Here is a 114513-nt window from a genome sequence, read left to right on the forward strand (position 1 = left end):
TTGGTGGCGATCAGGCGCACCCGCTCGCCGAACGGGGCCAGCCGCGTGGCGGCGGCGGCCAGGGCGGTGGCGTCCTGATCCAGACCGATCAGCTGCAGGTCGGGGTGCGCCTCCAGCAGCAGGGCGCTGTGGCCGCCACCGCCCACGGTGGCATCGATCACGGTGGCGCCAGGAGGCAGGTCGCTGAAGGCCGCCAGCACGGCATCGGCGAGCACCGGCAGATGGTGGAACCCGGAGGGGGCGTCTGGCGGCAAAGGCCCTGGTTGCGGCGATCCCTTCCTAAGATCCGGCGGATCGCTCGCCCGCCCCGGCGCCATGACGCAGCTCGAAACACGCACCGAGCCGATGGTGGTGAACTTCGGGCCTCACCACCCCTCGATGCACGGGGTGTTGCGGCTGGTGGTGACCCTCGACGGCGAGGACGTGGTGGACTGCGAGCCGGTGATCGGCTACCTCCATCGCGGCATGGAGAAGATCGCCGAGAACCGCACGAACGTGATGTTCGTGCCCTACGTGAGCCGCTGGGACTATGCCGCCGGCATGTTCAACGAGGCGATCACGGTGAATGCACCGGAACGGCTGGCCGACATCCCGGTGCCGAAGCGGGCCAGCTACATCCGGGTGCTGATGCTGGAGCTCAACCGCATCGCCAACCACCTGCTCTGGCTGGGCCCGTTCCTGGCGGATGTGGGCGCCCAGACCCCTTTCTTCTACATCTTCCGCGAACGGGAGATGATCTACGACCTCTGGGAAGCGGCCACCGGCCAGCGGCTGATCAACAACAACTACTTCCGCATCGGAGGGGTGGCTGCCGATCTTCCCTACGGCTGGCTGGAGAAGTGCCTCGATTTCCTCGATTATTTCGGTCCAAAGATCGATGAATACGAAAAGCTGATCACCAACAACCCGATCTTCAAGCGCCGGATCCAGGGCCTCGGCGTGATCAGCCGTGAGATGGCCATCAACTGGAGCCTGTCGGGCCCGATGCTGCGCGCCTCCGGCGTGCCCTGGGATCTGCGCAAGGTGGATCACTACGAGTGCTACGACGACTTCGACTGGGACGTGGCCTGGCGCACGGAAGGCGATTGCTACGCGCGCTATCAGGTGCGCATCGAGGAGATGCGTCAATCCCTGAAGATCCTGCGGCAGGCCTGCAAGGGAATCCCAGGCGGCCCCACCGAAAACCTGGAGGCCAGGCGCATGAGCGAGGGCAAGGGGGGTGAATCCTTCGGCTTCGACTATCAGTACATCGCCAAGAAAGTGGCCCCCACCTTCAAGATCCCCGGTGGTGAGCTCTACGCGCGGCTGGAATCCGGCAAAGGGGAGCTGGGCGTGTTCATCATGGGCAACGACGACGTCACCCCCTGGCGCTGGAAGATCCGCGCCGCCGATTTCAACAACCTCCAGATCCTGCCCCACATCCTCACCGGGGCCAAGGTGGCCGACATCATGGCGATCCTCGGCTCCATCGACGTGATCATGGGCTCGGTGGATCGCTGAGCGCCTCACGCCGCCGTGATCCGCAGCGGAGCCGGCGCCAGCGCTGGCTCGATCAGCTGCGGCGCTGCGGGGTAGCCCTCCCGGCCTTGCTCACCGGCTATCTCTGGCTGAAGGGCTGGCACGCCGGCCTGCCGGGGCTGTCCTGTCCGCTGCGGGCGCTCACGGGAATTCCCTGCCCCACCTGCTTCCTCACCCGTGCCACGGCAGCCGCTCTCAACGGCCAGCTGGCCACCTCAGTGCAGCTGCACGGCTTTGGGCCGCTCGCCGCAGCCGCCCTGGTGGTGTGGTCGGTGGCAGCGTTGCGCAGTGGTCGACTGGTGCCCCGGGCTCTGAACGGACGTCATCTGGTGCTGGCCGCCGCGGCATTGCTGCTCTACTGGGCCGCACGGATGGTGTTCAGTTACGGGCTCGGTCTGCCTGCGTTTCCAAGCGGGTAGCCCACTCCACCTCAGCGGATATGGGCGTGATGCTTCCGGGGAGCTAGCTGATGGCTCCCTGGTGATACGCCGAGTTCTGGATGTAGAAGGTTCCCACCGGCACGGCCACGAGAGCTCCGAGGCCACAGGTACAGACGGAAACGATCAGTACGACCAGCCAGGTGAGCAGCTGGATGCCGGCAAACGTGCGACCGCGCGGTGAGCGATACACCGCCTGGAACGAAGACACGAAGGCCTCCACGATCGGCTGATCACTGAGGAAGATCCTGTTCACGAACACCGGCGTCACCAAGGCCACGGCAATACCGGGCAGGATGCAGAGCAGGAAGCCCACGGTGGTCACCACCGAAAACAACGCACCGGCGAGCAGGTAACGCAAGGGCCGCTGCAGCAGGGCGCGGAAGGCCACCTGAGAGGAAATGTTCTCGCCGCTGTCGTAATGCATGGCGGGCACGGCCACGAACAGCACCCCCACCAGATTGGAGAGGATCGCGAACGGCACCTGGGAGAGATTGCCCAGCCAAACGGCCAACGACCCCACGGCTTCAGCATCGGTATTGCCGCCGGCCAGACCGATCCCGATCAACGAAAAGATCACCGATACGACAAAGCCGATCACAGCGATGACGATGGTGGCCACCCAGATCAGCAGGATGGTGGGGATGTGGGCCACAAACGCCGCCCAGGCCTTGTTGATGCTGGGCGGCTCGTAAGCGATCTCGGCGGCCAAAAGAAAAAACAACGCACTGAGGGGAACGTAGTCGTGGTGACCACAGCCGACAACAGACCTGTCATGAACGGCGGAAATCTCCCGCCCACAAGCAAGCACGACACGGCGCTGCAGGCCTCGTCCGCCACTCCGGCGGCGTGCGTGGCTTGACCACCACGCCGGCTTTGTGGGGCGGCCCACCAGGATGGTCAGACGGCGGGAAGGATGGAGGAAGGTGATGCAACCAGGGGAGGGTGCGATCAACCCGGAGGTAGGGGAACCCGGCACCCGCCAGGATCCCGCCGACTGGCTGGAGCTGCGGCGAATGGTGCGCTTCGGCGACACCGATGCCGCCGGCGTGATGCAGTTCCACCAGTTGCTGCGCTGGTGCCACGAAGCCTGGGAGGAAAGCCTGGAGCGCTTCGGCATTGCGGCCGCAGAGATCTTTCCGACCCCCGCCGCCACGCCCGCCCGCGCGCTGCCGGTGGTGCACTGCGACGCCGACTACCGGCGGCCCCTCGTCTGCGGCGCGCCCCTGCGGATCAGGCTGGAGCCGCAGCGCCTGGAGGCATCGAGCTTCGAGGTGGCCTATCGCTTCACTTCTGAAGGGCGTGAAGTGGCGCGGGCCCGACTGCGCCATGTGGCGATCGATCCAACGGTCCGGCAACGGCAGGCGCTGCCGGATGCGGTCGAACGGTGGCTTGCGGCCTCAGCACCGGCTGCGTCATCAGCTTCTGCAGCGCCACTGGAGCCGGCAACACCACCAGCGGAGTCCGCTCCGGGCTAGCGGCCGAAGACCCACAGCAGCCCCGCCAGCTGGAGCGGCAGCAGGGAAGCGATCAGGGTGAGGGGATGGAGCGGTTCCAGCGCGAGCCCGGGAGCCAGGCTGACGCTGGCCACGCCTCCCACACCAAGCACCACGAGCAGCAGGGCTCGACGTGCTGTGCCGGCGCGTTGCTTCGCCATCAGAACCACTCCTTCTGGGCATCGATATAGGTGGCCTTGAAGTCCTGCGGGGTGGCGGCGAGATAAATGATGCCTTCGATCAGGCCGATCACACCCATCACGAAGCCGCCGAACCCGCAGGTGAGCACAGTGACGAGCAGCATGATGATGCCGGCCTTGGTGTAACCGAGCATGAACTTGTGAATGCCAAGCGCACCAAGAAAGAGCCCCAGTAGCCCTGCCACCAGTTTCTTGTTGGCGATTTCGGAATCAGTCAGGTCAGCCATCGGTGGCAGTCAACGCGCACCCTCTTTAGCGGGGTTCGGGGTTGATTTCATGCTGTTGCCGCAACCATTCATGCCAGCGCGGCCGCTGCCACTTGCCCGTGGCGGTGCGCGCCAGGGATGTGCAGGTCCACCAGTGCAGCGGCCGCTCGGCCGGCGGCAGGCGGCGGGCGAGCTCCATCAGGCCTTCGCGCAACGGCGCAGCAGCTCCGACTGGCAGCGGGCGGACCAGGGCCACCAACCGCTCTCCCCAGAGAGGATCCCGCACCGGCAGCAACAGCAGATCCGCCAGTGGCAGGCCGGCGGCGGCGGCCAGCCGCTTCAGCCGCTGCTCCACCTGCTCGGGAAACACGGTTTCGCCGCCGCTGTGGATGGCGCCGTCGAGCCGGCCCAGCACCTGCAGACCGGCCGGTGTGAGCTGCCCGGCATCGCCGCTGGCCCACCAGCCCTCGGCGCCGGCTTCAACGAACGGGCGCAGGCCGCTGCCGTCGGGGGCCAGCCAGCCCGGGCTGAGCCGCCCGCAACGCAGTTCGATCGCGCCATCGGCAGGGTTCAGGCGCAGGGTCACATCGTCGAGGGGGTGGCCGCAGCCCCCATCGCCGGCCAGGAAGCGCTGCGGCGGCAGCGCCGTGACCATGGCGGCGGTTTCGGTGGCCCCATAGCAAGGGGCGAGGCGGATCTCCTCGCGCCGGGCCCAGGCGGCCAGATCCGGAGCCAGGGGAGCCCCACCCGTCCAGATCACTGCCAGGCCCCGCAACCAGCGCCGCCCTGCCGGATCCGCCAACAGGCGCTGCAGCTGGGTGGGCACCAGCGACAGCAGCACCGGACGATCCGTCGGCAGCGGCACCGCCTCCGGCAGCTCAGCCGGGGCGCGCAGCAGCTGCGGCGGCAACCAACGCCACTGGCCGCCCCACTGCCGGGCACGCAGCACCGGCATCAGGCCGCTCGTGTGCTGCAGCGGCAGCGGATTGAGCTGCAGGCAGGCGGCGGGATCGAGGCCCAAGGCCTGCAGCCAGGCGGCCGTGGCGCGGGCCGAAGCCTGCAGATGGGCCAGTGGCTGCACGCACCAGCGGCGCCCGCCACGGCTGCCGCCGCTGCCGATCACCACTCCCGGCGCCGCCAGCGGCGGGTAGCCGGCCATGGCTGCCACCAACTCTTCCCCTTCCCCTGCCGCACACAACCCCACCAGCTGGCCCCGCTCCCAGGCGGCCAGCAACCGGGCCACCTGCGGCTCAGGCGCCACCTCGGCGTGCACTTCGATGCTGAGGGCCATCGTCTGCCCGATCAGGCGTCACAAGCTATGGCCTCCCTCGGCCTGCTGGCCGGCGCCAGCCGCCTGCCACACGGTTTCCGGATCGGCGGCGCACAACGCTGAGGCCTGCGCCCAGCCGGGCGCCAGGCCGGGAGCGGCGGGGGTGGCGCTCCGGCTCTGCAGCGCCGCCAGATGCCCCACCAACCGCTGCGCGATGCCCGTTTCGAAGGCCGTGCTCAGCACCACTGCACTGACGCCGCCGTCGCCCTGCTGCAACGCCGCCAGCAGCTGCCGGGGATCCCCTTCCACGGCAGGCCGCCGCACCTGCCAGCCCGGCCAGTGGCGGCGCAGGGCGGGATCGAGCTGCAGCGACTCATCCAGCGCCACCGGCGCCTGTCGGGCCAGCTCCTGCAGGCCGGGAAGGTCAGCGGGAGCCAGGGGCTGCTCCAGCCATTCCAGGCGCGGATCCTCTGCCAGCCGCTCGGCCCACTGCCAGGCCGTGGCGCGGTCCCAGCCGCCGTTGGCATCCAGGCGCAGGCGGCTGCCGGCAGGCAGGCGCGCCAACAACTGCTCCAGCAGCTCACGCTCGACCTCATCGCCAGCGGCGGCCACCTTCCACTTGCAGGTGAACGGCGGCTCCGCTCGCCGATCGAGCGGCACAGGCCGCCGATCGAGCGCCGCGGCCAGCGCCGCCACCGCCGCTTCCCCTGCCGGCAGGAGCACGGCGGAAGGGGGCGCCGCCAGCCAGCCGCCGGCGGCCGCGCCCAGCAGCCCATCGGCTTCCGCCAGGGCCAGGCCGAGCGCGAAAGCCAGCTCGGGCGGCAGGGAAGGCAGGGACGCCTCCAGCTCCTGCCGGGTCAGAGCGCTGCCGAGGGCCTTGATCGCCGCGGCCAGCGAGCGCTGGCGCGCCTGGGCTGTGGCTGGGGTGAAACACAGCGGCGCCGCTTCTCCCCAGCCAAGGCCGACTGGGGCGGCCAGGCCGGAGCTGGAGGTGCCATGGCTGGGGGCGCCGATGCGGGAGTTGCCCGGTCCTTCGGCCTGGAGCCGCAGCAACCAGCCGTGCTTTTCGGCCATGGCGCCCTGGGCCGTGACCAGCGGACGCGCCAACGGCAGCCGGAAGGGCCGCCAGGTCAGCGTCACCAGCGGCTCAGCCATGGCCCCACCGCCAGTCCACAGGCCAGGCCGAGTCCGTTGAGGGCTTGAAACTGAAGCGCCAGGAACTTGCTGCTGGTGATCCGCTCAGGGGCGGCGTGGTGCTCCCGCAGCAGCTGGATCAAGGCGCGGGCCGGCGGCAGGCCCACCACACCGAGCAGGGCCGTGAGCGGCCAGCGACCCAGCAGCACCGGCGCCCACTGCAGCGCCAGGGTGAGGGCCACGAACCAGGGCACCAGCGCCGCCGCCGGTGCCGTGCCGAGCCGCACCACCGGCGAGTGCTTGCCATTGGCGGCGTCTTCCGCCACCTGGTGGAAATGGGAGCAGAACAGCACCAGGGTGGTGGCAATGGCAGGCCCGCCGCCAAGCAGCAAGGCGGTGCGCCAAGGGATCGCTGTGGCCGTCGCGGCGGGGGCGAGTGCCAGCAGGGCCGCGGCTGTGGCCAGCGGCCCGAAGGCCAGCCAGCACAGCGGTTCCCCCAGCCCCCTGTAACCCAGCCGCAGCGGCGGCCCCTGGTAGGCGTAGCCGAGCCCGCAGCAGGCCAGCACCAGCGCCAGCACCGCCGGAGTGCTGCGGGCCGCCACCACGGCGATCAGGACCAGACCCAGCCCCAGGCAGCCATTGGCCAGCACAGCCACCTGGTCACGGCGGCCGGTGAGGTTCACCACTGAATGGGGCTTGCCGAGCCGGTCCACGCCGGTATCGGCATCAAAGACATCGTTGGCCAGGTTCTCCCAGCCGAGCAGGAGCACAGCCGCCACAAGGAACCCCAGCAGCTGGTCCCAGCGCGGAACCTGTCCCTGGCCGGCCAGCCAGCCAGCGGCCAGCAGCACGGGCATCACCGCCACCGAATACATCGGCCACTTGATGGCTGCCTTCCACAACCGGCGACGGGCGGGATCCGCGCAGGCGTAACGGCTTGCGACGACCTTGGGGTCGGACATGGGCAGCGGAGACGTCGGACCGAAGAGGACCCATACATTTGAGCAGCTTCCGCCCGCCGCTCCCGGCCCTCCCCCTGGTGCAGGTCGCCCCTTCCTTCACCGATCTGCTGGCAGCCGCCGCCCTTGGGGCACGGCAGCTCGAGGAAGAGGGCGTGCTCAGCCTGGCCCTGCCGATTCCCGCTCGGGACCCGCTGGCGCTACTCCCCCACCTGGGAGATGGCCATCGTTTCCGCTTCCTCTGGGATGGCGCCCCCGGGCTCTGCCTGGCGGCAACGGGCCACACAAACAGCCTTGTTCTGAGCGGTCCACGCCGCTTCGAGATGGCCCAGCGGTTCAGCGCCGTGAGCCTGAGCCGGCTGGTTACGGTGCCCCAGTTCTGCCCCGCCGCGGCGCGGCCCCGGGTGCTGCTGGCCTTCTCCTTCTTCGACAGCCCGCTGCAGGAAGGCAATGGTGTAGCCGGTGTGGAGGCGGTCCTGCCCCGTTGGCAACTCAGCCGCCAGGGCCGCCATTGCTGGCTGAGGTTGCAGCGCAATCTGGGCGGGGATGTCACCACCCGAGCGATGGCCGAAGAGCTCTGGGAGCAGGCCCGCCGTCTGGAACAGCTGCCGACGGATCACGAGGCGGAGCTCCCCCTGGGCAGGGGCCCGGGCATCGCCAGCCGTTCTCCCTGGGAAGCGGGCTACCGCGAAGCGGTGACGCGTGCCCTGGAACTGGTGGAGAGCGGTGCGCTGCGCAAGCTGGTGGTGGCGGTGCGGCAGCAGTTGCAGCTCGACCGCCCGCTGGATCCACTCCAGTTGCTGGCCCATCTGCGACGCCATCAGCCCGGCAGCTGTCGCTTCCTGTGGCAGCAACGGGAAGGTGCGGCCCTGATCGGCGCCTCGCCGGAGCGGCTGCTGACCGTGCGCCAGGGCCAGCTGCGCAGCGACGCCCTGGCCGGCACTGCCCCCTGCGGGCCACTGGCCGACCAGCTCAGCCGGTCTGTCAAAGACCGTCACGAGCACGAGCTGGTGGTGGAGGCGATCACTGAGGTGCTGGCCGGCGCCGGACTGTCGCCGCGGCGGCCGCGCCATCCGCGGCTGGCTCGGCACGGCCAGCTGGTGCATCTGCACACCCCCATCACCGCAGCTCTCGGGGACCAGCAGTTGCTGGCCCTAGCGGCGGCGCTGCACCCCACACCGGCGGTGGCGGGGCTCCCCCGGCGGGAAGCGATGGCCTGGCTGCGCAGCCTGGAACCGTTCGAACGAGGCCACTACGCCGCCCCGATCGGCTGGATCGACAGCGCTGGCGACGCCGAGCTGCGGGTGGCCATCCGCAGCGGGCGCCTGCACGGTGACCAGCTGGAACTCACGGCGGGTGCGGGCCTGGTGCGGGGTTCGGAACCGGAGCGGGAGCTGCAGGAAGTGGCCCTGAAACTGGGTGTCCTGCAACAACAACTCAATCTGCCGCTGGATCCAGCGATCCCGCACATACGCAGGCCCGCCAGTAGCAGCCTGCAGGGGTAGAGGGATAATCACACGCAGTTCAACAGTGCCGCACAGACGGGATGACGACGAGGGAGCGGCTGCAGAAGGTCTTCAAACACTCCCGGATGTTCAGAAGCATTCCGTCCAGCTGCATCGAGGCTCTGAACCCGCAGACAGGCACGATCAAAGAAGGCGATCTTCTCTTCCAAGAAGGGGAGTCAGCCGACTTCGCCTATGTGATTGAAGCAGGAATTCTCGGCCTGTTCAGCGGCGGACTGGAGCACACCACCTGCTGCTTCCGCAAAGTGGTGCAGGGGGATCTGGTGGGTGAATACGGGTTGTTCTGTGATCAGCCACGATCCGCTTCTGCGATCGCGCTGACCGATCTGAAGTACTTCCAGTTCGGCAAGGAAGATCTCCAGCAGATGCTGCATCAATCGGCTGATTTTCAGACTCAGCTGTTGGCATCGCTGGCCGAAGCCGCCTCCATCGGCAGAGATCCAAGGCAATCTCCTCTCAATACCATTCTGATTCACAATGTCCACCCGGAGTCCTTGCTCACACGCCAGGTCCTTGTGGAGCTGGCCAGCCATCTACGTAGCCAGGCGGGCAAAACCATCGCCTTAGAAAGTCCTGTCATCACACGTCATTGCAGCAGCGAGGCTGAACTTCACCACCAGCTGACGGAAGCCACCAAAGCGCGCGATCTTCAGGTGTTGATCACGGACGATCCGCTGGCAGTGAGCTGGAGGAATCAGAAGTTGATCGACCGGCTGGTGATTCTCAGTGATGGCACCGTTGACCATGCCGATCTGCCCAGCCGTATGGATTCGGAGGCGATTCTGGTGCGGCTCTGGCCCATGGAGCAGGATTGCCCCAGCACGCAGGGCTGGTTCAGCGACAAGAGTTTTGCCTTCGTGCTCAACATCAAAGCGGCCAAGCAAAGCCATTTGGAACGGCTGGCCCGCACGGTGCTGCGCCTCCAGAACATTCTGGTGCTGGGCGGTGGTGGTGCCAGGGGATTTGCTCATGTTGGAGCGATCGCGGCCCTACAGGAACTTCCGGTGGACGACATCGACATGGTCATGGGCGTGAGCATTGGAGCGCTCGTTTCCTCCTTGGCAGCCTTTGAGCTGACCGCGCAGCAAATCCTCGGACACCTTGAGCGAGTGATCATCGACGCCAAGCCCTACACCATCACCATTCCCCGCGACTCCCTGTTTTCGTTGTCCAATTCCCAGCGTGAGCTCGCCGCCTTCTTCGGTTGCTCGATGATTCAAGACAGCTGGTTGGTGCTACAGTGTTTCTCCACCAATCTCTCCACCAATCAACTTCAAGCCTGGACGGCTGGCGACATTCCCACGGCCGTGATCGCCAGCATGTCAGTGCCGGGAATCTTTCCACCCGTTGAAGACACCACTGGCGAACTGCATGTGGATGGCGGAATCCTGAATAATCTTCCCATCGCTCCAGCCCGGCACCTGACCGATGGCAGGATCATCGCCATCTCACTGGATGTAGAGCCAGATTCCGCCAATCAATGTGGTGTGAACCGGCAGCGGCGCAGACCCTCCCTCGGCAAAACGATCATCAACGCCATGATGTGTGCCTCCCACGCTGCTTCCCAGTCACAGGAACATCTTGCCGATGTGGTGCTGAGGCCTGAGATCGGGCACTACCCCTTCATGGAATGGAAGAGTTACAGCCAGATCTTTGAAGCTGGCTACAACCATGCGCGCAGCAAACTCCCCAGTTCACTCGCTTCGGGAAACACCCCCCAGACGCCGAGCAAGCCAAGCAGCCTCTGAGCGAGTCGGTCGAGCGCTGCGCGCTTAGCCATCAGCCACCCACCAAGTGAGCTTGGCCATTGGATCGGCATCCAGCGCTTCGGGATTCCACTGGTGCTGGTCTTCCTGCCCCGCTTGCTGCCAGGGTTGTGAAGCACGGCATCACATCAGCAAGGCCAGCCCCTCGATGTAGTTGTCCACCTTGGGCAGCGGTGGCTTGCCATGGCTGAGCAGTGTCTTCTCTGCGATGGCCGTGGCCTCGGGTAGCCGGTCGTAGGGGATCGACGGGTAGGCGTGATGCAGCGAGTGATGCGGCAGGCCTCCCATCAGCACATTCACCAGCGGACCGGCGGCAATGTTGCGCGAGGTGTACAGCTGAGTGAGCTCATAGGTGGTGTTGGCGTGCCAGAGCCTGTGGTGCTCGATCATGCCGCGCACCTGCATCAGTGCGCCCACGAGGCGCTCCACCACCACCAGCATCAGGATCAGCTTGATCACCTCGCCCTGGCTGATTGCCCAGGCGAACATGCAGGTTTGCACCACCAGGATGCCGATCAGGTCGTTGACCATGCCGGCGACAAGGCGTGAATGGCTGTCACGCAGTTTCCAGCCGAACCAGAACATCGACACAATCAATTGCAGGCCGCCGAACACGAGCACGCTGATCCAGAACGGGTGCTGAAAGTGGAGACGCCGCAGCGCACCGGCCCTGGCCTCCTCCTCCTCGGACGGTTCCCGCCGCTCCGGGTCGCGCAGGTCCATCCCATTCATGCGGTGATGGAGCTGATGCAGATTGCGGTAAGTGCGATAGGGCCAGCCGATCGGCCAGCTCAGCGCGCAGCCCACGGCCTGTTCAATGTCACCGAGGTCAAGCAGGGTGGAGTGGCTGATGTCGTGGGTGCTGATCATGACAAAGGCGTAGAGCAGCGTGCTCGCCACCAGCCAGGGCAGAGCCAGAAGCAACCTGGGTTCCTGCCAGTACATCCACAGACAGGCGAGCGAAGGCACCAGCAGGGCGAACAGACGCAGCCAGCCGAGGCCTTGATTCACCTTGAACAAGGGCTGAACCAGGTCCTCGATGCCTTCGGTCATCAGCCGGTCAGCGCGACGCTGCTCCTTACTGAATCCGGTGTCCTGATTGGAATCGCTACCCGGGACCAGGCTGGCGTCGGACGTCATGGTTCCGGTCGCGAAGATGGACCCAGAGACTAAACCCGATCCACGAATCAGCAGCAACGGCTCCTCTGGTGGACGGGCCCTGGCGGATGGCCAGGCCTCAGGCCTTCAGAAGCAGCTCCATGGTGAGATCGGCCACGGGCACACCGCCCAGCCGTTCGATCTCGCGGATGCCCGTGGGGCTGGTCACGTTGATCTCGCTCAGACGGCCGTCGATCACATCGATGCCCACGAAGAACAGGCCTTCCGCCTTTAGCACCGGCGCCAGTTCGGAGCAGATGGTGGTTTCGGCGGCGGTGAGGGCCGTGGGTTCAGGGGCGCCGCCCACCGCCAGATTGCTGCGGAACTCGCCGGGCAGGGGCCGGCGGTTGATCGCCCCCAGCGGCTCGCCGTTCACCAGCAGGATGCGTTTGTCGCCGGCGGTGACGGCCGGCAGGAAGGCCTGCACCATCACCGGCAGCGTCTGCTGGTGGGTGACCAGCTCCAGCAGGGCACGCAGGCCCGGTGCGGCGGCGGCGGTGCGCACCACACCCTGGCCGGCGCGGCCCCCCAGCGGCTTGAGCACCACCTCGTGGTGCAGGGCGGCGAAGGCGGCCAGCTGCTCGGCATCGGCACTCACCAGCGAGGGCGCCATCAGGTGGCTGAAGCGCAGCGCGCCGAGCTTCTCATTCCAGGCCAGCAGGGCTGCGGGCCGGTTGAGCACGCGCACGCCCTGGTGCTCGGCCCGTTCCAGCAGCAGGGTGGCGTAGAGGAAGGCTTCATCGACGGGGGGATCCTTGCGCATCCACACCACCGGGAAGTCGCAGAGCGGCAACCAGAGCGGTTCCCCGGCGCTGAACCAGGGATCGGGCACGTGCCAGCCGTCACCGTCGGGGTGCATGGGGGCGAAGGTGATGGGGCGGGCGCGCACCAGCGGCGTGCAACCGGGGCCAGCGGCGCCGGCCCGCTCGCCTTCCACGGCCAGCTCGGCGATGGTGCAGACCCACACCTCCTGGCCGGCCCGCTGGGCGGCCTGCATCAGGGCGACGCTGGAATCCTTAGCCGGCCGCAGCCGCTCGATGGGGTCGACGACGAAGAGCTGGGAAGCGGGCGCCGGGGTGCGTGCTGTGGCCCCCACCCCTCAGGCTCCCTGCAGCAGGGGATCGAGGCGACCGGTGCGTTCGAGGGCATGGAGCTCGTCGCAGCCGCCGATGCCCCGATCGGCGATGAAGATCTGGGGCAGGCTGGTGCGGCCATCGGCGCGGTCGGCCATGGCGGCGCGGGCAGCGTCATCGCCATCGATGCCGTATTCGGTGTAGGCGACCCCTTTGCGATCCAGCAGCGCCTTGGCGCGCATGCAGAACGGGCAGAACCGCCAGGTGTAGATCTCCACGCTGGGGCTGGCGGAGGAGGGAGCGGGGGATGCCGCCATCAGGCTGGACCGGTGCTTTGGCTGGATCCTAGGAGCGGCCCCGGTCGGGGAGCGCCGACGCGGGCGTGGCAAGCAGGCGCGGCTGATACGGTCGAATCCACCACGCCCCAGGCCCGCCGGTGCTCGATCTCACCGATTTCAAGCGCGATCTCTCCGAACTCACCGACCGCCTGGGCCATGCCCAGGACTGTCTTTGACGTACCGGCCCTGAACGCGCGCCAGCAGGACCTCGAGCAGCTGGCTTCCCAGCCCGGCTTCTGGGACGACCAGCAGCAGGCCCAGAAACAGATGCGCCAGCTCGATGAGGTGAAGGCGCAGCTGGAGCAGCTGCAGCAGTGGCAGGCGGCCATCGACGACGCCCGCGCCACGCTGGAGCTCTACGACCTCGAACCCGACGAGGAACTGCTGGGCGAGGCCAACGGCGGCCTGCAGAGCCTCAAGGGCGCCCTCGACCGCTGGGAACTGGAGCGGCTGCTGAGCGGCCCCTACGACAAGGAAGGCGCCGTGATCTCGATCAACGCCGGCGCCGGCGGCACCGACGCCCAGGACTGGGCGCTGATGCTGATGCGCATGTACACCCGCTGGGCCGAGGACCACGGCATGAAGGTGTCGGTGGACGAACTCTCGGAAGGGGAGGAGGCGGGCATCAAGAGCTGCACGATCGAGATCGACGGCCGCTACGCCTACGGCTACCTGCGCAACGAGAAGGGCACCCACCGGCTGGTGCGGATCTCGCCCTTCAACGCCAACGACAAGCGCCAGACCAGCTTCGCGGGGGTGGAGGTGATGCCGAAGCTGGACGAAGACGTGAAGCTCGACATCCCCGACAAGGATCTGGAGGTGACCACCTCCCGCTCGGGCGGCGCCGGCGGCCAGAACGTGAACAAGGTGGAGACGGCCGTGCGGATCCTGCACATCCCCACCGGCCTGGCGGTGCGCTGCACCCAGGAGCGCTCCCAGCTCCAGAACAAGGAGAAGGCGATGGCGCTGCTGATGGCCAAGCTGCTGGTGATCGCCCAGGAGCAGCGGGCGTCGGAGATCGCCGACATCCGCGGCGACATCGTGGAAGCGGCCTGGGGCAACCAGATCCGCAACTACGTGTTCCACCCGTACCAGATGGTGAAGGATCTGCGCACCGCCGTGGAAACCACCGATGTGCAGGGGGTGATGGATGGCGATCTCGATCCCTTCATCCAGGCGCTGCTGCGCCAGGGTGTGGAGATCGCCGCCGATGAGGCCGCCTGAGCCCCGTTGATCCCCTGATGGCCAATCCCCAGATGCCTGAGAGCAGCCCCCCGGACGCCTCCGGCGCGACCACTGCCGCTCCCGCAGTGCCACCGCCGAGCTTCGTGAAGCTGGCGATGCGCAACATGGTGCGCAAGGGGCGTCAGAGCCTGCTGCACTTCGGGCTCACCGCCGTGGGGCTCAGCTCCCTGCTGCTGCTGCTGGCCTGGTTCGGCCGCCCCACCCTGCCGCAATGACGCTGCCAGCCGCCCACGGCAACCTGCCGCTCCCGCCCGACCTCGACCTGGCCTTCTCCAGCGACGACGACCTGCCGGACGAGCTGCTGGCCGCCGCCGGGGATCTGGCCGATCCGCTGGCGGGGGCCGATCTGTGGCACGGGGCTCTGAGCGTGTGGCTGGCGCAGCTGCAGGGCGAACTGCCGCCCGAGCTGGCAGCGTCCTCCTACAGCCTCGGGCTCACCCTGGTGAACGATGCGGCGATGGCGGAGCTGAACGCCGACTGGCGCCAGAAGGAGGGCCCCACCGACGTGCTGGCCTTCGCGGCCCAGGAGGAGGCGCCACCGCTGCCGACCGGCGACGACGACGAGGACAGCGAGCCGCTCGAGCTCGGCGACATCGTGATCTCCGTGGAGACGGCCGCGCGGCAGGCCGAGGCGGCGGGCCAGAGCCTGGCGCGGGAGCTCACCTGGCTGGCCAGCCACGGCCTGCTGCACCTGCTGGGCTGGGACCACCCCGACGACGCCCGCCTGGAGGCCATGCTCGCCCGTCAGGACCAGCTGCTGGAGGGCATCGCTGCGGCGGCGCCAGCAGAAAGCGGCGACGCCGGCCCGGTGTGCGAGCCGTGACCGGCAGGGGGAGCGTGCCAGTGAAACCAGCGGTAAGGTTCGACGCAGGCCCGAGTTGCGGCGCCCATGACCACGCTGCTGCCACGCTCCACCGAACCGATGGCGAGTGAAGCTCCTCGCCGGGGGCGCGGCCGCCGGGGCGGAGCCTGGAGGGTGGCCGGCGATCTGCCGCTGAGCCTGCGCTACGCGATGCAGGGGCTGGGCTACGGCTTCGTCAGCCAGCGCAACTTCCGCATCCATGTGATCACCGGCGCGGTGGTGTTCGGCCTGGGGCTATGGCTGCAGCTGAGCCTGGATCGCCTGGCAGTGCTGGTGCTCACGGTGGCGGCGGTGCTGGTGCTGGAACTGCTGAATACGGCGATCGAATCGGTGGTGGATCTGGCGATCGGGCGCCGCTTCCACCCGCTGGCCAAGATTGCCAAGGATTGCGCAGCCGCCGCCGTGCTGGTGGCCGCCCTGGCTGCCGTGCTGATCGCGGCGCTGCTGCTGGTGCCGGCCCTGCTCCTGCGGCTGGGGCTTTGAGCTGTCCAAACCGCCACTCCCTGGCGCGGGTGGGTTGAATGGCGGCTGGTCCGGCAGCCGGGATGCTTCTCGTTCTCGACAACTACGACAGCTTCACCTTCAACCTGGTGCAGTACCTGGGCGAGCTGGCGGCGCAGCACCCGCTGGCGGCCGAGCTGCGGGTGGAGCGCAACGACGCGCTCACTCTGGAGCAGATCCGCCAGCTTGAGCCGGCCGCGATCCTGATCTCGCCGGGCCCCGGTGACCCGGATCAGGCGGGCGTGTGCCTGGAGGTGCTGGCGGCGCTGGGGCCGACGGTCCCGATCCTGGGGGTGTGCCTGGGGCACCAGTGCCTGGCCCAGGTGTACGGCGGCAAGGTGGTGCGCGCCCATGAGCTGATGCACGGCAAAACCTCACCGGTGCTGCATACAGAGGTGGGGGTGTTCGAGGGGTTGCCCAACCCGCTCACGGCCACCCGCTATCACAGCCTGATCGCCGAGCGCGAGAGCCTGCCCGACTGCCTGGAGATCACCGCGTGGCTGGAGGACGGCACGATCATGGGCCTGCGGCACCGGCAGTACCGCCACGTGCAGGGGGTGCAGTTTCACCCGGAGAGCGTGCTCACCCAGAGCGGCCATCAGCTGCTGGCCAACTTCCTGCGGCAGGCCGCCAGCACGACGAGCGGAACCAGCCGGTAGGGCTCGCCCCGGCAGCGCTGCTAGGTTCCGCCAAGATCCGGCGCCATCGGGGCGCAAAGCAGCCCATGGCGTCCGACTCCCCGGCACCGGCCCCGTCCCGGCGCCGCCTGCTTGCCCAGCTGCTGGTGGGGGGCTTGGCCCTGGCGATGCCCCTGGCCCTGGCGATGCCGCCGGCCGGCCATGCCGCCGGTGGAGTGAGCATCACCAGCTACGGGCACAGCGCCCTGCTGATCCGCGGCGGTGGCGCCACGGTGCTGCTGAATCCGTTCAAGGCGGTGGGCTGCGCCGCCGGGCTGCCGGAACCGAGGGTGAGCGCCGACGTGATCCTGGCCAGCAGCCGCCTGCTGGATGAAGGGGCGCCGGTGGCCACCGGCCGCTTCCTGGTCAGCCCGGGCTCCTACCGGGTGGCGGGGCTGCGGATCGAAGGCTTCGCCGCCCCCCACGACCGCCTCGGCGGCCGCCGCTTCGGCATGGCCACGCTGTGGCGCTGGAAGCAGGGAGGACTGGAGATCGCCCACCTCGGCGGCACGGCCGCACCGCTGAAACCGGAAGACCGCGTGCTGCTCGGCAAGCCCGATGTGCTGATCATCGGTGTGGGCGGCGGCGCCAAGGTGTACACAGGCGCCGAAGCCGCTGAAGTGGTGCGCGAACTGCAACCACGCCGCGTGATCCCGGTGCAATACGTGAGCGGCACCACCCCCGCCAGTTGCGACCAGGGAAGCGTGAAGCCCTTCCTTGATGCCATGCCCGGCACCCCCGTGCAGCGCCCGGGCCGCACGGTGACCCTGGGGGCGCCCCTGAGCGACGCCACGCAGATTCTGGTGTTGCGCTGAAGACGGGCGAAGGCGACGTCATGGGTGGGCGGCTTGATCAGACAAGCGGCCTGCTGACCAGCGAGCCTTTGGCCTCAGCCATGGAGCCCATGACCACCGGGTGCTGCGGAGCTGCTGACTCCGATCAGGCGCCGAGCCCGCTCCAGCAGCTGCGGAAGTTGTTCCGCCAGCGTTGCTGTCCGCTCATGGTTGGCCAGGAAGTGGTCGAGTTCACGCTCCATCTGCAGCAGATAGCCCTGCAGCAACCCCACATGCTCCTTTTCCAGGTCAAGGGAGCGTTCAAGCTGTTCACAACGCTCCTCCAGCTGGCGGTGTCCTGCGCTCGCCTTCAACCCCTGGCCTTCCAGCGCTGACAGGATCCGGGCCAATGGCATTGGTCGGCGCCAGTCGACACCCTCGGCGTGGCCGCTGGCATCGGCCCATTGCTGGGCGTCAAGCCAAGCCTTCAGAAGGCTCGGGCGGGCCTCCAGCAGTGCACGCGTGGCCAGTTCCATGGCGCCGCTCGACACCCCGCTCGCCAGGATCCCGCGGCGTTGCCCAGTGGCCAGCTCTGGCAGTTCTGCGGCCAACAGCGCTGCCCCATCGCCACAGATGTTGATCAACTGGATCCGTTCCCGCCAGCGCCGCTTCAGTGCCGCCGATCTGGAGAGATCTGTCTGCCATTGATCAAGTGCGGCCTCCAGCTCCTGGGGAGCGTCAGAGCGCATCACCACGTCCGCCAGTCCGTCCGCCAGTTCCCCGTAGCAGATCCAGATGCGTGTGGACTCCCCCACTGCCGCAGGTTCCTGACAGGCAAGCTCCTGCAGCGAAGGAGCCCCAGCGGCCTGGCTGTACATGAGTCCGCTGCCGGGCAGGCCATACAGCCAGAGGGCGCCATGGCCGTCGTAGGAGCTGGTCTGGGACGATAAACCCATGGATTGGTGGCCATCGCCGATCCCGTGGCTCCATCCTGCCGCCCTTGCCTCACGGCTGCCCGGCCAGCTCTTCGGTGGTTGGCTGCTGGCCAAGGCCAGACAATGGGAGCACACCACCAGGGGCTCGCCTTGCGGAGGGAAACACTGCTGGAGAGTCTGCGCCGGTTCCCCGGTGATGCCGGGATGATTCAGCGGCTGGGGCAAGAGCTTGAGGCCAGCGGCGATTGGTCATTGATGGTTGAGGCGCTTCAGCCCCAGCTCCAGCACGTGAAGGCCGGCACACCGCTGGAAGCGCAGATCACTTACCTGCTGGCGAAGGCCTCCCTGGAGCTTGGCGACGAGCGGCGCGCCTTGGCGCTGATTGGTCGCTCCCTGCTCGGACGCCCGGATTTCGCCTTCAGCCACCACATCAAGGGTCGGGCGCTCGCCCGGCTGCAGCGCTGCGCCGAAGCGATTGCCGCGCAGCAGCGCTGTGTGGAGCTGGCTCCCACGTTTTGCTGGGGTTGGTTTGAGCTCGGTTGCCAGCTGCGTCACCAAGGCGATCTTGAGCACGCCATGGGCAGCCTTCGCCGCGCCCTGGCTCTGCAGCCTGCTGAGAATCAGCACCACCACCGCCTTATTCAACGGGCGCTGGGCGAGGTGGAAGCTGAGCTCGCCCAGCGGGAACGCCAGGAGGCGGCCTTGTCGCTCTGGCCGGATCGTGCGCTGGTGCCACAGGGACAACGGCTCCCATCACTGGACGAAATCGAGCTGCAACTGGAGCAGTTCCGCCTGTTTCTCCATCGCCACGAAGCCCAGCGAAGCCGCTGAACCGGCAACACGTCAGTCCCAGCCGGGGATCTGCAGTTCGCGGGGGCGGCCATCGTGGTGCAGTGCACTGCTCGCGCCCGGCCAGCACAGGCCTGGGCCGGCCATGGCTGCAGGCCAGCGTTGCCGCAGAGCGGTGAGGCCGGCATGGCGGGCCGCACGGTCGTCGCCGCGGCTGTGGCGGCTGCTCCCCTCGGCATGAACAAGCACCGCCTCCGGGGTGAGCACATGCCGCAGGCCGAAGGCTCCAAGCCGCAAGCAGAAGTCCACATCGTTGCCTTCCACCGGCAAGGCTGGATCGAATCCACCCGCCTCAAGAAACAGCGGCCGCCTCACCATCAGGCAAGCGCCGGTGAGGGCGGGCCAGGCGGTGAGAAAGGAACTGCGGGAGCGGTGCACGTGATGGTCTGGCGGCAGATCGCGGTAGGGGTGGGCACAGCCATCCCTGCCCAGCCCCGGCAGCACCCCGGCGTGCTGCAGGCGCCCTGCAGGCGTGAGCAGCAGGGCGCCTGCGCAGCCCACCACCGGGCGCAGCGCCTGGGCCGCCAGGCTTTCGAGCCAGCCGGAGTGGTGCCCACGGCGCTGCAGAGGGTGCACGTCGTTGTTGAGAAACAGCAGCAGATCTCCACGGGCGGCGCGGGCTGCCCCGTTGTTGAGCAGGCTCCAGTTGAACGGGCCATCGCCATCCAGCCAACCGGCCCGCAGACCTGGCCGCTCCTGCCATCGGCGCTGCAGCTCGGCGCTGGCCTGCTGGCGTGAACCGTTGTCGACCACCCACACCTCAAGGCGCAGCCGGGGGTTCTGCGCCCGGTCAACCCCATCGAGGCAGGCCGCCAGCAGATCGGGGCGATCGCGGCTGGGCACGATCACGCTCACCAGCTGTGGCGAGCAAGGCAGGGCCCAGGTGAAACGGAAACCGGCCGCCCCGCCAGGCTGTGCTGATCCCGGCGGCTCCACCGTGTGGGGCGTGACGGCCGTGACCGCCTCACCCAGCTCGCGCAGGTGGCGGTGCAGCAGGTTGGAGCGATCGATCGCCTCCATGGCACAGGGCTGGCCGCCTGCGGCAGCACGGCAGTGCACCAGGATCCGCGGCAGGGCAACCAGGCGCGGCTGGCAGGCGAGGGCCTGCAACTGCCAGGCAAACAGGGCGTCGGGTGCGGCAGGCGGTGGTGGCACGCCGACCTGCTGCAGCCAGTCGAGCCGCCACACGCTCAGCCCATCCAGCCAGGGGGTGCTCCAGAAGCTCTCCGGCTGCCAACCCGGCTTGAACCAGGGCCCAAAACGCTCGCCGGTTGGGCTGATCAGGTCTTCGTCGGCGTAGAGGCCATCGGGGAGCCGTTCACCAGCGTCCTGCCGGCGCTTCAGTTCGGCCGCCACCCAGCCCAGCGCCCCCGCCCGCAGCTGGGCGCCGGCACCGACGCAGACCTGCCAACCGGGCAGCGGATCAGCCGGCTCGAGGGGGGGCAAGGGCGGCTCCAGCTGCCGGCGCCAGTAGCGGTAAGCGGCGGGGCCCAGCCCATCGGCGAGGGTCTCGCCGTCGAGAGCGGCGAGACCCTCCAGCCGTTGCCGGCGGCGAGCGATCCAGGGCTGGTGTGGCAGGGCTGCAGCGGCCGCGGCCATGGCACCGGCGGCAGCCGGCCAGTCGTTCTGCTCCTCCAGCAGTTCCGCCAGAGCGAAGGCGTTCCAGCCGAGGCCTGGATCGCAACGGGTGCTCTCTCGCTGCAGGCGAATGGCCTCCGGGCGCCGCCCCTGGCGCGCTCGCAGGCGGCCCAGCAGATGCAGGGCTGCGGCATGGCGCGGTTGCAGCGCCAGGCATTCCCACAGTGCAGCTTCCGCCTCAGCCCAGTGCTCCCGCTCGAGAGCCTGCTCGCCGAGGGAATACCAGTGCTGCGGTGTGGAAGCCAAGGGGAGGCCACACTGGATGGGTTGCCACAGCTCAGTGTCGCCCCTGGTTGTGAATCTGTGGGGCCATCTCGGCGGTGGGTTCGGCCTGGGCGAGGGTGCGCTGTGCACGGCGCGAGCCCTGCGTGCCGCCGGGCTCACGGTGCAGCCGCGCCACCTGCCCCTGGCGACCCATGCCGATGGAGCTGAGGGCGCCGCCGCGGGGTCAGCCGCCGCCGCGATCGATCTGGTGCACACCAACCCCAATGTGCTGCGGCAGACCGATGGCCTGGCGGAGCGGTTGCAGCTGGAGGCACCGCTGCGGATCGGCTTCTGGGCGTGGGAGCTGGAGGCCTTCCCCGACGGCTGGGAGGTGGGCTTCTCAGGCCTCGATCAGCTGTGGTGCCCTTCGCCCTTCTGCGCTACCGCCCTTGGTCAGCGCAGCCCGGTGCCGGTCACGGCGTTGCCGCATCTGATCGATTGGCAACGCGCCGACCGGCTGGCGCAGTTGCGCGCCGGCCGCAGTGGCGGCGGGGAGCCCTTCACCGTGCTCTATGCCTTCGATTTCTGGAGCACCCGCGGCCGCAAGAATCCCGACGGCGTGATCGAGGCCTTCCTCGCCGCCTTCCCGGCAGGCGGTGCGCTGGAGGCGCGGCTGGTGCTCAAGCTCGCCAGTGCCAGCCAGTTTCCGGAGGCCACCGCCCAACTGGTCGAGCGCTGCGCCGGCGATTCCCGCCTGCAGCTGATCACCAACCACCTGTCTGCGGGCGCCTTTGATGCGCTCTACGCGCAAGCCGACGTGGTGCTGAGCCTGCATCGGGCCGAGGGGTTCGGACTGCTGTTGGCCGAAGCCATGGCCGCTGGCATCCCGACGGTGGCCAGTGGCTATGGCGGCAATCTCTGCTTCATGCCCCCGGGAAGTGCGGTGCTGGTGCCCTGCCGCCGGGTGGCGATCCAACGCAGTGAGGGCGACTACCGGGCCGGTTGGTGCTGGGGCGAACCGGATCTGGAGGTGGCGGCGGCGGCCCTGCAGCGGCTGGCCGAGCATCCGGACCAAGCGGCCCAGCTGGGCGCGGCGGGGCGGCGGGCGGTGCGGCAGGCCCTCGATCCAGCGGCCCTCGCCGCCGTGGTGGCCGAACGGATCGGCTGCCTGCTGCGCTGGGGGGGCCGGGCCGAACTGGTGAAGGCCCTGCCCCCCGATCACCCGCTGCGCCGGCTTCAGTGACCCTCGGGCTGGGGCAGGGGCGACTGCAACCGTTCGAGCCGCTGCCGCAGGGGAGCTGACCAGGGGGTATCGATGGCACCCAGAAGCTGCATAGCGCTGTCGAGGTCCAGGCAGCTGAGGCGCCGCATGCAGACCAGGGCCCGCACCGTCTGATCGGCGGCGCCATTGGCGCAGAGCCACTCCGCCAGTTCGGGGGCCAAGCCGGAGCTGGCGGCAGCGCAGGCGCCCTCCTGCCAGCCGGGTTGCTGCTGGCTCGCCAATTGCTGCAGACGCTGCAGCGCCCGCGCCGGATCGAGGGGTACCAGCACCTCCAGCAGGTTGCGCACGGTGAGGGGGCTGTCGCTGCCCCAGGTGAGAGCCTGCTCGTAGGCCGCGGCCGCGGCCGTCAGGCGCTGCCGGCCGCGATGGGCGTCGCCGAGCTTGTGGGGCGTCCAGAAACTGCGGCTGCCGGCGGCCAGGGCCCGCTCCAGGGCGGCTTCGCAGGCATCGAAGCGCCCTTGCATCAGCAGCACGTAGCCGAGCAGGTCGAGCAGATCAGGGGCCTCGGGGGTGAGCAGCAGCAGCCGCTGCAGGGCCCCTTCGGCCACGGGCCAGTCGGCCTCGGCCAGGGCGCGCCGCAGCAGCTCCGTCCATGACGCCGACGGGGTGCTCATGGTGAGGGGAGCTCCTGGCCACGGGCCACCGCATCGAGCAGCTCGATCTGGGCGCTGACGCAATGGCGGTGATCGAAGTGGGCGGCCACATGACGGCGGGCGCCGAGCCGCAGCGCGGCGGCAGCAGCGGGCTGCTCCAGCAGGGGCACGAGCAGGTCGAGCAGGGCGTGCGGATCGTCGGCAGGCAGCAGCCGGCCGTTCACCCCCTCCAGCACCAGCCCCTCCACGCCGGCATCATGGCTGGCCAGAACGGGAGCGCCGCAGGCCATCGCCTCCAGCAGGCTCCAGCTGGGCACGTAGGGGCGGCTGAGGTAAACGTGCAAGCGACTGATCTGGAACAGGCACCTGAGCTGGGAACGGGGCAGCAGGCCGGGGGTGTGCAGGCGGCTGCGGTCGATGCTGTCGCCGAGGCGAGCCAGCAGATGGGCCAACCAGCTCTCGCTGCCGGGGGGGGCGGCTCCGTAGCAACCGCGGTCGCAGGCACCGGCCAGCACCACCTGCAGGCGGGGCAGGCGGCGTTGCAGGGCCGGCAGCACGGCCAGCAAACGATCGAGGCCCCGCAGGGGTTCGAGGCTGCGGGCCGCAAAGCTGAGCACCATCGCTTCGGGGCCGAGGTTGACGCCGCCGGGGAGCTGGAGGCGGGCGAGCGGATCGGGGGCACAGGCCTGCAGGTCCACGCCTTCGTGGATCACCCGGAGGCGGGGGTGCAGCCAGGAGGGATAGCTGTCGCGCTGGAAGCGGCTGGCCGTGACCCCCACCGCCATGCGGCGGATGGCGAGGGCATCAGCCCACTGCTGCAGCTGCCGCCTGCCTGGCGAGGCCGCCCCTCCCCACACCTGGGGGGAGCTGAGGTCGAGTTCGAGCAGGGCCACCAGGGGGGCAGCGGGGAAGAGGTCGTCGAGCAGGAGCGCATCGCCCCAGAAACAATGCGCGAGCACCACATCGGGCCGCCATCCCGATGCGGCCAAGGGCGTGAGGCAGTCCACCACCCGGCGTGCCTGGTGCCAGGGAGCCAGCAGGCGCCGCTCGGGATCGCCATGGCGCAGATCGTTGTGCACGTTGCCGCCCGTGGCGAGCCAGCGCAGACGGCCAGCCAGGGCCGGATAGCTGCCCGTTCGGCGTCCCACCGCCACCACGTCGTCGCCGCGGTTCACCAGGGCGGGCGCCAGATGCTGGAACTGACCAGGAAAATTCTGGTGCAGCAGCAGCACCCGCAGCGCCAACGTCAGCGGATGGTGCGCAGGGCGCGTGCACCGCCGGCAAAGCTGGAAAACAAGAGTTCGAGGATGCTGACTTTGTCGAGTTTGAGGTGGGCGGTGAGGGCCATGCCGGCCTGAAGCGAATAGCGCTGGCCATCGGCTTCGAGGTATTGGCGGCTGAGCTGCAGCTTTGCGGGAAAGCGTGGGGTTTGCACAGGGCTGTTCTCGGCGGGCGGCAGTGCATCGGTACCGATGGAGACGACCTCGGCGGGCAACCAGCCGTAGCGGTCACGCGGGTAGGCGGAAAACTCAACTTCGGCTCTCTGGCCGGGGCGCACGAAGGCAAGGTCGGCATCGGGCAGGTCGACCTCGGCCCGGAGGTTGTCGCTGGGCACCAGCTTGAGCAGGGGTTCGGTGCCACGGGCCACCAACCCGGGCTTGGCCTGGAGATCGAGCACCGTGCCGTCGAGCGGCGCCTTGAGCACCGTCTGGCGGAGACGGTTGCGGGTGGCCACCAGACTGGAGCGCGTTGAAGCGAGCTCACCGGCCAGCAAGGCTTCCTTCTGTGCCGATTCGGCCTGGAGCCTGGTGATCTCGGCGCGGGTGGAGCGAATGCTGGATTCCAGTTGCACCCGGCTCTTTTCAGTGTCGAGCACGTTGAGCTGGCCGTATCCGCCCTCTTGGGCCAGGGGACGCAGGCGGGCGAGCTGTTCGTTGGTAATGGTGAGCTGCTCCTGGGCACCGGCCAAGCGGGCATTGGCCTCGCCGATCGCGGCCTCCAGCCGCTGCAGCTCGGCGATGGCGTTGGCCTGAAGGGATCCCTGCCTGTCGACCAACGAGGCCGATTCAGCCGTGAGGGTTTCAGGATCGAGCACCACCAGGGGCTGGCCCGCCCGCACCCGCTGGTTTTCCTTCACCAGCACTTTGCTCACCACCCCCTGTTCCGTGGAGGCCACATCCTGGGTGGAGCGCAGCGTTTTGAGGCGACCTGGCACGGTGACAACCCGGTCAACCTTGATGAACACCGCACTGGCCACCAGAGCCAGCACCAGCACGGAGAGGGCCGAGCCGATCGCCACGGGCATCCAGGAGGCCGGCCGGCTTTCGAGGCGGATGTCTTCGCTGGAAAAGCCGGTGTCTTCGATGGAGCCCAGCATCCGGTTGTGAGACCGGACGGGGGCGGTGGGCCGCAGCCTGCCAAGCAAGGAGCGGGATGGCGCGGTGGGGGGCTTGGTGGGCTGCATGGCGGGGGGCGCGGGTTGGGTTCAGGCCTGGCTGCCCTGGTTGGAATCGAAGGGAATCCCCACCTGCTGGTAATAGAGGGTGGCGTAGGAGCCAGCGAGGCGCATCAGGTCGTCGTGGCGGCCATCCTCAATGATCTGGCCCCTGTCCATGAAAAGGATGCGATCGGCCTCGCCCAGGGTAGTGAGCCTGTGAGTGATGAACAGCACGGTGGTGCCTTGGAACCGTTGCCGCAGCCTGGCGAACACCTGCCGCTCGGTCTCGGCGTCGAGGGCGGAGGTGGCCTCATCGAGGATCAGCAGCGTGGGGTTCTGCAACACCATGCGGGCCAGGCAGAGCCGCTGGCGCTGGCCACCGCTCACGCCGGCGCCACGCTCGCCCAGCCTGGTGGCATAGCCATTCGGCAGGGCGCAAATGAACTCATGGGCGGCGGCAACGTTCGCGGCGGCCACCACGGCCTCCATATCGGCATCAGGGCTGTTGAGGCAGAGGTTTTCGAGCACGGTGCCCTCGAACAGCAGGCCGTCCTGGGGCACGTAGCCCACCTGGGTGCGCAGGCTGGCGAGCTGAACCTTGCCCACATCCATGCCATCGAGAAACACCTTGCCCTGCTGGGGCAGGTAGAGGCGATCGATCAGCTGCACCAGGGTGCTCTTGCCGCTGCCGCTGAGGCCCACGATGCCCACGAACTGGCCCGCCTTCACGCTCAGATCAAGGCCATCGAGCAGATAGGGGGTGCGGGTGCCATAGCGGAACGACACCTGCTCAAAGCGGAGGTCGCCACGCAGGGGAGGCAGTGGTTGCTGCTGCTGGTCTTCAGGGCCGGCCTCCGGCATGCTTTCCATCACTTCGCTGATCGCGGCCAGGGAGATCTGCAACTCCTGAATGCCCTGCCAGAGCCCACCAAGCCGCACCAACGAGCTCACCAACCGACTGGAGAGGATGCGGATCGCGAAGAAGGCACCGATGCTGAGGGTATTGGCCAGGATCATCACGACCGCCACACCCATCAGCACAACATCGGTAAGGTTGCCGACGGTTTTTCCTGCCTGGTTGAGCAGGGTGGAGAGGCGCGTGAGCCGGTAGTGGGCATTGGTGTAGCGGCGGTAGCGATCAAGCCAGCGCCAGCGGGCCTCCACCTCGAAGTTCTGGCTCTTCACGGTGCGCATGCCCGAGAGCAGCTCCACCAGATAGGAGTTGGCCGACGCCATGTAGCGGTTGCTGATCTTGAGGTTGCGGCTGATCAGCGGGCTGCCGATCAGATTGAGGCCGATCATCACGGGCACCACCGCCAGGGTGATGTACGTGATGGTGGGGCTGATGAAAAAGAGAACTACCAGCACGATCAGGCCGAGCACCAGGTCGAGGCCAACGCCGAGCACCTGATCCACCACGAAGCGGCGGATCGAATACAGCTGGTTCACGTTGTAGAGAATGGCGCCCACCTGGCGGCTCTCGAAGTAAGGCAAAGGCAGGCGCAGCAGATGCTCCACCACCGACGATCCCAGGCGAACATCGACCCGATCGGAGAGATCAGCGGTGACCAGGGCCCGCACGCCGCCGATCACAGCGTTCACCAGCGTGGCGGTGACGAGGACAAAGAGGATGGGCGCCAGCAATGTGGGATTGTTGCGGGCGACCACCACATCGATCACCAGCATCACACTGAGCGGCAGCACCATGTCGAGCACCTGGTAAACCAGGCCCGAGAACACCACCATGGCGAGCATGCCGGGATAGCGGGAAAAGGCACTGAGGAACCAGCCCAGGCCAGCCTTTTCCACCACATCACGGCCGGCCCTGCCCTCGCGCACCACCAGCACATCGAGGCCTTCGGGGCAGCGCTTCTCCAGCTCGGCCAGGCTGAGCCGCACCGGCCCGCGGCGGGGATCACCGATCAGCACACCGCTGCCGCGGCCGGCCAGCAGCAGCAACACGAACTGGCCGTCGAAATCCAGCACCGCCGGGGGCTCCAGCCGGGCCAGCTCCCAGGCGCGTGCCCGCAGCGGCCGGGTATCGAAGCCGAGGGCTTCCAGCTGCAGCCCCACCTGCGGCAAGCGCAGGGCACCGAGGCGTGCTTCCACATCGCGCAGATTGCGCATCAGCTGCTCGTTGGACAGCACCACCTGCCGCGCCTGGCAGAGCTGCTGGATGCAGAGGAAGGCCTGCTCCACCCGATCGGCAGCGGGATTGGTGGTGCTGCGGGCGCCGCCGCCCAGCGGACGGGTGTCCACGAAGCCCAGCTCAAGGGGATCGACGGGCAGCATTGGCGCCCGGTTGGTCAGGGGGACCAGGGCGGAACTGCCCTCCTGGGGCAGCTGGGCGTTGATGGCCGCTTCCGGGATGGCCACCACCCGGGGCGGCAGTTGGTTCACCGCGCCGCGCCAGCCTTCCGAATCCGATTGGAGCCGATCTCCTGGCAGCAGCCCGGCCGGCTGTCGCGGCCCGCTGTACAGCACCAGGTGGCCAGGGGGGAGCTGGTCGTTGGGGCCCAGCAGCAAGGCCTCACCCAGCAACTGCTCCAGCCGCGCCTGTGGCCGCTCGGGCCGCAGGCCCTGGGCCTGCCACCACACCTCCATCAGGCTGGCGAGCTCTTCGAGCGACGGCCGGCCGGCCACGGCCTGGCGCAGGAGCGGCTCCTGCTGGAGCAGCCGGACAGCCAGGGCCGCCGGCAGCACCAGCAGGGCACAGGGCTGAGAGGCCACCAAGCCCAGTTCCGGCTCACCGCGCCACAGGGAGGTCCAGCCCAGCCAACTGCCAGGGCCCACCAGACCGAGGCTGGTGGGTGGCTCCCCCAGCCGCACCTGCAGCCGCCGCAGCCGCCCCTCCACGAGCAGCGCGGCGCCGGGGGGCAGCTGACCGGCCCGCTGGAAGGGCTGGCCCACCCCCAGCTGAAGCATGGAGGCCTCGGCCGCCATCCGGTTGATCAGATCGTCAGGCAGGTCGGCGAGGAGCGCCGAGTTGCGCAGAAGCTGGTCAAAACGCATCAGGGCTGGTCCTCCAGGGAAGGGGAAAACTGCATCAGCCGCTCACGCAGCTTCTTGAGTTGATCGCGCTGCCAGCGGCTGCGGCATTCCTCCAGGAGCTGGGCCCGGAGACGGTCGTCGAGCTGAGCGGGTTTGAGCGATTCCACCCGGATCAGATGCACCACCCCGCCGATATCGAGCGGCGGAATCAGTTCGCCGGGTTTGTAGCGGCGCACCACCCGCATCAACAGCGGATTGAGCCGGTTCACCGGCAAGGGACCCACCACCCCACGCCGCAGCCGATCGGCTTCGTCGGCGTGGCGCTCCACCACTTCATGAAAGGAGCATTCCCCGTCTTGCAGCTGAAAGAAGAGCTCAGTGGCCAGGTCGGGGTCGCGCACGCGCACCAAGGTGAGCACCACTTCATCAAGCTGACCGCGGCGCTTCAGGAAGAGGCCAGGGACCTCCTGGCTCCAGATCCACTGGCTGGCACGGGCCACCCGGGTGTCGAAGCTGGCCAGGGCTTCCAGCTCTTCCAGCGAAAGCCCGCGGGCCTCGCGCCAGGTCTGCAGGGCGTCGAGGTTGTCGAGGCCACAACGGCGGGCGTAGCCGAGCAGCAAGGCTTCGTCGTCGTCCTCGGCCTCGGGATCCGCCTGCAGCGGCAAGGGGGCAGCGGCCAACTCCTCAAGCAGACGCCGCTGGCACCAGGCGCTGAGCAGTTCATGCCGGGCCAGGAACCGCACGGTGGCCTGATCCGGCAGAGGGAGTGTGTTGCCGAGATCCTGCAGCTGGGGCGGCAGCAGGGTGTTCATGGGCTACCGGTGCCGGCGGCGAGCTCCCGATACACCAGGGCCGCCTGCTGATAGTCACCCCGCCGTTCGAGCAACTCGGCCAGGCGGCGGTTGAGGTCGGGCTCGCGCAGGCGGGTGCGGAGGTGCTGAAGCAGGTCGATGGCCGCCGTGTCGTCGCCCATCTCCTCGAGATGCTTGGCCGCCACCACGAGTTTGTCGGGCTGGAGGTGATCGGGCTTGATGCGAAAGATGCGCAGCACCAACTGGGCGGCATCGATCGGGCGGCCAAGCTGGGTTTGGGCCACGGCCAGGTTGGTGAGGGCCGCCAACGACTCGGGCGATCCGGGGCGCGTGTGCTGGAGTGAGCTTTCAAGCAGCGGCACAGCCTCCTCGATCCGGCCGGTTTTCAGCAGCACGCCGCCCAGATTCACCAGGCTGCGGAAATGGTTGCCGTCGTATTTGAGCGCTTCACGGAAGGCGCGCTCCGCCTCCGCCGGCTGATTTTTCAGCAGGTGGCACATGCCCAGCAGGCTGAAGGAATCAGCACCACGGCCTCCCGCCACAATCAGCTGGCGCACTTCCTGCTCCACCTCGGCGGCGTTGGCGCTGCTGAGCTTCTGGCGCAGGGCCGCGAGGGGGTTGGGCGTGGGGGGAGCAGGAGGCTGGCCTGGACGCTGCGGCAGGCCCGGCATGGGCTGGCCGGAGGTGCGATCCGGAAGGGCGAGCTGGGTGTAACCGGCAAGCTGGGCTGCCGCAGGCCCGGCCAGCACCCGCAACATCACATAGGCCTGCCGGTAGTGGGAAACGGCGAGATCAGGCCGCCCTTGGTCGTTGAGCTCTTCGGCGTAGCGAAACTGCAGCTCCGGGGAGGCGGGACCGGCGCTGGCCGGGGCATGGGGGGGTGGGGCAGGAGGCTGATCCAGGGAGAATGAACCGCTGGGGCCGGCAGAGCTTTTCTCCCCGCCGAGCATGCGGATCAAGGCCGTACGCAAACCCATCAGCCAGCCTCAGCCTGCATTTGCTTCGCCATATGTTGCCACGCGTTTCCGTGATCCTTCCGTTCCGCGATGCGGAACGGTGGCTCCCGGCCTGCCTGGAGTCGCTGCGGGGCCAGGAGCTGGCGGGCTGGGAACTGGTGGCGGTGGATGACGGCAGCACGGACCACTCGGCCGCCTTGATCGCCGCGTGGTCGCGCGGAGGTGTTCAGCCGGTGCGGCTGATCCGCCTAGCGACCGGGCGAGGGGTGGCCTCGGCCCGCAACATCGGCTGGGCCGCAGCGCGTTCGCCTCTGGTGGCCTTCCTCGATGCCGACGACATCGCCCTGCCCGCCAGGCTCAGCCACCAGGCGGCTCGTTTCGAGGCCGACCCCGGTTTGCAGCATCTGCTGTGCGGTTGGCGGCGCCTGGATGCTTCCGGCCAGCCCCTTCATGATGTCTGCCCCTGGCAAGAGGGAGCGGGCTGCGAGCTGGAGGCGGCCTTTGAGCACAAGGCCGTTCTGCCGAGCGCCTGGATGCTGCGGCGCTCGCTGCTGGCCAGCAGCGGCGGCTTTGATCCGGGGCTGCGGCACGCGGAGGATGTGGACCTGCTGTTGCGGCTGGCCGCCGATGGCCAGCGCGGCGCCTGGCTGGAGGAAGTGCTCTGCGGCTATCGGGTGCATGGCGGCGCGGCCAGCCGGCAGGCGGCCGATCAGGCCCGTGCGCTCCTGTGGGTGATGAACCGGCGCCTGGAGGCCCTGCCTGCGGCCCATCCGCTGCGGGCCCGGCGCACGGCGCTGCTGTTTGGAACCCGCGCCTGGGCGGGCTGGCACGCCTGGCAGGAACAACACCCTCAGCTGGCCCTGGAGCTGTGGCGCACCGCCTGGGGCAGCCGCCCGCACGGAGCCGCCCACACCTGGCTGCACCTGGCCGAAAACGCGGCACGCAGCTGCGCGCGCATCGGCCGCCAGATCAGCGCTGAGCAGTGGCTGAGCGATCCCACCTGGTGCGCCCTGGAAGCGCTGGTGCTGGAGGATCTCGCCCACTCCGGCCGCGACCGTACAGGCCGCCGGCTGCAGGGCCTGGCCAGCCAGCTGAGGGCTGAATTGCAGGACAGCGACCCGCTGTGGCGGCCGGAAGCACTGACCCGCTGGTGGCAGACCCTGCCCGCCGGCTCTGACCCGTTGGCCAGCCTGCGGCTCCGGGTGCTGGCCTGGTGCGAGGCGTTGCTGCAGCCGCAGTCCAGCGCGGCCGAGCTGGCGGAGGAGCTGGCGGAGCTGCTGCGCTGCTGGGCCCTGATCAGCTGGCCGGAAAATGCCGAAACGGCGCGTCAGCGGTTGCAGGAGGTGTTTGAGCTGCAACCCGGTGCCGAACTGGCCCGGGCCATCGCGCGGCTGGCAGCCCCCCGCTACCCGTGGGGTGCGGCGGCGCTGGAGCAGCTGGCGGCCCACCTGCCCCCCCAGCCCAGCGATGGCGCGGATGCCGCCCGCTTCGGGGGCCTGGCGGCGCCAGCACCGGGCGGGGCCTGCCGCGGCACCGACTGCCTCCCCTGTGCCCAGACCCTGCAGGAGCAGGGGTGGCGGGAGGAACGCTTCCAGCTGCATGAGCTCCACCAGGGCCGCGCCTGGTTGCGCCCACCCAGCAGCAACCCCTGGGGCACCACCCACGGACTTGGTGTGGCCGATGGTGCGGGCGCGCTGCTGCCGCAGCTGTGTCGCCGCTATCCCCAGCCCTGGCCCACCTGCCCCAACCCTCCAACCAGCACCGAGCCGCCCCCGGCCGGAGCGCCGCTGGTGGTGGCCGGAACGGTGCTGGCCGTGGCGGACCTCTCCGCCGAGATCCACTACCACTGGCTGCTTGACAGCCTGCCGCGCCTGGGCCTGGCGCTGGCTGGCGCGGAGGGGTGGCCGGCCGCCTGGCACCTCTGGCACAACGGCGGCAGCAGCGAGCGGGTGCGCCGCTGCCTGGTGGACGACCTCGGCATTCCGCCCGAGCGGCTGATCGATGCGCGTGAACACCCCCACCTGCAGGCAAAGCGGCTGTTGGTGCCCGCTGCGCTGCACCCATTGGGTTGGCCGTCGCGGCGGGCCCGCGCCTGGCTGCGCCACCGCTACCTACGGCCTGAGCAGCGGGGACCCCGGCGTGGGGCAGGCCGGCGGCTGTGGCTGGTGCGCGGCCCATCGGGCCGCCGACCGGTGTTCGGGGAGGCGGAGCTGCTGACGCACCTGGAGCAGGAGGGGTTGGCGCTGGAGCCCACGGTGCTGGAAGGACTGCCGCTGGCGGATCAGGCGGCCCTGATCGCCGACGCCGAACTGCTGGTGCTCGCCCATGGAGCAGCGTTGGCGGGCTTGGCCTTTGCACGACCGGGCACCCAGGTGCTGGAGCTGCATCAGCCGCGCTACGCCCCTCCCTACGGCCATGCCCTGGCGGCAGCGGGCGCCCTGAAGCTGGTGCGCTGCCTGCAGCCGGCTACGCCACCCAGGCTGTACAGCCAGCTGCTGTTCGAGGCGCCGATCACAGAGCCGATCCTGCTCGATCCCGTGCGTGTGGCGGCTGCCCTGCGACGGATCCAGCAGGACGCAGCGGCAGATGATCTGGGGCAGCCTGCCTAATCTCGCCACCATGCTGCTGGCCAAAACGAAAGGACTCCAACAGGCGGCGGCGGCACGGATGGAGGCCCGACCCGAGGCCGCGGCTGCCGCCTACCTGCAGGTGCTGGCGCTGGATCCGGCGGACGCCAGCAGCCTGCGGGGTCTGTATTACCTGCAGATCGACGCCTCCGCCCGTCAGGAGCTGTTGCCCCAGCTGCGCCAGCTGATCGAAGCGGCACCCCCCCACTCCCTTGGCTTGTCGCTGTTGGCCCATTGGCTGCGGGACGACGACCCGGAAGCGGCGATGGCCCTGAACCGCCGGGCCGCCCGCCTGGGCCTGCCGGCCTGGCGCCTGGCAGCGGGAGACGGTGGGCTGCCGGAGGTGCTGATCCTCGGCGCTCCCAAGAGCGGCACCACCTCCCTGGCGGCCTACCTGGCCGGTCATCCGCGGGTGTGGCTGCATCCGCTCAAGGAACTGCACTTCTTCGACAACCACTGGCAACGGGGCGAGGCCTGGTACCGGGCCCAGTTTCCGGCGCTGCGCAGCCCGGGGCTGCTGCGGCTGGAGGCCACACCTGACTATCTGCAGAACCCGGAAACGCCGCAACGGATGCGCGCCCTGGTGCCGGAAGCGCGGCTGATCGTGCTGCTGCGCGAACCACTGGATCGGGCACTCAGCTGGCTGCGCCATATGCACAGCCTGATCGGCCTCTCGGGTGATGCCGGAGCCCTGCTGGCGGATGAAGCCGACCGGCTGGAGGCGATGGGAAGGGCAGAACGGGCAGCGATCGGCTGGTTTCGGCCCAATGCGCTGAGCGGCAGCCTCTACGCCGAGCAGCTACGCCGCTGGCAAGCGGTATGGCCGGCGTCTCAACTGCTGGTGCTGCGTTTCGAAGACCTGGCCCTCCACCCCGAGCGGGTGCTGCACCGCTGCCTGGCCTTCCTCGATCTGGAGCGCGAGGGCCTGCCGGCGGGCCGCAGCTATCCGGCGCACAACGTGGGTGTGGCACCCAGCCAGCCGATCGATCCGGCGCTGGCGCGCCGTTGCCGGGAAGGAGTGCTGGCGGAAGCGCTTGAGCTGTGGACGGCGTTGTGAGCCGATGGACAGCGCTCTGAGCGTGCCGAAGGTAGACAGGCTGGTGCAACTGCCGCCAGCGTGCGACGACGTTGGCCGCCGTTGGCTGGCCTGGCGCCAGGGACACGACCGACGCCGCTCGGTCCGGTGCTCAGTGAAGGCCCGGAGCAAGAAAACACTGGACGTACAGTTGCGTGGCATGGGCCAGAGCGACAGGATTGATCATCAACTGACCCAATCATCCAGACCTGTGCCCCAGGAAGAATGGGCCGCTTCGAGCTCACTGGCCACCGGCGCCATGGCCCGGGCATCACTGCAGGAACTTGATGCCTGGGTTTTAGGGCGCAGCCTGAAGAGATATCAGCAATGGATCGTCGATGAGACCCCCTTCGTCGTCAGAATTGACGCGATCGACTATTCCTTTCAATGCTGCCGTACCACGGCAGGCACCAATCATCTTGAGATGCATCGCTGCAGCGATGGGGCCCCTTTTGAACTGATTTCGGATAGCTGCGGCAGCGGATTCAGCCTGGCGACCAGTCTCCCCCAGCCCCTGGATCCCGCCCGCGTAGAAGCCCCGCTCCCGCTAGCCAGCGGAGCGCCGGTGGTGCGCATCGGCGACCCCAACTTCGCTCACTTCCTCTGGAACGAGCTGGATCCCCTGCTGCACCTGCTTGAGCAAGCACGGCAGCGCGGCCAGCGGCTTCCGGTGGTGCAGGACAGCGACAGCATTCTCGATCTGGGCACTCTGCAGGGCGTGGAACGCCTGCCAGCCGAGGTTCTGCAGCAGCGCTCCAGTGTTCATGTCGGGGCGATGTGGGTGAGCACTGCGGCGCGCCGGACAGCCCTGGCCGCTCTGGGGGCGCCTGCGGCCGCCAGCGCCCGGGAAGGCAGGCCACCGTTGCTGGTGCTGGGGGTGCGAGGGCCCGGGCGCCGTGAGTTACGCGGCGAGGTGGAACTGCTGTGCGGCCTGATCCGTCGTCTGCTCAACCGCTGGCCAAGCCTGCGGATTGCCCTCGATGGCTTCACCTATCAGCACAACAATCTCGAGGATCCAGGCAGCCAGGCGCGCGCCGCAGCCATCGCCGATCGGATCGCCAGCCTCCGTGAGGCTTTTCCCGATACCAGCCTCGAATCGCTTCATGGCCTCTGCTTTGAGGACTATCTCCCCCGGGTGGCCGAGGCGACGGCCTACATCACCCATGAAGGCACGATCCAGCACAAGATCGGCTGGTTTTACCCAGAGATTCCCGGGATCTGCCTGGTCGCGGGGCCGCACGCTGAGGCGATCGGTCACTGGCATCGCCTCCAATGTGAGGGAGCCTCCCAGCTGGACGTGCTGCCCACCGGTCTGCTGGTGCGCACCACAGCGGCGGAGCAGGGCGACACAACGCACAGCCCGGCGACGGCGGACGACGACCTGCGCAACCAGCCGTTTGAAGCGACCGACCCGGCCGCCACGATTGCTGCCATTGAGCAACTGCTTGCCCCGCACCTGGATCCGCCACCCAGCCCGCACCTGGATCTGGTCGCCGCTGTGTGGGCGGCCCCGGATCCGCTGGCGGCACTCACGGACCTGGCGCAGCACCACATGGCAGGAACCGGGGACAGCCACAGCGCTGTGTTCGGTCTGTGCGAGGCCGCCTGCCTGACCCGCAACCGCGAGCATCTCGCGGTTGCGGCCAGGCAACTGGGACAGCTGCCGGCGGACGACCTGTGGGTGCGGATGCATCGCCTGCGGATCAAGATCGCCAGTGCTGAACCAGACGCTCCCCTGCAGGAAGCCGCCCAGGCGTTGCTTGCCGATGCCGGGCAGCTGGATGCCAGCAGCCGCCAGCTGCTGGCCTGCCTGCTGGAGGCCAGGCTCGATCCTGCGCAGCTCTCCCAGCTGCTGCCGGAGTTCCCTGCGGACAGCCTGGTGCTGTTGCGGGGAACGCCGATGGAGCCCGCCAAGGCCGCTGTGCTGGCGGCGCGGGTGCTGGAGGCCACGCTGGGCGCCAGCCCTGAGGTGTGCAGCCGTGCCGCGGGGGTTTACAGCCGCCTTGGCCCAAGCTTGCGGCGCCCCTTTCAGAGCTGGGACCACCCGCAGGTGGTGGATCCCGCCCGGCTGGATGGGCTGGTGGAGCGCATCACCACCGCCTTGCGCGAGGGGCGGGGCTTCGGGGTGATCCGTCTCGGTGACGGGGAGGGCATGCATCTCGCGGGTCGTGTCACGGATCTGGAGGGCGCCACCAGCAATGGCGACGTCCGCGATCCAGCCCTGGCGGCGGCCGGCGGCCATCTGGACGCAGAGCAGCACCACCAGCTGCTGGAGCGGTTCCGGCAGGCGCTGGGCATGGCCGATGTGGTGGCCATCCCTGATCTCTGGCAGTGCCTGCAGGGCCCTGAACAGACGCTGCAGGTGGCTGCCAACCTGGCGGTTGCCCCGGCAGCCACCTGGCCGGGGGGCTGGCATCTGCATCTGCAGTTGTTGTTGCATGGCGCCTTCCACCGCCCGCCGTTCGATCGGGTCGACGCGGTGATTGCAGCGGCTCTGCCACCGGCACTGAGGAACAGCCCGGTGACCTTCGTACCCCTGCCGGGCGAGGACCCGCACTGGAGGGGCACAGTGCGTCCTGACGCCCACTACCCGCAGGTGTACCACCGGGTGTTGGCGTGGATCGAGCGGTGCGTGGAACCGGGGCAACTGGTGCTGGTCAGCGGCGGGCTGCTGGGAAAGATCTACGTGGGGGCGATTCAGGCCCGCGGCGGGGTGGGCGTCGATGTGGGCAGTGTGATCGATCTGTGTTGCGGCCTTACGGGTCACCGTGGCGAACACCGGCTCAACCCCTATCTGGGCACCATGGCCGCGGCGGCCTTCCAACCCAAACGATGACGACTGGAGAAAAGCTGGCTGGAGGGGAATGGCTGGAGCAAGCCTGTGAACACCTTGGCGCCATCACGCCCGGCCTTCAAGGGGAGGTGCGCCGCCAGCAGGCGGCCCTGGCGCTGATGCAGGCGGGACGCGAGGGGGCCGCCTGCGCGCAGATGGAGGGAGCGCTGCAGGCCTGCGCGTTGCGGCAGCTCCAACAGGCGATCAAGGAGCTTGGGGGCTGAGCTGCTCCAGGTTCTGCCACACCTCAAGGGCGGCATGGCCACGGAACACCGCCAGGTGCAGCGCTTCGCGGGCCTGCTCCGGCATCTGCGGGTCGTGTCCCATGGCGGCACACGCCTGGAGGAGCTGGGCCAGGTGCTGGGGATCGGCCAGTGCTTCAGCCTGTTCAAGCTCCTGCACGCCCTGGAGCAATCGCTCGCGGATGGCCGGCACCACCCAATCACGGGACTCCGGCAGGAGCTGCAGCAACCGCTGCAGCAGCTCTACCGCACGCCAGCGGGCCGCTGCCCCGGGCTGGGCCATCCAGGCGATCGCGCCGTAGCGGCAAAGGTGCTCGGCCATCAGCAGGCGAAGGTCCGTCTCCTGATGAGGCAGCTGCTCCAGCCGGCGCATCCAGCGGTCGGCCTGCCAGAGCTGCTCGGCGCGCAGTGGATCGGCCACCAGCTCCGGGGCAGGGGAGGGCCCGGCCTGCTCCACCAGCCGGCGATGCAAGCCGGGCATCAGGCGATGGAGCAGGGCCGCCAGGGCGGTGGGATCGAGACCAGCGGCGAGGGCTTCGAGCCGGCTGAGCCCGGCCTCGATCTCCCCGGCCTCGCACAGAGCTTCAACACGGCGCAGCTCATGGGCCTGCAGGGCCTGCTCGAGGGCCTGGCGTTCGCGAACAGCAGCGGGGGGCAGGGCACGCAGCAGCTCGCGCCAGAGGCAGGCGAGGGGCTCGGCCGGCAGTGGCAGCGCGAGCAGTTGATCGAGCGGGATCCATACGCCCGCCTGTGCGCCAGGGTTCATTGGAGGTTGTAGAAGCTGAGCAGGCCTTCAGGACCGGCGCCCAGGGGGAGCGGCCAGTGTTGCTCCGGCAGGGGCCTGGGCACCGGAGCCACAGGCAGGCCCACAGCGCGCAAGGCGTCCGCCAGGTGTTCGCGCACCACGGCGGCGCCCCAGCCGGCTTCGAGGTGGGCGGTGGCTGCCTCCACCTGGCGCTCCCACAGCTCGGCGGAAGAATGCAGAGCCAGCACATCACGCGCGAAGGCTTCGGCATCCTCGGCCAGCAGGGCCGTGAGGCCATGGCGCAGCCCCAGCCCCTCGGCTGCCACACCGGTGGCCACCAGCGGCAAGCCGGCCGCCATGGCGGTGAGCATCTTGCCCTTCACGCCGGCACCAAAACGCAGGGGCGCCACGCACACCCTCAGGCGGCTGAGCAGGGGGCCCAGATCGGCCACATAGCCGTGCACCGTGACACCCTCACCGGCGAGGGCCTGAATGGCGGCGGGGGGATTGGCACCCACCACATGGAAATGGGGCACGGCGGCATCACCAGCCAGGTGACGCAACGCGGGCAGCACCTCCTGCACGTACCAGAGCACGGCATCGGCATTGGGGGGGTGGCCAAAGCCACCGAGGAACAGCACCCCCTGCCGCTCATGAAAGGAACTGGGCAGGGCTTCACGGCGCACGCGGGGCGGCAGCACGAAACCAGCGGCACGGGGGCTGAGCCGCTCCACGGCCTGACGGCGCTCCTCTTCGCTGAGGTAGAGCACGACATCGACGATGTCGAGGATGCGCTTCTCGCAGGCGCGCATGCGCTCGATCGCCTCGCGACTGATCGCCTCGGGCTGAACGGCGAGCTGCCGCTCCATGCGCAGGTGGTGCAGATCGTGGGTGTAGTAGAGGAGGCGCGCGAGCGGGGCGTGGGTCTTGATGGCTTCGAGCCAGCTGTCGGCCACTTCGGGCCGGGCGATCAGGATCGCCTCATAGTGATCGCCGCGCTCTTCGAGCAGCTGGTTCACGGAGGGCACCCAGGGGTGCACCAGCACTTCCACACCAAGCCGCTGGAGTGGGGTGCCGTAGTCGGGCTGCCAGAGCAGGTTGTCGGTGGGGAGAAAGCTCACATCCCAGCCGAGGGCGAGCAGATCGGTGAGCAGGTGAAGGATGTAGAGGGAGCCGGCGTCGCGGTCGGGCGTGGGCAGGCTGGCCTCCATCACCAGGATGCGGCCCACACGGCCGCGGTTGCGTTCGTGCCACACGGCCGTGCCGTTTTCGGCATGGCTCTGCAGGCGCCGCTCCCACTTGCTGCGGAACAGGCGGGCGTTGCGTTCCTGAAAGCGCTTGGGGCCACTGTCGTGGTCGCGGCCGCTGGAAAGGCCTTCGTAGTGGATCACGCGGGCAAGGGGCTGCATGAGCACCCGGTAGCCGAGATCCCGCACCGCCATGGCCAGGTCGGTGTCCTCGTAGTAGGCGGGGGCATAGCGGCTGTCGAAGCCGCCGATGCGGCGAAACAGCTCGGTGCGCATCAGCAGGCAGGCACCGGACACGTAGTCGACGTCGCGGCAGAAGCCATAGGAGGGGTCGGTGGGATCGCCATCGCGGCCGTAGTTCCAGGCGCTGCCATCGCGCCAGACGATGCCACCGGCTTCCTGCAAGCGGCCATCGGGGTAGAGCAACATGGGGCCCACCAGGCCAGCATCGGGAAAGCCTTCCAGGCTGCCGATCAGTTCGGTGAGCCAGCCGGTGGTCACAACGGTGTCGTTGTTGAGAAAGCAGAGCAGTTCGCCGGTGGCGTTGGCGGCGCCGCTGTTGCAGGTGCGCAGGTAGCCGAGGTTGTCAGGCTGGCGCAGCAGGCGCAGGTGCTTGCTGTCGAGTTCGGCCACCAGGGCGACCAGCCGATCGATGGAGCCGGTAGGGGAGGCGTCGTCGAGGAGGAGGATCTCGAGGTTGGCCGGTGGATCGGGCCGGCGCAGCTGCTCCTGCACCAGGCTTTCGAGGCAGCGCAGGGTGACGGCCTCCTGGCCGAAGAGCGGCAGCACCACACTCACGGTGGGAGCAGGCTTGAGCCGTTGCAACAGCAGCGGCCAGAGGGTGCGAAGGCGGGCCACGGTGGCTTCAGCGGCAGGCGGCTGGAAGCGACCATCGGCGAAGGGCCGGCCTTCCAGGGGATGCGTCGCCAACAAGGGGCGGGGCCGCTCGACGAGCCAGCAGGCGTAGCGCTGCCAGAGGCGGGTGAGCGCCTGGCTGGGAGGCAGGGGCTCCAGCTGGCGATGGAGTTCGAGGCCATCGTGAAAGAGCGTGGCCGGATCCTCGGCACAGAGCTGGCGGGCCATGGCGAGGCCCGCCAGCCGCGGAGTGATGGGGCGCCAGGACACCTGAAGCGGTGAGCCGGGCCGATCCGGCAAGAGGGCCTGTACCGCGAGCGGCTGATCCGCCAACGGAAGCACCACCATCCCCGAACAAGAAGACTCAGCAAGACGCAAGTGATGCTGCGCCTTGCTGCCGTCGTTCAGGTTGAAGCTGAGCTGCAGCGGCAAGCCAAACGTGGGTGCAGCTGCGCGGATCTCAAGCAAAAACCAGCGGGCTGAGGGAGGGCTAACCAAAGGGCCGCAAACCGGCTGATTCGGCTATCAAACCACGAAGAGAATGTCGTCCTGATCCCAGACATAGCCGTTGCCAGCCACCACCTGAGTGGTGTTGCCGTCGACGCTGACCGCAAGGGTGGAGGTGCCGAAGCCAGAGAATGCGCTGAAGTTGTTGGGGCCACCAACAGCTGCGGCGTCGAAGGCCAGCCTGTCGTCGCTAAAGGTGAAGTCGCTAATGGTGTCGACGTCGCCGCCGCCGAGCTGATCGGAGGTGTAGTAGAGGGTGTCGTTGCCATCGACACCCAGGCTGACGAAGTCAGACCCGGAACCACCGCGGATGAGATCGTTGCCGCCGAAGCCGTAGAGCTGGTCATCACCGGAGCCGCCGCGGATGAAGTCGGAGCCGCTGCCGCCGTAGATGGTGTCGTTGCCGGTGCCGCCGTGGGCATAGTTCTGGAAGTCGGTGCCCAGCTGGCCACCACCAGCCGCGTCAAGGACGGAGGTTGTCGAACCGATTTCGTTGCCGGCAGTGGTGCTGGTCAGATCGACCGTGACACTGGGGTCGTTGGAGTCGTTGCCGCCACCAAAATCACCAAGGCTGATCACCTTGGGGCTGTCAATCACACCAACTTCCTGCCGAGCTTCAACAATGTTGCCGCTGCCAAGAACCTGAACATTGGTGGAGCCAGCACCCAGGATGAGGGTATTGCTCGCGCCCGTCAGAAGAATTTCGTTCGTTTCACCGGCGGGAGCCGGCGTGGTTGCCCAAAAGGCGCCTTCACCACCAACTTCGACAGGGCCGCTGGTTCCATCAACCTGGGTGCGCTCCCCGTCAAAATCATCAATCGTGCCTGGATCCACTGGTACGAGGACTGAATCCCCCCCTTCTTCATCAAGTGGCCTTGTGCCAAAGATATCTGAGGCAGGGGGCGCAATGAAGGACATGGCTAGTAACGGACCAACTGTATAGGTATATCCTACGCCATGCGCTCATGCCGATAGCTGTATAGCATACAACTTTCTTGATCAGGAAATGGTATTAAGGATTGCACCTGAGAATCAAAAGCATGTGCTGGGCAGGCTCCATGCTCGTATAGATTCAGTCATAACTGGCTTGAAGCGAGCAGCTGCCAGCCGCCCAGGGAGGCCACAGCGCTGAAGCCCGGCGGCTCCACCAGCCCCACGGGCGCAAGCAGATGGGCCACCTTGGGCCACAGGAGGCCCAGCGCTGTGGGGAACCTGCTGCCGCTGGGCCGCTGGATCACCAGCAGCGACACGGATTGGTTTGCGTCGGCAGCCAGCTGGCGCAGCAGAGGGGAGGATTGTTCGCTGCGGCAACGCAGCCCCGCCGTTGCCAGGGCCTCCGCCATCAGCAGGGGCTCACGGCTCGCCACCGGCTGCACCTCAAGGCCCTCGGGCAGCAGTTCCTGGGCCAGGCACCAGTGCAGGGCGCCGGTGGGATGGCCGTGCAACACCACCACCAAGCCATCGCGCGAGAACAGGTGCCGCAACCGCAGCCGCTCACCCAGGGGCAGGTCAGTCGTCGGTGCGTCCGCCGCCGTGCGGTGGCTCAAGCGGTGGCGCTGGGCGTTGTCTTGCAGATCCTGCCGAAGCGCTGGATCGCTCGGCAGCCCCTGGGGGTCGGCTGTGAGAAGGTCGTAGCTGCGCCAGCTGCCTCCGGCCAGCAGGATGCGGGCGCGCAGGTTACGGCCCCAATCGCTGGTGGGATCACGGGCAAGGCCCTGCTGCACGGCCTCAAAGGCCTCATCGAGCACGCCCTGCTGCAGCAACAGACGGGCCAGCAGGAACCAGGGCCGCGGCTGGTTGCGCTGCTGGCTGAGGCTGGTGCAGAGCCAGCGCTCGGCTTCCCACCACTGCTCCAACTGCAGCAAGGCGGAGGCCATGGCGTTGCAGTGATCCGGATTGAGGCCGCTGGCCACGGCCTGCCGCTGCAACAACTCCACGGCGGCGGCACCATCGCCCGCCGCCAGCAGGGCACGAGCCCAGGCCGCCACCTGGGCGGCCGCGGGTAAATCAAGCTGCAGCGCCAGCGCCTGGCGGGCCGCCGCCACGGGATCGACCGGCAGCTGCCCATGGGGATCAGGCCCAAAGCGGGTCAATTCCTGGCGGGCCTCGGCGATGGCCGCAGCAAGCTGGGGTGGAGGCGGTGGCAGCAGGGCCCAGGTGCGCCAGCGGGCGGCGGCGGCGGTGAGGCCCTGCCCGAGCAGAACATCCGCCAACTGTTCACAGACCTCACTGAGCGGATCGGTGGCCTGATCAGCTGGCAGCTCGCTTGGCTGTGCGTTGCCCTGGCCAGCCTGGGCGGCCGCAACCGCCTGGTCGAGGCGGTGGAGCAATGGCTCGAGCTCAAGCATGCTGAAAACCCTAGGGGCCAGCAGCCGGGCTGGCATTGGCGCACCCTCGGCGCAGCTGACACCGCCGATCGGGCGCTAGGCGCGCCATCAACGGGAGGAGCGAGCCGAACATGGCAGCAAAACCAAGCGACAGCTGATAGCACGGAACATCAACAGAGTCAAACTAGATTTTTTTCAAACAATTCTTGCGAGCACTTGGGAGACGGGCAACTTTGCGAAATCTAACGCTGAAATCATGGCCCAAGAAAGTTATAGCTATTTCTATCAGATCAAGTTTCCCGATAAGGGCGGAGATTCGTTCACGGTGGAATCGACACTGAGCAAAGAAATCCTGCTTGATGAGCCAGAAAAATTTGATGACGGCAAACTCACCATTGGAGAGACGGTGACGGTGACCCCCAGCGACGGGAAGGAAAGCTATACTTATACAGGATATTCCTATGAAGGCTATCCTATTTTTGTGCTCGATGCGCCTGGCTCCGAAGGCGGCAAACCCTCTGAAGGCGCACCTGAAGGCCTGGATCCTGATCGCACCTATGTTCTTGCCACGAACGACGAACTCGTACAATCGAAAGTTGAATACAAGACATCTTCATCGGCAGACCCTCTGGTTCTGTGCCTCGTTGAGGGCACAAGCGTGCGGCTTGCGGATGGCAGCAGCAAGGATGTGGCGGCGTTGGAGGTGGGCGATGAGGTGCTCACGCCATCGGGCACTCATGCCGTGCGCTTTGTAGGGCAAACCACCCGCACGCTGTGGCAATTGCGCTCCACTGGCCGCATGCCGATCTGCATCGAAGCCGGAGCGTTGGGGGGCAAGGGGCCGGAGCAAGCGATTCATTGCACCTCCAGCCACGCCTTCTTGATTGAAGGCTGCCTGGGGAAAGCGCAAGCGCTCATCAATGGCCGCACGATCCGCCAACTTGAGGAGTGGCACGCCGGCACGGTGACGTACTACTCGATTGAGCTGGAGCGCCACGCACTGGTGTGGGCCAACGGCCTGCTGTGCGAAACCTATTTCGCCACCGCGCGCGGCAATCAGTTCAGCCGTGAGAGCTGGGACTACTTCTCCGCTTATCAGGCGCTGTATGGCAACGGCGCGGCGATGGTGGAGCTGGCGCTTTCGCGGATTCCGTTCGCACGCCAGCTGCCTGTGGAGATCCGCCAGCGGGTGGTCGCTGGTGCTCCCAGCCGTTCAGAGAAGGCACTGGCCCTGCGCTAAGCCCTGATCGATCGCCAACCATGGCGCTGTGGTGAACCTGTGGTAGTTGATCAAGCCGCGCTGCTGAACGATCTGCAGCAGGCGTCGGCGAAGCTGCTGCCGGAGGCAGACGCCCTGCTGGCGCGCTACTGCGCCCTACCGGCGGCCGAGGGTGCCGATCGGCTCGGCAAGCTCTGGCAGGCGGCGGAGCTGGCCCAACGGCGGGGCCGTCTCACAGTGGCGATGGGGCTACTGCGCACGATCGATGCGTTGAGCCCTGGTGAGCAATTCACGCCACTGCGCCGCCGGCCACTGGAGCGGGCAGAGCGGCTCGCCTATCTGCAGGCCGATCTGGAAGCAGCGGGGCAGTTACGGGAACGGCTGCGGCAACTGCTGGCCGCCAGCAGCCACCCCGACGACCACGCCCTGGTGAAGACCGAACCGCTGCGCCAGTGGCGGCTGGAGCTGGCATGGCTGGATCACACCGCTATGGAGGAAACGGCGCAGGTTGAGGTGCCGCCGTTGGTTCGGGCGGCCTGCCACGGCGTGAACGACCCGGCGGTACGGGGCGATCTGCTGTGCCTGGCGATGCTGTGGCTGCGCTGGCAGACGGCGCGCCAGGGGGTGAAAGCGGTGATCCTGCAGCCGAATGCGGCCGCCAAGTCCAAGGAACTGGCGTTCCCGCCGGCGAGCCCGGAGCCGCTGGCCCAGGAGCAGACGCTTTGGCATGCCTACAACGGGCCGTCAGGCGGGAATGACGTTGCTGTGGCGGAAGTGCAGGCCTACTGGAAGGCGCGCGGCTCTGACCTGGCGGCGCTACTGGGGGAGGGAACGGAGCGGGAGGCGGATTTCTATTGAGCGTTAATGCGCGGCCCAACGGTGTCTGGCACATAGGCTTTTCCCGCACGGGTTCTGTGTTGGCGGCGCTCGTAGGTTGGGCATTGGCCGCGGGGCAGCGCAATGAGCCGGGAGGCCTACGAGCAGGGCAACTGGCAGGCCGTGATCGAGGCCCACCCGCCGGGAAGCCATGACCCGGCGGAATGGCTGCGTTACGCAGTGGCACTGCTGCAAACGCTCAAGCCTGGCCCGGAAGGAAGCCGGCTGCAACGACAGGCGGCGCTGGCCTTTCGGCAGGCGCAGACAGAAGGGGCAGAGCCCGCCGAGGTGATGGCAGCACAGCGGCAGGCCATCCGGCTGCTGCTGGCAGAAGGGCTGCTTCTGAGTGGAATGCAGCAGGAAGCGCTGGAGCTGCTGGCCAGCAGCTTGCCGGGGCAGATGGACTCTGAGGAGCGTGCCAGCCGGGCACGACTACTGGCAAACCAACAGCTGGTGAATGCGGGGTATTGGTGGGAGGCCCAGGCTCTGCATTCCGAAGCGCTGAAAGCAATCCAGCCCGAATCACTCAGTCTCGACAGGCTTAACGCCGAATTGCAGATCCTCAGGGTGGAAGGAGAGCTGCTATCTCATGAGTTGAGCCTGGCGCTCGGCCAGGGCGCCCTGGCGAGCCCACCGGCCAAGCCCAGCCCGTCGGAAGGCAGCTCTGAGCGCGACCGCTGGCTGAGCAAGAGCCGCTCCCAACTGGGCCAAGACCTCTGGGTGCTGGAACAGCTGGGCTGGAAGCGAGGTGGCTATTTCGTGGAATTCGGAGCCACCGATGGGGTGCTGTTGAGCAACAGCTGGCTACTGGAGAAGCACTTCGGATGGGAAGGAATCTGCGCCGAACCCAACCCGAAGCTGTTTGAGCGGCTGCAGCAGAACCGCTCCTGCACACTCAGCCCGGCCTGCGTGTACCGCAGCAGTGGGGAGCGCATGCGCTTTGTGCTGGCCGATGCCTATGGCGGCCTAGCCGAGCTCGGCACAGAGGATCAACATGGTGCAAAACGTGAGGCTTACGCGGCGGCGGGTGAGGTGATGGAGGTCACCACCACGTCGCTGATGGATCTGCTGGCACAGCACGGGGCACCGCCGCTGATCGACTACCTGAGCATCGACACCGAAGGCAGTGAGCTGGCGATCCTCGAAGGGCTGGATTGGGAGCGCTATCGGTTCAGATGCATCACGGTGGAGCACAACTTCACAGCGCAGCGCCAGGGCCTGCAAACCCTTTTGGAAGCGCGGGGGTATCAGCGCCAGGAAGCCCAGTGGGACGATTGGTATGTGCTTATGGATGAATGACGAGACCTCAAGAGGAGCTGCTCTCAGCGCCCTGAGCTGTCGGTGAATCCAGAGATTCGTTGGTGGTCTGCTCCGGAGGTTGGATGCGAAACACCTTTCGTTCTGATTGGTCAAGGGGTTCCGCCCAATCGCCGCCAACCGCACCCGCCACGCCCACCGCGAGTGCGCGCCCCCATGGATCCGCCATGGGCGCGAACAGACCGCACGCATCCCCCACAGGGGATTAACCACATTTAGGCCCCACAGGGGATAGATTGAATTCATGCCTTGTGGGGGATGAGATTTGTCGCAGGTGGTACGCCTTCCGGCGCAGCTGGGCGTTGCGCTGCGCAGTCGCCGGAAGGAGCTGGGGCTTTCCCAGGCAGAGGCGGCCGCGCGAGGGGGCCTGCAGCAGAAAACGGTGTCCTCCCTGGAGAACGACCCCCAGCGCTGCACGATCCACAGCCTTTACCGCCTGCTTGCGGCGTTGGGGGTCGAACTGGTGCTCCAGCCCCGTGAGTTGCCGGTGGAGACCGGTGGGGACGTCTGGTAACCATGGCGCGACCAAGGCTTGGGCATGGTCTGGATCTGTGGATGAATGGCGAGCTGGTGGGGCATTGGCGCGTGACCTCCACCGGCCAGCACCGTCTCGAGTACGCCAGCCGCTGGTTGGCCTCAGCCCGCTGCCGGCCGATTTCCCTCTCCTTGCCCTTGCTGCCAGAGGGACAGGCCCATCAAGGGGCCGTGGTGGAGAACTTTTTCGAGAACCTGCTGCCCGACAGCCGCGACATTCGGCGGCGAATGCAGCAGCGCTTCTCGGCAAGAACCAGCGACGCCATGGCCTTGCTGGAGGCGGTGGGACGTGACTGCGTTGGCGCCCTTCAGCTGCTGCCGGAAGGATCGGAACCCCAGAACGTCCGGCGGATCACGGCGCGGCCCCTCGATGAGGCCGGGGTGGCCAGGCAATGTCGGCTGGCGGTGCAGGGCAGGGTGCTGGGCCAGAAGGATGGGGAAACGTTTCGTCTGTCCCTGGCCGGAGCCCAGGAGAAGACGGCCCTCCTCTGGCATGGCGACCAGTGGTGTGTGCCGTTGGAGGCCACACCGTCCACGCACATCTTCAAGTTGCCCCTGGGTCGATTGGGGGTGGAGGGGCTTGACCTTTCCCTGTCGATCGAGAACGAGTGGCTCTGCGGCCGCATTGCTGCTGCCTATGGGCTCCCCGTGGCCAGCAGCTCGATCGCCACCTTCGAAGACCAGAAAGTGCTGGTGGTGCAACGGTTCGATCGACGCCTGGCCAGCGACAGCCGCTGGTGGCTCCGGCTTCTGCAGGAGGACGGTTGCCAGGCGCTGGGGTTGCCGCCCGGATTGAAGTATCAGAGCGATGGTGGGCCTGGAATCGCAGATCTGATGGCACTGCTGGGAGGCAGCCAGCAGCCGCAGGAGGATCGTCTCCAACTGTTCCGCTCGCTGCTGCTGTTCTGGCTGCTGGCGGCCATTGATGGCCATGCCAAGAATTTTTCGCTGGTGTTGGGTGCCGGCGGGGCCTTTCGCCTCACTCCCCTCTATGACATCCTCTCTGCCTATCCCGTGATGGGGAAAGGCGCCAACCAACTGGCGCCGCAGAAGATAAGGATGGCGATGGCCCTCAAAGGCAGCAAGCCTCGCTATCTGTGGTGGGGCCTGGAGCCAAGGCATTGGTTGGCCACCGCCAAGGACTGCGGCATCGATCCAATGGTTGCGCTCAGGGTGATGGCGGAGATGGTGGCGGCCACCCCCAGCGTGATTACAGCCGTGAGCGAGGAGATCCCCCCCGGCTTTCCAGCGGCGGTGAGGGAGCCGATCCTGACAGGCCTTGAGAAGGCTGCCCTGCGGCTCTCGACGGCCATGGCGGCATAAGGCCGTTCCTTGATCGACCGGCACTGATCAGGAGGGCCGAGTGGGATAACGACGCCCCAAAAGGGGCGAGGGTGGGCGAGGCCGCCGACATCGATCAGGCCTGGATGCGGGCGGTGGCGGGCTGGAGATCGGTGTGGCAGAAGTCGTCACCTTTGAAGAGCAACGGTTGATCGAGCCACTTGGCCAGGGCATAGGAAAAACAATCGCCGAAGTTGAGCCCAGCCCGATGACGCCCTTTGCCATAACGACTGAAGGCCTGGCGAGCGAGTTCAGCCTGTTCACGATCCAGGCTGATGATTTCGATCAGCGCCGTGCCTAGAAACAGATCAAGATCTCCCTGGCCATCAGCACCAAAGCGTGCCTCCATCACAATGGAGAGCTCTACCAGGGAAGCAGAAGAGAGAGAGCACTGTTCTGCTGCGGCGATGGCTTCGTTGAAGGCGTGACGCTCCGGTTCGTTCTGCAGGATGGCCAGCACTGCAGAGGAATCGATCACCATCAGGTGGGCAGGCCCGTGGCGTCGTAGCCGAGGATCTCCTCTGCGCTGCGGCGATCGCTGATCGGCCGCCCAGCACAACGCAGGGCGATCTGGTCGAGTCGGTTGACGAGTCCGGCTTGCTTGTTCGCTGTGGTCTGGCTCTGGCGCTGCAGGCGCCGCAGACGCTCTTTCAGGGCCAGGATTACGGCGGCGGTTTTGGTTTCGCCCGCGAGGGTTGCCACCTCAGCAGCGAGGCGGTTGGCCTCGGCGTTGCGGATGTTGAGGGCCACGACTGGAAGCGTGTAGACAGTGCTCCATCAGTGTAGCCCTGTAGGCCAGAGCCGAGCAGTTGTGCGGCCACCTGGAACGCAGTGGCTTGCTCACGGAAGTTATACGGGCCCTGGTGCAGCGCAAAAGTGCACAGCACCGCTTGATCCTCGCCACACTCCTGCAGGAGGGCGAGGTGCTGATCGGGAGTGAGCGGAATGAGCCTCAGGATTCAGATGGCCTGATCTCTTCCATCAGCACAGCCAAGGCTTCATTCAGTGGGAGCCGGTTGCGGGAGGTATCTGCGAGGAGGAATCGGCACTGAGCAAAAAAGCAACTCGTTCTGAGAAGACTTCGTCTTCGCCAAGAAGCGCCGCCACGACGGCAACAACGACCAGGACATCGCCGAAAAGCGAGGCATAGCCGGCACGCTCAAGCAGGTGAAGCGGATCGGGCGGATCCGACGAAAGCGGCGCTTCGTTCTCTGCCATGACCGTAGCGGCCCAAGCCCGCGCACTACTGGCGGCAGGTGGGCAGCCCGCTCATCAGATTGCAGAGGGGTGCATGCAGTGGTGACGACGGGGGCAACCACAGCGTGCTGGCTCCCTTGAAGACAGAGAGACCAATCAGGAGTGCCCAAAGCCAGGTGCGACGGCGGCCTCCTCGCCCAAGGATCGGCACAGGATGTTGAGCAATGCTTCGGGCACTGTGGCACCGGTGGTGGCGCTGAGCGGAGGGTGTCGGATCGGCCGTCAGGCAATACAGAACGAGGTGAGCGATTGGCCGATGATGGGCCATACGTGCAGCCCCGATGGCCCAAGGAGCGATCAAGGCCCATGCCAGGCAAGCCCCTCGAACCTGCTCGACGTCCCACGCCAGAGCGAAAGGCCGAGGCCATCACCCTTTGCCAGGTGGAGGGCCTGCCTGTGGTCGAGGTGGCCAAGCGCCTTGGCCTCTCCCGGAGCAGCCTGAACCGCTGGCTACGCGATGCTCGAAAGGAGGCGAACGAAGCGGAGCGGATCAAGGCTCAGGTAGAGCAGCTCCATGCAGCCATCGAAGCAGCTGCCGCACAACACAGCGCGCTGGAGGCCCAGCTCAGCATCCTCCGCACGGAAGCGGAGCTGCTCTCGCATGAGCTGAGCCTGGCCCTGGCTGGCGGTGCGCTGAACGCGAAGCCCATCGCCAAGAAGCGGAAAGGGGCAGCGGACAGCGGCGAACGCTGGCAGCCCCTGAGCCACTCCCAACTGGGTCAAGACCTCTGGGTGCTGGAACAGCTGGGCTGGAAGCGGAGCGGCTATTTCGTGGAATTCGGAGCCACCGATGGGGTGCTGTTGAGCAACAGCTGGCTACTGGAGAAGCACTTCGGCTGGGAAGGAATCTGCGCCGAACCCAACCCGAAGCTGTTTGAGCGGCTGCAGCAGAACCGCTCCTGCACACTCAGCCCGGCCTGCGTGTACCGCAGCAGTGGGGAGCGCATGCGCTTTGTGCTGGCCGATGCCTATGGCGGCCTGGCCGAGCTCGGCACAGAGGATCAGCACGGCCCCAAACGTGACGCTTACGCGGCGGCTGGTGAAGTGATTGAGGTCACGACCACGTCACTGATGGACCTGCTGGCACAGCACGGGGCACCGCCGCTGATCGACTACCTGAGCATCGACACCGAAGGCAGTGAGCTGGCGATCCTCGAAGGGCTGGATTGGGATCGTTATCAGTTCAGATGCATCACGGTGGAGCACAACTTCACGGCGCAGCGCCAGGGGCTGCAAACCCTTTTGGAAGCGCGGGGGTATCAGCGCCAGGAAGCCCAGTGGGACGATTGGTATGTGCTTATGGATGAATGACGACACCTCAAGAGGAGCTGCTTTCAGCGCTCTGATGTGTGTTTAGCGGCAGAGATTCGTTAGCACCTTGCCGCCAGGGAGGCATGGAGCTCTTGAATGTCCGTGAAAAGGGTGTGAGGAGAGTATCTCTGCCATAGCCGTGCCAAGCCGGCTCGCTTGGAAGCAAGAAACTCATTCTTGTCAGCTGGCTTTCACAGAAACGTCGGCAGGGAGAGCACAACTAAATCAGTGTCTGGCACAAAGGGCTATCCCCTTCGGGGTGCCTGCATTGAGATGGTCGATTAAGGATGCCCAGGGGAATCCGAAGAGGTGATCGCACTGTTGGCACGAAGCACCTGGTGCGCGCGTTGGAAGGCCTACTGTTCAGTGATCGCAGGGCCTTGCCATTCGCCATCGAAACTCACAACAGCATCGTCTTCAACCAGCTCGCCATGGAGCGGCACCAGATCTGAGCGGGTTTCCAGATCGAAGAGATAGTCAGAGGCGGCCAGACCACTGAGCAGCGATCGGTTGAAGGCCAGGAGTAACACACCGGTGGCGATCATGTGGCAAGAGTGGTGCGCCAGCGCACGGAGATACGGCTGAGTGTGGGTTCCGCCGTGCTCAATGATCACAACGGGGAACGCCCCGATCCAGTCAGACGAGAAGGCGGGGCTGAAGGGATGGGTGATAACGTCCGCTTCCGCGTCGAGGTGCAATAGCGCCGGGGCCGCAGACGGCTGGGTAAGGAGTTGAAGGATCGTTTCATGCAGCTCTGAAGCCGTGGCACAGCTCTGGATTTCAAACGCTTGATTGTGCACTTCAGAGGCCACGGCGGCTTGGACGCCACTACGGCGCAGGAGTGCCTCGACGCGGGCTTCGGGATAGCGCGTGGCCAGCCACTGGCTGGAGAGCCCAACGACGATGCCAGCATCCACAATCAATGGCTGCAGAGCAGCGTTCTGTATGCGACGCAGAGCCCGGGTGAACTGCTGGGCCTGGGGCAGGCCGTCGATGCTGAGGTAGTCGGGGTTGGAGAAGCGTTGCCGTTCTCGGCTTTGCTCGATGCGGCTGGAGGGCTCAAAACAAATGGGCTGCGGTTCTCGATGAGCATCAGCAATCAGCGCTGTGGGCGTGAGTGGCGCCGAGGCGGGCATGCCTGGGGGCTGCTTGATCGCAAGCTGCACGCGCAGGACCTGCAGCCACAGCACTGAATCCATAGGCTGATGTTCCAGAGCCTCCAGGAGAATCATCAGGTGATCCGTGAGTAAATCGACACTCAACTCCACATCAAGCCGGCCAATGAAGAGGCGAACCAGCTCCATCACCAGATCGGTGTTGAGCGGTTGCAGGCGGATGGCTTGCCCGAGGAGTTGGATGGCGTGGGCAATAAGCCCTTGTGCTTCAGCCTGCTTAGCTTGATCGATCAAGCCCTGGAGCTGCTGACTGTGCACTTTGAGCCGCTGTGCGCGAGAGGCATCAAATCATAGATGCGTAAATCAATCTCGCTCGTCGCTATTGCCAGAACCAAACCAGGTACCACAAAAAAGCAGAGGCACACAGAAAGACAGCTTGATTCGACCATTCTCGCCTTTGCTTATCGCACAACATTTCCATCCCAGGATCGGCCAGCAGAACATTCTCTTTGTCAACCATAAGATGAACTGAGGCAGAACAGTCTCTCACACTCATATCTCTCGGCCGATAGTTGTATGCGTGGTTGAGCTTCAGGATGGTGCAGGCCCTTCGGTGCAATGAAACCAAGACGCCGCAGCAGCAAGCGGGCCGTGCGCAAGCGAGTGATCATGCCTCCGCTCACGCACGTCCCAGGGGAGTAATTGCTTGCCGTGATGCATAGCACAGGCAAGGGGCCTGTGCTATGCATCACGGCAAGGAAACCCAAATATGTACCGGCAAAACGTAACCGGGAGTACGAAGGCTCTTGCGGATAGCCCTTTGAATTAGGTCTATCACCGGTGCCTTCGTGAATCCTGCCATCCCTCTGGTACCCGTGATCCTCTGCGGCGGCACGGGCAGCCGCCTGTGGCCCCTGTCGCGGGCCAGCTATCCCAAGCAGTATTGGGCCCTGGCCGGCGACGGCAAGGACACCCTGCTGCAGCAGACCCACCAGCGGCTGGAGGGGCTGCCTGGCTTGGCGCCGCCGTTGCTGATCTGCAATGAGGGTCACCGCTTCATCGTGGCCGAGCAGATGCGGCAGATCGGGGTGGAGCCGGCGGGGATCCTGCTGGAGCCGATCGGCCGCAACACCGCTCCGGCGGTGGCGGTGGCGGCCCTGCAGGCCACCGCCAAGGGCGACGACCCGCTGCTGCTGGTGCTGACGGCCGACCATGTGATCCGCGATGCCGCCGCCTTCCGCACCAGCGTGGAAGCCGGGCGGGCAGCGGCGGAAGCGGGCCTGCTGGTGACCTTCGGGATCGTGCCCACGGGGCCGGAAACGGGCTATGGCTACATCGAGGCCGCCGAACCGGTGCGCAGCGAGGCACCGATGCCGATCGACGGCTTCGTGGAGAAGCCCGATCGCGCCACAGCCGAGCAGTTCCTGGCGCCGGGCCGCTTCACCTGGTACAGCGGCATGTTCCTCTTCCGTGCCAGCGCGATCCTGTCGGAACTGGAGCGGCTGGCCCCTGAGGTGTTGAGCGGCTGCCGGGCGGCGGCGCTGGATCAGGACACGGCCGATCTCGATTTCCTGCGGCTGGAGCGGGAAGCGTTCGCCAGCTCCCGGAGCGTGTCGATCGATGTAGCCGTGATGGAGCGCATGGGCCTGGGCGGGATGCTGTCGCTGGAGGCCGGCTGGAGCGATTTGGGCAGTTGTAGCGCCCTGTGGGAAACGGCCGATCAGGACGCGCAGGGAAGCCTGCTGCTGGGGAGGGTGATCAATGAAGGCGCCAGCAACTGCCACCTGCGCCGCGAACACCGGCTGGTGGTGGGCCTGGGGGTGGAGGATCTTGTGGTGGTGGAAACCGACGACGCCGTGCTGATCGCTCATCGCGACAGTGGCCAGGAGGTGCGGATTGTGGTGCGGCAGCTGGAGGCGGTGGGGGCGCGAGAGGGCAGCGCCCATCGGCGCATCTACCGGCCCTGGTGCTCCTACGACGGCATCGTGGAGGGCGAGCGCTGGCAGGTGAAGAAGATCGTGGTGAATCCAAGCGCCAGCCTTTCGCTGAAGAAGCATCACCGCCGGGCAGAACACTGGGTGGTGATGCAGGGCACCGCAGTGGTGGAGAAAGACGGCGTGGAGGAACTGGTGGATGAAAACCAGAGCACCTACATACCGCTCTGCGCTAAGCACCGCCTTGACAACCCCGGCAAGATCGCGGTGGAGATGATTGAGGTGCAGAGCAGGCCTTGTCTGGGTGAAGACGCTCTTGTGCGCCTCGAAGATCGGTATGGGCGAACCGACACGCAGAGCCAGGATGTCTCCCACTTGCAATCTGCCCTCAACGCCGGCGCGGAATGAAGATCCAGATGGTTGCAAGTGGTGACGTAGCCTGCTGGAACAGCTTTTTTTCGGCGTCTGGGCCACTGAACAAGTGGTGGATTGCTTGTAGTGGAAGCGGTCCATGTGCCTCTCGTTCACCTGGCCGGTGCTGCATGGAAACAGCAACTTCACAGGGGAAGATGTTGTCTTCCCTTCACATAGCAGCACGCATGAAGGAGACTGTCACTTTTCCGTCCCTCCGCTCTGAGATGCGCCATCTTGCCCACCAAGGAGCGGTTTCATGAAGGCCGTGATCCTTGCCGGCGGGCTCGGAACGCGACTTGCTGAGGAAACCCACCTCAAGCCAAAGCCGATGGTGGAGGTAGGCGGCAAGCCGATCCTTTGGCACATCCTCAAAACCTACAGCCACCATGGCATCAATGAATTCATCATCTGTTGTGGCTACAAGGGTTACGTGATCAAGGAGTACTTCGCCAACTACTTTCTACACACAAGCGACGTGACATTCCACATGGATCTCAACCACATGGAAATCCATCGCCGCATGGCCGAGCCCTGGAAGATCACCCTGGTGGATACGGGCGACACCTCGATGACGGGAGGCCGACTCGCTCGGGTCAGGGATTTTCTTCATGACACGTTCTGCTTCACCTACGGCGACGGTGTGGCCGATGTGAACGTGGGTGCGCTGGTGGAGCACCATCGGCAGGAGGGGCGCCAGGCCACCCTTACGGCCGTTCAACCCCCAGGCCGTTACGGAGCTCTGGGCCTAGAGGAGAAAGCTGTCCATAGCTTCCAGGAAAAGCCCGATGGCGATGGCTCCTGGATCAATGGAGGCTATTTTGTTCTAGAGCCCTCCGTGATCGATCTCGTGGATGGAGATGCCTGCGTTTGGGAGCAGGGGCCGCTGAATCATCTAGCCAACAGCGGGCAGCTCAGCGCCTACCGCCACCACGGCTTTTGGCAGCCGATGGACACCCTGCGCGATCGCCAGAAGCTCGAGGAGCTTTGGACCAGCGGCCAGGCACCCTGGAAGGTGTGGAACTGATGGCAGAAGGGAGGATCGATCCAGGCTGGTGGCGAGGCCGTCGGGTGTGGCTCACCGGCCACACCGGCTTCAAGGGAAGTTGGTTGGGGCTCTGGCTGTGTGAGATGGGGGCAAAGGTGAGCGCGGTGGGGCTGGAGCCAGAGGGTGTTCCCCATCTCTTCCATCAGCTCGATCTCTCACGCCGGCTAGACCACCACATCGGCGACATCCGGGATGCAGATGCCATGCGTGAACTGGCGGAGCAGGCCCAGCCCGAGGTGGTGCTGCATCTGGCGGCCCAGCCATTGGTGCGCCGCAGCTACCGGGATCCGCTTGGCACCTGGGCCACCAACGTGCAGGGAAGCCTCCACGTGCTGGAGGCCCTGCGCAGCCTCCAGCATCCCTGCGCTGTGGTGATGGTCACCACAGACAAGGTGTATGCCAACCGTGAATGGGATTACGGCTATCGGGAGAACGATCGCTTGGGCGGCCACGATCCCTACAGCGCCAGCAAGGCGGGCGCTGAAATCGCAATCACCAGTTGGCGCCACAGTTTCTGTGGCCCTGCGGCCCATCAGACCCCGCACCTGGCCATCGCCACGGCCAGGGCCGGCAACGTGATCGGCGGCGGCGACTGGGCGGAGGATCGGATCGTGCCGGATGCGATGCGGGCGCTGGCGGCGGGACAGGCGATCCCTGTTCGCAACCCACAGGCCACACGCCCCTGGCAGCATGTGCTGGAACCTCTGGGGGGCTATCTGCTGCTGGCCGAACGGCTTCTGGAAGCGCACGGCACCTCCAAAGCCAATGCCTACACGGATGCCTTCAACTTTGGCCCCAGCCTCGAATCCAACCGAAGTGTGCGGGAGCTGATCGAGCAGGCGCTCCTTCATTGGCCTGGGCAATGGGCAGACCTGTCGGACGCCACCTCACCCCATGAGGCGGGCCGGCTCCATCTCCAGGTGGACAAGGCCTACCACCAGCTGCACTGGTTGCCGCGCTGGGCATTCGACACCACGGTGGAACGAACGGTGGCCTGGTACCGACAGCTGGTGGAACAGCATGATGCGGCCCAGACCACCTGCCTGAATGACCTCGCAGCCTATGTCAACGCTTCCCCCACGAACTGACTATGACTGACCTGATTGCCCTGAAACAGGAGATCCTCGAGCTCACCCGCCGCTACGCCAGGGAGGCCCATGCAGCTTTCCGGCCGGGTGTGGATCCGGATCGGTTGCCATGGCAGGAGGGGCAGGCGATTCCCTACGCCGGCCGGGTGTTCACCGAAGACGAGGTGGAGGCTGCGGTTGGAGCCACGCTGGATTTCTGGCTCACCCTGGGATCCGAAGGTGCGGCGATGGAAAATGAGCTGGCGGCATTCTTGGGGGTGCGGCACAGCCTTTTGGTGAACTCGGGATCGTCGGCAAACCTTGTGGCGATCTCGGCGCTCACGAGCCACAAGCTTCCCGCTGGCAAACGGATCCGGCCCGGCGATGAGGTGATCACGGTGGCGGCGGGGTTCCCCACCACCGTGGCACCGATCGTGCAGGTGGGTGCGGTGCCGGTGTTCATCGATGCCGACCCGATCACGGGCAATGCCCGCTGTGACCAGCTGGAGCAGGCCTTCAGTGCCGGCAAGACCAAGGCGGTGATGATGGCCCACGCCCTGGGCAATCCATTCGACCTGGCTACCACACTGGCCTTCTGCCGGAAGCATGATCTCTGGCTGGTGGAGGACAACTGCGATGCGCTGGGCTGCAGCTACTCGATGCCCAGGGACCTAGCAGAAAGCCTCGGATTCAGCGAGAACAGCCCAGGGCTGGATGAGGGGCCGGATCGGGTAATCCGCTGGACGGGAACCTGGGGTGACATCAGCACCCAGAGCTTCTATCCACCACACCACCTCACGATGGGGGAGGGGGGGGCGGTCAACATCGTGCGGGATCAGAAGCTGAAGGTGGTCGCCGAGAGCTTCCGCGATTGGGGGCGCGATTGCTGGTGCCCCAGCGGTGTGGACAACACGTGCAACAAGCGCTTCGGTTGGCAGCTGGGTGAACTACCGGCTGGGTACGACCACAAGTACACCTACAGCCACCTGGGTTTCAATCTCAAGCCCCTCGATACCCAAGCAGCGATTGGCCGGGTGCAGATGCGGCGCCTCCCGGCGTTCATCGAGGCACGCAAGCAGAACTGGCAGGTCCTGCGCGCTGGGCTTGAGCGCCATGCCGCATGGCTTGATTTCGCCTTGCCCACCCATGCCACCGGCTGGAATGCTGATGGATCGTTTGATTGGGACGAAACCGGTTGCCGTACCATCTGCTCCTGGTTTGGCTTCAAGATCGCCGTGCGGCCGAAGGCTCCCTTCTCTCGTACTCAGCTAGCTCAGGAACTCGATGCACACCGCATCGGCAACCGCATGCTGTTCGGGGGAAATCTCCTGCGCCAACCGGCCTTCGTCCAGCTGCGTGAGGACAATCCGGAAGCCCTGCGGGTTGCTACCTCTGTGGAGGGCTCCGATGAGATCATGAACACAATTCTGTTCCTTGGCACCTATCCCGGGCTTTCAGAGGCCATGCTCCAGAACGAAGTCGATGTGATCGCAAACTTCTGTTTGGCGAACGCCGGTACCGCTAGCGCTGCTTAGGCTCATGCGGATCTTCGTCACTGGCGGCACAGGCTTCATAGGTAGCCACTTTCTGAAGGTAGCCCTAGAGGCTGGACATGAGGTGCTGGCCGTTCGCCGCTATGAAACGTCGCATCCGGCTATTCCTTTGCCAAGTGAACCCACCTGGATCCAACGAGATCTAAACGATCTCCAATCGACAGACCTGAGCGGTTGTGACGTGGTAGTCCATCTTGCCTCGGCAGGGGTAAGTCCAAAACAGGCTTCCTGGCGAGAGCTCGTGCAAGTGAATGTCGTTGGATCGACTCATCTAATTGCAACCGCTCAAACTGCGGGGGTTGATCGCGTAATTGTGGCAGGAACTTGTCACGAATACGGAGCCTCGGCCTCCCGATATGAGGCGATTCCACCTGACGCGCCTCTGGAACCTCTCAGTCTCTATGGTGCGAGCAAGGCGGCTGCATTTCATTTGCTATGTGCTTATGCACGTACACATCGCGTCAAGTTCTGCTATGGACGGATTTTCACAGCCTACGGGGAGGGTCAGTACCATGGCAATTTCTGGCCCTCCCTCCGCGCAGCTGCTCTTCGTGGAGTTGACTTTCCCATGACCACAGGACTACAGATTCGGGACTTCATTCCCGTGGAGAAAGTTTCATCCGTTTTGCTTGCGCGATGTGACCGAACGGATATTCATGTAGGCCAGCCACGCGTTGAAAACATCGGATCTGGGCGACCGCAAACTCTGCTTGCCTTCGCCGAACAGGAATGGCGGCGCCTAGGCGCCAATGGAAGTTTATTGCCAGGCTCAATAACATCTCGCCATGATGAGATGGAACGAATTGTCTCCTTGGTTTCACAATAGCAAATGAATGGCCCTTACGCCTTGGCTCGCGGCAAGCGGATTACCATTATGCCCTTCTTCCTCGTATTAACATTCTGCACTGCCACGGTTACTAGATTTACTCCTTTTACATGCCCAGGGGAGCCTTTGCTCGGAGGAGCAATCATCCACGTCATCACGGATGTCCTTTTGCGTACTTTTCCAACTACGCGATTAACCATGTGAGCATTATGTTCACAATCAAAAGCGACCTCTCAAGGCTCGAAAAGCAGCAATCCCAGCCATGAACATCGATCAGATTGCGGAGATGAATCAACTCATCGAGAAGCTACAGGCGAAAGAGATTGACTTTGACTATTGCACACAAAGAGCAACAGAAGTTTTTGCAGCTGTTCACGACGCATCCGACAAGAAATCATCAGCAGATGTTAAGTATTGGTATAATATGCTGCTACAGAATGGGGCTGAGCGCGAGCCACCTCCATCTCCTCATACTGCGTTCCTCGATTTTCTCGAATACGTTAAAGCACACTCACCCGACACAGTTGTTGTTGATTGCGTAGATTTCTCGAAATCTATCAGATGGCATCTTGATCCATCTGACAAAGCAAGTGCTGGTTTCCTTTCGAAAGGTTGTTATAGGCTTTTCACAGACATGGTTTCTATTGAGGCCGGCTTTCATGAACTATTTCTAAAAGAGAGCCCAGGAAGTTCAGACTGGCGGCAGCTTCTTGCAAGTTGTCACCGTGAAGTAAGCGCAAACACTTTAGAAGAGTCGGTAGCTGAAAGTTCCGCACAAGAACATATCAGCCAGAATCTGCAGAAGCTACGCAATAATATCACGCATTGGCACGTTATTGTCGCAAAAGGAGGGCTTAGAGTTCCCTTCTCCAATGGCAACACTTTATCATTCGTCCCTCCTGCAGGAACAATAGTCATTTCGGAGAGGCTAGGAAGTTTGCTGGGCTATCCGTTCATTATTGGAAGCTTAGTGGTGTGCCCAGTCTACTCTGGCTGGATTAATACTCTAGAAAGTGTTTACTTAATTGATCTAGAGGGAATGAACTCATACTTCCTTGGCAAGGACATGGGAAGCAGGTATTTGTTTAAGGAGCATTATCGAACAAAACTTGATGCAGGCATCTCCACCTTAATGAAAGATGTAATTGCGTTAAGCCGTGATGGCACTCAGCCAGTCAAGCTAGCGTATATTGCCGGTCAGAGGATTAACTTTGGACACACTATAATCCAAGACATGAACTTCATTGAATCGGCCTCCTCCCTGGATCCCTACAATAAAGCAAGTCTTTTGATCGGTGAGCATGACTACCTTTGTACGTCCCGCCAACTTAGTGCTTCAGATAAGTGGAAACCAGAAAACGTGCTGCCTATACGGGAGTTCGCTTGTGGATACAATACATTTGCGATTCCAGCATTTGAATGCTATCCATTGCCAACATTTCGCGCTACAAGTTCTTCAATAGATAAACTCTCGAAGTATTTTCAGGCCTCTCCTGGCCTGCCTATCACTAAGAAAAGCGCGATCTATCTCTCGATTGATCAGAGGACTGGAGCCAGATCCTGCAATAACTACGATAGAATCTGCGACTGTATAGTAGAGCTAGCACTCCGCCATGGCACTGATGCTATAATTCTGGATTCTCTTACATCAGTTCCGGTCTATGGCAAGAATGGATTCAATCGCATAGTTGAGCATGGCTTAATTAAGCCATTCGAGCCAGAGATTTATAAGCAGATCAAAATGAGACTAGAGTCTTGCTCTCTTATGGCTCAAGACTGGCATGGATCTGACTTACTGTCCAAAGTAGTCTATGCTCAGAATTTTCAAGTCAAGGCAGCAGTGGCTTCTTATGGATCGTCTTTAATGATTCCGATTTATATTCTTAATTGCCCAGTATATATTTTTGGCCATGAACTTCATGACAAAGCGCTGGGAGAATGGCGGTGGCATACTGGCGTCTATTGTTTTGATCAAAGGATCGAGCCTGAGCATTGGATCACATCAACGGGTGATCATAATGGCTATTGCGTAGATATTCCATGCTTAGGAGATGCTCTTGAGGACGCCTTGAGCGCAACAACTAATGGATAGAACAGATTTATACAACCCAGTTCTTATGCGTCTGATTAGGAATGGATCCTCCCTAACTGGTGAGCACAGCGTTGATAGAGTCAAGGCCTCAATAATGTATTCCAAACTCCTTTTATCTGATAGCATCAAAAATGTTCCACTGCGTGAATCTACCATTGATTACGCAAAAGTCTTTCGGGCGGAAAACCATCCCAGACTTTCTAGTTGCTTGCATAGCATATTTACTTCAGACTATACGTTCTATCAGTTTCTTGAGGCCATGGGGTCTTCAATTATGGCTGATAAGGCTTTTAACAGCCTTGGAGATTATGCGCATCTCAGCATTGCCGATGTATTTCGAAGTGAATGGTTTTCAGCTACCCCATATGACATGCTCGTGGACGCTTCACCGCATCCTCCAGCCGATATCTTGGCATTGAACAAGTACTGGGCAGAGAACTATAAAGCGTGCCATTGGCATACAATATGGAATAGAATCCCACTGCTACCTGTAGTGCATGATTCCAATCCTGAGGCGCTTGTTCAGCCATTTATGTCTCTCTGCTTGCCTCATAATGTTGGGAGCACAATCATCTTTGGCTACTCGATTGGGGATCTGCTTGTCTGCCCAGTATATTCCAGGTTAATGGTAGAGTTCTGTGGTGTACTACTTGCCGACCTTCATACAGCCGAAAGCGCTCTGCTTGCATCTTGCTGCCTAGCTAGCAACTTAGAAGCTGATGACTTTATGATGAGATCTATAGTTGACAGCATTAATCTATCGCTACGCGCTTTGCAAAGTGTTAAGAATAGTGCAGTTTCGACTGTACCACTTGAGCGAACATTGTTGGCCGGAATGCATTATAATTATGGCCATACGATAATCAATGATACTCTGTATATTGACCCAGACTTTTCATTGCGACCAAAAGCCGATGACCCATGTACCACTGTTACGCTTGGGCTATGGGATTACGTTGATTCAGAATTAGTCTTAATGACGCAATCCGCAAACAGCCTAGAGCTTCGTTTTCGATCTTTGGAAAATGATAAGCTGGACTATTTCTTTGTTTCCTTTCAATATTATTATTGTCCTTTGCCATCCCACCGGCCTAGCTTGAGATCTCTCCGATCTCTTTCTGTTGCCTGCAGAAAGGCCTTGGGTGCCACGTATCATGGTTTTCATCAGTTCAGCAGTGCTGCTATTCAAAAGACAGAGACTCTCGTTAAAAGTATCTACATAGCCGTTGATCAACGACAAGGTTGCAGACAGATGCTTAATGCAGTCGATGTATTCAACATCATTTCAGAGTTTGCTCGTTCAAGAGGGCTCGCTCTTATTATCGACGGCTTAACCAGTTATCCGGTTTACCCTGTAGACGTGGAAGGCTCACATTCTCGAAACTACCGGTTTCAGCCTGCACTCAAAGGCTGCACAGACTTGCTTGAAATAGCTAAATCAATGCAAGTTCAGGCAGCAAACCTAGATGGCATGACACTCCAGCAGAAGATTGGCTTCATGCGGAGTCAAGATATCTGGCACGCATTTACTTCTTATGGCTCTTCATCGATAATACCGATTTATCTTCTCAATTGTAGAATATCTATTTATGGCTCCTCGTATCTCGCGAAAAGCACGAGAAGCGCATGGTCATGGCATATAAGTAGCTTATGCCATCCGCAGAGGGTAACCCAAGAATTCTACTTACCATCTTCATCCCAAGGCGATGCGGGCTATTTCGTTGATATTGAATTTATGCGCAAGTTTTTGGAAGAGCTGTAGTCAAAATAGGGATTCCTGAAAGTTACAGATTGGTTGTTCTCCACTTGGCCTTAGCGGTTGACAGACGGTAAGCCCAGCCAGGAATGCGGTAATCGTGGATTGCTGCTACTGATCACAGCCGCACATGTCCCGTCAGCACCATAGCGGTCAGCTTTCAATCGTGGATTTCCACGTGCCCTTTGGCCGCACACTCGCCCATTTCAACGGCTGTGTACGGTCGTCCCTCCAATTGGCGCACAAGTTGAGCCAAGCCTCCCCGCTTTCCGGAAAGATGTCACCCCTCTCCATCGCACACCCGGGGGCTTTATGGAGGAGATCAATGCGTCGTTACAGCGAGGCCGTCTAGGAAGCTGCTGAAAAACCAGCCCAGCCGCGAGAGATTGACGAAACGGCACTGAGCGGGTGCACAGCCAGCAGGAGAGGGCCGTGCCCCTGTTCTCCTACGTGTCCACCGAGGCCCCCCTCTGCCCGGAAAGATGACGCCTCCCCATCCTGACCACTTTTTCCACCAGGGGTCTTGATGGATCAGAGCTATGCGTCGTTACAGCGAGGCCGTCTAGACGCAGGCTTGTGCGCAGCAGTGGGCTGATGTCAGGTGGCGGATGAGACCGCCACATCGAAGAGGCGTGGCCCAGATCTCCGCAGAATTGGGCATTCACGTGGGCACCCTCTACAACTGGAGGAAGACCTGGCGGATACAGTGAGAGGTGGTACCGGCATCCGAGAAGGATGCTGAGGGCTGGGGCGCCACCAAAACAAGTTTCCGGTGGTGGTGGAGACCGCAGGATTGAACACCACCGAGCTCAGCGCATGTTGCCGCGAGCGGGGCCTGCCTGCACGCGGGGCAGGTGGAGCGCTGGCGACAGGCATCCCAGGATGCCAACGAAAAGCCAGTATTCACCTTGGAGACCTAATCCGGCGAGCTCGACGAGCTGTCGGAGCAGAGGGAGCTCGAACTGCTCCTTGCCCAGGTCCAGCGGGAGATCATACGCCTCAAACAGGAGCTGCGCCGCAAGGAGAAGGCCCTGGCCGAGGCGGCAGCGCTGCTGTAGCGGAACGCTTCTGCGAAGCAGTACGCCTCACAAAAGATTCAAGCCTTCTGGGGAGAGTACGGGGACGCCTGACGACCCCGAACGACCGCCGGAAAGCCCAACAAATTCTCGACGAGGGTGTTGCCGATGGTGCCCGAGACAGTGAGCTGGCTCTGCTCCTGGGCGTTGGCCTCACCACGCTGCAACGCTGGCGACGCCAGTTCGCCGCTGATGGCGACGGTGTAGACCGGCGCAAGGGACGCCAACGCCATGTGGCTCACCGCCTAAGTGAGGAGGAGCTACAGCGAATCCCGCTCACCTGTAACGAGCCCGAATTCGCCGCGCTGCCGCCCAGGCAGATCGTGCCGATCCTGGCCGATCGCGACCCGTATAACTCCTTTGGAGAGGCCTGCGGCTACGGCTCAGAGCGCAGCTTCTACCGGGTGCTGCATACCCAGGTAGGCCCAACGCCGCGGACGTGCCAGGCCACCCCAGGAGCCGCGCCCAGTGCCAAGGCTGCGGGCCGATGGCCCGAACCAGGTGTGGAGCTGGGACATCACCCACCTCCCGACCAAGGTGCGAGGCGTGTGGCTGTACCTCTACCAGGTGATCGAAGTCTGGAGCCACAAGGTGGTGGCCTGGGATGTCGCCGAGCGGGAAGCCCCAGCCATTGCAGCCGATGTGATGAGCCTGGCCTGCCGACGCGAACGGGTCAGCAAGGGTCGCCAGCAGCTGCTGATACTGCATGCCGATAACTGCAATGCCTAGCCGCAGGCTTCTCGCAAAGTTGTGTGCCGCTACGATGGAGAGCCGGCTGGAAGGTCTGGATGTGCTGCGGTCGTTCTCAAGGCCCAGAGTGTCGAATGACAACCCCTATTCCGAGTCGCCATTCTGCACGGCGAAATGCCGGCCTGATTAACCAAGCCGGCCGTTCGCCAGTGTGGAGGAGGCCTGCCATTGGGTAGCGACGGTCGTGGGCTGGTACAACCACCAGCATGGCCACAGCGGCATCAAGTTCGTGACGCCCCACCAGCGCCACAGCGCCCTGGCTCTCGAAATCTGCCTTCACCGGGCCAACGTCTATGAGCAGGCCCGCCAACAGCATCCCCACCCCTGGAGTCGATCGTCGCGGTGCTGGCGTCAGTCGGAGATTGTGCGGATCAATCCGCCTCCACCAGAAGGCCACGCCGAAATGGCTACGTTTGTCATAGTCGCCTGATTGGCCGCAGGCGCGTCATCATTCTTGGCAGTCACCGCTGCTGGCGCCATCCAGAGGTGGTGTGGATCAACAAGCCTCCAGAAGATACAATGTCGACTCTGGCGGTACCATTGGCTTAGGCCGCTTGAGAACAGCCCAAGAATGACAGCTTTCATGAAAGTCACCGGCAGGGCTTGACCATAGATCGGTTTCTTGGTCGACAATAGGCACCTTGATGGATAGGTCATACCGAGTGGGCTTCTTTCATGGCGCAGGGGGCTGGGTTTTCCAGAGCCTCCGGAGGCTCATGAAATACTTGTGAGATGCTGGGGATGTTATCATCAGCAGATCTATAAACCTGTCATCACGAAATGACTGGCCAATGCTTGGGCTGTCAAAGGTGAGGAAATCTTCTCTGCAGCCTGAAAGCGGCGCCGATTGCCTCATAGTAACTGCAAACGGAAGGTCTTTTTTCCATCCTGCCGATGCAGGCTCTCGAAAAATAGCCAGAGACAGCAAGTTGGCAATATCATCCAATGGAGATTGGAGAAGTTGTTCGTACTCAACTATCACCAACTTGTCTTGCCTCACCTGCTGTGCCTCAAGATAAGCAAGGAGCAGCGCCCAAGTCCTTAGGTACCAGTCCCTCCAGGCAAAGTATTCATTTACCTTGATTTCCAACACCAGCGCATCATAACTCTTATTGATCCACTTTCCTCCTTGGCGGGCTTTCAATGTGGACACATAAATGTCAAACAGATTATTTCTATAGTTGCAAAGTATGAATGTGTCTGACATAATTATGCGCTGCAGCAGCTCCTCATAGTTCTCAGTGATTAAGAAGTCGCCGAAGACATGTTCAGCGAATAGCTTCGAAACTACAAGCTTATTCTTTGCGTGCTTCTTCAAACCTATTCCTGCAGCGGCTAGTGCAAGCTCATGAGCTTGAAGAGGGCTGGCGGCCAGGGATCGGCCAACAAGGTCTCGAACTAATGCTTGTAGCGAATCACTGAGACTTTCGGCCAGCTTAGTGTCCAAGAAGTAGTTATACTCGACTGAGCCACGGGCATGTTTATATATCTCGCCAAACGGATAGATCGACTGACTAGCCGCCAAGATGCTTAGCAGCATATTAGAACCGCTTCTTCCAGTTGCGAGAATGAGAACGTCACTAGGCATCGCATTCAATGCTTCTCTAGAATAGGATTGGCGCATACGAGATAACCATATCACACATATATGACGGAGACCACCCTCGAAACAGCTCCACACCCAACCATACGGCAGAGACCCACCCGTTGCCCTGACTGGAAGTAGATTGGCAGGCTCGCCTGATGTACGGGCCGGCTTGAGGTGACCGGATGCGGCAAAAGGATCCTGCTATTAGATTCTCACATTGTTATCTCCAGCTTGGCTTAGCATTTCCAGAAACGGCGAAAGCCTTTCTGAGGCATAAACTCGCTTTCCAACAAAAGACAACCACCTCACGCGAGGCTAGTGAACTGGTGTTATCACCAACCCTTAGGAGTTCAATATCCTAAGGAACGCATTACTGATATGTTCCCACCCTATGGCTCCCACCTGATTCTGCAAAGCTTGTGAAATTGAATGACGCTCAGCAATGGTATAATCGGGAAGTTTCACAAGCAATTCAACTGCTTCATCTGGACTTGAATAATACAGAGCCTGGTTTGCAGTGTAGTAAGTGGTGCTTTCAAGGCTCTTAGTAATGATTGGCAGACCGAAAGCCATGGCCTCAATTATTGCATTGTTAGCTGTGGCAGATATCAGTGGTTGGAATAGAAAGTCCGAAGTCATATATTCGTGATGCAGCTCTCGATTGGATAAGCCTGAAGTAATAATCTTGAGATTACCTAGGCTCTGAGCCTGTGCATGTTCGTGTGATTGCAAGGCCATTCCAGTGCTCACCCATACAAACTCATAGGCGGGGCATGCCTCTGCAGCCTTGAAAATAAGTGCACGGTCTCGAAGCCAGTTACCGACAGTGAGCAACTTAAATGAGTCACCAAAACCATTCGGCGTAAGACGTTCGGTCCGACTCAGTGCCGATTGCTGGCCGATGGCAATGAGCTCTGCATGCACACCATGCGGGATAACGGATACCCGATCACTACCGACATTGAGTTCATCTTGAAAGAAACTAACCTGGCAGGGACTAATACAGATGGGATTAATTTGAGCGGCGGGAAACGCGCTTTGATCGATGATATCCGTTGAGAGGATGCTGCTGGGCTGATGAAACCATGTGAATATGCGTGTGTCAGGATGAACTTGGTGGTCACGAAGAGCCAGCCCCAGCAAGCTACCTGCGTGCTCTCCGTCGACACATATGATATCTGCAGACTTATACTTAAGAATTCCGATGAGCTCTGTTTCCAACCTTAATGCGTCATCTGTCGCGCTCTTCAGCCCTGTCAAGGTTCTGATCCAGTCATACTCCTGGCTCTTTCCAAGGCAAGTCTTGAAGTGGAGTGCCCCCTCAAGATATTGCACAAATCCTGTAGGCCCGCTCAGCCTGGTAAAATGAGGATAATCAGTGGAGATAACAACAAGCGGCCGTGATTCACAATCCGCCTGAGTAAGTTGGCTCAGCAGTTTTTCTTGATCCAAGCTGAGTGCTGCTACTATCCAATCATTCCAAGACTGGCCAGTAAACACGCTAAGGAGATCTTTGTTGGGTTGAGTACTAAGCTCCGATTTGGTTCTTACTTGATTCATGAACTGCCAAAGATGATTCATCCAATTGGTTGTGGACAGATCGATCGCCCTTGGTTCAAACCCAAGCAATTTAAATTCCCTTTCCATCCATGAGCCCTGGCTGACCACAAATTCAGGAAGCTCCTTGGTATTGTCTCTCAAACAATGCAGACTCACTGCGTCGTAAAAGATTCCGGATGTTCGAAACTTATAGTTGTCTGGATCGTATAGCCACACGATCTTATTGGCTGTGGCTAGAACTTCAAAATATTCTTCGCTTGAATAATGCCTATCGGAGAACAGGGCAAGCCTTGGTAGCTTGTCGCAAAGAAGGCGAATCTCATCAACACATGATTGCAGCCAGTCATCACAGTATGTGATATGAACTTCGATCTGAATTCGTGATGCAGCTTCAGCCAGGTCGTCAGCAGGAAGTTGCGTGATCCACTTCAGAAACTCTCTGACAGTCTCAATGCCCTTATCCGGTTTTGCGTCACCAAGGTAAAGGAGAACCTTGGAGCGACTGAACTCCTTGCCATTGCCATGGGACTTCAAGGAAGCTCTAAGGTCAGCCCCAGCATTGTGCAGCCCGACTAACCATGGGCTCCTGGTGAAACTCAAAAAAGGATAGTTCTGACGAAACTCTGCGAGCAGCTCCCAATGGTATTCGGATGTAACTCCTACGATAATCCTATGGCCATTGCTTAATGCCGCGTCGTTAAGACTCCGGAGTGCAATGGAGGTGAAACAGTAGTCGTGTTGCTCGGAGGCCTCTGATCTCAGACCCTCATAGGGACTGAACATCAACGAAATGACAACATGCTTGCTCTGCTTAAAAGCAAGATAAAGCCCTAGGCCATACAAGTGAAAGTGCAGGAGAGTGTGACCGATGAGTATGTCTGCATCGAACGACTTGAGCTTGCAATAGAAGCTCCTTGCCTGTTCGCAATAGCTGCTGACGGCAGAATACCGCTTCGGATCAATATAGCCAGACTCGCTGAAAGCAGGTATGACTATGTCTGTCAATGAATAGTCAGCAGACACCTGGTTGAGTTCCACACGTGCGTCTGCATAGACTTTGGGCCCAAGCCAACACAACTCATGTGTAAGGCTATGATTCACGCCGTGGTGATGACCTCCTTTCTTGTGATAGCAGGGATCAATAATCGCGATCCTGGGATTGTCGTTGCCATCTCGTGTCATAGTGGGCCTCAGCGCAGGGATGACTCAATCTGATGAAAACCAGCCATGGGTGGAATAACAGTATGCAATGCCTTGGCTATGCGGGCTAGTTCCTTTAAGCTGAGCAATGAAGAGATGGCAGACCGGTTTCCGTGCCCCATGTAAAGAACGGGGAATCCATGGACCTCATCAGTATCCTCAGTAAAAAGATGGCAGGAGGTTGAGGATGAAATCATGAACACAATGGTGTTCCAATAGCGCAGCTCAGGGAGATCAGATTCGGCATGCAACACTTCATGCAAGACTTCAACCTCAGCATGGCCTGAGAAGATCCTCTGGAGATAGCCAGGCTCCCAAGATGGGTACAGCCCAGAGCCAACAAGCACCTGCTCTGGTCTCAGCAACAAATCATTGAAGGTGTGTCTGCCGAGCCAAAAGACGGGCTCTTCAACATTGATACTTCCATGGTCAATCGCACTAAGGAGTATGCGTGGACGCACTATTGATCTCACCTTCATAATCGAAGTGATATCAATTGTATGCATAAGAGGGGTGGTGGAAGGGAAATGGCTCATCCCCTGCATTGGTGGAACAATGCATTCACCGCAAATTGCCTGCCACAGCAGTTCTGATATGGTATTCCATGTGATTTCCTTCTGGGTTGACACTTTCACCACAGCCTGAAGAAGAACTGGTAAGGCATTTTCTGGTTCAGCGGTGGGATGAAGCAGCTGGCTGGAACAACCAGTGCCATGCCATCGGCTGGTCCCTATCACGGCAACCATGTCCCAATATTGAAGCTCAGGCATCTGGTATGAGTTATGCTTAAAGGCTGTGAATTGGCTCCAAGACCAGTGTTCGGAGTCGAGCCTTGCTGATATGAAGTTTTCGTCCCATGAGGGCTGCAGCGTGAGCATAAAGAGCAATTGATCATCTGACACTTGCGTTGGCCAGTCATTCTTTGTTCCAAGCCAAAAGACAGGTTCGCTGCTGTTGACAAATCGGCGACTGTTCCCCTTGCAATTAGCGCGGGTTTGCTGAGAGTGCATGGGCATGGTCGGATGAGTCTTTGCAGAGCTGTTGGCGCCAGAGTGCGAATGACCGCTCAGGATTGACTGCATTGCGAGTAAATAGCTCTCTGCAATACGAGCTCGGCTGTGAGTCTGTCGGCACCGTTCGGCTTCACTCGTGCTATCTGCGGGCAATGCAACATCAATAAGCTGTTTTTTAATGGTACGAGCAAGCAAATTGGTTGCATGGCCGAGTCTGGTCTTGTCGTGAGCATTGAAGCCGTTGGCAATGTTGAGCCGATCGCCCACCACTCGCATCAGCTCTGGATAGGCTCCTGCAATCTCTGTGTTGCCACCGACTGCAAAGGCGGCAATTGCAGTTCCTTGCTCAAGTGTCTCGATGAGAAGATTTGAGTAGTTCTCTTCAATGGAAGGGAAGATAAGCAAGTCTACCAATCCAAGAATAACTGCCAAGTGATGGCTAGGAACTCGTCCATGGCTCACAACGCTGATAAGTGGTTGACATGCGCCTATGCGGCTGTACTGGTTGACTAAGTCTCCTATGATTGTCTCTGATCCTTCTGTTGCGCCAGCTAGATGCAGCTCTATTCCTTCATTCAAGTCTTTTGAACTTGCCACTGCCATTGCCAGTGCCTTGACACCAATCAAGCTGCCTTTGCGTGGGTCATTCAGATCATCAGCAACAAGGGCAACTTTTCGTTTTTTTGTGCGGAATTTAGATGCGATACTCTCAACCTCATCTGGAGTGCAAATGGCATCGTCTTCGACTGGGTTCTTCAGGGAACTCAGTACATGATCATTGGAATGGGGAAGAGCAGAACTGGCTGCTTCCTTCACAATCCATTCGGAAGGGCCTGTCCAGTAGAAGTTTGGAGCGCTCAGGATTGCATGCTTGATATGGTGCTGCCGTTCTGCCAGCAACTGTGTTCTTCTCGTAGCCAGTTGGGGACAGCCGCTGCATATCTTGGTAAACAATCTGCACCCTGCCGAATAGTGGCACGCACCTGTGAAGTGATTTTGATCATGCATGGTAATCAAAACTGGCTTCTTCGTATCGCGAAGGTGCTGGAGGCACCTGATTGAAAACAGACCCGAAACCCAATGCATATTGACAATGTCATGTTCGTCAAACAAATCAATCAAAACTGCATCGTAAGGCCCTTCGAGATCTAGCGCACTAAGATAAGTGGTGGAGAAATCACTCCTTTCCTCGTTTAAATGCATTGACAGTTTTTCGTCTGCCCATTCGCTGCCATGCTTATAAACCTTGCGCGTGGCAGTCTGCCCCGTTTTCTTATTGTATTCGCGCAGCCATAGGTCAGCATTTTCCCTGTAGACAAGAGTGGCCCTAGAAACCTTGTTCTGTTCTCTGATGGCTTCCCATATGCGTCTGCAGGCTATGCCTGCTCCCCCACTTAGTCGTGTTGATGCAAATAGAACTCGCATAGCTGATTTATCCAGAGCCTATGCTCTGTCCCTCGTGTGCGCTTGAAATGCCAACCAAGAATTCTTGATTCCTTCTTGCAGGCCAATTTGTGGCTGCCATCCCGTGGCGGTGATTCGACTCACGTCGAGTTGTCTCTTTGGCGTTGCGTCTGGTTTGGTTGAGTCCCATTGGATTGCGCCGCTGTAGCCCACCGTACTGGTTGCCAGTTCAGCCAGCTCCCTGATAGCAAGATCTACACCGTTACCCACGTTTAGGTGCTGCACCGGCTCGATCGAATCTGACGAGTAGTGCTCAAGCGCATGCACGCAGGCCTCACCCAGATCATCCGCTTGCAGGAACTCCCTCAGCGGCGCGCCCGTACCCCACCGAGGCACGCTTGGCGCAACGCTTTCCCTGTCCTCGTGGAATTGGCAGATCACGGCGGCCATCACATGGCTGTGGGTGGGATGGTATTGGTCACCCGGCACATAGAGATTGGTGGGCATCAGGCTGATCGCATCGAAGCCGTACTGGATCCGTAGCACCTGGCAGGGCTTAATGCCGGCGATCTTGGCGATCGCATCCCACTCATTGGAGGGCTCCAGGGTCTCCTGATGCTGCTCAAGAGCCTGGAGCTGCAGAAATTGCTGGGAGGCCGTTGAGACAGGCAACAGCGCGATCAGACCGTTAGTAGCTCCATGGCCGTGGCCGTCAACCCCGAAAGGTCGAGCCGCTGCCTGGCCTCCCACAGCTGGTAGCTGTCCTGCAGCGCCAGCCAGCTGTCGGGGCTGCGACCCAGCACCTTCGACAACCGCAGCGCTATGTCCGGTGTGACCCGGCTTTTGCTGGCCACCAGCCGCTGAAACGTGGAGGCAGACACCCCCAGCCGCTCCGCCACTTTCCGAATCGAGAGCTCGCAGGGCTCGAAATACACCCCCGCGATGAACTCGTCCGGATGAGGCGGCTGATGCATCGCGATCGCTTGTGCCATCAGTGGCAATCCTCATCGTGGAGATCAAAGACGTGGCCCGCGCAGAACACAAAGTTGGGCCACCACGCTTCATGCCGGGCGCGGATCCAGCGGCCAGGGCTGCTGTTGCACTTGCCATTCTCATAGCCGGATGCTCCCACGGGCGGCAAACTCGGCCACCGTGCCCGCCAGCCCCTCCGCCAACGGGATGCGGGCGCGCCAACCCAGGGCCGCCAGGCGGCTCACATCCAGCTGCTTTTTCGGGGTGCCGTCGGGCCTGGTGCTGTCCCACTCCAGGCTGCCGGCAAAGCCGGTGGCGGCGGCCACCGCTTCCGCCAGCTCGCGGATCGTGAGATCCACGCCCGTGCCCACATTCAGAAACTGCAGCTCTTGGGGCCCCGGCTGCCAGCGCTCCAGCGCGAACACGCACGCCTCGCCCAGATCATCCACATGCAGGAATTCCCGCAGCGGCGTGCCGGTGCCCCAGCAGGTCACGCTCGGTGCATTGGCCTGGGCCGCCTCATGAAACCGCCGGATCAAGGCCGGCAGCACATGGCTGTTGGTGGGGTGGTAGTTGTCGCCAGGCCCATACAGATTGGTGGGCATCAGGCTGATCGCATCGAAGCCGTGCTGGAGCCGCAGCGCCGCACACAGCTTGATGCCGGCGATCTTGGCGATCGCGTACCACTCATTGGTGGGCTCCAGGGCTCCAGTGAGCAGCTCCTCTTCCCGGATCGGCTGCTCAGCGAACTTCGGGTAGATGCAGCTGCTGCCCAGGAACAGCAGCCGCCGCACGCCGTTGCGCCAGGCGTTTTCGATCACATTGATCTGGATCTTGAGGTTGTCGAGCAGGAAATCAGCTGGATAGCTGCTGTTCGCCGCAATGCCCCCCACCTTCGCGGCCGCCAGCACCACCACCGTGGGCTGATGCACGCCAAACCAGGCCGCCACCGCCGCGCCATCGAGCAGGTCGAGGTCCTCGCGGCCGGCGGTGAGCAGGGCGCCGCCCTGGGCTTCATCCCCATAGCCGGCGCGCTGCAGTGCCCGCACGATCGCGCCACCCGCCATGCCGCGGTGGCCCGCCACGAAGAAGCGGTCGGCTGGGGTGATCAAGGGTGTGGTGGAGGTGGTGGTCATGGCGAGAACAACCTGTTCAAGAGCTGCACTCCAGGCTTGCGGCCACGAGCCTGAGCCCCCGCTTGGTCCACTAGTGGACTAAGGTGCATTGGTTGGCAGCAGCCTCTCGTCGCCATGCGCACACCCTTGCGGATCGTGAATGTGCACGAGGCCAAAACCCACTTCTCGCGGCTGATCGATGCCGCCCATGCTGGTGAAACCATCGTGGTGGCCAAAGGCGGACGTCCCTGGGCGCGGCTGGTGCCTCTGGAGCAGCCCACACCCAAGCGCAATCCCGGCGTGTTGCGCGGGATCATCACCCTGCCTCCGCCGGAGGTGCTGCTCGAACCGCTGCCGGAGGAGGAGCTCGCCGCTCTGGAAGACCCCCTCCTGTGAGCACTGCTTTGCTGCTCGACACCCACGCCCTGCTCTGGTGGCTGGCTGAACCCGATCGCCTCTCTCCAGCAGCCCATGCCGCCATTGCCGATGACACGGCACGGGTGCTGGTGAGTGCGGCTTCCGGCTGGGAGATCGCCACCAAGGTGCGCCTGGGCAAGCTTCCCGCCGCCACTCCCCTGCTCGAGCAGCTGCCCGCCATGTTGGCCGCCCAGGGGTTCGACCTGTTGCCGATCGAGCTGCGCCATGGCCTGCGGGCGGGCAGCTACGGGATGGCCCATCGCGATCCCGTTGATCGCTTGCTGGCCGCCCAGGCCGAGCTGGAGGCCCTCACCCTGGTGAGCGTTGATCCAGCTCTCAGGGCCTTTCCCTGCAACCTGCTCTGGTAAGCCCGCCATCAACCCTTGCCTCCGGCCACCGTCACCGCCGCCGGGTTGGTGGGCGGGTTCTCCATCGAGCCCACCACCTTGAAGCCCTTCAGCCGCAGGATCGCCTCCTTGCGCGCTTCCTCCTTATCGGCCGCCACCATCTCCGCCACCAGTTGCTCCAAGGTGGTGGTGGGCGTCCAGCCCAGCTTCTCGCGTGCCTTGGTGGGATCACCCAGCAGCGTTTCCACCTCCGCCGGTCGGAAATAGCGCGGGTCGATCCGCACCACCACTTCGCCGCTGCTGCGCTTGCCGATCTCCTCGGTGCCCGTGCCCTCCCACTCGAGCTCCCCCCAGCCCAGCTCCAATGCCGCCAGCTCGATGAAGTGCCGCACCGTTTCCTGCCGGCCCGTGGCGATCACGAAATCCTCCGGCGGCCCCTCCTGCTGCAGCATCCGCCATTGCATCTCCACATAATCCCTGGCGTGGCCCCAATCGCGCAGCGAATCGATGTTGCCCATGTAGAGGCAATCCTCCAGCCCTTCGTTGATCCGTGCCAGGCCGCGCGTGATCTTGCGCGTCACAAACGTTTCACCCCGCCGTGGTGACTCATGGTTGAACAGAATCCCATTGCAGGCATACATGCCATAGGCCTCGCGGTAGTTCACCGTGATCCAATAGGCAAAGAGCTTTGCCACCCCATAGGGGCTGCGCGGATAGAAGGGTGTGGTTTCCTTCTGCGGTATCTCCTGCACCAGCCCATACAGCTCACTGGTGCTGGCCTGGTAGATGCGCGTTTTCGGTGTGAGCCCCAGCATCCGCACCGCTTCCAGGATGCGCAGCGTGCCCATGGCATCGCTGTTGGCGGTGTACTCCGGCGCCTCAAAGCTCACCGCCACATGGCTCTGGGCGCCAAGGTTATAAATCTCATCCGGCTGCACCTGCTGGATGATCCGGATCAGATTTGTGCTATCCGTTAAATCGCCATAGTGCAGTGTGAGCCGCGGATTCTCTTCATGGGGATCCTGATAAAGATGATCGATGCGCGCCGTATTGAAGCTGCTGGCGCGGCGCTTGATGCCGTGCACCGCGTAGCCCTTCTCCAGCAGCAGCTCGGTGAGGTACGAGCCATCCTGGCCGGTGATGCCTGTAATCAGAGCGGTCTTGGCGGCTGGGGGCACCGGCGGACTTCGGCGTGGATTCGATGCCAACAAACTACGCCGAGAAGGCAAAAATGTCTGCGCTGGTCCGGTGGATCACGTGGCTACTCACACAGGCCCCGATCGCGCAGGCCTGCGCATCAAGGAATAGGGGACATTGCCGTTCTTGCTGTTGGGATGGCTACCGCCATGGCGTTTCGCCCAGGCGCTGCACGCACCACGCCCCGAAGCTGCCGTGGAGCGCAGCGCCGTGCGGTGCCGCCGCCGGCAGCGCTGTGGCGGCTGCCGCCAGCGCTGCCAGCCAGGCGGCTCCATCGTGGCCGTCGGGCCGCTGCCAACCCACCCCCAGCTCCACCGCCTCCGTCGCCAGCCAGCCCTCGCCGTAGCCGGCCGCCGCCGCCGGCAGGCCCAGCGCCGCTCGGCTGGCGGCCCATTGCCACACCATGCCGCTGCTGCGCTGGCCGTAGCGCCGTGGGTCGTAGGCCAGCAGCGCCACCGGGCAGCGCGCCAGCCAGTGCTGCATCGCCCCGCTCTCGATCTCTCCCTCCAGCAACACCAGGCCGATGCCGGCCGCCTCTGCCCGCTGCAGCAGCTGCCGCTCCTGCGGCTCCAGCCCCGTGTGGCTGTGGCGGTGAAACAACCAGCCCCAGCCGGCCAGCGCTGGCGGCACCCCTTGCGCCACCAGCCTCTCCAGCACCGCCAACGCTTCCGCTCGGCCCTTGCCGGCTTTCAGGTCGCCCCAATGCAGCAGCACCAGCGGCGGTGCTGCCGCCGGCAGCGGCTGCGGCGTGCACCCAGCTCCCACCACCGCCGGGTGCACGCCGCCATCGCTCAACCCGGTCGCAGCCAGCAGTGGCTGATACAACCGCTGCTGCTGCCGGCTGGGCAAGGCCAGCGTGAGCTGGTGGCCCTGCTGCGCCGCCGCCCTGGCCAACGCCGCCAGCGCCACCCGGCAGCAGGCCGTGGCCTGGGCGTCGCCAGCGGCGCCATCCAGCCGTTCCCCTGGCGCAAACATCAGGCTCACCAGCACCCTCGCCGCCGGCGCCCCTGCCAGGTAGCGCGCCAGCCCCAGCAACTGAAACGGCAGCAGGCTGTGGGCCAGCCAGGCGCTCACCGGCCCAGCTGGCGCCGCCGCCGCCAGCGCCAGCTGCTGCTCCAGCCGCCGCGCCAGCTGCAACGCCCCACCCAGTTCCAGCCATAGCCGCGGGTCCACGTAGCCGCAGCCGCTGAACACACCCCGCAGCGGCTGCGGTGCCGTGGCCTCCGCCTCCAGTGCCACATCCGCCCACAGCTCCGCGTGCCACCCCCCCTGGCGCAGAGCCGCCAGCAACGGCCGGTTCACTTCGCCGTGGTGCCCCACCGTGCTGGCGTAAGCCGGATCCACGATCACCAACCGGGCCATGGCCTTTTAACCCCGTCGCGGGCAACGTAGGCGACAGAATCCTGTTCATCCATTCCGGGGTGCCGATGGCCGATCTGCTGGAGCTGGGCCGGCGCGGCCATCACACAGAGCTGGCCCAGCACGCTGCCGCGGCACGCTCCAGCGCGGCTTGGTCGGCGGCTGCCGCGCTCGAACTCGCCTGCGCCTGGCTGCTGGCCGGTGATCTGCGCCAGGCGGATCTCGCTGTGCTGGAGGCCGATCAGTGCGACCCCTCCCTCGGCCTGGTGCCGGATGTGTGGGGCCTATGGCCCGCACCACCCGCCCAAGAGGGTGCGGAGCGCCAGCAGGCGCTGGCCTGGGCGGAGCGCTGCCGCGCCTGGCGCCGGCCTGATCCCCAGGCCCTCTGGCAGCAGCTGCTGCCCCGCCTGCAGGCCCATTGGAAGCTGGCTCTCGAACCCGATCCCGGCGATCTGCTGCTGATTCTTTCCCGCACCTCTGAGGCGGCGTCCGCGCCCCTCGATCCGCCCCTGCAGCCGGAACTGGCGCGCCTGGTGGGCGATGCCGAGATCGCCGCCGAACCCGCCGCCAGCAACCGCTACTGGCAGCTGCTGGCCAGCCTCTGGCCCCAGTGGGCCCTGGCCCGCATCCGCGCGGCCGATCTCGCCCTCGCCCGCGGTGAACTGGAAGCCAGTGGCCGCTGGCTGCAGGAGCCATCACCCGCCGCCCAGGCCAATCCCTGGTTCCACGATGTGGTGGCCCGCCACGCCGTGCAGCGCGGCGCTGTCGACGCCGCCCTTGACGCCTGGGCGGAAGCGATCCGCATGGCCCAGGCCGATGCCAGCACCACCGGCCTGGCGGAGCTGTTTGAGCAGCGCCGCCGCGAGGCCCGCCGTGGTCCGGGGGTCCTGCAGGTGCGCAGCCTCGCCAACCGCGGTGAGCCGCAAGCCGCCGGCGCCCTGCTGGAGCGGCTGCTGGCCGACGACCCCCAGTGGCAGCCGCTGCGCAGCCTGAAGGAGCAGCTGCGCGCAGGGCTGCCCTCAGGCGCTGTGGCCGGGCCCGCTGACCCGCCTGATGGGATGGCGGAAGGCAGGGACGCAGGCCCCGATTGGCTTGATCGGGCCACGGCGCGGTTAAAGGCTCTTGGTGTGGCCACACCGCCCCTGCCCCCGCAGGCGCCTGACGCCGACATCGACGCCATCACGCGCCGGCTCAGCGACTACGAAGCCCGCTTCGCGCTGGCCTGATCAGGCACTGGCCTGAGCGCCATCAGCCCTGCCGTTCCACCCGCTCCAGCAGCGCCTCAATCAGGCCTTCCGCCCGCTGCAGCTGCTCACGCTGGCGCTGCACCAGCTGCTCCTGCTGCTGGTGGGCCAGGAGGCAAACCTCCAGTTCCTCCTGCACCTGCTGCAGCATCAGCAGATTGAGCTCCGCCTCATCGCGGGCCTCCTCCAGCTGGCTGCGGAGGCTGACGATCTGGGCCTCCAGGTGCTGGGGGTCGGCGGCCGTGGCGCGGGTGGGTTCGCTCATCGGCGATACCTTAATCAAGTTCCCTGAGTAACAATCGATTGGAGCCAAAGGTCGCTGTTGCCTCATCCCCCTCCGCGGCCGCGCCCCATGTGGAGGTGCAGCGGTTCACCGATTTCGCTGGCTTTGAAGCCTTCATCCAGCGCAACCATCACCTCTGGAGCCACCAGGTGCAGCAGGCCCTGCGCCTGATCGCCCTCAACGGCATCCTCGATCCGATCAGCGGAACCGCCCTGCCGGCCAGCGCCCTGCAGCTGAAGGGCAGCAATTACCGCGAAACCCTGGAGGTGCACGGCTGCCTGGCGCGCCATCGCGCCCTGTGGTTGTTGATGCAGGAGCTGATCAGCAGCGGCGAGCTGCCCGCCGTCGCCGAGCTCGACCTCTACTGCCCTGAAGCGATCACCCCGTTCGCCCAGCTCCTGCGCCAGCGCTTCCCCCGGGTGATCGGCAGTGAATACCTCCCCGATCCCAGCGATCCGCAACGCGAGCACTTCTCCCATCAAGACCTCTGCGCCCTCACCCTGGGCGATGCCTGCGTGGATCTGGTGCTCTGCAACGAGCTGTTCGAGCACCTCTACGACCTGCCCGCCGCTCTGTCGGAGATCGCCCGCATCCTGCGGCCCGGCGGCCATCTGGTGGCCACCTTCCCCTTCGCTTACAACCGCTACGACACGATCGTGAAGGCACGCCACCGCCCCAGTGCGGCGCCAGGCGTGGCGGCTGAGGCCGAACTGCTGGAAGAAGCGGAGTATCACGGTGATCCCGTGCATCCCAAGCAGGGCAGAATTGTGTATCAGATTCCGGGTTGGGAGTTACTCGATCAGGCACTCCACGCCGGCCTCGCCACCCCCACCATCCATTGGGTCGCCGCCCCCAGCTATGGCATCCTCGGCCAGGAAATTCCCGCCGTGATGGTGCTGGTGGCGGGTCGCGCCTGAGCACTGGCCGCAAGCGCATCAACAGCGGCGCTGGTGCTCCAGATACCAGCGCACCGTGTCCGCCAGGCCCTCTTCAAAGTTGTGGCGCGGCTGCCAGCCAAGTTCGCCGCTGATGCGGCTGGGATCAATGGCGTAGCGCCGGTCATGTCCTGGCCGGTCCGTCACCGATGTGATCAAGCGGCTGTGAGGAGCTCCAGTTGGCTTCAGCTCATCCAGCAGGATGCAGATCGCCTCCACCACCTGCTGATTGGTGCGCTCTCCATGGCCTCCCACGCAATAGCTGCCGCCCAGCTCCCCCCGATTCGCCGCTAGCAGCAGCGCATCCACGTGATCCTCCACATACAGCCAATCACGCACATTGGCCCCATCGCCATACAGCGGAATCGGCTCGCCGGCCGCCGCCTTGAGGATCACCACCGGGATGAGCTTTTCCGGGAACTGCCAGGGGCCGTAGTTGTTGCTGCAGTTGGTGAGCACCACGGGTAATCCAAAGGTGTGGTGCCAGGCGTTCACCAGGTGGTCGCTGGCGGCCTTGCTGGCTGAATAGGGGCTGCGCGGGTCGTAGAGGGTGGTCTCCGAGAAGCGCCCCGTGGGCCCCAGCGAGCCGAACACCTCATCGGTGCTGATGTGGTGGAATCGGAACGTGTCGCGGCGTTCAGCCGGTAGCTGCTCCCAGTGGCTGCGCACCGCCTGCAGCAGATGGAAGGTGCCGTTCACGTTGCTGGCGATGAACGCTCCCGGGCCCTCGATCGAGCGGTCGACATGGCTCTCGGCGGCCAGATGCAGCACCAGATCCGGATCCGCCTGGCGCACCGCCGCCTCCGTGGCCGCCGCGTTAGTGAGATCCACCCGCAGCAACTGGTGGCGGCTCTGCCCAGCGGGGCTGAGGGCCCGAGGGCCGAGCTCCGCCAGTACCCCCTCGATGCTGGTGAGATCGCTGGCGTAGCCGCACTTGTCGAGGTTGAACACCAGCGCCTCGCTTTCGCGCAGCAGCCGGCGCACTACCGCACCGCCAATAAAGCCGGCGCCGCCGGTCACCAGGATGCGGTGGCGGCCGGCGAGCAGGGCGGGAACGTCAGGTGGGCTGGTTGCAGACATGGGCGAAGCGGGCAATTCGTGATGCAGTACAGGTGTAAAAACTGGCGGCGATCGGAATCGGGCCGCACTGCTTAGGGCGGATGAAGCGTCTCAGGATCTGGATCCGGCGCCGCCCTGGTGGCGGCCGGGGTTTGCTGAGCTGGTCACGATTCCAGCTCCGCTTGCCAGGGATTGAGGGTCGCCACCCCGGTTGCTGTGAAGTGCCGCAGATTGCGTGTCACCACCGTGAGGCCCCGCTCCAGCGCCGTTGCAGCGATCAGCAGGTCGGCGCCGTCGTGGTCGATCTCGGCGGAGAGCTGCCCCCAGCGACGCGCCACGCCCACGTCCACAGGCAACAGCCGATCGCCATACAGCCGCAGCAACTGGTCTAGCCATCCCGCCAACTGCAGCGCAAATCCGGCATCGGTTGTGCGCCTGCGGGCAATGCTCCGTTCGATCTCGCCGATGCTCACCACACTCAGAAAACAATCCTCCTGCCGCTGCCTGCCGATCCAGGCCACCACACCCGGATCACGCTGGCGCAGCCGCAGCTCGGAGAGCACCATCGTGTCGATCAAGAACACGGGAACTCCCTCGGCGTCAGGGGCATCCGCTCGAAGCCTTCGTCGTCTTGCGGCATCTGCAGCAACAGTTCGGACAGCGAGGGCGCGTTGGCCACGTCGAGGCGCTGCAGCCGCTGGTAGTCCTCGGCCGACAGCACCACACTCACCCACTTGCCACGGCGCGTCACCTTTTGTGGTTGGCCCAGGGCGGCCGCATCCACTACCGCGCTGAAGCGGTTCTTGGCGTCCTGGAGGGTCCAGATGGCATCCATAGCGGGGGCAGCTAGCTGATCCAGCTAGCCTAATGGCGGCGATCACGCCACGGCCTCCAGCAGCTGACGCAGCGCCTGACGCCAGTGCAGCGCGGGCATGTCCAGCACGCGGCGGCTGCTGGAGGTTTCCAGCAGCGAATAGCTGGGGCGTTGCGCCGGGGTGGGGTAATCGGCAGTGGTGAGCGGGTTCACAGCGGCCATTCGCTCCAGGAGCCCCAGCTCCACGCCCAGCTCGCCCACCGCCACGGCCACGTCGTACCAGCTGGCGGCACCGGCCTCGCTCCAGTGAAGGATCAGCGGCAAAGGCCTGGCTGGTGATGAGCCGGCCTGCTCCATCAGCCGCCAGCATGCCGCCGCCAGGGTGAGCGTGCTGGTAGGGCAGCCCACCTGATCCGCCACCACACCGATCTGCTGCTTCTCCCGGTGCAGCCGCAGCATCGTGAGCGCAAAGTTCCTGCCCACCGGCCCCATCACCCAACTGGTGCGCAGGATCACCCCCTTGCCGCCACTGCCCAACACGTCTTCCACCGCCTCCTCGCCGGCGGCCTTGCTGCAGCCGTAGACCCCCAGCGGCACACGCTGCTGCTCCGTGCGATACGGACTGCCCTGCTGGCCGTTGAACACGAAATCAGTGCTCACCTGCAACAAGCGTCCGCCGCTTTCCAGCAGCGCCTCGGCAAAGGCGCGCGGCGCGGCGCCGTTCACCGCCAGGGCCAGCTCCGGCTCGCTTTCGGCCTTGTCCACCGCCGTGTAGGCGCCGCCATTGAGCACCCAGTCGGGACGGTGTGACCGCACCGCCGCGCGGCAGGCCGGGGCATCCGCGAGATCCAACGCCATCACGCCCTCGCCGCCGCTGCGGCTGCTGGCGATCACCTCAACCCCCTCGGGCACCTGCTGGCGCAGGGCCTGGCCCAGCTGGCCGGCAGCGCCGGTGAGCAGCACTTTCACGCAAACACCTCCCCGGCGGCCAGCGCCTGCGCCAGCGTGGGAGCGGCGGCATCCTTCACGGCCAGCAGCGGCTCGCTGATCCCCAGCGGCGCCAGCGGCCAAGCGATCGCCACTTCTGGATCGTTCCAGCGCAGCGAGCGCTCGCAGGCCTTGCTCCAGAAGCCGCTCGCCTTGTACAGCACCTCGGCTGATTCGCTGAGGGTGAGGAAACCGTGGGCAAAGCCCACCGGCACCCACAGCTGCTGCTGATTGCCGGCACTCAGCTCGGCAGCCACCCACTGGCCGAACGTGGGCGAGGGGCGGCGCATGTCGACCGCCACATCAAAGATGGTGCCGCTGGTGCAACGCACCAGTTTCCCCTGGGGCTCAGGTTCCAGCTGGTAGTGCAGCCCTCGCAGCACGCCACAGCTGGAGCGGGAGTGGTTGTCCTGAACAAAGGTGGTGGGCGTACCCACCGCTGCATCAAAGCGGCGCTGGTTCCAGCTCTCGAAAAAGAAGCCCCGCTCATCGCCAAACACCTGCGGCGTGATCAGCAGCGGCCCCTGCATCACCGCGCCGCTGGCCGTGCTGAGCTGCTCAACCTGCATCGCTTCCCTCCTGCAGCAGCGACAGCAGGTAGCTGCCGTAGCCGCTCTTCTTCAGCGGCAGGGCCAGCCGCTCCAGCTGCTCGCCGCTGATCCAGCCCTGCCGCCACGCCACCTCCTCCGGACAGCCCACCTTCAAACCCTGCCGGTGCTCCAAGGTGCGGATGTAGCTGGTGGCCTCGTGCAACGAATCGCAGGTGCCCGTATCCAGCCAGGCCATACCGCGGCCCATCAGCTCCACCTTCAGGAGCCCCTCCTCCAGATACTGCCGGTTCAGATCGGTGATCTCCAGCTCACCCCGCGCCGAGGGCTGCACCCGCTCGGCCCGCTCCACCACGGTGTTGTCATAGAAATACAGCCCCGTGACCGCATAGCGCGACTTCGCACGCTTCGGCTTTTCCTCCAGGCTCAGCACCCGGCCCTGCGCATCAAACTCCACCACCCCGTAGCGCTCTGGATCACGCACGGGGTAGGCGAACACCGTGGCCCCCACACCGCTGCCACTACAGGCCTGCAACTGCACGCTCAGGTCGTGGCCGTGGAACAGGTTGTCCCCCAGCACCAGCGCCACCGGTGCCCCATCCAGAAATCTGGCACCGATCAAAAACGCCTGGGCCAACCCATCCGGGCTCGGCTGCACCGCATAGCGAATGGCCATCCCCCAGGCGCTGCCATCGCCCAGCAGCCGTACAAACGACGGCTGATCCACCGGCGTGGTGATCACCAGCACATCGCGTATTCCCGCCAGCATCAACGTGCTCAGCGGGTAATACACCATTGGCTTGTCATACACCGGCAGCAACTGTTTACTCACCGCCTGGGTGATCGGATGCAGGCGCGTGCCACTGCCACCAGCCAAGATAATTCCCTTACGCATCATCCCTTGAGGCCATGGCCAGCAAGCTCACGGGGCAACAGTTTAGGCGTGACATCAGAGGAATTCAATCCAGGATTCTGCCAATCAAAACGCCACCAAACCCGTAAAAGATGATGGGTGCAGTTTCCACATTCATAACGCGGGGGATCTGAATTCTGTTGGCTCAGAAGATCCAGCATCAGCACATCCAACCCTCCGAGCCGCAACATACTCACGCGCGCCAATGTACAGCGCTTCGGTGGTAATGCTCACAATCGCCATGGCCGCCTCAAGCAGGCTCCAGTGAAACTGCTCCACCCCAAAAAGGCACACCCTTCAGGCGCAGTCACCTGGATGGGGGCGAAAGCCTCGTGCTACCACTGCTGGCGAACTCGGCCACCGTGCCCGCCAGCCCCTCCGCCAACGGGATGCGGCCGCGCCACCCGCCATGCCGCGGTGGCCCGCCACGAAGAAGCGGTCGGCTGGGGTGATCAAGGGGATTGCTGTGGGCATGGCTGGCTCCAGAGGCAACGGCCCACCCGCTGCACATGGGCCTCCAGCTCCGCTGGTAGCTCATGGCGCAGCACCAGATCCACGCGCCAGGGCAAGAGGAGATCGTCGACTGCCGTCATCAGACGCAGGCGATCCCCGTGGCTCAGCTGAGGGGCCTCCAGGCAGAGATCAATGTCAGAACCGCGTCGATGACGACCCATCGCCCGCGAACCGAACAGCCACACGGCCTCAACCTGCGGCTGGGCCGCACACAAGGCCAGCAGCCGTTCCAGGGCCTGCTCCGGGATGCCAGCGATGGCTGCGGCCTGTCTTGCTGCTGGCATGCTGCTCATTGCCCTTCCTGCAGCTGGCGCTGCTCCAGCCTGTCGCGGAGCTCTTGAAAGCAGGGGAGGTAGCTCCCCACGATCTGAGCGGCGATCGCGTCGGCGGTGGATCGGTTGTAGGTGTGACTGGTGAGGTTGCGGTCCTGAATCATCAGCATCCAGGCGTCCCCGCTTTCGATCAGCCCTAGGCGGAAGGCTTCGCGCAGCGTATCCCGAGAGCCCAGCAGCGAAGAATCTCCCTGACTGCGAAGCAGGTCGCGCAGCGTGTTCCAGGCAAGCTCAAAGGTGTACTCAAAGGCTTTGATCAACCCCTGCTGTTCTCGTTCATTCAAGCTGGGGGGCTCAAGAAAGGTTTCCAGCTGAGCCAAAGCCTTGCGGTAGTTGCTGAAACGCTGCTGCCAGCGGATGTCTTCTGCCATCACCTCTTCCCTCCGGCCGCCGTCGTCGCCGACGGGTTGGTGGGCGGGTTCTCCATCGAGCCCACCACCTTGAAGCCCTTCAGCCGCAGGATCGCCTCCTTGCGCGCTTCCTCCTTATCGGCCGCCACCATCTCGGCCACCAGCTCCTCCAGGGTGCTGGTGGGCGTCCAGCCCAGCTTTTCGCGTGCCTTGGTGGGATCCCCCAGCAGCGTTTCCACCTCCGCCGGCCGGATATAGCGCGGGTCGATCCGCACCACCACTTCGCCGCTGCTGCGCTTGCCGATCTCCTCGGTGCCCGTGCCCTCCCACTGAATCGCCCCCCAGCCCAGCTCCAACGCCGCCAGCTCGATGAAGTGCCGCACCGTTTCCTGCCGGCCCGTGGCAATCACGAAATCCTCCGGCGGCCCCTCCTGCTGCAGCATCCGCCATTGCATCTCCACATAATCCCTGGCGTGGCCCCAATCACGCAGCGAATCGATGTTGCCCATGTAGAGGCAATCCTCCAGCCCTTCGTTGATCCGTGCCAGGCCGCGCGTGATCTTGCGCGTCACAAACGTTTCACCCCGCCGTGGTGACTCATGGTTGAACAGAATCCCATTGCAGGCATACATGCCGTAGGCCTCGCGGTAGTTCACCGTGATCCAGTAGGCATAGAGCTTCGCCACCCCATAGGGGCTGCGCGGATAGAAGGGTGTGGTTTCCTTCTGCGGTATCTCCTGCACCAGCCCATACAGCTCACTGGTGCTGGCCTGGTAGATGCGGGTTTTCGGTGTGAGCCCCAGCATCCGCACCGCTTCCAGGATGCGCAGCGTGCCCAGGGCATCGCTGTTGGCGGTGTACTCCGGCGCCTCAAAGCTCACCGCCACATGGCTCTGGGCGCCAAGGTTATAAATCTCATCCGGCTGCACCTGCTGGATGATCCGGATCAGATTTGTGCTATCGGTTAAATCGCCATAGTGCAGCGTGAGCCGCGGATCCACCTCATGGGGATCCTGATAAAGATGATCGATGCGCGCCGTATTGAAGCTGCTGGCGCGGCGCTTGATGCCGTGCACCGCGTAGCCCTTCTCCAGCAGCAGCTCGGTGAGGTACGAGCCATCCTGGCCGGTGATGCCTGTGATCAGTGCGGTTTTGGCGGCTGGGGGCACCGGAGAAGTTCTGTGAAGTGTGTGTTTCACAAACTACGCCGAGCAGCCGCAAAGGCGCCACGACACCTCTGCCCGCGCCGATCACACGATCGCCAGGGCCGTGAGCGATCCGGTGAAGCCGGTGATCTCCACGATGGCGTCGTTGGCGGATTGGAAGCCAGCCAGCCCATCATTGAGCGCCAGGAAGGTGCGGCTGCCGCCGCTGGCGCCAAGGCTGAAGGTGGCGGCACCGTTGGCGGCGAACGCTGTGGGGATCAACACCGCCGCCAGTGCCGTGGCGCTGAGGTCGGCAACACTGCCCAGCTCACGCAGATCGGCGGCCGACACCTCCCGGGGGCCATCGATGCGATCGCTGCCGATGGCCAGATCTGTGATCTGATCACTGGCGTTCAGCAACGAATCGCGCAGGCTGGTGATGCGGAACGTGTCCGCGCCAGCCAGGCCGGTGAGCGCATCAACAGCGGCGCTGGTGCTGATCACATCGGCGGCGGCACCGCCTGTCTTGAAACTGGGGTTGACACTGCTGAAGCCGAGCCGGCCACCATCACCGAACAGCGCCGTCGCCGTGAGCGCGCCACTGTTGCCCAGGGGCCTTCCCTGGCTGGCGTTGAAGCCCACGTTCACGCTGCGGCCCGGCTGAATCGTGCTGGCCCAGGCATCACCGGTCACGGTGTGGCGAAACAGGCCGCCCGCCAGCGCCGTGCTGCTGATCCGCACCCCCCAGGGTGTGCTGGTGGGACGGTGCGGGCTCTCGAAGCTGAAGTTCCAGCTGTTCAACGGCACCGTGCCGGTGTTGGTGAGCGTGAGTTGCACCGTCATGCCACCCGTCCAGATCGATCCGCCCACGGACACCGCCAGGTTCGGGTTGGAGGTGAGCGGAATGCCGTTGAGGGTCTGGGGCAAGGGAGCGCCGGGGACGGGCGTGGGTGTTGGCGTTGGAGTTGGAGTGGGTGTCGGGGTTGGAGTCGGGGTTGGAGTGGGAGTGGGCGTCGGGGTTGGGGTGGGTGTTGGTGTCGGGGTGGGTGGCACCGGCGTTCCGCCGCCGCTGGTTCGTACGGAAATGCCCGGCAGCGCATCGAGCTGGGCATCGGTGAGCGCCTGCCCGCCGCGACGCTCCACGCTGCGGGCGAAGGCACCGGCCAGGCCAGCGTTGTAGTCGATCGCCACCTCATTGGCGACGAAGTCGTCGCGGCGGTCCTGATAGGAGAAGTCGTCGGAACTGGTAGGGCCACCCACCAGGGCGCCGTAGAGGATGTGGGCGTTGGGCAGGCCGTTGCGGAACCCATCCCAGCCCACGCCTGAGGCGGCCCGGTGGTGGGGCTGCCGGGGTGCATTGGCCCCAAAGCCCACCAGATAGCTCGACCGGCGCGGATTGGCACCAAGGATGTAATCCACCGTCCCCTGAGACAGCCGGCTGAAGGCCCCACCTGGGTCGCGCACGTTGTCGGCATACACATCCGCCAGGAAGGCCGTGTTGGCGGCATAGCGCAGCGAGCCCCACTGGCTGATGTGGCGCAGGCCGCCGGCACTGATCGTCACGCCGTTGCCGCCGTTCACCCAGTTGTTCAACCAGAGCTCCACGTCCTGCTGCACGCGGGTCGAGCCCGTGTCCTCCGCCAGGATCACCGCCGTGGCATAAGACGCATCGTCCCAGTTGCCGGTCCAGCCCCTCGAAAGGCCGCCGATGTTGCTGGTGTAGATCGACAGGGCCTTGTCGCGGTAGGCCGTGCCACTGCCGCCCGCCGCCGTGACCGCCCGCGACAGCCAGGCCGCGCCATAGGCCAGCTCATCGTTGAACCCACTCCAGGAGTTGTAGTAATTGCGCACCTCCGGAATCGAATCGGAGTAGCGGCCCCGGTAACGATCGGCGAAGTCGTAAAGCGAAATGGCGCGGGTCAGCAGCACATCGGCGTAGGCGGCTTCGCCGTTCTGGCGGAACAGCACCGAGGCGGAAGCCAGCGCTGCGGCTGAGCCGGCAGCCACATCGGAGCCGGGCTTGCTCGGTGTCACCGCCATGGCCGGACGGGCAATGGTCTGGCTCTCCGGCGAGCTCCACAAGGCGTGGTCGGCCGCCACATTGCCTACCTGCGCCACGAAGAACCGCGTCGCTCCCGCCGCATCAACGGCGTGGGCCTTGAGCAGGTAATCCGTGCCCCAACGCACCGCATCGAGCAGTTCGTCGGTTTGCCCCGAGAGGGCATAGCCATCGGAGAACTCGATCCCGCCCCAGGAGAGGGTGGCCAGGGTGGAAGCGAGCGGCAGGCTGAACTTGGAGTGATCGCCGGCATCGTGATACCCGCCGGTGAGATTCAGCGTCAGCCCGGTCTGGAGGTTGGCGACGGTTTGCCCACCGAAGTACACCCCGTCAGCGCCGTCGCGCAGGCCGGAGTCACCGCGCCAGTCGATCCGCTTTCTGGCTTCGTCAAGGTCGCCGGAGCGCTGCGCCTCATAAAAAAGGAAGTTCTTCTGCAGCGCCTCGGCGTAATTGAAGCCAATACCTGTGAGTGGATCGACGCTGGACATCGCGCAAAACAAATCGCTGCAACGGTCCTACGCCGGATGTCCCCGCCGGGGCGACCCCCATCGGAGGGTGGTTGGCGGCTCCGCTGAGGGTGGGCGCCACGGCAACCGTGCGGGCTGAAGCGATCAGCGCAGCCGGATCAGCCCCTGCCGCAGCGCGATCACCAGGGCTTGCAGACGGTTGCGCGCCCCCATGTTCTGCAGCAGACGCTTGGTGTACGACTTCGCCGTGTTCGGACTGATCATCAGCCGCTCGGCGATCTCCCGGTCGGTGAGCCCATCGGCGAGGCCCTCCAGGATCTGGTAATCCCGCGGGCTGAGTTCGCTGATCGGCTCCGGCATCGGTTGGTTCCGCATCGAGGCGCTGCGGAAGTGGCAGCCGCCCAGCGCCGCCAGCACCGCCGCCTGCAACGCCCCGCTGTGGAAGGTCATGTCGCATTCCGCCACCAGCCCATCGATCCAGGCGGCCCGCACCAGTGCCTGCTCAGGACAGGGCCCCGTGCTGATCACGATCACCTTCAAGGCGGGGTAGCGCTCCTTGGCGGTGGCGGTGAGGCTGAGCACGTCACCGCGCTCCAGGCTGTCGGAGCACACCAGCAGCCCGTGCGGCTGTTGCGCCAGCCGCTGGAGGCAGCTCTCGGCATCGGTCACCGCACAACCGATCAGGCCATAGCCGAACAGACCGATCGTGTAGCGCAGCAACAGCGGCTCCTGGCCCATCGCCAGGGCCACCCGCGGCGGGATCGCCGTGGAAAGCAGGGCCCGGCGCATCACCGTTCGCCGGATCTGCACAACGGGGAGATCGGCGGTGAAATCCACAGCGGCCGCAACGGGAGCAGAGCAAGGGCAGGCTATGGGGATGGGCGGGCGATGGGCGGGCCTGCACGCCAGCGAACCAGCCCCCAGACTGCCCAGCGAAGGTTGCCCGCCGCCCCGATGGCCCTGCAGGTTCAGAACAAGCGTCCGCTGAGCGGCTGTCGGCCCTGGCTGGCTCTGCTGCTGCTGCTGGGCGGCAGCCTGCTGCTGCCCGTGCCACCCGCCCTCGCCGATGGGGAGCCGGCCGCCGTGAAGGTGCGCACCCTGGTGAAGGCCGGCGAGGCCTGGAACGGCACGCGGCTGCCCGCCTATCCCAAGGGCGAACCGGAAATCACCGTGCTGCACATCACCATTCCGCCGGGGGTGCAACTGCCGATGCACACCCACCCAGTGATCAACGCCGGCATGTTGATCCGCGGCCAGCTGCTGGTAACTAGCAAGGAGGGCGCCCGCCTGCAGCTGAAGGCGGGTGAAGGGCTGATCGAGATGGTGAATCAGCCCCACTACGGCACCAACAACGGCAACGAACCGGCCGAGATCGTGGTGGTGTACGCGGGAGAAAAGGGCAAGCCGATCACCGTGCTGGAACCGGCCGCAGGCAAGGCGCCCTGAACGCCGGGCCGGCGTGGCAGGCCCAAGCCCACAGACACACGCCGGCAGCCCTCAGGCCAGCCCTTCGATGCGCCGGTACGCCGCCCAGAACTGCTCCATCTGCTCGATGGTGCCCAGGCTCACCCGCAGCGCGCCATCGATCAGAGGCTTGCCGGCCATCGAGCGCACCAGGATGCCCGCCGCTCGCAGTTCGGACTCCACCACGGCCGCCGGCCGCAGCGGCCAGAGCAACAGATAGTTGCCACCGGCGGCGTGATGGCGCACCCCGGCGGCCACCAGCTGCTCCAGCAACCAGGCCCGCGCCCGCAGCACCTCGGCCACGTAAGCGTCGGTGTAGGCCTGATCAGCCAGGGCCGCATGGGCGGCGGTCACAGCAAAGCTGTTGACGTCGTACGGGCCGCTGACCCGGCTCACCCGGTCCACCAGGGCCGGTGCCCCCACCGCAAACCCAAAGCGCAGCCCGGCGAGCCCGGCCGTTTTCGCCAGCGAGCGCAGCACCAGCAGGTTCGGGTAGGCCGCGAAGGGGTCGGTGCCTGCTGCTGTGGACACTCCTGGGGAGGGCGCTCCATTCCCGCTCAGCAGCAGTGGCAGCACGCTGTCGCCGGTGAAGGCCTCGTAGAGCTCATCCACCACCACCAGCGTGCCGGGGGCAGCGGCCGCCAGCTCCAGGATCCGCTGTGGAGCCAGCCGGGTGCCGGTAGGGTTGTTGGGATTGCAGATCAGCAGCAGCCGCGGGGCTGTGGCGGCGAGAGCCGCCTTGATCTCCTCGAACGGGAAGGCGAAACCGGGCAGCCGGTAGGGGATCGCTTCGATCTCCATGCCCTGCATGCGGGCGCAGGGGGTGTAGTAACCGAAGGTGGGGCTGGTGGTGAGCAGCCGTTCGCCGGCGGCGCCGTAGGCGTGGAACACGGCATGCAATGCCTCATCCACCCCGTTGAACAGGCCGATATGGGCGGCAGTGAGGGTGCCGGAGCCGGGAAGGCTTTCGGTGTCGGAGTCTGAGCCGGGGCCGGTGACAGATTCGTCGACCAGCGCGGTGATCACCGCCTCCCGCAGGCCGTCGTATTCGGGGTAGATCGCGTAGTGATCGGCCGGAATGGCGCGCACCGCCGCCACCACCTTCGGGCTGGGCCCCACGGTGTTCTCGTTGAAGTCGAGCCGCAGCAGGCCGCGGCGCCCCTCCAGCGGCGCGCTGTAGGCCGTGAGCGTTTCCACCTCCGGGCGTGCCGGCGGGCAGGGGCTAACGGCCGGGCGCTCGCCGGGGCTGGGGCTGTTCACAGAAGCGGCCTCACGGCGACGGGGAGCATCCACCAGCAGCAGCCTAAAGAGGCTCCAGACGCCGCCCCTGAGGCATCGGCGGCCAGGCATGACCCTGCCGCCGATGGAACACACAGCCAGCTCAACCTGGCGTTCTGAAGCAGAATCGAATCCTGGGGAGGGAGGAGGTTCTGGTGACAACAACCGATCTGGTTCTGCGGGCCCTTGAGCGCGGCGACCTGAGATTCATTCACGACCAGGTGAACAACAGAAGCGTGATGGCTTACTGGTTCGAGGAGCCCTACGAATCCTTTGATGAGCTCGAAGAGCTCTACAGCCGGCACATCCATGACAACGCAGAGCGGCGCTTCGTGGTGGAAACCAGGGAAAAGGAATTGATCGGGCTGGTGGAGCTGATCGAGATCGACTACATCCACCGGCGCGCTGAATTTCAGATCATCATCGCGCCACACCATCAAGGCAAAGGCTTCGCCCGCTTCTGCATCCACAAAGCGCTCGACTACTCCTTCACCATCTTGAATCTGCACAAGATCTACCTCTCCGTGGCCGTCGACAACGCCAAGGCCCTGCACCTCTATCAAGACTGCGGCTTCGCGGAGGAAGGCCACCTGGTGGGTGAGTTTTTCATCGAAGGCCGCTACCGCGATGTGAAGCGCATGTACATCCTCCAGGAGGATTACCTGGCCAGAGCCCAATAGCCGTTCACATCCGCTCCAGGGTGGGAATGCCGAGCAGGCCGAGCCCCAGCTTCAAGGTGGCCGCCGTGAGGCGGCAGAGCGCCAGCCGCGAACTCCGCGCCGGTTCCTCGGCCTTGAGCACCGGCACCTGATCGTAGAAGCGGTTGAACATCTGGCTCAGTTCGAACAGATAACTGCACAGCCGGTTCGGCAGCAGTTCCTCCTCCACTTCGGCGATCACGCCGTCGAACTTGAGCAGCTCCCGCACCAGCGCCCACTCCTGCGGCTCGCTGAAACTGAGCATCTCCGGCAAGGGTGAATCTGCGACACCGGCAGCCGCATCCGCCCCGGCGCCTCCCTTGCGGGCGATGCCGGCGATCCGCACCACCGCATAGAGCAGATAGGGGGCGGTGTTGCCGCTGAGGGCCAGCATGCGATTAAAGCTGAACTGGTAGTTGGTGATCCGGTTGGTGCTCAGGTCGGCGTACTTCACCGCCGCCAGGCCCACGGTGGTGGCCACCTCGGTGATGAAGTCCTCCTCTTCCTGGCGTTCCTCCTCCGCCAGCCGACGGCGCAGGTCGGCCTCGCAGCGCTCCACCGCCTCCTCCAGCAACTCCTTGAGTCGCACCGTGTCACCGGCGCGGGTCTTGAGCTTCTTGCCGTCTTCCCCCTGCACCAACCCGAAGGGCACGTGCTCCAGCCGCCCGTCCTCGGGGATCCAGCCGGCGCGGCGGGCCACCTGGAACACCCCGGCGAAATGGCTGGCCTGGCCGGCATCGGTGACGTAGATCACCCGCCGCGCCCCATCGCCTGCTGGGGGCGCCGCAAAGCGGTAGCGGATGGCGGCCAGATCGGTGGTGGCGTAGTTGAAGCCGCCGTCGCTCTTGCGCACGATCACCGGCGGGGCCTTGCTGGCGCTGCCGTCCTCCGCTTCGAGGAACACGCACTGGGCGCCGCCATCGCTCACCAGCAGTCCGGTGGCGGCCAGATCCGCCACCACCGCCTCCAGATAGGGGTTGTAGAAGGATTCGCCGCGCTCATCGAGGCGGATGTCGAGGGCGTCGTAGAGGCGCTGGAATTCCCGGCGCGACTGATCACACAGCAACTGCCAGGCGCGGCGGCTGATCGGATCGCCGCTCTGCAGCTTCACCACCTCCTCACGCGAAGTGGTCTGGAAGGCTTCATCGCTGTCGAAGCGGGCCTTGGCCTGGCGGTAGAAGGCCACCAGATCGCCCAGATCCACCGCGTCAGCGGTGATAAGCGCCTCGGGCGCCTCCTGCTTGAGATGGGTGATCAGCATGCCGAACTGGGTGCCCCAGTCGCCCACATGGTTGAGCCGCAACACCGGATGGCCGCGAAACTCCAGCACCCGCGCCAACGCGTCGCCAATGATCGTGGAGCGCAGGTGCCCCACGTGCATCTCCTTGGCGATGTTGGGGCTGGAGAAATCCACCACCACCGGCGCCGGCGCCCCGTTCCCGCTCTGCTCGGCCACCGTGGGCACCCCCAGGCGCGGATCCCTCAGCCGCCCTGCCACCTCCGCGGCCAGCCGCTCCGGCCGCAGAGTCAGGTTGATGAAGCCGGGGCCGGCGATCTGCGGTTCCAGGCAGAGCGCGGTGAAGGCCGGATCGGCCGCCAGCTGCTCAACGATCGCCGTGGCAATGGCCCGCGGCGCCTGGCGGAGCGGCTTAGCGAGGGACAGGGCACCGTTCGCCTGAAAATCACCGAATTCGGGTTTGGTGGCCGGCGCCAGCTGCGGATCCAGCCGCAGGCCCCCTGCCCCGAACATCGTTGAGATCTCCTCGCCCATGGTTTCCACGGGGAAGGCCCGCTGCATCGCCGCGCGCAGCTGGCTGTCGAGGGCTTGGGCGAGGCGGAGCATGGGCAGCGGGGCAGAAGCAGGGCGCTCCCGGCAGGGGGGAGGCACCCTGATCATCCCCTCTGGACCGATGGCAACCCGCCGGGCAGGTTCTGGAAGCATGCACAAATGGAGCGAGCAGCGCTACTGGGCTGCCCACGCCATGGGTGGCCCGCCAGGATGGCGGAACCCGCTGGCGGAGCAGGTGAACGCCCCGTTCACCGCACAATCCCACCGCCTCAAAACCGCATGCAACTTGCCTCCGTGGTGTTCTACGGGCGTCTGGGGGAGCAGGCCCTGGCGATGTTCAACCTCGAAGGCGACCTAGAGCAGTGGCGCGACGCCCGCGTGCTCGACTGCCCCGGCGGGCCCGGTTCGCTCGCGGCCCGGCTGCGGGGCCTGGTGGGGGAGGTGGTGGCGGTGGATCCCCTCTATGCCCTGCCGGAGGAGGAGCTCGAACGGCGGGCCCTGGCCGATCTGGAGCGCACCATGGCAGGCCTGCGCAGCAGCGATGCGCTGCGGCCGGATTTCGATCTGGAGGCCTGCCACGAGCAGCACATGCAGGCGCTGCAGGCCTTTCTGGAGGATCGCCGCCGCCATCCGCAGCACTACCGCAACGCCACCCTGCCGGAGCTGCCCTTCCCGGATCAGAGCTTCGATCTGGTGCTCAGCGGCCACCTGCTCTTCGCCTATGCCCCCCTGCGCGATGGCGGCCTCTCCAGCAGTGGCGGCTTCGATCTGGCCTGGCACCGTCGCGCCCTGAGCGAGCTCTGCCGCGTCAGCCGCCACGCGGTGCGCCTCTACCCCGCCCACACAATCGAGCGGGTGGCCCAGCGCCATCCCTACGCCGTGTCGCTGCTGGCCGAGCTGCCGCCGGGCTGGCGGGGCACCTTCTGCTCCAGCCGCTACGACCAGGGCCACGACGGCTGCACCGATGCCCTGCAACTGGAGCGGATCACGGCGGCGGAGGGCGGACCGTCAGCGGCGGGCAGCGCTTGAATGGCGGGGTGCGGCCCCACCGTCGATGCTGCAACCCTTCCCTCCGCCGCTGGCGCGCACCTTGGTGGGCGGGCTGCGCGATCTGGTCGCCGTAGAAGGCGGCGCCACCAGCGAGCAGGCGCGGCTGCTCAGCAGCCTGGCGGTGCACCTGCTCGGGCTCACCCCAGACGAACTCACGGCCGCCGCCCCGCTGCCGCCCGAGGAGCTGGCGGCCCGACTGCCAGACGACGACAGCCGCCGCCGCTTCCTGCAGCTGGCGTTGATGCTGGAGCTTTGCCGCCATCCCCGCAGCGCCGCCCAGCTGCAGCGGCTGGAGGCCTTCAGCGACGCGATCGGCATCCACGGCGTGGAGCTGCGCCTCGTGCAGGACCTCTTCCACCGCACCGCCGCGGAAGCCACCGCCAGCTTCGTGCGTTGCTATGCCACCTTCATGCCCGAGCTGTCCGCCCGCCACGGCGCCCTGATGGCGGATCCCAGCAAGCAGCCTGGCAAGGATCAGGGCGGCGCTCCCGGTGACACCTTCTTCGCCCAGGTGCAGGGGCTGCGCGACTGCCCCCACGGCAGCCTCGGCTGGGCCTTCGTGCAGTTCTACGCGCGCAACGGCCTGCCCCTGCCGGCCCGGAACACCCCGAACCCCGCCTACTACGTGAGCCATGACATGAACCACGTCATCACCGGCTACGAGCCGACGGGGCCGGGCGAGATCGCTCTGGGCGCCTTCAAGCTGGCGCTCCGCAACGACGACGCCAACTGGATGGCCTCGCTCGCCAACTTCCTCATCCATGAGGTGGGTCTGTTCGTGCACGGCAACGACAGCCAGTTCGTGCCCTACGGCGGCGACGGCGAGCCCTACAACGGCCTCAACGGCAAACGGGGAGCCCTCGATCTGCCGGGCGCGCCCGAGTTGCTGGCGGAAGCCTGGCGCCGGGGCGCCGCCTGCAGCGGTGATTTCAGCCGGCTCGATCACCTCGCCCTCGCCAGCGAGCCCCTGCTGGAGATCCGTCGCCGCTTCCACGTGCTGCCGCTGGAGCGGCCCATGCTCGACGAGCCGGAGTTCTGGCCCTATGAGGGCTGAAGGCTCTGCTCCGCCGATGGGCGGTTGAAGCCTCCGCTCAGCTGGTGAGCTCCAGTTCCCGCTCCAGGCCCGCCATCACCACATCGGCGCTGAGCTTGATGCGGTAGCGGCAGGCCTGGGTCTCGCTGCAGTCGAAGGTGCCGCGCTCCCAGTACTTGTTGCTGCCGGCGCCGCCGCCGCAGAGGCCGAAGTACTCGCACTCGGCCCGGCAGCGCTCCACGCCGGAGCGGATCTCGCTGTACACCTGCTGGAACTTGGCGCTCTCCACCACGGATTCCAGGCTGTCGGTGATCACGTTGCCGAAGGCGAAATCGCCGTAGGCGGCGGTGGCCACCGACAGCAGCTCGGGGTCAAAGGTAGAGAAGTTGCCGCGCGCATCCACGTTCACGATCGCGAACGGGTGGTTCATGTCAGTGCGTGCCAGCCGCTGATCGCCGCAGGCGAGGCCGGCGATCTCATCGAACTCCCGCAGGCGCAGAGCGCCGGGCTCGGCCCGCAGCCGCTCCCAGAAACGCTCCAGAAACGCCTGGTAGCGCGCCTCCGAGCGGGGGCGGGACAGGGTGGAGCTGAGGTTCTCTCCCTCGGTTTCCTCCATGTTGAAGGCCAGGTTGTCCATGCCCTGGCCGTGGAAGAAGTCGAACAGGGTGTCGGCGTGATCGAGGGCGTCGTCGGTGAGCACGGCGATCACCTGGAAGGGGATGCCGCGGCGCTGCAGCCAGCCGATGCCCCGCAGGCTGGCGGCATGACTGGGCAGGCCGGTGCGGGTGCGGCGGTGGGCGTCGTGCAGGAAGGCAGGGCCATCCAGGCTCACACCCACGTGGATGTCATTGCGCTCGAAGCAATCGCACCAGGCGGCGTCGATCGTCATGGCGTTGGTCTGCAACGACTGCGCGATCTGCAGCGGCGGACCGTCCCGGCGGGCCAGTACGGAGCGGATCAGCGCGGTGGCCTCGTCGTAGAAGGCGATCGGCATGGTGAGCGGCTCACCGGCATGCCACAGCAGGGTGAAGTCGTCGGTGGCGAAGGGGCTCTCCAGCACCCGCTCCAGCGTGCGCTCCAGCAGCTCCAGCGGCAGCCGGCTGCGGTCGTCGCGGCTGGGCAGGTAGCAGTAGTCGCAGTCGAGGTTGCAGAACGGGGTGGGCTGCACCACCAGCAGCCGCAGGGGACCGAACGCGGGGGAGGTCAACGGCTCACCAGAAGTTGCGGAAGCCGCCGCCATTGCGGAACCCCCCATTGCCGAAGCCGCCGTTAGGCCAGCCACCTCCGTTGCGGAAGCCGCCGTTCCAGAAGCCGCCATTGCGGAAGCCACCGTTAGAGAAGCCGCCATTGCGCCAACCGACCCGCGGCCCGTTCACAAACACGTAGGCCAGCACATCGTCGGGGATGGCCTTGGTTGCTGCCGGCTCCTGGCCATCGACGGCCAGATCCTGGCCATGGACCGCGCCGGTTTCCAGCTCGCGAACCGCCCCGGCGATGCGGCGCAGACGGGCCTCCACGCTGAGGCTGTCCGGTTCAGGACCGTCGCGGCTCGGGCTGGCGGCGCCAGCGGCAGCCAGCGCTTCGGCGGCCGGGATCAGCGGCAGGATCGCCAGGAACAACAGAAAGCCGAACTGCCTGGGACGCGGAAGGAAAGCCATCGGAAGTGAAACCTGGAGAACGGAAGAAGCGGAGGGCGAGGGCGTGGGGCGGGGTGACTCAGGGCGCAGACGGGGCGGAAGACGCTGCCGCTGGACCCTGGGGACGGATCGCCTCGTAATTCAGCAACACCGTTTCGAAATAGGTGCGAATGCGCTCAGACGGCACCCCCAGCATCCCCTTCGGACCCACCCAGCGATCCACGCTGGCCACTGCCTCGGGATCGCCGTCCACATAGCCCTGCAGCATCCGAGCGATTGCCAGGTTGGTGAAGTCGCGGAAGGCGGAATCGTTTTCAGGCACCACGCAACCCACCGCGTAGCGCTCATAGGGCAGCTCCGGCGTGACCACCAGGCCGGTGGCACCGAGACTGCTGACCTTGCCGATCAGCAGGGTGGTGTCCCCCATCACGCCGTCCAGCTGGCCGGCCTGCAGCGCCGCCACCGCCTCCCCCAGCCCGGCGAAGGGAACAGCGCGTGCCTTGGGCTGGATGCCCTTCAACACCGCCTCACCGAGGGAACCCGGCACGGCACCGATGCGGCGGCCCAGCAGCGAGGCTGCTGAGCCATCGATCCGGCCCGCCGGGGCCAGCACGCGGATGCCGGAGAGCCCGATCGGCAGGGTGTAATCCACCTGGGCATCGCGGGCCCAGGAGAAGGGCACACCGCAGGCGAGGGCCAGTTCTCCCTTGCCCACCCGGCGCACCAGCTCGGCGGGATCGCTCACCGGCTCGAACCGCACAGTGATGGGCCGCCCCAGCGCTGCGGACAGCTCTGCCTGGACGCGGCGCACCACCTCCACCCCATAGCCGACGGGCTGGCCACTGCTGTCTCGGAAGCTGAGGGGGGGTAACAGGGGTTCGCTCCCCACCACCAGCTCACCGGTGACGGCCACCCGCTGCAGCACCCCCTCGGCACGAGCCGCTGCGGCCGGCATCACGGCCGCCAGCAACGCAAGGACCACCGAGGTGAGCCGAAGGCTCGGGCTCGAGAAGCGGCAGAACGGCATGGCTCACGGCATCGATAACCCGGCATCACTCTGCTGCCACTGGGCCAGGCGCGCCACAAGCCTGGAACCAACGCCATAAATCCACAACGCCAGGTCCACGACGCCAGGCCCGGGTGGTGGCCACGCTCAGCCGCCGCTCGGGAGGTAGCGCATGCTCAGATCCAGCCAGCGGCTGCGGGTGACCGGCGCGCTGGTGGAGATCAGATCGATGCCGGTGGCGGCGTAATCGCGCAGCTGTTCAGGTTGCACCCCCGACGCTTCCAGCACCACCGCCCGCCCCTGCGCTGCCGCCAGAGCCCGCAGCTGCGGCACCAACGCCTGCAGGGCCGGCGGGGCGAATTCATCGAGCAGCACCGCATCGGCGCCGGCACGCACGGCGGCTTCGGCCTCGGCGGCAGTTTCCGCCTCCACGATCACCCGCGCCGGCCAGGGCGCCGCCGCCCGCACCGCCGCGATCGCCGGCCCCACCCCGCCGCTCCAGGCCAGGTGGTTCTCCTTGAGCATGGCCGCGTCATCGAGGCCGAAGCGGTGGTTCAAACCGCCGCCGCAGCGCACGGCGTACTTCTCCAGCAGCCGCAGGCCGGGCGTGGTCTTGCGGGTGTCGGCCAGGGCCACGCCGCTGCCCGCCAGCTCAGCCACCAGCCGGGCGGTGGCGGTGGCGATGCCGCTCAGGCGCATGGCCAGGTTGAGGGCCGTGCGTTCCCCCGCCACCAGGGCCGGCGCTGCCCCCTCCAGCTCCAGCAACGCTTGCCCCGCCCGCACCGGCGTCCCCTCCGCCAGCCGATCGCGCACCACCACCCCCGGATCCAGCAGCCGGAACAGGGGCTCCACAAGCACGCCGCCGCAGAACAACCCATCGGCCTTGGCGATCCAGTGGGCTCGGCCCCGGGCACCGGTCAGGGCCGGGGCGGTGAGATCGCCGCGGCCGAGATCCTCCGCCAGCCAGCCACGCAGCTGCTGTTCAAGAGCAGGTCTGAAAGGCAGCAGGGGCGGCTGTGTCACCGGGGAAAGGCGGGGGGAGGCGGGGCAGCCAGCGTGGAAAAGCGGGGCAGACGGATCAGACGGGGCCGTTCAATCCATGATCGACGCCGGCCATTCGGGCTCCCGGCCGCGGGGCAGCACGTTGAAGCGCTGGCGCACCAGCTCCAGCGGGTCGGCGAAGTGGTCCCAGGGGTCGATGGCGGCGATCAGATCCACCGACACCTGGGCGCCGTGGGCCATGCCGGCGAACAGGCGCTCCACATCGAGCGCCTCACGCTCACCCGGGATGAACGGGGTGGCGCCGATGCCCAGCTCGAATTCCGCCAGCGCGAACATCAGCACATAGAACGGGTCCACCCGCTCAAAGCCCGCCTGGAAGCCGAGCACAGCCCCCTCTTCGGCGGCAGTAGTGCCGTAACCGCCCAGCACGTGGCAGCAGTCGTGGTGCATCACCGGCGGCGGCGGGCCGCCCAGCTCTCCGGGGAATCCGAAGCGGTTGCGGTCGATGAAGGCGGCATAGGCCAGGCCGAAGCTGCCGGCGGGGTAGTGGCGCAGGGCCCGGTAACGCTCCGCCATGGCGGTGTCCTCCTGCCGCAGCAACACCCGCGCCACCCCCAGGGCACCGCGCAGCCCCTCCTGCTCCAGGGTGGCCCGCGCCGCCGACGCGATGAAGCCGCGCCTGGCGATGTCGAGGCGCACCATGGCCAGCCGCTGCTCCATCACCTGGCCGAAGGTGCGCACCGGCGCCGGGTCCACCGCCAGGGCTGCCGCCGCCTGCTCCAGCAGCTGCTGCTGCACCGGGGAGGTGGCACCGTCGAGCAGTGCCACCAGGGTCATGCCGCGCAGGATGCGCTCGCGCCACTGGGGATCGGCAGTGACGGCCTGCACCCGTTCGGCCAGCTGGTCGGGGCTGATCGGCGCCAGCGCCTCCAGGTCGCAGTCGATCTGCAGCAGGTGATCACGCACGCCGCGGATGGCGGCGAGGGCCTTGGCCGTGGGCGCGCCATTGCAGCGGGCCACCGTGAGCAGGGCCGCCAGAGCGGCGGCGCCGATGGCCTGGCGCTGCTCCAACGGAAGCTGAGCCCTGGGATCGATCACCGCACAGCTCCACGCCGTGAGGCCATTGTGCTCAGCCCTCTTTGCTGTGCTCCGCCCCGTTTCATTTGCCGATGCAGAAGCGCGCGAACACCCGATCGAGCACGGCTTCGCTCACCTCCTCGCCGGTGATCTCACCGAGGCTGCGCACGGCGGCGCGCAGATCGATCGTCCAGAAATCCCACGGCAGCTGGGCCGCGGCGGCCTCCAGGCTGCGGCCGAGGGCAGCGGCAGCGGCGGCGGCCAGCTCGCGCTGACGGCCATTGAGCGCCACCTGCAGGCCCTGCAGCTCGGTGGCACCGCAGCGCTGCAGCAGCGTCTCCACGAGCACCTCGCAGCCCTCACCGGTGCGGGCGCTGATCGCCACCTCGAGCGGAAACCCGGGGCCGGTCGGGGCCACCGCACCGGTGGCAAGGCCGGCGGCATCGGCCTTGTTGCCCACCAGCAGCAGCACCGCACCGTCCGGCACCAGGTCGCGTAGCTCCTGGTCGTCGTCGCTCCAGCCGGTGGTGAGATCGAACAGCAGCAGCACCGCATCGGCGGCGGCCAGGGCGGCGCGGCTGCGCGCGATGCCGAGGCGTTCCACCGCATCGCTGGTGGGACGGATGCCGGCCGTGTCGAGCAGGGTGAGCGGCACACCCTCCAGCACCAGCTCGCTTTCGAGCAGGTCGCGGGTGGTGCCGGGGGTGTCGGTCACGATCGCGCGCTCCCGGCGGCTGAGCCGGTTGAGCAGGCTCGACTTGCCCACGTTGGGGCGTCCCACGATCGCCACCCGCAGCCCGTCACGCAGCAACTCCCCCTGGCGCGCCTCGGCCACCAGAGCCTCGAGCGCCTGGCGCACCTCCGTGAGCGCCGCCACCACTGCGGCGGCATCGAGCGGCGGCAGGTTCTCCTCGAAATCCACCCGTGCCTCCAGTTCGGCCAGCTGGTCGAGCAGCTGCTCCCGCAAGGCAGTGATGCGGCGCTGCAGGCCGCCATCGAGGCCCGCCATCGCCAGCTGGGCGGCCCGTTGGCTGCGGGCAGCGATCAGGTCGCCGATCGCCTCGGCGCGGGTGAGATCGAGGCGACCGTTCAGAAAGGCCCGCTGGCTGAATTCACCGGCGGAGGCACGGCGGCAGCCGTGGGCCAGCACCAGCGCCAGCACGCGCTGCACGGCGATCAGGCCGCCGTGGCAGTGCAGTTCCACCACGTCCTCGCGGGTGAAGCTGCGCGGTGCCTTCATCAGCAGCAGCAGAGCCTCATCCACCCGTTCGCCGCTGGCCGGGTCCACCACATGGCCATAGAGCACGCGGTGGCTGTCCCAGACCTGCTGCCCCGGGGCGCGGAACAGGGTGCGGCCGATCGACTCCGCCGCCGGGCCGGACATCCTGACGATCGCCACACTCCCCAGGCCCGGTGCCACGGCCGTGGCGATCGCAGCGATGGTGTCGTCCCAATCCAACCGGCCCTGGCGGCGACGGACGCTCCAGTCTCGGCTGCGGCGGAGCCCGGTGTTCAGCCGCGGCTGAAGCCGGGGCAGAGCATCAGGTCGATGTGGCCGCCACTGGGCTGGCGCCACTCACGGAATTCGGCGGCCAGCGCCCTGTGTTCGCGGCCCTGGCGATCAGCTTCGAGCGTCTGGAGCCGTTGATGCACGAGGTCGAGGGTGTCGTCGATCAGCTGGGCGGCCTGTTCGGAGGTCATGGCGAGGCATCGAGACGGAAACCGGTGACTGAATTCAGACAGAGCCCCGCTGGGGCAGCTGTAGCGCCAAACACCCGAAGACACCTGAGGTCAGGGGACGCCAGCAGAGGCCACACAGCCATCCAGCCACTGCTGGAGGGGGTCCCAGTCGTCCGCCGTGTCGATCGCCTGCCAGAGGCGCTCGATCTCGCCCCGCACCGGCGTGACCGGCAGATTCCAACGCCGCAGGGTGGCGGCGATGCCCTGCTGCTGCTCCGGAGGCAGCGCCGACGACCAGCCCCACCAGGCCTCCCGCCAGGCGGCCCAGCGATCGGGCGGTGGCGCAGGGGCCCCAGGCACGAACGGCGCCAGGGCTTCGGCTTCTTCCGGCAGGCCGCCACTGGCGATGCGGTCGGCGAGGGCGGCGAAGAAGCTGCCGTAGGCCACCGGCCAGGCAGCCAGCAGCTGCAGGGCCAGCGGCACCGGGTCCACCAGATCGCCGGCGCGATCGACTACCGCCGCCACGGCGCCGGCATCAAAACCAAGGCGGCGCATCAGGCAGTGGCGGTAGTGGTGGTCGTAGGTGGGCACGAACCGCTCCAGCCGCGCTTCCAGCTCGGCGCGCGGCAGCAGCATCACCAGAGGCTCCTGCAGCAGGCGCAGGTTCTGGTGGCAGATCAGCGGCTGCTGGCCGTAGGCGTACAGGCCGCTGTGGTCGAAGTAGGCGGCGGTGAAGCCCGGATCCCAGGTTTCCAGGAAAGCGAAGGGGCCGTAATCGAAGCTTTCGCCCACCAACGACATGTTGTCGGTGTTGAGCACGCCATGGATGAAGCCGGCCGCCATCCATTCGGCCGCCAGGCGCGCCACCCGCTCCACCAGTTCGCCGTAGAACGCCAGCAGGGCCGCCAGGGCGCTGCCATCGGCAGCGGGGGGATGGGCGGCGGCGATGTGGGGGTAGTACACGGCCACCACATGACGCAACAACCGTTCGAGCTGGCCGGGCTGGCGCAGGTGCAGCAGCCGCTCGCAGGTGCCGAAGCGCAGGTGGGTGCGGGCCACGCGCACCATCACCGCACTGCGGGTGGGGGAGGGCTCATCGCCGCGCCACAGCCCCTCGCCCGTTTCCACCAGGCTGAGTGTGCGGCTGGTGGTGACACCGAGGCGGTGCAGGGCTTCGGAGGCGATCACCTCGCGCACGCCGCCCTTGAGCGTGAGGCGGCCATCCCCGCCACGGCTCCAGGGCGTGGTGCCAGACCCCTTGGTGCCGAGGTCCTGCAGGGCACCGTGGCGATCGCGCAGCTGGCCGTAGAGGAAGCCGCGCCCATCGCCGAGAAACGGGTTGTAGGTGCCGAACTGATAGCCGTGGTAGCGCAGGGCCAGCAGCGGCGTGCGCCCTTCGAAGCGCCCGTAGGCCGCCTCCAGATCCGCGTCGCTCACCGCGGCCGGATCCACCCCGAGCTGCTGCAGCAGCGGATCGTTGCGAAAGCGCAGGCGGCTCTGGGGGAAGGCGGCCGCCTCCACCACATCCCAGTAGGCCTCACCGAGCGCCTCGATCGAGGGCTCGAAGGGCAAGGCGAGCAGGGGATTGGGGCTGGCGGACATGGGCAGCAGGCGAAACTGCGCGTAGCGCAACGATTGGTCTGCCGCCGGGACGCCCGGTACAGCTGCTGCAGAATCGCGCAGCCGGAGAGAGCCTCACCGTGTGTGGCGCACCATCCCCGAAGCCGCGGCTGCGCCGATCCCCATGAAGCCCACCCTTGAAATCCGGCCCATCCGCAGCGAAGAACTGCACCTGATCGCCCACTACATCACGGGGCTGCAGCAATCGCTCATGCCCCTCGATCCAACGCAGCGGATCATCTGCCCGGATGGCTATGGAGAGGCCTATTCGCAGGATCTGCAGAAGCGCGTTGCCGGCGGGGACGGTGTGATCCTGGTGGCCGTGAGTGGTGATCAGCCAGCGGGAATGGTGGCAGGAATCGTGAAAGCCCCGCCCTATTACGAAGCCATCGGCAACACGGTGCAGCGGGAGGGCGAAGTTCTTGAGTTGTTTGTGTCGGAAGATTTTCGTGGCCAGGGGGTGGCCACGCAGCTGATGGCCGCGGTCGAAAGCTACTTCCAGGCGAAGGGTTGTGAAGTGTCGGGGATCGCCGTGCTGGCACAGAACGAACGAGCCCACCGCCTCTACGCCCATCTTGGCTACGCCGACCGGGTGATTTATGCCGTCAAGCCGCTGCTGAAGACCTGAGAAAGAAACTGCGTCAACCGGCAGGTGGGTCAGCCGTTGCCGGTGCGGCAGAGATCCAGCACATCCGCCATCGAGCGGATCTGATCCATGGTGGTGCCCATCTGGGCGGCGCTCACGAATTCCACCTTCAGATCGATCGTGGCCGGTTTGCCCACGCTGGTGCGTACCCGCGCATCGCTCACGTTGATGCGGTGATCGGCCAGGCGGGTGAGGATGTCCTTCAGCACCCCGACCCGATCGAGCACCTCGATGCGCAGCCGCACCGGATAGCGCCGCTGCTGCGCTTCACCGATCGGGTTCCAGCGCACCGGCAGACGCCGCTCCACCGGCACCTGGGCCACATTGCCGCAATCCTGCCGGTGAATCGTGATGCCGTGGTTGCCCAGCGCCACCGCACCCACGATCGGCTCCCCAGGCAGTGGGCCGCAGCAGCCACCAAGCCGGTATTCCAGCCCTTCCACCCCCAGAATCGGGCTGCCCGAGGCGGGTGACGCCACGGGCGCTTCCGGCCGGCCAGCCGAAACGGCTGCGGCCACCTGCTCATTGGTGAGCGCCGGTGCCGCCGCTTCGGTGGCGAGGCGAATCTCCTCGCGCAGGCGGTTCACCACCTGATGCAGGGTGACGCCGCCGAAACCGAGCGCCGCCAGCAGGTCTTCAGTGCCCACCAGGTTGCAGCGGCGGGCCACCTTGGCCATCGCCTCGCCGCTCAGCAGCGCCTCGAAACCGTCGCGGCCCAGCTCCCGCTCCAGCAGATCGCGGCCGCGCAGGATGTTCTCATCGCGGTGGCTGCGCTTATACCACTGGCGGATGCGATTGCGGGCCGTGGGTGTGGCCACGAAGTTGAGCCAGTCGAGGCTCGGGTGGGCAGATTTCGCCGTGATGATCTGCACGAAGTCGCCATTTCTCAGCTGGGTGGCGAGGGGGCAGAGGCGGTCGTTGATGCGTACGCCCTGGCAGTGATTGCCCACTTCCGAGTGAATACGGAAAGCAAAATCAACCGCCGTGGCGCCCTTGCGCAGCCCCACCACATCCCCATGCGGTGTGAATACGAACACCTCCTCATCGAAGAGGTCCTCCTTGATCGAGGCGAGGTAATCGCTGCTGTCGTCACCGCCGCCGTCCTGCTGCCAATCAACAAGCTGCCGCAGCCAGTTGAAGCGTTCCGTGGTGCCGCCATCCGCAGGTGAGCCGCCCTCCTTGTATTTCCAGTGGGCGGCGATGCCGTACTCCGCCACCTGGTGCATCTCTGTGGTGCGGATCTGCACTTCAATGGGCCGGTGCCGGCCGATCACCGCCGTGTGCAACGACTGATAGCCATTGGGCTTGGGCAGGCCGATGTAGTCCTTGAAGCGGCCGGGAATCGGGCGGAAGGTGTCATGCACCACGGCCAGAGCGCGGTAACAGCTCTCCAGGTTCGGCGTGAGGATGCGCAGCGCCGCCACGTCGAAGATCTCGTGGAAGGCCTTCTGCTGGAGCTGCATCTTGCTCCAGATGCCGTAGAGATGCTTCGGCCGGCCACTCACATCGCAGTTGGTGAGCCCCACCGCCGCCAGCCGTTTGCGCAGCAGCGCCACGGTCACCGCCAGGCGATCCTCGCGGTCGCTGCGCTTGCTGGCCACCTGCTCCTTGATCTCCTGATAGGCGGCAGGTTCGAGGATCTTGAAGGCGAGATCTTCCAGTTCCCACTTGAAGCGCCCGATGCCGAGACGATTGGCGAGCGGGGCATAGATCTCGCGGGTTTCCCGGGCGATGCGTTGCTGCTTCTCGGGCCGCAGGGCGCCGATCGTGCGCATGTTGTGCAGCCGGTCGGCCAGCTTCACCAGCACCACCCGGATGTCACTGGCCATCGCCAGGAACATGCGGCGCAGGTTCTCCGCCTGGGCTTCGGTGCGGTCGGTGAAATGAATGCCGCCCAGCTTGGTGACCCCTTCCACCAGCGCCCGCACCTCAGCGCCGAACTGGGCTTCCAGCTCCTCCGGGCTCACCTCCGTGTCCTCCACCACGTCGTGCAGGAAGCCGGCGGCAATCACACCGGGGCCGGCGCCGATGTCGCGCAGCAGATCGGCCACCGCGATCGGATGAATGATGTAGGGCTCGCCGGTGGCCCGCACCTGGCCGTCGTGCAGCTGGAAGGCGAAATCGAAGGAGTTGGCGAGCAGCGTTTCGCCATGGCTGGGGGGCACGGCGGCACCGGGCTGGTCGTCGCTGGTCCGCACCCGCTCCAGGCAGGTGCGCAGCCAGTCGGGCAGGACGACGCCGTAAGCCTCGGCGTCGCGCAGGCGGCGCTGTGTGGTGCTGGCCGCAGGGGAAAGAGCGCCTCCAGCGGCCCCGGCCTCTTTCGAGCGGTCAGGAACAGCGGGGAGTCCGTTGACCTCGATCGGGGCGATTCGGGTTCCTGCCGCCGCTTCGAGCATCTACAGGTTTCCTCTGGCGTTCAGCGTAGGCAGGCGCCACGCGGAATGAGCAGATCGGGCCCGGATCCCCCATGCTGGGCCCGCTGCCCGGTCACGATCCGCTCACACCATGGCCAGCTCCCGGTCCAGCGCTCCAGTGCTTCAGATCCACCAGCTGACGGTGCGCTACCCGGGCGCCCCGGAGGGTCCTGCCACCCTCGATGGCCTGGATCTGCGCCTCGACCCTGGGGACCGTCTGGCGCTGGTGGGGCCTTCCGGATGCGGCAAGAGCACGGTGGCCCGCGCCGTGGTGCAACTGCTGCCGGCAGGAAGCCAATGCAGCGGCGAGCTGCTGCTGTGCGGCCAGGACCCGCGCCGTCTGCGCCGTGCCGCCCTGCAGCGCCTGCGGGGCGAAGCCGTGGGCCTGGTGTTCCAGGACCCGATGACCCGGCTCAACCCACTGCTGCGCATCGGCGATCACCTGGGCGACACGCTCACCGCCCACCGGCCGCTCTGGGGGCGTCGTCAGGTGCGGCGCCGGGCCCAGGAGCTGCTGGAGCGGGTGGGCATCAACCCGGAGCGCTACGGCAGCTATCCCCATGAATTCAGCGGTGGCATGCGCCAGCGGCTGGCGATCGCCCTGGCGATGGCCCTGGAGCCGGCACTGGTGATCGCCGATGAACCCACCACCAGCCTCGATGTGGCGGTGGCGGGCCAGGTGATGGCCGAACTCACGGGCCTCTGCCGCGAAACCGGCAGCGCCCTGCTGCTGATCAGCCACGACCTGGCGATTGCCGGGCGCTGGTGCGACCGGATCGCCGTGCTCGAAGCCGGGCGGCTGGTGGAGGAGGCTCCCGCCCATACCCTGCTCACCCGGCCGCAGGCCCCCCTGTCCCAGCGGCTGGTGGCAGCGGCGCGGCGCCGCGAAGGCGGCCTCACGCCCCCACCGGCCAGCGGCCCACCCCTGCTGGCGGTGGAGGAACTGCGCTCCTGGCACCCGCTGCCCTCGCTCCCCTTCCGGCAGCGCTGGCTGAAGGCGGTGGATGGGGTGAGCCTGGAGCTGCGCGAAGGCGAAACGGTGGGGGTGGTGGGGGCCTCAGGCTGCGGCAAGAGCACCTTGTGCCGCGCCCTGATGGGGCTGGCGCCCGTGCGCGGCGGCGCCGTGCGGCTGCAGGGCCGCGACCTGCTGCAACTGCGGGGGCCGGAGCTGCGCCGCCAGCGGCGGCGCCTGCAGATGGTGTTCCAGGATCCCTTGGCCTGCCTTAACCCCGTGATGACGGTGGGCGCAGCGGTGGCCGACCCGCTGCGCATCCATGGCCTGGCCAGCCGGCCGGAGGCACGCGCCCGGGCCCGCGCAGGGCTGGAAGCGGTGGGGCTGAGCCCGGCCGAGGCCTTCGAAAACCGGCTGCCGCGGCAGCTCTCCGGTGGCCAGCAGCAGCGCGTGGCGATCGCCCGGGCGCTGGTGCTGGAGCCGAGCGTGCTGCTCTGCGACGAGAGCGTGAGCATGCTGGATGCAGAAGTGCAGGCCGAGGTGCTCGCCCTGCTGCGCGCCCTGCAGCAGCGGCTGGGGCTGGGATTGATCTTCATCACCCACGACCTGGCCCTGGCCGGCGGCTTCTGCCAGCGGGTGATCGTGCTCGACGGCGGCCGGATCGTGGAGGAAGGGCCTGGCGATCAGCTGCTGGCAGCGCCCCAGGCGGCGATCACCCGGCAGCTGGTGGCGGCCAGTCCACGCCTGCCGGCCCTGAGCTGAGATGGCGCTGACAGCCCCGGAGCGCCGCCAGGCCGTCAGGCGCCTGCTGCGCCTGCTGCTGCTGGTGAACGCCATCGGCATCGGCGTGGCCGTGGCGATCCGGTTGTACAGCGGCGAAACCCAGCTGCTGAACAGCCTGCGGCTGCAGCTGGCGGCCGTTCTGCCCCGCTGGATCGTGCTGCCGCTGATGGGCGGCCTGGGCGGCGCGGTGGCCGGTGGCCTGATCAGCGCCTTCGAGCCGGAGGCGAAGGGATCGGGAATCGTGCAGGTGATGCTCTGGCTGGAGGGGGTGCCGATCCCGATGACCTGGCGGTTGGCGATCGTCAAGCTGCTGGCCAGCGGCATCGCCATCGGCAGCGGCCTGCCGGTGGGGCCGGAGGGCCCCTCGATCCAGATCGGCGCCGTGGTGGGCCGCGCCACCGCCGACGGCCTGCAGGCCCCACCGCGGGAACGCAGGCTGGCCGTGGCGATCGGCAGTGGCGCTGGCCTGGCGGCGATCTTTCACGCGCCGCTCGGCGGCCTGGCCTACACGCTCGAGGAGATGTTCAAAGGCAGCACGGTGCGCAGCAATGCCGTCGTCACCTTCGCCATCTTCGCCACGATCACCTGGACCCGGCTGTTCGATGGCCATGAAAGCGGGCCGCTGTGGTTACGGCAGCTGCTGCCGGTGATCGAGGACCCCTCGCGCCTCACCGATTTCCGCCTGGTGGACATCCCCCTGCTGATGCTGCTGGGCGCGACCGCCGGCGCGCTGGCGATGCTCTACCAACGGGTCATCGTGCGCCTGCGCCGGGGGTTCTTCCGCCTGCATCTGTCGCTGTGGCAGCAGCTGGGTCTGGTGGGCCTGGGGATCGGCCTGGCCTCCTCCCTGCTCAATCCCAGCTTCGACAATCCCGATCGGCTCGGCTTCAGCGCCCTGCTCGGGCTGAGCACGCCGCTGAATGCCCTGGTGGCATTGATCGTGCAGGCGGCCGGCACTGCCCTGGCAGTGGCGGCCGACGCCCCTGGAGGCTTCCTGGCACCGGCGCTGGTGGTGGGAGCCTCGCTGGGCACATTGGTGCAGCAGGTGTGTCAGGTGCTGTTCGATTACGCCCCGTCCACGCTGCTGTTCGCCGGCGGCGGCGCCTTCCTGGGGGCCCTCACCCGCACGCCGCTCACCGCGATCCTGCTCACCTTCGAGCTCAGCAAGGACTACGCCTTGCTGCTGCCGATCGGCTTCGCCGTGAGCACGGCGATCGCCGTGGCCGATCTGTTTGAGCACAACACCATCTACGACCTGATGCGCGACGAATCGCTGCGGGAGCGGCGGCGCCGGAGTGCCGCAGACGCGACAGCGGCAGCCAACGACCGCACAGACCCCGGCTAGGGCAACGGGTCTGCGGGGCTGGTGGAGGCGGCGGTGCCGATGGCGTCGGCGGCTGCCGGCTGGGCCTGGTGCGCGGGCTGACGGCGGCGCAGCACCGCGAGCAGCGCCGTGAAGGCGGGCGGCAGCGGCGCCTCGAAGCTCAGCCGCTCGCCGCTGATCGGGTGGTCGAGGCCCAGGGCCACCGCATGCAGGGCCTGGCCCGGCAGCTCGATCGGCAGACGCCGGCAGCGGCTGTAGGTGGCATCCCCCACGATCGGGTGGCCGATGTGGGCGCCGTGCACACGGATCTGGTGGGTGCGGCCGGTGTCGAGCTTGAAGCGCAGCAGGGAGTAATCACCCAGCCGCTCGATCAGGCGCCAGTGGGTGCGGGCCAGCCGGCCCTTGTCGTCGGCCACCACGGCGTACTTCTTGCGGTCGATCGGGTGGCGGCCGATGGCGGCCTCGATCGTGCCGGACTCCGCCTGGGGCGCCCCGTGCACCACACCCAGGTAGTCGCGGGAGGCCACGCGCTGCTGGATCTGGCGTTGAAGGTTCACCAGGGCCTGCTGACTCTTCGCCACCACGATGCAGCCGGTGGTGTCCTTGTCGAGGCGGTGCACGATGCCCGGCCGCCGCTCGCCGCCGATGCCCGGCAGGTCGGGGCAGTGGTGCAGCAGGCCGTTCACCAGGGTGCCGTCCTTGTTGCCGGGCGCCGGGTGCACCGTGAGCCCAGCAGGCTTGTTGAGCACGATCAGGTGGCTGTCCTCGTAGAGGATGTCGAGCGGGATCGGCTGCGGGATCAGGTAGGGGAGCGGCTCCGGCGGCGGCATCCACAGCTCCACGCAATCTCCAGGCCGCAGCGGTGTCTTGGCGCGGCCCGGGCTGCCGTTCACCCGCACCAGGCCGGCATCGATGAATTTCTGAATGCGGGCACGGCTCTGCTCCGGCCGCTGGGCCACCAGCCAGCGATCGAGCCGCATCGGCAGGGGCCGGGGGTAGTGGAGCGTGATCAACTCCCCTTCACCTGCCCCGAACGCGCTCATACCTCCACAGCGGCGGCGGGCTTCTGGGGCGGGCGCTCCAGGGCGATCGGGCCGAGCACGGCGCGGCGGAAATCATCGAGCAGGCGCTGGGCCATGCGCGCGGTGTCGCCGCTGGTGTGGCGGGCGGCAGCGGCCTCCAGCCAGGCCAGCCCATCCGGCAACGACTCCAAGGCCCCAGCTCCATCACGCTCGCGATCCCCGTCCGAGGCGTCGTCGTGCTCGCCATCGGCATGGCGCCGCCCCTGACGCCGCGGCAGTGCCACGCCGTAGCGCTTCTCCAGCAGCTGCGCCGGCAGCCCGGCCTCCGGCACCGAGGCCAGCGCATCGAGCAGGTGCAGGAAGGCCACCGCCACCCCCTCTCCGTCGTAGGCGGCCTGGCCGATGTCGTCGCAGAGGGCCAGCAGCAGGGCGGCGCGCTGGTCTTCCAGGCGGGGAGGAAGCACGCCGGGGGCATCGAGCAGATCCAGCGCCTGGCCCAGCCGCACCCAGCGCAGCGTGCGGGTGACCCCGGCCCGCCGGGCACTCTCCACCACCTTCTGGCGCACCAGCCGGTTGATCAGCGCCGACTTGCCCACGTTGGGGAACCCGAGCACCAGGGCCCGCACCGGCCTCGGGCGCATGCCGCGGCCGGCGCGGCGGGCATTGAGTTGCTCGCCCGCCCGGATCGCCGCCTCCTGCAGCTGCTTCACGCCCGTGCCGGTCTTGGCGTCACACCACCAGGGCACTTCGCCTTGCTCGCGCAGCCAACGGTCCCACGACAGGCGGGCCGTTTCATTCACCATGTCGCGGCGGTTGATCACCAGCAGGCGGTGCTTGCCCTCCATCCAGCGCTTCAGACGCGGGTGGCTGGTAGCGCGGGGGATGCGGGCATCACGCACCTCGATCACCAGATCCACCTTGGCGAGCTGGGCCTTCAGCTGGCGCTCCGCCTTGGCGATGTGGCCGGGATACCACTGAATGGCGGGCTGCATCAGGGCACCACCAGCACCGGACAGGGAGCCAACTGGATCACCCGGGCGGCGGTGCTGGGCTCATCGGCTGCGAGCGTGAGGCCCCGGGTGCTCATCACGATCACATCGGCGTTGATCTCATCGGCCACGTCGCCGATCACGAAGGCGGGATGGCCTTCCCGCTCGATCACTTCGCAGGCCACCCCCGCCTGCTCGAAGTGGCTGCGGGCCTGCTCCAGCAGGCTGGCAACGGCGGCCGCATCGTGCATGGCGCCCTCCGGTTCCACCACAGAGAGCACCACCAGCCGCCCGTTGTGCTGCTGGGCCAGGCGCAGCGTGAAGGCAGCCGTCTCCATGGTCTGACGGCTCTGGTCGATGGGGAACAGGATGGTGGAGAACATCGGTCACATCCCCGACGGGACAGAAGGGGCAGGCAAGTTGCTGACCTTGTCCTAGCGCCCGCTGTGCCCGAGACCACCACCCCCTTCAACACGGGCAGGGCCACGGGTTAATGTCGCGCATCTTTCCTTACATCTTGAATCCATGACGAAGCGCTCCCTGGCCAGCCTCTCCGCCGATGAACTGAGCGGCAAGCGCGTTCTGGTGAGGGTCGACTTCAACGTGCCACTCGACGGTGACGGCGCCATCACCGACGACACGCGCATCCGGGCCGCCCTGCCCACGATCAACGACCTCACCACCAAGGGAGCCCGGGTGATCCTGGCCGCCCACTTCGGCCGTCCCAAGGGCCAGGTGAACGAAACGATGCGCCTCACCCCGGTGGCGTCCCGCCTTGCCGAGCTGCTCGGCAAACCGGTGGTCAAGACCGACAGCTGCATCGGCCCTGATGCCGAAGCCAAGGTGGCCGCCATGGCCGACGGCGATGTGGTGCTGCTGGAGAACGTGCGTTTCTTCGCCGAGGAAGAGAAGAACGACGACGCCTTCGCCGCAAAGCTGGCCGCCCTGGCAGACGTCTATGTGAACGACGCCTTCGGCGCCGCCCACAGGGCCCACGCCTCCACCGAAGGCGTCACCAAGTACCTGAGCCCCAGCGTGGCCGGCCACCTGATGGAGAAGGAACTGCAGTACCTGCAGGGCGCCATCGATGAGCCTCAGCGGCCGCTGGCGGCGATCGTGGGCGGCTCCAAGGTGAGCAGCAAGATCGGCGTGCTCGAAGCCCTGATCGACAAGTGCGACAAGGTGCTGATCGGCGGCGGCATGATCTTCACCTTCTACAAGGCACGCGGCCTGGCGGTGGGCAAGAGCCTGGTGGAAGACGACAAACTTGAGCTCGCCAAGGAGCTGGAGGCCAAGGCGGCCGCCAAGGGCGTGCAGCTGCTGCTGCCCACCGATGTGGTGCTGGCCGATGCCTTCTCCCCCGACGCCAACAGCCAGACCACAGCGATCGACGCCATCCCCGACGGCTGGATGGGCCTCGACATCGGCCCCGATTCGATCAAGACCTTCCAGGAGGCCCTGGCCGACTGCAAGACCGTGATCTGGAATGGCCCCATGGGCGTGTTCGAGTTCGACAAGTTCGCTGCCGGCACCAACGGCATCGCCCACACCCTGGCCGATCTGAGCGGCAAGGGCTGCTGCACGATCATCGGCGGCGGTGATTCGGTGGCGGCTGTCGAGAAGGTGGGCGTGGCCGAGCGCATGAGCCACATCTCCACCGGTGGTGGCGCCAGCCTTGAACTGCTGGAGGGCAAGGTGCTGCCCGGCGTGGCCGCCCTCGACGAGGCCTGATCTCAGCTCACCGGGGCGACGCAGGAAAGGCTGGGGCGGCTACTGCCCCCACGCTGGCTCAGATCAGAGCGCCTGCCTGCTGCCCCGGCCGCGGCGGCCGCCTTTGTCTTCCCCGTTCAGCTCCGGCATGGGCAGGCCGAGCTTTTGGTTGAAGGCTTTCGCCTGATCGCGGTTTTTGGTCATCAGGGCGCGACGGCTTGCCATCGCCTTGCGGCGGCACGATTGCAAGGCGTCCAAGTCGGTCGCGGCGCTGACGCAACGCTCGCTGCTCTGCAGGATGGAAATCTGCTCGGCATGGGTTTTCAGGGACAGGCTGCGCTGGAAGCTGAACAGTTCCTGCTTCTGGCTAGGGGTGAGCTTCTCGACCGACTCGAGCCAGGCCCTGCGACCAGCGCCGGATCCGTCGCCAGGAACGGCCTGGGCCTGGCCGGCAGCCAGATGGACAATCACCGCCAGGGTGGCGACGACGGGGGGTAGCAACAGTCGTTGCAAACGGGTGGAGGACATCAGGAAGATCATGTGCTCAGGCGCCCTCATGCTGTCGCCGATCTCTGTCTAAACGCACACTCAGCAGCCACCGAAGATGACCGGATGTGGCTGGCGGACGCGCTCAGGGCGTGAGCGCGTCCCGGTTGCCCACCACCCGCACCCGCTTGGTGGTGCTCACGATGCCATCGGGATGCACGAGCAGCACGGCCCAGGTCTGGCTACCGGGCTGCTGGGGCGCCTGCACCACTTTGAATACCCCACCGCCACCGAGCGCCGTGAGTTCAAGGTCGGGGCTCTGGAAGGCGCGGATCTGCTCCTCGCTCACGGCGGCAATGCCACCGGCGGCCACCGCCCCGTCAAGCGGGTCATCGAACACCACGTCCACGTCATACCGCTGGCCGGTGAGCACCGCATCAGGGATCAGCACACTGACTGGCAGGTCAGTGCTGCCGCTGCGCAGGGTGGCGTTCTCGGAAATCAGCTCCTGACCATCGAGCCGTCCATCCCGGATGCTGAGGGCCAGCAGCTGCTCCGCCTGCAGGCGATAGAGGAAGGCGCCCACCTGGCTGGTGCCGCTCACACTGATGCGCACAGTGCTGCGGCCGTCCTTGAGGCTGTCCCCCGGGGTGATCTGCCAGCGGGCATCAGGGAAGCGCGTGCGGAGGCTGCGGTAACGGGCTTCCAGATCAGCGGGATCGATGCCGTCGCCGGCCTTGAGCAAGGCAGCCACGCTGCCGGCGGAGCCGCTGTTGAGGGCGGTCTCCAAGCTGCGCAGCAGATCGGTGCCGGGAGCGGCCGCCATCGCCGTCGGCGCCCAGCAGGCGGCAGCCAACATCAGGGCCGAGAGCAAGGCGTGTGACCTGTGCGGACGCGGGAGCGAACGGCGAGTGAACGACAGAGAGGGCAGCGACAGGCGGTGCAACGACATGGGCATATGGCGGTCGTCGGGGTGCTTTTAAGTTAGGCGCGCCCGGAGAGGGCACTCCCGCCCGTCCTTGAAGGCTGATGACCCACCTGTTGATCGCCGCCAGCGGCACCGGTGGACACCTCTTCCCTGCTCTGGCGGTGGCTGAGGCCCTGCCGGCCTCCTGGACCGTGAGTTGGCTCGGGGTGCCCGATCGGCTGGAGACGGATCTGGTGCCAAGCCGCTATCCGCTGCACACCGTGCACGCCGGTGGGCTGCAGGGGCAGGGGCTCTGCAAGCTTTGGCAGCTCCTGCGCTTGATCGCCT

106 protein-coding genes and 1 pseudogene (2 of these 107 cut by a window edge) are annotated in these 114513 nt (G+C 65.5%); 45 read left to right on the forward strand and 62 right to left on the reverse strand.

The features are described from left to right. A protein-coding gene (gene rsmH, locus CJZ80_RS07235) for a 16S rRNA (cytosine(1402)-N(4))-methyltransferase RsmH (protein WP_233132895.1) crosses the window boundary here: on the reverse strand, positions 1–254 show its 5' portion. The gene continues 640 nt to the left of window position 1, outside the view; the window shows 254 of its 894 coding nt (coding positions 1–254); it begins with the start codon at positions 252–254; its stop codon lies beyond the left edge, outside the window. Between the two features lie 61 nt (positions 255–315). Here rsmH and CJZ80_RS07240 point away from each other — a divergent pair, with 61 nt between their 5' ends. Together CJZ80_RS07240 and CJZ80_RS07245 are read left to right on the forward strand one after the other, a co-directional pair. Beyond that, positions 316–1500, forward strand: coding sequence for an NAD(P)H-quinone oxidoreductase subunit H (locus tag CJZ80_RS07240; protein WP_094511771.1), 1185 nt, complete (start codon positions 316–318; stop codon positions 1498–1500). Positions 1501–1586: 86 nt separating this feature from the next. Next, entirely contained in the window at positions 1587–1937 is a 351-nt protein-coding gene (locus tag CJZ80_RS07245) for a DUF2752 domain-containing protein (RefSeq protein WP_233132896.1), read from the forward strand. A 43-nt stretch (positions 1938–1980) separates the two neighbouring features. Here the strand turns inward: CJZ80_RS07245 and CJZ80_RS07250 are convergent, their stop codons facing one another. After that, complete coding sequence (locus CJZ80_RS07250) at positions 1981–2667, reverse strand: hypothetical protein (protein ID WP_094511780.1); 687 nt, start codon at positions 2665–2667, stop codon at positions 1981–1983. Positions 2668–2884: 217 nt separating this feature from the next. Here CJZ80_RS07250 and CJZ80_RS07255 point away from each other — a divergent pair, with 217 nt between their 5' ends. Next, positions 2885–3433 (forward strand): thioesterase family protein, encoded by a 549-nt coding sequence (locus CJZ80_RS07255; RefSeq protein WP_094511785.1) that lies wholly within the window; start codon positions 2885–2887, stop codon positions 3431–3433. Here the strand turns inward: CJZ80_RS07255 and CJZ80_RS07260 are convergent. The 5 genes from CJZ80_RS07260 to menA are packed head-to-tail and all read right to left on the reverse strand — an operon-like array spanning position 3430 to position 7223. Beyond that, the gene (locus CJZ80_RS07260) at positions 3430–3612 is read right to left on the reverse strand and encodes a hypothetical protein (protein WP_094511787.1); all 183 of its coding nucleotides are present in this window, start codon (positions 3610–3612) and stop codon (positions 3430–3432) included. The genes CJZ80_RS07255 and CJZ80_RS07260 overlap by 4 nt on opposite strands. Further along, positions 3612–3878 (reverse strand): TM2 domain-containing protein, encoded by a 267-nt coding sequence (locus tag CJZ80_RS07265; protein ID WP_094511789.1) that lies wholly within the window; start codon positions 3876–3878, stop codon positions 3612–3614. Before CJZ80_RS07265 ends, CJZ80_RS07260 begins: the two co-directional genes overlap by 1 nt. 25 nt (positions 3879–3903) lie before the next feature. Beyond that, complete coding sequence (locus tag CJZ80_RS07270; protein WP_094511791.1) at positions 3904–5148, reverse strand: AMP-binding protein; 1245 nt, start codon at positions 5146–5148, stop codon at positions 3904–3906. A gap of 18 nt (positions 5149–5166) precedes the next feature. Beyond that, positions 5167–6267: an o-succinylbenzoate synthase gene (locus CJZ80_RS07275; protein ID WP_233132897.1), complete on the reverse strand. Its 1101-nt coding sequence runs from the start codon at positions 6265–6267 to the stop codon at positions 5167–5169. Further along, positions 6264–7223: a 2-carboxy-1,4-naphthoquinone phytyltransferase gene (gene menA / locus CJZ80_RS07280; protein ID WP_094511795.1), complete on the reverse strand. Its 960-nt coding sequence runs from the start codon at positions 7221–7223 to the stop codon at positions 6264–6266. The genes CJZ80_RS07275 and menA overlap by 4 nt, the downstream gene beginning before the upstream one ends. Before the next feature lie 77 nt (positions 7224–7300). Here menA and CJZ80_RS07285 point away from each other — a divergent pair, with 77 nt between their 5' ends. Further along, positions 7301–8725 carry an isochorismate synthase MenF gene (locus CJZ80_RS07285; RefSeq protein ID WP_094511797.1) on the forward strand — a complete coding sequence of 475 codons (1425 nt, stop codon included), beginning with the start codon at positions 7301–7303 and terminating at the stop codon, positions 8723–8725. 41 nt (positions 8726–8766) lie between these two features. Next, complete coding sequence (locus tag CJZ80_RS07290; RefSeq protein WP_094511799.1) at positions 8767–10494, forward strand: cyclic nucleotide-binding and patatin-like phospholipase domain-containing protein; 1728 nt, start codon at positions 8767–8769, stop codon at positions 10492–10494. A 141-nt stretch (positions 10495–10635) separates the two neighbouring features. Here the strand turns inward: CJZ80_RS07290 and CJZ80_RS07295 are convergent, their stop codons facing one another. The 3 genes from CJZ80_RS07295 to grxC all read right to left on the reverse strand — a co-directional run bounded on the left by CJZ80_RS07295 (position 10636) and on the right by grxC (position 13060). Next, positions 10636–11652, reverse strand: a complete 1017-nt coding sequence (locus tag CJZ80_RS07295; RefSeq protein WP_094511801.1) for a fatty acid desaturase — start codon at positions 11650–11652, stop codon at positions 10636–10638. Between the two features lie 97 nt (positions 11653–11749). Beyond that, a complete protein-coding gene (gene gshB / locus CJZ80_RS07300) occupies positions 11750–12766 on the reverse strand; it encodes a glutathione synthase (RefSeq protein WP_094511803.1) in 1017 nt (338 codons plus the stop codon). Between the two features lie 3 nt (positions 12767–12769). Further along, complete coding sequence (gene grxC, locus CJZ80_RS07305) at positions 12770–13060, reverse strand: glutaredoxin 3 (protein ID WP_094511805.1); 291 nt, start codon at positions 13058–13060, stop codon at positions 12770–12772. Between the two features lie 119 nt (positions 13061–13179). On the opposite strand from grxC, the gene prfB reads away from it, so the two are divergent. The 6 genes from prfB to CJZ80_RS07335 all read left to right on the forward strand — a co-directional run bounded on the left by prfB (position 13180) and on the right by CJZ80_RS07335 (position 17181). After that, positions 13180–14305 (forward strand): peptide chain release factor 2 gene (prfB, locus tag CJZ80_RS07310; protein WP_144036962.1). Its coding sequence is split into 2 segments (ribosomal slippage): positions 13180–13254 and positions 13256–14305, totalling 1125 coding nucleotides; the frame shifts between segments, so codons are not numbered across the junction. 32 nt (positions 14306–14337) lie between these two features. Further along, positions 14338–14541: a DUF3285 domain-containing protein gene (locus CJZ80_RS07315; protein WP_094512370.1), complete on the forward strand. Its 204-nt coding sequence runs from the start codon at positions 14338–14340 to the stop codon at positions 14539–14541. Then, positions 14538–15149, forward strand: a complete 612-nt coding sequence (gene ybeY / locus CJZ80_RS07320; protein WP_094511809.1) for an rRNA maturation RNase YbeY — start codon at positions 14538–14540, stop codon at positions 15147–15149. The genes CJZ80_RS07315 and ybeY overlap by 4 nt, the downstream gene beginning before the upstream one ends. Positions 15150–15248: 99 nt before the next feature. Next, a complete protein-coding gene (locus CJZ80_RS07325; RefSeq protein ID WP_233132917.1) occupies positions 15249–15671 on the forward strand; it encodes a diacylglycerol kinase family protein in 423 nt (140 codons plus the stop codon). 62 nt (positions 15672–15733) lie between these two features. After that, positions 15734–16348 (forward strand): aminodeoxychorismate/anthranilate synthase component II, encoded by a 615-nt coding sequence (locus CJZ80_RS07330; RefSeq protein ID WP_094511813.1) that lies wholly within the window; start codon positions 15734–15736, stop codon positions 16346–16348. Positions 16349–16413: 65 nt separating this feature from the next. Then, on the forward strand, positions 16414–17181 hold the full coding sequence (locus CJZ80_RS07335; RefSeq protein ID WP_369803003.1) for an MBL fold metallo-hydrolase: 768 nt from the start codon (positions 16414–16416) through the stop codon (positions 17179–17181). Between the two features lie 74 nt (positions 17182–17255). On the opposite strand, the gene CJZ80_RS07340 is transcribed toward CJZ80_RS07335, so the two are convergent. Continuing rightward, positions 17256–18095 carry a hypothetical protein gene (locus CJZ80_RS07340; RefSeq protein WP_144036963.1) on the reverse strand — a complete coding sequence of 280 codons (840 nt, stop codon included), beginning with the start codon at positions 18093–18095 and terminating at the stop codon, positions 17256–17258. Between the two features lie 129 nt (positions 18096–18224). Between CJZ80_RS07340 and CJZ80_RS07345 the strand changes: the two genes are divergently transcribed. Then, positions 18225–18905: a hypothetical protein gene (locus tag CJZ80_RS07345; RefSeq protein WP_158217446.1), complete on the forward strand. Its 681-nt coding sequence runs from the start codon at positions 18225–18227 to the stop codon at positions 18903–18905. Positions 18906–18917: 12 nt separating this feature from the next. Here the strand turns inward: CJZ80_RS07345 and CJZ80_RS07350 are convergent, their stop codons facing one another. Continuing rightward, entirely contained in the window at positions 18918–20807 is a 1890-nt protein-coding gene (locus tag CJZ80_RS07350) for a glycosyltransferase (RefSeq protein ID WP_094511819.1), read from the reverse strand. A 34-nt stretch (positions 20808–20841) separates the two neighbouring features. Here CJZ80_RS07350 and CJZ80_RS07355 point away from each other — a divergent pair, with 34 nt between their 5' ends. Continuing rightward, positions 20842–22008 carry a glycosyltransferase family 4 protein gene (locus tag CJZ80_RS07355; protein ID WP_233132898.1) on the forward strand — a complete coding sequence of 389 codons (1167 nt, stop codon included), beginning with the start codon at positions 20842–20844 and terminating at the stop codon, positions 22006–22008. On the opposite strand, the gene CJZ80_RS07360 is transcribed toward CJZ80_RS07355, so the two are convergent. The 6 genes from CJZ80_RS07360 to CJZ80_RS07385 all read right to left on the reverse strand — a co-directional run bounded on the left by CJZ80_RS07360 (position 22002) and on the right by CJZ80_RS07385 (position 29857). Then, positions 22002–22661 carry a tetratricopeptide repeat protein gene (locus CJZ80_RS07360; RefSeq protein ID WP_094511821.1) on the reverse strand — a complete coding sequence of 220 codons (660 nt, stop codon included), beginning with the start codon at positions 22659–22661 and terminating at the stop codon, positions 22002–22004. The two genes, CJZ80_RS07355 and CJZ80_RS07360, sit on opposite strands and share 7 nt — an antisense overlap. Continuing rightward, positions 22658–23884 (reverse strand): glycosyltransferase, encoded by a 1227-nt coding sequence (locus CJZ80_RS07365; protein WP_094511823.1) that lies wholly within the window; start codon positions 23882–23884, stop codon positions 22658–22660. The genes CJZ80_RS07360 and CJZ80_RS07365 overlap by 4 nt, the downstream gene beginning before the upstream one ends. Positions 23885–23886: 2 nt before the next feature. Then, positions 23887–25017 carry an HlyD family secretion protein gene (locus CJZ80_RS07370; protein ID WP_158217447.1) on the reverse strand — a complete coding sequence of 377 codons (1131 nt, stop codon included), beginning with the start codon at positions 25015–25017 and terminating at the stop codon, positions 23887–23889. Positions 25018–25125: 108 nt separating this feature from the next. Further along, a complete protein-coding gene (locus CJZ80_RS07375) occupies positions 25126–28089 on the reverse strand; it encodes an ATP-binding cassette domain-containing protein (protein ID WP_094511828.1) in 2964 nt (987 codons plus the stop codon). Further along, the gene (locus CJZ80_RS07380) at positions 28089–28880 is read right to left on the reverse strand and encodes a peptidylprolyl isomerase (RefSeq protein WP_094511830.1); all 792 of its coding nucleotides are present in this window, start codon (positions 28878–28880) and stop codon (positions 28089–28091) included. The genes CJZ80_RS07375 and CJZ80_RS07380 overlap by 1 nt, the downstream gene beginning before the upstream one ends. Further along, the gene (locus tag CJZ80_RS07385) at positions 28877–29857 is read right to left on the reverse strand and encodes a tetratricopeptide repeat protein (protein ID WP_094511832.1); all 981 of its coding nucleotides are present in this window, start codon (positions 29855–29857) and stop codon (positions 28877–28879) included. The genes CJZ80_RS07380 and CJZ80_RS07385 overlap by 4 nt, the downstream gene beginning before the upstream one ends. 35 nt (positions 29858–29892) lie before the next feature. Between CJZ80_RS07385 and CJZ80_RS07390 the strand changes: the two genes are divergently transcribed. The 4 genes from CJZ80_RS07390 (at position 29893) to CJZ80_RS07405 (ending at position 36595) form a co-directional block, all read left to right on the forward strand. Then, positions 29893–32445 carry a glycosyltransferase gene (locus tag CJZ80_RS07390; protein WP_158217448.1) on the forward strand — a complete coding sequence of 851 codons (2553 nt, stop codon included), beginning with the start codon at positions 29893–29895 and terminating at the stop codon, positions 32443–32445. Continuing rightward, entirely contained in the window at positions 32423–33520 is a 1098-nt protein-coding gene (locus tag CJZ80_RS07395) for a sulfotransferase (RefSeq protein WP_094511837.1), read from the forward strand. The genes CJZ80_RS07390 and CJZ80_RS07395 overlap by 23 nt, the downstream gene beginning before the upstream one ends. Positions 33521–33797: 277 nt before the next feature. Further along, on the forward strand, positions 33798–36374 hold the full coding sequence (locus tag CJZ80_RS07400; RefSeq protein WP_144036965.1) for a hypothetical protein: 2577 nt from the start codon (positions 33798–33800) through the stop codon (positions 36372–36374). Further along, entirely contained in the window at positions 36371–36595 is a 225-nt protein-coding gene (locus CJZ80_RS07405) for a hypothetical protein (protein ID WP_094511841.1), read from the forward strand. Before CJZ80_RS07400 ends, CJZ80_RS07405 begins: the two co-directional genes overlap by 4 nt. Here CJZ80_RS07405 and CJZ80_RS07410 read toward each other — a convergent pair. From CJZ80_RS07410 to CJZ80_RS07425, 4 genes are all read right to left on the reverse strand, one after another. After that, positions 36576–37379 (reverse strand): hypothetical protein, encoded by an 804-nt coding sequence (locus CJZ80_RS07410; RefSeq protein WP_094511843.1) that lies wholly within the window; start codon positions 37377–37379, stop codon positions 36576–36578. The genes CJZ80_RS07405 and CJZ80_RS07410 overlap by 20 nt on opposite strands. Beyond that, a complete protein-coding gene (locus CJZ80_RS07415; protein WP_158217449.1) occupies positions 37376–39730 on the reverse strand; it encodes a glycosyltransferase in 2355 nt (784 codons plus the stop codon). Before CJZ80_RS07415 ends, CJZ80_RS07410 begins: the two co-directional genes overlap by 4 nt. A 255-nt stretch (positions 39731–39985) precedes the next feature. Further along, entirely contained in the window at positions 39986–40885 is a 900-nt protein-coding gene (locus CJZ80_RS07420; protein ID WP_233132899.1) for a calcium-binding protein, read from the reverse strand. 158 nt (positions 40886–41043) lie between these two features. Then, positions 41044–42315, reverse strand: a complete 1272-nt coding sequence (locus CJZ80_RS07425; protein WP_144036967.1) for a hypothetical protein — start codon at positions 42313–42315, stop codon at positions 41044–41046. Between the two features lie 235 nt (positions 42316–42550). Here CJZ80_RS07425 and CJZ80_RS07430 point away from each other — a divergent pair, with 235 nt between their 5' ends. The 5 genes from CJZ80_RS07430 to CJZ80_RS07450 all read left to right on the forward strand — a co-directional run bounded on the left by CJZ80_RS07430 (position 42551) and on the right by CJZ80_RS07450 (position 47563). Next, complete coding sequence (locus tag CJZ80_RS07430; protein WP_094511853.1) at positions 42551–43534, forward strand: Hint domain-containing protein; 984 nt, start codon at positions 42551–42553, stop codon at positions 43532–43534. A 39-nt stretch (positions 43535–43573) separates the two neighbouring features. After that, complete coding sequence (locus CJZ80_RS07435) at positions 43574–44371, forward strand: hypothetical protein (protein ID WP_094511855.1); 798 nt, start codon at positions 43574–43576, stop codon at positions 44369–44371. Positions 44372–44473: 102 nt separating this feature from the next. Continuing rightward, the gene (locus CJZ80_RS07440; RefSeq protein WP_094511857.1) at positions 44474–45688 is read left to right on the forward strand and encodes an FkbM family methyltransferase; all 1215 of its coding nucleotides are present in this window, start codon (positions 44474–44476) and stop codon (positions 45686–45688) included. 292 nt (positions 45689–45980) lie between these two features. After that, complete coding sequence (locus CJZ80_RS07445) at positions 45981–46220, forward strand: helix-turn-helix domain-containing protein (RefSeq protein ID WP_094512373.1); 240 nt, start codon at positions 45981–45983, stop codon at positions 46218–46220. A gap of 41 nt (positions 46221–46261) precedes the next feature. Next, complete coding sequence (locus tag CJZ80_RS07450) at positions 46262–47563, forward strand: type II toxin-antitoxin system HipA family toxin (RefSeq protein ID WP_198948264.1); 1302 nt, start codon at positions 46262–46264, stop codon at positions 47561–47563. A gap of 94 nt (positions 47564–47657) precedes the next feature. On the opposite strand, the gene CJZ80_RS07455 is transcribed toward CJZ80_RS07450, so the two are convergent. The 3 genes from CJZ80_RS07455 to CJZ80_RS15045 all read right to left on the reverse strand — a co-directional run bounded on the left by CJZ80_RS07455 (position 47658) and on the right by CJZ80_RS15045 (position 48799). Beyond that, entirely contained in the window at positions 47658–48062 is a 405-nt protein-coding gene (locus tag CJZ80_RS07455) for a type II toxin-antitoxin system VapC family toxin (protein ID WP_094511864.1), read from the reverse strand. After that, a complete protein-coding gene (locus CJZ80_RS07460; RefSeq protein WP_094511867.1) occupies positions 48062–48331 on the reverse strand; it encodes a type II toxin-antitoxin system VapB family antitoxin in 270 nt (89 codons plus the stop codon). The genes CJZ80_RS07455 and CJZ80_RS07460 overlap by 1 nt, the downstream gene beginning before the upstream one ends. Before the next feature lie 252 nt (positions 48332–48583). Next, positions 48584–48799, reverse strand: coding sequence for a hypothetical protein (locus CJZ80_RS15045; protein ID WP_144036968.1), 216 nt, complete (start codon positions 48797–48799; stop codon positions 48584–48586). A 345-nt stretch (positions 48800–49144) separates the two neighbouring features. Here CJZ80_RS15045 and CJZ80_RS07470 point away from each other — a divergent pair, with 345 nt between their 5' ends. Next, positions 49145–50149 carry an FkbM family methyltransferase gene (locus CJZ80_RS07470; protein WP_094511873.1) on the forward strand — a complete coding sequence of 335 codons (1005 nt, stop codon included), beginning with the start codon at positions 49145–49147 and terminating at the stop codon, positions 50147–50149. Between the two features lie 356 nt (positions 50150–50505). On the opposite strand, the gene CJZ80_RS07475 is transcribed toward CJZ80_RS07470, so the two are convergent. Continuing rightward, a complete protein-coding gene (locus tag CJZ80_RS07475; RefSeq protein WP_144036969.1) occupies positions 50506–51558 on the reverse strand; it encodes a hypothetical protein in 1053 nt (350 codons plus the stop codon). 554 nt (positions 51559–52112) lie between these two features. On the opposite strand from CJZ80_RS07475, the gene CJZ80_RS07480 reads away from it, so the two are divergent. The 9 genes and pseudogenes from CJZ80_RS07480 (at position 52113) to CJZ80_RS15665 (ending at position 63756) form a co-directional block, all read left to right on the forward strand. Then, the gene (locus CJZ80_RS07480) at positions 52113–53606 is read left to right on the forward strand and encodes a mannose-1-phosphate guanylyltransferase/mannose-6-phosphate isomerase (RefSeq protein ID WP_094511877.1); all 1494 of its coding nucleotides are present in this window, start codon (positions 52113–52115) and stop codon (positions 53604–53606) included. A 262-nt stretch (positions 53607–53868) separates the two neighbouring features. Further along, positions 53869–54636, forward strand: a complete 768-nt coding sequence (gene rfbF, locus CJZ80_RS07485) for a glucose-1-phosphate cytidylyltransferase (RefSeq protein ID WP_094511880.1) — start codon at positions 53869–53871, stop codon at positions 54634–54636. Beyond that, entirely contained in the window at positions 54636–55745 is a 1110-nt protein-coding gene (gene rfbG, locus CJZ80_RS07490; RefSeq protein WP_198948265.1) for a CDP-glucose 4,6-dehydratase, read from the forward strand. Before rfbF ends, rfbG begins: the two co-directional genes overlap by 1 nt. 2 nt (positions 55746–55747) lie before the next feature. Next, a complete protein-coding gene (gene rfbH, locus CJZ80_RS07495) occupies positions 55748–57259 on the forward strand; it encodes a lipopolysaccharide biosynthesis protein RfbH (RefSeq protein WP_094511882.1) in 1512 nt (503 codons plus the stop codon). Positions 57260–57263: 4 nt separating this feature from the next. Further along, the gene (locus CJZ80_RS15920; RefSeq protein ID WP_094511884.1) at positions 57264–58103 is read left to right on the forward strand and encodes an NAD-dependent epimerase/dehydratase family protein; all 840 of its coding nucleotides are present in this window, start codon (positions 57264–57266) and stop codon (positions 58101–58103) included. A 262-nt stretch (positions 58104–58365) separates the two neighbouring features. Beyond that, positions 58366–60195, forward strand: coding sequence for a hypothetical protein (locus CJZ80_RS15050; RefSeq protein WP_144036970.1), 1830 nt, complete (start codon positions 58366–58368; stop codon positions 60193–60195). Between the two features lie 94 nt (positions 60196–60289). After that, positions 60290–61957 (forward strand): hypothetical protein, encoded by a 1668-nt coding sequence (locus CJZ80_RS15055; protein WP_144036971.1) that lies wholly within the window; start codon positions 60290–60292, stop codon positions 61955–61957. A gap of 772 nt (positions 61958–62729) precedes the next feature. Then, positions 62730–63230: pseudogene (locus CJZ80_RS15660) on the forward strand (hypothetical protein); the annotation flags it as partial. A gap of 265 nt (positions 63231–63495) precedes the next feature. Then, on the forward strand, positions 63496–63756 hold the full coding sequence (locus tag CJZ80_RS15665; protein ID WP_094511888.1) for a DDE-type integrase/transposase/recombinase: 261 nt from the start codon (positions 63496–63498) through the stop codon (positions 63754–63756). Positions 63757–64450: 694 nt separating this feature from the next. Here the strand turns inward: CJZ80_RS15665 and CJZ80_RS07515 are convergent. From CJZ80_RS07515 to CJZ80_RS07530, 6 genes are all read right to left on the reverse strand, one after another. Further along, on the reverse strand, positions 64451–65317 hold the full coding sequence (locus CJZ80_RS07515) for a hypothetical protein (RefSeq protein ID WP_094511890.1): 867 nt from the start codon (positions 65315–65317) through the stop codon (positions 64451–64453). 390 nt (positions 65318–65707) lie between these two features. Beyond that, positions 65708–67963 carry a glycosyltransferase family 4 protein gene (locus CJZ80_RS15070; protein ID WP_144036974.1) on the reverse strand — a complete coding sequence of 752 codons (2256 nt, stop codon included), beginning with the start codon at positions 67961–67963 and terminating at the stop codon, positions 65708–65710. 152 nt (positions 67964–68115) lie between these two features. Next, positions 68116–70563, reverse strand: a complete 2448-nt coding sequence (locus tag CJZ80_RS15075; RefSeq protein ID WP_144036975.1) for a hypothetical protein — start codon at positions 70561–70563, stop codon at positions 68116–68118. Between the two features lie 18 nt (positions 70564–70581). Then, positions 70582–71214 (reverse strand): NAD-dependent epimerase/dehydratase family protein, encoded by a 633-nt coding sequence (locus CJZ80_RS07520; RefSeq protein WP_233132900.1) that lies wholly within the window; start codon positions 71212–71214, stop codon positions 70582–70584. A gap of 8 nt (positions 71215–71222) precedes the next feature. Then, positions 71223–71534, reverse strand: a complete 312-nt coding sequence (locus CJZ80_RS07525; protein ID WP_233132901.1) for a HigA family addiction module antitoxin — start codon at positions 71532–71534, stop codon at positions 71223–71225. Between the two features lie 120 nt (positions 71535–71654). Then, the gene (locus tag CJZ80_RS07530) at positions 71655–72650 is read right to left on the reverse strand and encodes a GDP-L-fucose synthase (RefSeq protein WP_094511893.1); all 996 of its coding nucleotides are present in this window, start codon (positions 72648–72650) and stop codon (positions 71655–71657) included. A 114-nt stretch (positions 72651–72764) separates the two neighbouring features. On the opposite strand from CJZ80_RS07530, the gene CJZ80_RS07535 reads away from it, so the two are divergent. Both CJZ80_RS07535 and CJZ80_RS07540 read left to right on the forward strand, forming a co-directional pair. Continuing rightward, entirely contained in the window at positions 72765–73025 is a 261-nt protein-coding gene (locus CJZ80_RS07535; RefSeq protein ID WP_094511895.1) for a type II toxin-antitoxin system Phd/YefM family antitoxin, read from the forward strand. Further along, on the forward strand, positions 73022–73414 hold the full coding sequence (locus CJZ80_RS07540) for a type II toxin-antitoxin system VapC family toxin (RefSeq protein WP_094511897.1): 393 nt from the start codon (positions 73022–73024) through the stop codon (positions 73412–73414). Before CJZ80_RS07535 ends, CJZ80_RS07540 begins: the two co-directional genes overlap by 4 nt. 8 nt (positions 73415–73422) lie before the next feature. On the opposite strand, the gene gmd (CJZ80_RS07545) is transcribed toward CJZ80_RS07540, so the two are convergent. Both gmd (CJZ80_RS07545) and CJZ80_RS07550 read right to left on the reverse strand, forming a co-directional pair. Beyond that, on the reverse strand, positions 73423–74571 hold the full coding sequence (gene gmd / locus CJZ80_RS07545; RefSeq protein ID WP_094511899.1) for a GDP-mannose 4,6-dehydratase: 1149 nt from the start codon (positions 74569–74571) through the stop codon (positions 73423–73425). A 160-nt stretch (positions 74572–74731) separates the two neighbouring features. Then, positions 74732–75952 carry a hypothetical protein gene (locus CJZ80_RS07550; RefSeq protein ID WP_094511901.1) on the reverse strand — a complete coding sequence of 407 codons (1221 nt, stop codon included), beginning with the start codon at positions 75950–75952 and terminating at the stop codon, positions 74732–74734. 65 nt (positions 75953–76017) lie between these two features. Between CJZ80_RS07550 and CJZ80_RS07555 the strand changes: the two genes are divergently transcribed. Next, positions 76018–77175: a hypothetical protein gene (locus CJZ80_RS07555; RefSeq protein ID WP_094511903.1), complete on the forward strand. Its 1158-nt coding sequence runs from the start codon at positions 76018–76020 to the stop codon at positions 77173–77175. Positions 77176–77197: 22 nt separating this feature from the next. Here CJZ80_RS07555 and CJZ80_RS07560 read toward each other — a convergent pair whose 3' ends face one another. Continuing rightward, the gene (locus CJZ80_RS07560) at positions 77198–77458 is read right to left on the reverse strand and encodes a hypothetical protein (protein WP_094511905.1); all 261 of its coding nucleotides are present in this window, start codon (positions 77456–77458) and stop codon (positions 77198–77200) included. 38 nt (positions 77459–77496) lie between these two features. On the opposite strand from CJZ80_RS07560, the gene CJZ80_RS07565 reads away from it, so the two are divergent. Next, positions 77497–78393 carry a bifunctional 2-polyprenyl-6-hydroxyphenol methylase/3-demethylubiquinol 3-O-methyltransferase UbiG gene (locus CJZ80_RS07565; protein ID WP_198948266.1) on the forward strand — a complete coding sequence of 299 codons (897 nt, stop codon included), beginning with the start codon at positions 77497–77499 and terminating at the stop codon, positions 78391–78393. An 18-nt stretch (positions 78394–78411) separates the two neighbouring features. Here the strand turns inward: CJZ80_RS07565 and rfbB are convergent, their stop codons facing one another. From rfbB to CJZ80_RS07620, 11 genes are all read right to left on the reverse strand, one after another. After that, entirely contained in the window at positions 78412–79491 is a 1080-nt protein-coding gene (rfbB, locus tag CJZ80_RS07570) for a dTDP-glucose 4,6-dehydratase (RefSeq protein ID WP_094511909.1), read from the reverse strand. A gap of 143 nt (positions 79492–79634) precedes the next feature. Further along, entirely contained in the window at positions 79635–80054 is a 420-nt protein-coding gene (locus CJZ80_RS07575; RefSeq protein WP_094511911.1) for a type II toxin-antitoxin system VapC family toxin, read from the reverse strand. Next, a complete protein-coding gene (locus CJZ80_RS07580; protein WP_094511913.1) occupies positions 80045–80305 on the reverse strand; it encodes a type II toxin-antitoxin system Phd/YefM family antitoxin in 261 nt (86 codons plus the stop codon). The genes CJZ80_RS07575 and CJZ80_RS07580 overlap by 10 nt, the downstream gene beginning before the upstream one ends. A gap of 42 nt (positions 80306–80347) precedes the next feature. Continuing rightward, entirely contained in the window at positions 80348–81253 is a 906-nt protein-coding gene (gene rfbD / locus CJZ80_RS07585) for a dTDP-4-dehydrorhamnose reductase (RefSeq protein WP_094511915.1), read from the reverse strand. Then, a complete protein-coding gene (gene rfbC, locus CJZ80_RS07590; protein WP_094511917.1) occupies positions 81250–81840 on the reverse strand; it encodes a dTDP-4-dehydrorhamnose 3,5-epimerase in 591 nt (196 codons plus the stop codon). Before rfbC ends, rfbD begins: the two co-directional genes overlap by 4 nt. Beyond that, positions 81830–82717 carry a glucose-1-phosphate thymidylyltransferase RfbA gene (gene rfbA / locus CJZ80_RS07595; RefSeq protein ID WP_094511921.1) on the reverse strand — a complete coding sequence of 296 codons (888 nt, stop codon included), beginning with the start codon at positions 82715–82717 and terminating at the stop codon, positions 81830–81832. The genes rfbC and rfbA overlap by 11 nt, the downstream gene beginning before the upstream one ends. A 467-nt stretch (positions 82718–83184) precedes the next feature. Then, positions 83185–83529 (reverse strand): nucleotidyltransferase domain-containing protein, encoded by a 345-nt coding sequence (locus CJZ80_RS07600; protein WP_094512378.1) that lies wholly within the window; start codon positions 83527–83529, stop codon positions 83185–83187. Positions 83530–83534: 5 nt separating this feature from the next. Continuing rightward, the gene (locus CJZ80_RS07605; RefSeq protein WP_094511924.1) at positions 83535–83948 is read right to left on the reverse strand and encodes a nucleotidyltransferase substrate binding protein; all 414 of its coding nucleotides are present in this window, start codon (positions 83946–83948) and stop codon (positions 83535–83537) included. Continuing rightward, a complete protein-coding gene (gmd, locus tag CJZ80_RS07610; RefSeq protein WP_094511926.1) occupies positions 83948–85096 on the reverse strand; it encodes a GDP-mannose 4,6-dehydratase in 1149 nt (382 codons plus the stop codon). Before gmd (CJZ80_RS07610) ends, CJZ80_RS07605 begins: the two co-directional genes overlap by 1 nt. An 81-nt stretch (positions 85097–85177) precedes the next feature. Next, positions 85178–87619: a glycoside hydrolase family 9 protein gene (locus tag CJZ80_RS15825; protein WP_094511929.1), complete on the reverse strand. Its 2442-nt coding sequence runs from the start codon at positions 87617–87619 to the stop codon at positions 85178–85180. A 123-nt stretch (positions 87620–87742) separates the two neighbouring features. Then, entirely contained in the window at positions 87743–88435 is a 693-nt protein-coding gene (locus tag CJZ80_RS07620) for a response regulator transcription factor (protein WP_094511932.1), read from the reverse strand. Positions 88436–88552: 117 nt separating this feature from the next. Between CJZ80_RS07620 and CJZ80_RS07625 the strand changes: the two genes are divergently transcribed. Next, positions 88553–89044: a cupin domain-containing protein gene (locus tag CJZ80_RS07625; protein ID WP_094511935.1), complete on the forward strand. Its 492-nt coding sequence runs from the start codon at positions 88553–88555 to the stop codon at positions 89042–89044. A 51-nt stretch (positions 89045–89095) separates the two neighbouring features. On the opposite strand, the gene CJZ80_RS07630 is transcribed toward CJZ80_RS07625, so the two are convergent. Further along, positions 89096–90412, reverse strand: coding sequence for a histidinol-phosphate transaminase (locus CJZ80_RS07630; protein ID WP_094511938.1), 1317 nt, complete (start codon positions 90410–90412; stop codon positions 89096–89098). Positions 90413–90495: 83 nt separating this feature from the next. Between CJZ80_RS07630 and speG the strand changes: the two genes are divergently transcribed. Further along, the gene (gene speG / locus CJZ80_RS07635; RefSeq protein WP_198948267.1) at positions 90496–91020 is read left to right on the forward strand and encodes a spermidine N1-acetyltransferase; all 525 of its coding nucleotides are present in this window, start codon (positions 90496–90498) and stop codon (positions 91018–91020) included. A 4-nt stretch (positions 91021–91024) separates the two neighbouring features. On the opposite strand, the gene argS is transcribed toward speG, so the two are convergent. Then, on the reverse strand, positions 91025–92881 hold the full coding sequence (gene argS, locus CJZ80_RS07640) for an arginine--tRNA ligase (protein WP_094511941.1): 1857 nt from the start codon (positions 92879–92881) through the stop codon (positions 91025–91027). A 225-nt stretch (positions 92882–93106) separates the two neighbouring features. Here argS and CJZ80_RS07645 point away from each other — a divergent pair, with 225 nt between their 5' ends. Further along, on the forward strand, positions 93107–93856 hold the full coding sequence (locus CJZ80_RS07645) for a methyltransferase domain-containing protein (protein ID WP_094511943.1): 750 nt from the start codon (positions 93107–93109) through the stop codon (positions 93854–93856). A gap of 25 nt (positions 93857–93881) precedes the next feature. Next, complete coding sequence (locus tag CJZ80_RS07650) at positions 93882–94931, forward strand: hypothetical protein (protein ID WP_094511945.1); 1050 nt, start codon at positions 93882–93884, stop codon at positions 94929–94931. Between the two features lie 37 nt (positions 94932–94968). Here CJZ80_RS07650 and grrM read toward each other — a convergent pair whose 3' ends face one another. The 8 genes from grrM to CJZ80_RS07690 form a co-directional block, all read right to left on the reverse strand. Next, positions 94969–96117, reverse strand: a complete 1149-nt coding sequence (grrM, locus tag CJZ80_RS07655; protein WP_233132902.1) for a cyclophane-forming radical SAM/SPASM peptide maturase GrrM/OscB — start codon at positions 96115–96117, stop codon at positions 94969–94971. 4 nt (positions 96118–96121) lie between these two features. Beyond that, complete coding sequence (grrA, locus tag CJZ80_RS07660) at positions 96122–96568, reverse strand: GrrA/OscA1 family cyclophane-containing rSAM-modified RiPP (RefSeq protein WP_094511951.1); 447 nt, start codon at positions 96566–96568, stop codon at positions 96122–96124. 58 nt (positions 96569–96626) lie between these two features. Then, positions 96627–97574, reverse strand: a complete 948-nt coding sequence (gene grrP / locus CJZ80_RS07665; protein WP_094511955.1) for an extracellular substrate binding-like orphan protein GrrP — start codon at positions 97572–97574, stop codon at positions 96627–96629. Between the two features lie 126 nt (positions 97575–97700). After that, positions 97701–98576 (reverse strand): carboxylating nicotinate-nucleotide diphosphorylase, encoded by an 876-nt coding sequence (gene nadC, locus CJZ80_RS07670; RefSeq protein WP_094511958.1) that lies wholly within the window; start codon positions 98574–98576, stop codon positions 97701–97703. Positions 98577–98645: 69 nt separating this feature from the next. Further along, the gene (locus tag CJZ80_RS15305; protein WP_094511961.1) at positions 98646–99653 is read right to left on the reverse strand and encodes a hypothetical protein; all 1008 of its coding nucleotides are present in this window, start codon (positions 99651–99653) and stop codon (positions 98646–98648) included. 61 nt (positions 99654–99714) lie between these two features. Continuing rightward, positions 99715–101091, reverse strand: a complete 1377-nt coding sequence (mnmE, locus tag CJZ80_RS07680; protein ID WP_094511965.1) for a tRNA uridine-5-carboxymethylaminomethyl(34) synthesis GTPase MnmE — start codon at positions 101089–101091, stop codon at positions 99715–99717. Between the two features lie 53 nt (positions 101092–101144). Beyond that, the gene (locus CJZ80_RS07685; protein ID WP_094511969.1) at positions 101145–101333 is read right to left on the reverse strand and encodes a hypothetical protein; all 189 of its coding nucleotides are present in this window, start codon (positions 101331–101333) and stop codon (positions 101145–101147) included. 90 nt (positions 101334–101423) lie between these two features. Further along, positions 101424–102914 carry a YdiU family protein gene (locus CJZ80_RS07690; RefSeq protein ID WP_094512380.1) on the reverse strand — a complete coding sequence of 497 codons (1491 nt, stop codon included), beginning with the start codon at positions 102912–102914 and terminating at the stop codon, positions 101424–101426. 142 nt (positions 102915–103056) lie between these two features. Between CJZ80_RS07690 and CJZ80_RS07695 the strand changes: the two genes are divergently transcribed. Continuing rightward, entirely contained in the window at positions 103057–103560 is a 504-nt protein-coding gene (locus CJZ80_RS07695; protein ID WP_144036976.1) for a GNAT family N-acetyltransferase, read from the forward strand. A 29-nt stretch (positions 103561–103589) separates the two neighbouring features. Here the strand turns inward: CJZ80_RS07695 and CJZ80_RS07700 are convergent, their stop codons facing one another. Beyond that, positions 103590–105974 (reverse strand): bifunctional (p)ppGpp synthetase/guanosine-3',5'-bis(diphosphate) 3'-pyrophosphohydrolase, encoded by a 2385-nt coding sequence (locus CJZ80_RS07700; protein ID WP_094511977.1) that lies wholly within the window; start codon positions 105972–105974, stop codon positions 103590–103592. 109 nt (positions 105975–106083) lie between these two features. Between CJZ80_RS07700 and CJZ80_RS07705 the strand changes: the two genes are divergently transcribed. Next, positions 106084–107706: an ABC transporter ATP-binding protein gene (locus CJZ80_RS07705; protein ID WP_094511981.1), complete on the forward strand. Its 1623-nt coding sequence runs from the start codon at positions 106084–106086 to the stop codon at positions 107704–107706. A 1-nt stretch (position 107707) separates the two neighbouring features. Further along, positions 107708–109072 (forward strand): ClC family H(+)/Cl(-) exchange transporter, encoded by a 1365-nt coding sequence (locus CJZ80_RS07710; RefSeq protein ID WP_094511998.1) that lies wholly within the window; start codon positions 107708–107710, stop codon positions 109070–109072. Here CJZ80_RS07710 and CJZ80_RS07715 read toward each other — a convergent pair. The 3 genes from CJZ80_RS07715 to CJZ80_RS07725 are packed head-to-tail and all read right to left on the reverse strand — an operon-like array spanning position 109069 to position 111445. Continuing rightward, complete coding sequence (locus CJZ80_RS07715; protein WP_094512001.1) at positions 109069–110094, reverse strand: RluA family pseudouridine synthase; 1026 nt, start codon at positions 110092–110094, stop codon at positions 109069–109071. The two genes, CJZ80_RS07710 and CJZ80_RS07715, sit on opposite strands and share 4 nt — an antisense overlap. Next, positions 110091–111068, reverse strand: coding sequence for a ribosome biogenesis GTPase YlqF (gene ylqF, locus CJZ80_RS07720; protein WP_094512004.1), 978 nt, complete (start codon positions 111066–111068; stop codon positions 110091–110093). The genes CJZ80_RS07715 and ylqF overlap by 4 nt, the downstream gene beginning before the upstream one ends. After that, a complete protein-coding gene (locus tag CJZ80_RS07725) occupies positions 111065–111445 on the reverse strand; it encodes a universal stress protein (RefSeq protein WP_094512006.1) in 381 nt (126 codons plus the stop codon). The genes ylqF and CJZ80_RS07725 overlap by 4 nt, the downstream gene beginning before the upstream one ends. Before the next feature lie 142 nt (positions 111446–111587). Between CJZ80_RS07725 and pgk the strand changes: the two genes are divergently transcribed. Further along, entirely contained in the window at positions 111588–112793 is a 1206-nt protein-coding gene (gene pgk / locus CJZ80_RS07730) for a phosphoglycerate kinase (protein ID WP_094512008.1), read from the forward strand. A 63-nt stretch (positions 112794–112856) separates the two neighbouring features. Here the strand turns inward: pgk and CJZ80_RS07735 are convergent, their stop codons facing one another. After that, positions 112857–113312 (reverse strand): hypothetical protein, encoded by a 456-nt coding sequence (locus CJZ80_RS07735; RefSeq protein WP_094512010.1) that lies wholly within the window; start codon positions 113310–113312, stop codon positions 112857–112859. Between the two features lie 91 nt (positions 113313–113403). Beyond that, complete coding sequence (locus tag CJZ80_RS07740; RefSeq protein ID WP_233132903.1) at positions 113404–114084, reverse strand: hypothetical protein; 681 nt, start codon at positions 114082–114084, stop codon at positions 113404–113406. Positions 114085–114287: 203 nt separating this feature from the next. Between CJZ80_RS07740 and CJZ80_RS07745 the strand changes: the two genes are divergently transcribed. Further along, positions 114288–114513, forward strand: partial view of a glycosyltransferase gene (locus tag CJZ80_RS07745; RefSeq protein ID WP_094512014.1) — the beginning only. Its footprint extends 872 nt past the window's final position; the window shows 226 of its 1098 coding nt (coding positions 1–226); its start codon is at positions 114288–114290; its stop codon lies beyond the right edge, outside the window.

Origin of the sequence: Synechococcus sp. MW101C3 (assembly GCF_002252635.1) — a bacterium.
Taxonomy (GTDB): domain Bacteria; phylum Cyanobacteriota; class Cyanobacteriia; order PCC-6307; family Cyanobiaceae; genus MW101C3.

Coding starts and splice junctions, on each gene's coding strand:
- CJZ80_RS07240 (WP_094511771.1), top strand. CDS start 316: ATGACGCAGCTCGAAACACGCACCGAGCCGATGGTGGTGAACTTCGGG.
- CJZ80_RS07255 (WP_094511785.1), top strand. CDS start 2,885: ATGCAACCAGGGGAGGGTGCGATCAACCCGGAGGTAGGGGAACCCGGC.
- CJZ80_RS07260 (WP_094511787.1), bottom strand. CDS start 3,612: ATGGCGAAGCAACGCGCCGGCACAGCACGTCGAGCCCTGCTGCTCGTG.
- CJZ80_RS07265 (WP_094511789.1), bottom strand. CDS start 3,878: ATGGCTGACCTGACTGATTCCGAAATCGCCAACAAGAAACTGGTGGCA.
- CJZ80_RS07270 (WP_094511791.1), bottom strand. CDS start 5,148: ATGGCCCTCAGCATCGAAGTGCACGCCGAGGTGGCGCCTGAGCCGCAG.
- menA (WP_094511795.1), bottom strand. CDS start 7,223: ATGTCCGACCCCAAGGTCGTCGCAAGCCGTTACGCCTGCGCGGATCCC.
- CJZ80_RS07290 (WP_094511799.1), top strand. CDS start 8,767: ATGACGACGAGGGAGCGGCTGCAGAAGGTCTTCAAACACTCCCGGATG.
- CJZ80_RS07295 (WP_094511801.1), bottom strand. CDS start 11,652: ATGACGTCCGACGCCAGCCTGGTCCCGGGTAGCGATTCCAATCAGGAC.
- grxC (WP_094511805.1), bottom strand. CDS start 13,060: ATGGCGGCATCCCCCGCTCCCTCCTCCGCCAGCCCCAGCGTGGAGATC.
- CJZ80_RS07315 (WP_094512370.1), top strand. CDS start 14,338: ATGCCTGAGAGCAGCCCCCCGGACGCCTCCGGCGCGACCACTGCCGCT.
- ybeY (WP_094511809.1), top strand. CDS start 14,538: ATGACGCTGCCAGCCGCCCACGGCAACCTGCCGCTCCCGCCCGACCTC.
- CJZ80_RS07325 (WP_233132917.1), top strand. CDS start 15,249: ATGGCGAGTGAAGCTCCTCGCCGGGGGCGCGGCCGCCGGGGCGGAGCC.
- CJZ80_RS07330 (WP_094511813.1), top strand. CDS start 15,734: ATGCTTCTCGTTCTCGACAACTACGACAGCTTCACCTTCAACCTGGTG.
- CJZ80_RS07335 (WP_369803003.1), top strand. CDS start 16,414: ATGGCGTCCGACTCCCCGGCACCGGCCCCGTCCCGGCGCCGCCTGCTT.
- CJZ80_RS07340 (WP_144036963.1), bottom strand. CDS start 18,095: ATGGGTTTATCGTCCCAGACCAGCTCCTACGACGGCCATGGCGCCCTC.
- CJZ80_RS07360 (WP_094511821.1), bottom strand. CDS start 22,661: ATGAGCACCCCGTCGGCGTCATGGACGGAGCTGCTGCGGCGCGCCCTG.
- CJZ80_RS07370 (WP_158217447.1), bottom strand. CDS start 25,017: ATGCTGGGCTCCATCGAAGACACCGGCTTTTCCAGCGAAGACATCCGC.
- CJZ80_RS07375 (WP_094511828.1), bottom strand. CDS start 28,089: ATGCGTTTTGACCAGCTTCTGCGCAACTCGGCGCTCCTCGCCGACCTG.
- CJZ80_RS07380 (WP_094511830.1), bottom strand. CDS start 28,880: ATGAACACCCTGCTGCCGCCCCAGCTGCAGGATCTCGGCAACACACTC.
- CJZ80_RS07385 (WP_094511832.1), bottom strand. CDS start 29,857: ATGGGTTTGCGTACGGCCTTGATCCGCATGCTCGGCGGGGAGAAAAGC.
- CJZ80_RS07395 (WP_094511837.1), top strand. CDS start 32,423: ATGATCTGGGGCAGCCTGCCTAATCTCGCCACCATGCTGCTGGCCAAA.
- CJZ80_RS07400 (WP_144036965.1), top strand. CDS start 33,798: ATGGCCCGGGCATCACTGCAGGAACTTGATGCCTGGGTTTTAGGGCGC.
- CJZ80_RS07405 (WP_094511841.1), top strand. CDS start 36,371: ATGACGACTGGAGAAAAGCTGGCTGGAGGGGAATGGCTGGAGCAAGCC.
- CJZ80_RS07410 (WP_094511843.1), bottom strand. CDS start 37,379: ATGAACCCTGGCGCACAGGCGGGCGTATGGATCCCGCTCGATCAACTG.
- CJZ80_RS07420 (WP_233132899.1), bottom strand. CDS start 40,885: ATGTCCTTCATTGCGCCCCCTGCCTCAGATATCTTTGGCACAAGGCCA.
- CJZ80_RS07425 (WP_144036967.1), bottom strand. CDS start 42,315: ATGCTTGAGCTCGAGCCATTGCTCCACCGCCTCGACCAGGCGGTTGCG.
- CJZ80_RS07430 (WP_094511853.1), top strand. CDS start 42,551: ATGGCCCAAGAAAGTTATAGCTATTTCTATCAGATCAAGTTTCCCGAT.
- CJZ80_RS07440 (WP_094511857.1), top strand. CDS start 44,474: ATGAGCCGGGAGGCCTACGAGCAGGGCAACTGGCAGGCCGTGATCGAG.
- CJZ80_RS07450 (WP_198948264.1), top strand. CDS start 46,262: ATGAATGGCGAGCTGGTGGGGCATTGGCGCGTGACCTCCACCGGCCAG.
- CJZ80_RS07455 (WP_094511864.1), bottom strand. CDS start 48,062: ATGGTGATCGATTCCTCTGCAGTGCTGGCCATCCTGCAGAACGAACCG.
- CJZ80_RS15045 (WP_144036968.1), bottom strand. CDS start 48,799: ATGGCAGAGAACGAAGCGCCGCTTTCGTCGGATCCGCCCGATCCGCTT.
- CJZ80_RS07470 (WP_094511873.1), top strand. CDS start 49,145: ATGCCAGGCAAGCCCCTCGAACCTGCTCGACGTCCCACGCCAGAGCGA.
- rfbF (WP_094511880.1), top strand. CDS start 53,869: ATGAAGGCCGTGATCCTTGCCGGCGGGCTCGGAACGCGACTTGCTGAG.
- rfbG (WP_198948265.1), top strand. CDS start 54,636: ATGGCAGAAGGGAGGATCGATCCAGGCTGGTGGCGAGGCCGTCGGGTG.
- rfbH (WP_094511882.1), top strand. CDS start 55,748: ATGACTGACCTGATTGCCCTGAAACAGGAGATCCTCGAGCTCACCCGC.
- CJZ80_RS15920 (WP_094511884.1), top strand. CDS start 57,264: ATGCGGATCTTCGTCACTGGCGGCACAGGCTTCATAGGTAGCCACTTT.
- CJZ80_RS15050 (WP_144036970.1), top strand. CDS start 58,366: ATGAACATCGATCAGATTGCGGAGATGAATCAACTCATCGAGAAGCTA.
- CJZ80_RS15055 (WP_144036971.1), top strand. CDS start 60,290: ATGTATTCCAAACTCCTTTTATCTGATAGCATCAAAAATGTTCCACTG.
- CJZ80_RS07515 (WP_094511890.1), bottom strand. CDS start 65,317: ATGCTGCTAAGCATCTTGGCGGCTAGTCAGTCGATCTATCCGTTTGGC.
- CJZ80_RS15075 (WP_144036975.1), bottom strand. CDS start 70,563: ATGCGAGTTCTATTTGCATCAACACGACTAAGTGGGGGAGCAGGCATA.
- CJZ80_RS07525 (WP_233132901.1), bottom strand. CDS start 71,534: ATGGCACAAGCGATCGCGATGCATCAGCCGCCTCATCCGGACGAGTTC.
- CJZ80_RS07530 (WP_094511893.1), bottom strand. CDS start 72,650: ATGACCACCACCTCCACCACACCCTTGATCACCCCAGCCGACCGCTTC.
- CJZ80_RS07535 (WP_094511895.1), top strand. CDS start 72,765: ATGCGCACACCCTTGCGGATCGTGAATGTGCACGAGGCCAAAACCCAC.
- CJZ80_RS07550 (WP_094511901.1), bottom strand. CDS start 75,952: ATGGCCCGGTTGGTGATCGTGGATCCGGCTTACGCCAGCACGGTGGGG.
- CJZ80_RS07555 (WP_094511903.1), top strand. CDS start 76,018: ATGGCCGATCTGCTGGAGCTGGGCCGGCGCGGCCATCACACAGAGCTG.
- CJZ80_RS07560 (WP_094511905.1), bottom strand. CDS start 77,458: ATGAGCGAACCCACCCGCGCCACGGCCGCCGACCCCCAGCACCTGGAG.
- rfbB (WP_094511909.1), bottom strand. CDS start 79,491: ATGTCTGCAACCAGCCCACCTGACGTTCCCGCCCTGCTCGCCGGCCGC.
- CJZ80_RS07580 (WP_094511913.1), bottom strand. CDS start 80,305: ATGGATGCCATCTGGACCCTCCAGGACGCCAAGAACCGCTTCAGCGCG.
- rfbC (WP_094511917.1), bottom strand. CDS start 81,840: ATGCAGGTTGAGCAGCTCAGCACGGCCAGCGGCGCGGTGATGCAGGGG.
- rfbA (WP_094511921.1), bottom strand. CDS start 82,717: ATGATGCGTAAGGGAATTATCTTGGCTGGTGGCAGTGGCACGCGCCTG.
- CJZ80_RS07600 (WP_094512378.1), bottom strand. CDS start 83,529: ATGCCAGCAGCAAGACAGGCCGCAGCCATCGCTGGCATCCCGGAGCAG.
- CJZ80_RS07605 (WP_094511924.1), bottom strand. CDS start 83,948: ATGGCAGAAGACATCCGCTGGCAGCAGCGTTTCAGCAACTACCGCAAG.
- CJZ80_RS15825 (WP_094511929.1), bottom strand. CDS start 87,619: ATGTCCAGCGTCGATCCACTCACAGGTATTGGCTTCAATTACGCCGAG.
- CJZ80_RS07625 (WP_094511935.1), top strand. CDS start 88,553: ATGGCCCTGCAGGTTCAGAACAAGCGTCCGCTGAGCGGCTGTCGGCCC.
- CJZ80_RS07630 (WP_094511938.1), bottom strand. CDS start 90,412: ATGCCTGGCCGCCGATGCCTCAGGGGCGGCGTCTGGAGCCTCTTTAGG.
- argS (WP_094511941.1), bottom strand. CDS start 92,881: ATGCTCCGCCTCGCCCAAGCCCTCGACAGCCAGCTGCGCGCGGCGATG.
- CJZ80_RS07645 (WP_094511943.1), top strand. CDS start 93,107: ATGCAACTTGCCTCCGTGGTGTTCTACGGGCGTCTGGGGGAGCAGGCC.
- CJZ80_RS07650 (WP_094511945.1), top strand. CDS start 93,882: ATGCTGCAACCCTTCCCTCCGCCGCTGGCGCGCACCTTGGTGGGCGGG.
- grrA (WP_094511951.1), bottom strand. CDS start 96,568: ATGGCTTTCCTTCCGCGTCCCAGGCAGTTCGGCTTTCTGTTGTTCCTG.
- grrP (WP_094511955.1), bottom strand. CDS start 97,574: ATGCCGTTCTGCCGCTTCTCGAGCCCGAGCCTTCGGCTCACCTCGGTG.
- CJZ80_RS07685 (WP_094511969.1), bottom strand. CDS start 101,333: ATGACCTCCGAACAGGCCGCCCAGCTGATCGACGACACCCTCGACCTC.
- CJZ80_RS07690 (WP_094512380.1), bottom strand. CDS start 102,914: ATGTCCGCCAGCCCCAATCCCCTGCTCGCCTTGCCCTTCGAGCCCTCG.
- CJZ80_RS07695 (WP_144036976.1), top strand. CDS start 103,057: ATGAAGCCCACCCTTGAAATCCGGCCCATCCGCAGCGAAGAACTGCAC.
- CJZ80_RS07700 (WP_094511977.1), bottom strand. CDS start 105,974: ATGCTCGAAGCGGCGGCAGGAACCCGAATCGCCCCGATCGAGGTCAAC.
- CJZ80_RS07705 (WP_094511981.1), top strand. CDS start 106,084: ATGGCCAGCTCCCGGTCCAGCGCTCCAGTGCTTCAGATCCACCAGCTG.
- CJZ80_RS07710 (WP_094511998.1), top strand. CDS start 107,708: ATGGCGCTGACAGCCCCGGAGCGCCGCCAGGCCGTCAGGCGCCTGCTG.
- CJZ80_RS07715 (WP_094512001.1), bottom strand. CDS start 110,094: ATGAGCGCGTTCGGGGCAGGTGAAGGGGAGTTGATCACGCTCCACTAC.
- CJZ80_RS07725 (WP_094512006.1), bottom strand. CDS start 111,445: ATGTTCTCCACCATCCTGTTCCCCATCGACCAGAGCCGTCAGACCATG.
- pgk (WP_094512008.1), top strand. CDS start 111,588: ATGACGAAGCGCTCCCTGGCCAGCCTCTCCGCCGATGAACTGAGCGGC.
- CJZ80_RS07735 (WP_094512010.1), bottom strand. CDS start 113,312: ATGATCTTCCTGATGTCCTCCACCCGTTTGCAACGACTGTTGCTACCC.
- CJZ80_RS07740 (WP_233132903.1), bottom strand. CDS start 114,084: ATGGCGGCCGCTCCCGGCACCGATCTGCTGCGCAGCTTGGAGACCGCC.